Source organism: Geodermatophilus sp. SYSU D00700 (assembly GCF_054050255.1).
This window is the reverse complement of record NZ_JBJGZA010000013.1, coordinates 1-110,081: the sequence shown is the minus strand read 5'-3', so window position 1 is coordinate 110,081 and position 110,081 is coordinate 1. Positions and strand designations below refer to the sequence as shown.

101 protein-coding genes are annotated in these 110,081 nt (G+C 77.0%); 50 read left to right on the top strand and 51 right to left on the bottom strand.

Features of this window, described 5'->3' with window-relative positions:
- Together ACI79V_RS12230 and ACI79V_RS12225 are read right to left on the bottom strand one after the other, a co-directional pair.
- Window positions 1-1,031, bottom strand: a 1,031-nt coding sequence (locus ACI79V_RS12230) for an AfsR/SARP family transcriptional regulator (RefSeq protein ID WP_456889593.1), incomplete at its 3' end; no start/stop codon positions are given.
- 178 nt (window positions 1,032-1,209) lie between these two features.
- On the bottom strand, window positions 1,210-1,386 hold the full coding sequence (locus ACI79V_RS12225; protein ID WP_456889591.1) for a hypothetical protein: 177 nt from the start codon (window positions 1,384-1,386) through the stop codon (window positions 1,210-1,212).
- Between the two features lie 18 nt (window positions 1,387-1,404).
- On the opposite strand from ACI79V_RS12225, the gene ACI79V_RS12220 reads away from it, so the two are divergent.
- Together ACI79V_RS12220 and ACI79V_RS12215 are read left to right on the top strand one after the other, a co-directional pair.
- Window positions 1,405-1,560 carry a hypothetical protein gene (locus ACI79V_RS12220; protein ID WP_456889586.1) on the top strand — a complete coding sequence of 52 codons (156 nt, stop codon included), beginning with the start codon at window positions 1,405-1,407 and terminating at the stop codon, window positions 1,558-1,560.
- 140 nt (window positions 1,561-1,700) lie between these two features.
- Window positions 1,701-1,871: a hypothetical protein gene (locus tag ACI79V_RS12215; protein ID WP_456889583.1), complete on the top strand. Its 171-nt coding sequence runs from the start codon at window positions 1,701-1,703 to the stop codon at window positions 1,869-1,871.
- Here the strand turns inward: ACI79V_RS12215 and ACI79V_RS12210 are convergent.
- Window positions 1,853-3,853, bottom strand: coding sequence for a glucuronyl esterase domain-containing protein (locus tag ACI79V_RS12210; protein ID WP_456889579.1), 2,001 nt, complete (start codon window positions 3,851-3,853; stop codon window positions 1,853-1,855). The two genes, ACI79V_RS12215 and ACI79V_RS12210, sit on opposite strands and share 19 nt — an antisense overlap.
- A 116-nt stretch (window positions 3,854-3,969) precedes the next feature.
- Between ACI79V_RS12210 and ACI79V_RS12205 the strand changes: the two genes are divergently transcribed.
- The 5 genes from ACI79V_RS12205 (at window position 3,970) to ACI79V_RS12185 (ending at window position 10,583) form a co-directional block, all read left to right on the top strand.
- Entirely contained in the window at window positions 3,970-4,851 is an 882-nt protein-coding gene (locus ACI79V_RS12205; protein ID WP_456889577.1) for an ATP-grasp domain-containing protein, read from the top strand.
- Complete coding sequence (locus ACI79V_RS12200) at window positions 4,848-6,206, top strand: circularly permuted type 2 ATP-grasp protein (RefSeq protein WP_456889575.1); 1,359 nt, start codon at window positions 4,848-4,850, stop codon at window positions 6,204-6,206. The genes ACI79V_RS12205 and ACI79V_RS12200 overlap by 4 nt, the downstream gene beginning before the upstream one ends.
- 255 nt (window positions 6,207-6,461) lie before the next feature.
- Window positions 6,462-7,283 (top strand): class I SAM-dependent methyltransferase, encoded by an 822-nt coding sequence (locus ACI79V_RS12195; protein WP_456889574.1) that lies wholly within the window; start codon window positions 6,462-6,464, stop codon window positions 7,281-7,283.
- Window positions 7,284-7,641: 358 nt separating this feature from the next.
- Complete coding sequence (locus ACI79V_RS12190) at window positions 7,642-9,579, top strand: primary-amine oxidase (RefSeq protein WP_456889572.1); 1,938 nt, start codon at window positions 7,642-7,644, stop codon at window positions 9,577-9,579.
- A gap of 155 nt (window positions 9,580-9,734) precedes the next feature.
- Complete coding sequence (locus tag ACI79V_RS12185; protein WP_456889570.1) at window positions 9,735-10,583, top strand: tryptophan 2,3-dioxygenase; 849 nt, start codon at window positions 9,735-9,737, stop codon at window positions 10,581-10,583.
- A gap of 31 nt (window positions 10,584-10,614) precedes the next feature.
- Here ACI79V_RS12185 and ACI79V_RS12180 read toward each other — a convergent pair whose 3' ends face one another.
- The 4 genes from ACI79V_RS12180 to ACI79V_RS12165 all read right to left on the bottom strand — a co-directional run bounded on the left by ACI79V_RS12180 (window position 10,615) and on the right by ACI79V_RS12165 (window position 13,039).
- Complete coding sequence (locus tag ACI79V_RS12180) at window positions 10,615-10,947, bottom strand: hypothetical protein (RefSeq protein ID WP_456889569.1); 333 nt, start codon at window positions 10,945-10,947, stop codon at window positions 10,615-10,617.
- Window positions 10,948-11,015: 68 nt separating this feature from the next.
- The gene (locus ACI79V_RS12175) at window positions 11,016-11,843 is read right to left on the bottom strand and encodes a hypothetical protein (RefSeq protein ID WP_456889567.1); all 828 of its coding nucleotides are present in this window, start codon (window positions 11,841-11,843) and stop codon (window positions 11,016-11,018) included.
- 229 nt (window positions 11,844-12,072) lie between these two features.
- The gene (locus ACI79V_RS12170; protein ID WP_456889566.1) at window positions 12,073-12,369 is read right to left on the bottom strand and encodes a hypothetical protein; all 297 of its coding nucleotides are present in this window, start codon (window positions 12,367-12,369) and stop codon (window positions 12,073-12,075) included.
- Between the two features lie 88 nt (window positions 12,370-12,457).
- On the bottom strand, window positions 12,458-13,039 hold the full coding sequence (locus ACI79V_RS12165) for a flavodoxin domain-containing protein (RefSeq protein WP_456889564.1): 582 nt from the start codon (window positions 13,037-13,039) through the stop codon (window positions 12,458-12,460).
- A gap of 338 nt (window positions 13,040-13,377) precedes the next feature.
- Between ACI79V_RS12165 and ACI79V_RS12160 the strand changes: the two genes are divergently transcribed.
- On the top strand, window positions 13,378-15,189 hold the full coding sequence (locus ACI79V_RS12160) for a nitroreductase/quinone reductase family protein (RefSeq protein WP_456889561.1): 1,812 nt from the start codon (window positions 13,378-13,380) through the stop codon (window positions 15,187-15,189).
- Here ACI79V_RS12160 and ACI79V_RS12155 read toward each other — a convergent pair.
- The gene (locus ACI79V_RS12155; RefSeq protein ID WP_456889559.1) at window positions 15,172-17,331 is read right to left on the bottom strand and encodes a DEAD/DEAH box helicase; all 2,160 of its coding nucleotides are present in this window, start codon (window positions 17,329-17,331) and stop codon (window positions 15,172-15,174) included. The two genes, ACI79V_RS12160 and ACI79V_RS12155, sit on opposite strands and share 18 nt — an antisense overlap.
- 334 nt (window positions 17,332-17,665) lie before the next feature.
- On the opposite strand from ACI79V_RS12155, the gene ACI79V_RS12150 reads away from it, so the two are divergent.
- Both ACI79V_RS12150 and ACI79V_RS12145 read left to right on the top strand, forming a co-directional pair.
- Window positions 17,666-18,700, top strand: a complete 1,035-nt coding sequence (locus tag ACI79V_RS12150; RefSeq protein WP_456889556.1) for a uroporphyrinogen decarboxylase family protein — start codon at window positions 17,666-17,668, stop codon at window positions 18,698-18,700.
- 38 nt (window positions 18,701-18,738) lie between these two features.
- On the top strand, window positions 18,739-19,134 hold the full coding sequence (locus tag ACI79V_RS12145; RefSeq protein WP_456889554.1) for a nuclear transport factor 2 family protein: 396 nt from the start codon (window positions 18,739-18,741) through the stop codon (window positions 19,132-19,134).
- Here ACI79V_RS12145 and ACI79V_RS12140 read toward each other — a convergent pair.
- From ACI79V_RS12140 to ACI79V_RS12125, 4 genes are read right to left on the bottom strand one after another with little or no spacing between them, the layout of a single operon-like run.
- Entirely contained in the window at window positions 19,107-20,006 is a 900-nt protein-coding gene (locus ACI79V_RS12140; RefSeq protein ID WP_456889552.1) for a dioxygenase family protein, read from the bottom strand. The genes ACI79V_RS12145 and ACI79V_RS12140 overlap by 28 nt on opposite strands.
- Window positions 19,919-21,034 carry a zinc-binding dehydrogenase gene (locus ACI79V_RS12135; protein ID WP_456889550.1) on the bottom strand — a complete coding sequence of 372 codons (1,116 nt, stop codon included), beginning with the start codon at window positions 21,032-21,034 and terminating at the stop codon, window positions 19,919-19,921. Before ACI79V_RS12135 ends, ACI79V_RS12140 begins: the two co-directional genes overlap by 88 nt.
- Entirely contained in the window at window positions 21,031-21,843 is an 813-nt protein-coding gene (locus ACI79V_RS12130; protein WP_456889549.1) for a citryl-CoA lyase, read from the bottom strand. The genes ACI79V_RS12135 and ACI79V_RS12130 overlap by 4 nt, the downstream gene beginning before the upstream one ends.
- Window positions 21,840-23,030, bottom strand: coding sequence for a CaiB/BaiF CoA transferase family protein (locus tag ACI79V_RS12125; RefSeq protein ID WP_456889548.1), 1,191 nt, complete (start codon window positions 23,028-23,030; stop codon window positions 21,840-21,842). Before ACI79V_RS12125 ends, ACI79V_RS12130 begins: the two co-directional genes overlap by 4 nt.
- Before the next feature lie 223 nt (window positions 23,031-23,253).
- On the opposite strand from ACI79V_RS12125, the gene ACI79V_RS12120 reads away from it, so the two are divergent.
- The 3 genes from ACI79V_RS12120 (at window position 23,254) to ACI79V_RS12110 (ending at window position 25,914) form a co-directional block, all read left to right on the top strand.
- The gene (locus ACI79V_RS12120) at window positions 23,254-24,759 is read left to right on the top strand and encodes an amidohydrolase family protein (RefSeq protein ID WP_456889547.1); all 1,506 of its coding nucleotides are present in this window, start codon (window positions 23,254-23,256) and stop codon (window positions 24,757-24,759) included.
- Between the two features lie 116 nt (window positions 24,760-24,875).
- A complete protein-coding gene (locus tag ACI79V_RS12115) occupies window positions 24,876-25,673 on the top strand; it encodes an IclR family transcriptional regulator domain-containing protein (protein WP_456889545.1) in 798 nt (265 codons plus the stop codon).
- Window positions 25,674-25,743: 70 nt separating this feature from the next.
- On the top strand, window positions 25,744-25,914 hold the full coding sequence (locus ACI79V_RS12110) for a hypothetical protein (RefSeq protein WP_456875929.1): 171 nt from the start codon (window positions 25,744-25,746) through the stop codon (window positions 25,912-25,914).
- A gap of 49 nt (window positions 25,915-25,963) precedes the next feature.
- On the opposite strand, the gene hutI is transcribed toward ACI79V_RS12110, so the two are convergent.
- Genes hutI through hutH form a run of 5 tightly spaced genes read right to left on the bottom strand, consistent with a single transcriptional unit; the run spans window position 25,964 to window position 33,018 of the window.
- The gene (gene hutI, locus ACI79V_RS12105) at window positions 25,964-27,121 is read right to left on the bottom strand and encodes an imidazolonepropionase (RefSeq protein WP_456889543.1); all 1,158 of its coding nucleotides are present in this window, start codon (window positions 27,119-27,121) and stop codon (window positions 25,964-25,966) included.
- On the bottom strand, window positions 27,118-28,464 hold the full coding sequence (locus ACI79V_RS12100; protein WP_456889541.1) for a formimidoylglutamate deiminase: 1,347 nt from the start codon (window positions 28,462-28,464) through the stop codon (window positions 27,118-27,120). The genes hutI and ACI79V_RS12100 overlap by 4 nt, the downstream gene beginning before the upstream one ends.
- Window positions 28,461-29,720, bottom strand: a complete 1,260-nt coding sequence (locus ACI79V_RS12095; protein WP_456889540.1) for an allantoate amidohydrolase — start codon at window positions 29,718-29,720, stop codon at window positions 28,461-28,463. Before ACI79V_RS12095 ends, ACI79V_RS12100 begins: the two co-directional genes overlap by 4 nt.
- Window positions 29,717-31,417: a urocanate hydratase gene (locus ACI79V_RS12090; RefSeq protein ID WP_456889538.1), complete on the bottom strand. Its 1,701-nt coding sequence runs from the start codon at window positions 31,415-31,417 to the stop codon at window positions 29,717-29,719. The genes ACI79V_RS12095 and ACI79V_RS12090 overlap by 4 nt, the downstream gene beginning before the upstream one ends.
- Before the next feature lie 38 nt (window positions 31,418-31,455).
- Entirely contained in the window at window positions 31,456-33,018 is a 1,563-nt protein-coding gene (gene hutH, locus ACI79V_RS12085; protein WP_456889537.1) for a histidine ammonia-lyase, read from the bottom strand.
- An 89-nt stretch (window positions 33,019-33,107) separates the two neighbouring features.
- Between hutH and ACI79V_RS12080 the strand changes: the two genes are divergently transcribed.
- Window positions 33,108-33,875: an IclR family transcriptional regulator gene (locus tag ACI79V_RS12080; RefSeq protein WP_456889535.1), complete on the top strand. Its 768-nt coding sequence runs from the start codon at window positions 33,108-33,110 to the stop codon at window positions 33,873-33,875.
- A 98-nt stretch (window positions 33,876-33,973) separates the two neighbouring features.
- Here the strand turns inward: ACI79V_RS12080 and ACI79V_RS12075 are convergent, their stop codons facing one another.
- The 3 genes from ACI79V_RS12075 to ACI79V_RS12065 all read right to left on the bottom strand — a co-directional run bounded on the left by ACI79V_RS12075 (window position 33,974) and on the right by ACI79V_RS12065 (window position 36,405).
- The gene (locus ACI79V_RS12075) at window positions 33,974-35,143 is read right to left on the bottom strand and encodes a serine hydrolase domain-containing protein (RefSeq protein ID WP_456889534.1); all 1,170 of its coding nucleotides are present in this window, start codon (window positions 35,141-35,143) and stop codon (window positions 33,974-33,976) included.
- An 84-nt stretch (window positions 35,144-35,227) separates the two neighbouring features.
- Window positions 35,228-35,428 carry a hypothetical protein gene (locus ACI79V_RS12070; protein ID WP_456875937.1) on the bottom strand — a complete coding sequence of 67 codons (201 nt, stop codon included), beginning with the start codon at window positions 35,426-35,428 and terminating at the stop codon, window positions 35,228-35,230.
- A 167-nt stretch (window positions 35,429-35,595) separates the two neighbouring features.
- Window positions 35,596-36,405, bottom strand: coding sequence for an AfsR/SARP family transcriptional regulator (locus ACI79V_RS12065; protein ID WP_456889532.1), 810 nt, complete (start codon window positions 36,403-36,405; stop codon window positions 35,596-35,598).
- Between the two features lie 413 nt (window positions 36,406-36,818).
- Here ACI79V_RS12065 and ACI79V_RS12060 point away from each other — a divergent pair, with 413 nt between their 5' ends.
- Together ACI79V_RS12060 and ACI79V_RS12055 are read left to right on the top strand one after the other, a co-directional pair.
- Complete coding sequence (locus ACI79V_RS12060) at window positions 36,819-37,682, top strand: response regulator transcription factor (protein WP_456889530.1); 864 nt, start codon at window positions 36,819-36,821, stop codon at window positions 37,680-37,682.
- 86 nt (window positions 37,683-37,768) lie between these two features.
- Window positions 37,769-38,743, top strand: a complete 975-nt coding sequence (locus ACI79V_RS12055; protein ID WP_456889529.1) for a zinc-binding dehydrogenase — start codon at window positions 37,769-37,771, stop codon at window positions 38,741-38,743.
- A 27-nt stretch (window positions 38,744-38,770) separates the two neighbouring features.
- On the opposite strand, the gene ACI79V_RS12050 is transcribed toward ACI79V_RS12055, so the two are convergent.
- The 5 genes from ACI79V_RS12050 to recD2 form a co-directional block, all read right to left on the bottom strand.
- On the bottom strand, window positions 38,771-39,127 hold the full coding sequence (locus tag ACI79V_RS12050) for a hypothetical protein (protein WP_456889527.1): 357 nt from the start codon (window positions 39,125-39,127) through the stop codon (window positions 38,771-38,773).
- Window positions 39,128-39,238: 111 nt separating this feature from the next.
- A complete protein-coding gene (locus tag ACI79V_RS12045) occupies window positions 39,239-39,511 on the bottom strand; it encodes a hypothetical protein (protein WP_456889525.1) in 273 nt (90 codons plus the stop codon).
- Between the two features lie 79 nt (window positions 39,512-39,590).
- Window positions 39,591-40,640, bottom strand: coding sequence for a CRISPR-associated protein Cas4 (locus tag ACI79V_RS12040; protein ID WP_456889523.1), 1,050 nt, complete (start codon window positions 40,638-40,640; stop codon window positions 39,591-39,593).
- Between the two features lie 83 nt (window positions 40,641-40,723).
- Window positions 40,724-42,172, bottom strand: coding sequence for a hypothetical protein (locus tag ACI79V_RS12035; protein WP_456889521.1), 1,449 nt, complete (start codon window positions 42,170-42,172; stop codon window positions 40,724-40,726).
- Between the two features lie 260 nt (window positions 42,173-42,432).
- Window positions 42,433-44,703, bottom strand: coding sequence for an SF1B family DNA helicase RecD2 (recD2, locus tag ACI79V_RS12030; RefSeq protein WP_456889519.1), 2,271 nt, complete (start codon window positions 44,701-44,703; stop codon window positions 42,433-42,435).
- A gap of 182 nt (window positions 44,704-44,885) precedes the next feature.
- On the opposite strand from recD2, the gene ACI79V_RS12025 reads away from it, so the two are divergent.
- From ACI79V_RS12025 to ACI79V_RS12000, 6 genes are all read left to right on the top strand, one after another.
- On the top strand, window positions 44,886-45,434 hold the full coding sequence (locus tag ACI79V_RS12025; RefSeq protein WP_456889516.1) for a single-stranded DNA-binding protein: 549 nt from the start codon (window positions 44,886-44,888) through the stop codon (window positions 45,432-45,434).
- A 28-nt stretch (window positions 45,435-45,462) separates the two neighbouring features.
- Window positions 45,463-45,597, top strand: a complete 135-nt coding sequence (locus ACI79V_RS12020) for a hypothetical protein (RefSeq protein WP_456889512.1) — start codon at window positions 45,463-45,465, stop codon at window positions 45,595-45,597.
- 94 nt (window positions 45,598-45,691) lie between these two features.
- Entirely contained in the window at window positions 45,692-46,699 is a 1,008-nt protein-coding gene (locus ACI79V_RS12015; RefSeq protein WP_456889510.1) for a glycerate kinase, read from the top strand.
- A gap of 143 nt (window positions 46,700-46,842) precedes the next feature.
- A complete protein-coding gene (locus ACI79V_RS12010) occupies window positions 46,843-47,232 on the top strand; it encodes a hypothetical protein (protein WP_456889508.1) in 390 nt (129 codons plus the stop codon).
- Complete coding sequence (locus tag ACI79V_RS12005; protein WP_456889506.1) at window positions 47,229-47,426, top strand: DUF6186 family protein; 198 nt, start codon at window positions 47,229-47,231, stop codon at window positions 47,424-47,426. Before ACI79V_RS12010 ends, ACI79V_RS12005 begins: the two co-directional genes overlap by 4 nt.
- Window positions 47,427-47,505: 79 nt before the next feature.
- On the top strand, window positions 47,506-48,402 hold the full coding sequence (locus ACI79V_RS12000; RefSeq protein WP_456889502.1) for an LLM class flavin-dependent oxidoreductase: 897 nt from the start codon (window positions 47,506-47,508) through the stop codon (window positions 48,400-48,402).
- On the opposite strand, the gene ACI79V_RS11995 is transcribed toward ACI79V_RS12000, so the two are convergent.
- Window positions 48,393-48,992 (bottom strand): hypothetical protein, encoded by a 600-nt coding sequence (locus ACI79V_RS11995; protein WP_456889501.1) that lies wholly within the window; start codon window positions 48,990-48,992, stop codon window positions 48,393-48,395. The genes ACI79V_RS12000 and ACI79V_RS11995 overlap by 10 nt on opposite strands.
- Window positions 48,993-49,043: 51 nt before the next feature.
- Here ACI79V_RS11995 and ACI79V_RS11990 point away from each other — a divergent pair, with 51 nt between their 5' ends.
- Complete coding sequence (locus ACI79V_RS11990) at window positions 49,044-49,736, top strand: TetR/AcrR family transcriptional regulator (protein WP_456889499.1); 693 nt, start codon at window positions 49,044-49,046, stop codon at window positions 49,734-49,736.
- 65 nt (window positions 49,737-49,801) lie between these two features.
- Here ACI79V_RS11990 and ACI79V_RS11985 read toward each other — a convergent pair whose 3' ends face one another.
- Window positions 49,802-51,490, bottom strand: coding sequence for a bifunctional metallophosphatase/5'-nucleotidase (locus ACI79V_RS11985; protein ID WP_456889496.1), 1,689 nt, complete (start codon window positions 51,488-51,490; stop codon window positions 49,802-49,804).
- Window positions 51,491-51,784: 294 nt separating this feature from the next.
- Between ACI79V_RS11985 and ACI79V_RS11980 the strand changes: the two genes are divergently transcribed.
- Window positions 51,785-54,010 carry an MMPL family transporter gene (locus ACI79V_RS11980; RefSeq protein WP_456889494.1) on the top strand — a complete coding sequence of 742 codons (2,226 nt, stop codon included), beginning with the start codon at window positions 51,785-51,787 and terminating at the stop codon, window positions 54,008-54,010.
- Here ACI79V_RS11980 and ACI79V_RS11975 read toward each other — a convergent pair.
- Entirely contained in the window at window positions 53,943-54,923 is a 981-nt protein-coding gene (locus ACI79V_RS11975; protein ID WP_456889491.1) for an NAD-dependent epimerase/dehydratase family protein, read from the bottom strand. The genes ACI79V_RS11980 and ACI79V_RS11975 overlap by 68 nt on opposite strands.
- A 138-nt stretch (window positions 54,924-55,061) precedes the next feature.
- Here ACI79V_RS11975 and ACI79V_RS11970 point away from each other — a divergent pair, with 138 nt between their 5' ends.
- The gene (locus ACI79V_RS11970; RefSeq protein WP_456889489.1) at window positions 55,062-56,165 is read left to right on the top strand and encodes a transglycosylase domain-containing protein; all 1,104 of its coding nucleotides are present in this window, start codon (window positions 55,062-55,064) and stop codon (window positions 56,163-56,165) included.
- A gap of 42 nt (window positions 56,166-56,207) precedes the next feature.
- On the opposite strand, the gene ACI79V_RS11965 is transcribed toward ACI79V_RS11970, so the two are convergent.
- Complete coding sequence (locus ACI79V_RS11965) at window positions 56,208-56,927, bottom strand: SGNH/GDSL hydrolase family protein (RefSeq protein WP_456889484.1); 720 nt, start codon at window positions 56,925-56,927, stop codon at window positions 56,208-56,210.
- Window positions 56,928-56,987: 60 nt separating this feature from the next.
- Between ACI79V_RS11965 and ACI79V_RS11960 the strand changes: the two genes are divergently transcribed.
- A complete protein-coding gene (locus ACI79V_RS11960) occupies window positions 56,988-58,271 on the top strand; it encodes a glycerophosphodiester phosphodiesterase (RefSeq protein ID WP_456889482.1) in 1,284 nt (427 codons plus the stop codon).
- The gene (locus ACI79V_RS11955; protein ID WP_456889481.1) at window positions 58,268-58,471 is read left to right on the top strand and encodes a hypothetical protein; all 204 of its coding nucleotides are present in this window, start codon (window positions 58,268-58,270) and stop codon (window positions 58,469-58,471) included. The genes ACI79V_RS11960 and ACI79V_RS11955 overlap by 4 nt, the downstream gene beginning before the upstream one ends.
- 140 nt (window positions 58,472-58,611) lie before the next feature.
- Here ACI79V_RS11955 and ACI79V_RS11950 read toward each other — a convergent pair whose 3' ends face one another.
- Window positions 58,612-60,237 (bottom strand): polysaccharide deacetylase family protein, encoded by a 1,626-nt coding sequence (locus ACI79V_RS11950; protein ID WP_456889480.1) that lies wholly within the window; start codon window positions 60,235-60,237, stop codon window positions 58,612-58,614.
- Between the two features lie 503 nt (window positions 60,238-60,740).
- Here ACI79V_RS11950 and ACI79V_RS11945 point away from each other — a divergent pair.
- A complete protein-coding gene (locus ACI79V_RS11945; protein WP_456889477.1) occupies window positions 60,741-61,952 on the top strand; it encodes an AfsR/SARP family transcriptional regulator in 1,212 nt (403 codons plus the stop codon).
- 100 nt (window positions 61,953-62,052) lie between these two features.
- Here ACI79V_RS11945 and ACI79V_RS11940 read toward each other — a convergent pair whose 3' ends face one another.
- Window positions 62,053-62,805 carry a hypothetical protein gene (locus tag ACI79V_RS11940; protein ID WP_456889475.1) on the bottom strand — a complete coding sequence of 251 codons (753 nt, stop codon included), beginning with the start codon at window positions 62,803-62,805 and terminating at the stop codon, window positions 62,053-62,055.
- A gap of 282 nt (window positions 62,806-63,087) precedes the next feature.
- Here ACI79V_RS11940 and ACI79V_RS11935 point away from each other — a divergent pair, with 282 nt between their 5' ends.
- Together ACI79V_RS11935 and ACI79V_RS11930 are read left to right on the top strand one after the other, a co-directional pair.
- A complete protein-coding gene (locus ACI79V_RS11935) occupies window positions 63,088-64,191 on the top strand; it encodes a sensor histidine kinase (RefSeq protein ID WP_456889473.1) in 1,104 nt (367 codons plus the stop codon).
- On the top strand, window positions 64,188-64,865 hold the full coding sequence (locus ACI79V_RS11930; protein WP_456876688.1) for a response regulator: 678 nt from the start codon (window positions 64,188-64,190) through the stop codon (window positions 64,863-64,865). The genes ACI79V_RS11935 and ACI79V_RS11930 overlap by 4 nt, the downstream gene beginning before the upstream one ends.
- On the opposite strand, the gene ACI79V_RS11925 is transcribed toward ACI79V_RS11930, so the two are convergent.
- From ACI79V_RS11925 to ACI79V_RS11915, 3 genes are read right to left on the bottom strand one after another with little or no spacing between them, the layout of a single operon-like run.
- Entirely contained in the window at window positions 64,862-65,926 is a 1,065-nt protein-coding gene (locus ACI79V_RS11925) for a lysophospholipid acyltransferase family protein (protein ID WP_456889471.1), read from the bottom strand. The genes ACI79V_RS11930 and ACI79V_RS11925 overlap by 4 nt on opposite strands.
- Before the next feature lies 1 nt (window position 65,927).
- A complete protein-coding gene (locus tag ACI79V_RS11920) occupies window positions 65,928-66,797 on the bottom strand; it encodes a patatin-like phospholipase family protein (RefSeq protein ID WP_456889469.1) in 870 nt (289 codons plus the stop codon).
- A 47-nt stretch (window positions 66,798-66,844) separates the two neighbouring features.
- Window positions 66,845-69,301 carry a phosphoketolase family protein gene (locus ACI79V_RS11915; protein WP_456889464.1) on the bottom strand — a complete coding sequence of 819 codons (2,457 nt, stop codon included), beginning with the start codon at window positions 69,299-69,301 and terminating at the stop codon, window positions 66,845-66,847.
- A 153-nt stretch (window positions 69,302-69,454) separates the two neighbouring features.
- On the opposite strand from ACI79V_RS11915, the gene ACI79V_RS11910 reads away from it, so the two are divergent.
- The 3 genes from ACI79V_RS11910 (at window position 69,455) to ACI79V_RS11900 (ending at window position 71,001) form a co-directional block, all read left to right on the top strand.
- Complete coding sequence (locus ACI79V_RS11910; RefSeq protein WP_456889463.1) at window positions 69,455-69,781, top strand: DMT family transporter; 327 nt, start codon at window positions 69,455-69,457, stop codon at window positions 69,779-69,781.
- Window positions 69,781-70,347, top strand: coding sequence for a TetR/AcrR family transcriptional regulator (locus ACI79V_RS11905; RefSeq protein ID WP_456889460.1), 567 nt, complete (start codon window positions 69,781-69,783; stop codon window positions 70,345-70,347). The genes ACI79V_RS11910 and ACI79V_RS11905 overlap by 1 nt, the downstream gene beginning before the upstream one ends.
- An 84-nt stretch (window positions 70,348-70,431) precedes the next feature.
- A complete protein-coding gene (locus tag ACI79V_RS11900; RefSeq protein WP_456889458.1) occupies window positions 70,432-71,001 on the top strand; it encodes an RNA polymerase sigma factor in 570 nt (189 codons plus the stop codon).
- Window positions 71,002-71,017: 16 nt separating this feature from the next.
- Here the strand turns inward: ACI79V_RS11900 and ACI79V_RS11895 are convergent, their stop codons facing one another.
- Both ACI79V_RS11895 and ACI79V_RS11890 read right to left on the bottom strand, forming a co-directional pair.
- The gene (locus ACI79V_RS11895; RefSeq protein ID WP_456876695.1) at window positions 71,018-71,467 is read right to left on the bottom strand and encodes a hypothetical protein; all 450 of its coding nucleotides are present in this window, start codon (window positions 71,465-71,467) and stop codon (window positions 71,018-71,020) included.
- Between the two features lie 134 nt (window positions 71,468-71,601).
- A complete protein-coding gene (locus ACI79V_RS11890; RefSeq protein ID WP_456889455.1) occupies window positions 71,602-74,229 on the bottom strand; it encodes a CHAT domain-containing protein in 2,628 nt (875 codons plus the stop codon).
- Between the two features lie 47 nt (window positions 74,230-74,276).
- Between ACI79V_RS11890 and ACI79V_RS11885 the strand changes: the two genes are divergently transcribed.
- Window positions 74,277-75,692 (top strand): S8/S53 family peptidase, encoded by a 1,416-nt coding sequence (locus ACI79V_RS11885; protein ID WP_456889453.1) that lies wholly within the window; start codon window positions 74,277-74,279, stop codon window positions 75,690-75,692.
- Window positions 75,693-75,772: 80 nt separating this feature from the next.
- A complete protein-coding gene (locus ACI79V_RS11880) occupies window positions 75,773-75,955 on the top strand; it encodes a hypothetical protein (RefSeq protein WP_456889451.1) in 183 nt (60 codons plus the stop codon).
- A gap of 175 nt (window positions 75,956-76,130) precedes the next feature.
- Here the strand turns inward: ACI79V_RS11880 and ACI79V_RS11875 are convergent, their stop codons facing one another.
- The 8 genes from ACI79V_RS11875 to ACI79V_RS11840 form a co-directional block, all read right to left on the bottom strand.
- A complete protein-coding gene (locus tag ACI79V_RS11875) occupies window positions 76,131-78,146 on the bottom strand; it encodes a cytochrome b5 domain-containing protein (protein ID WP_456889450.1) in 2,016 nt (671 codons plus the stop codon).
- A 208-nt stretch (window positions 78,147-78,354) separates the two neighbouring features.
- A complete protein-coding gene (locus ACI79V_RS11870) occupies window positions 78,355-78,657 on the bottom strand; it encodes a hypothetical protein (RefSeq protein WP_456889448.1) in 303 nt (100 codons plus the stop codon).
- A gap of 69 nt (window positions 78,658-78,726) precedes the next feature.
- The gene (locus ACI79V_RS11865; RefSeq protein WP_456889447.1) at window positions 78,727-79,581 is read right to left on the bottom strand and encodes a DNA/RNA non-specific endonuclease; all 855 of its coding nucleotides are present in this window, start codon (window positions 79,579-79,581) and stop codon (window positions 78,727-78,729) included.
- 77 nt (window positions 79,582-79,658) lie between these two features.
- The gene (locus ACI79V_RS11860) at window positions 79,659-80,474 is read right to left on the bottom strand and encodes an AfsR/SARP family transcriptional regulator (protein ID WP_456889445.1); all 816 of its coding nucleotides are present in this window, start codon (window positions 80,472-80,474) and stop codon (window positions 79,659-79,661) included.
- Window positions 80,475-80,593: 119 nt separating this feature from the next.
- Window positions 80,594-81,319 carry an AfsR/SARP family transcriptional regulator gene (locus tag ACI79V_RS11855; protein WP_456889443.1) on the bottom strand — a complete coding sequence of 242 codons (726 nt, stop codon included), beginning with the start codon at window positions 81,317-81,319 and terminating at the stop codon, window positions 80,594-80,596.
- A gap of 82 nt (window positions 81,320-81,401) precedes the next feature.
- Entirely contained in the window at window positions 81,402-82,145 is a 744-nt protein-coding gene (locus tag ACI79V_RS11850) for an HpcH/HpaI aldolase family protein (protein WP_456889441.1), read from the bottom strand.
- A 100-nt stretch (window positions 82,146-82,245) separates the two neighbouring features.
- A complete protein-coding gene (locus ACI79V_RS11845) occupies window positions 82,246-83,067 on the bottom strand; it encodes an alpha/beta fold hydrolase (RefSeq protein WP_456889439.1) in 822 nt (273 codons plus the stop codon).
- A gap of 29 nt (window positions 83,068-83,096) precedes the next feature.
- Window positions 83,097-84,527 (bottom strand): NAD(P)/FAD-dependent oxidoreductase, encoded by a 1,431-nt coding sequence (locus ACI79V_RS11840; RefSeq protein ID WP_456889437.1) that lies wholly within the window; start codon window positions 84,525-84,527, stop codon window positions 83,097-83,099.
- Between the two features lie 110 nt (window positions 84,528-84,637).
- Here ACI79V_RS11840 and ACI79V_RS11835 point away from each other — a divergent pair, with 110 nt between their 5' ends.
- Window positions 84,638-86,227: an alpha-amylase family glycosyl hydrolase gene (locus tag ACI79V_RS11835; RefSeq protein ID WP_456889435.1), complete on the top strand. Its 1,590-nt coding sequence runs from the start codon at window positions 84,638-84,640 to the stop codon at window positions 86,225-86,227.
- A 25-nt stretch (window positions 86,228-86,252) separates the two neighbouring features.
- Here the strand turns inward: ACI79V_RS11835 and zwf are convergent, their stop codons facing one another.
- Window positions 86,253-87,761, bottom strand: coding sequence for a glucose-6-phosphate dehydrogenase (gene zwf / locus ACI79V_RS11830; RefSeq protein ID WP_456889433.1), 1,509 nt, complete (start codon window positions 87,759-87,761; stop codon window positions 86,253-86,255).
- Window positions 87,762-87,801: 40 nt separating this feature from the next.
- Window positions 87,802-88,374 carry a sigma factor-like helix-turn-helix DNA-binding protein gene (locus ACI79V_RS11825; RefSeq protein WP_456889432.1) on the bottom strand — a complete coding sequence of 191 codons (573 nt, stop codon included), beginning with the start codon at window positions 88,372-88,374 and terminating at the stop codon, window positions 87,802-87,804.
- A gap of 289 nt (window positions 88,375-88,663) precedes the next feature.
- Here ACI79V_RS11825 and ACI79V_RS11820 point away from each other — a divergent pair, with 289 nt between their 5' ends.
- Window positions 88,664-91,495 carry a helix-turn-helix transcriptional regulator gene (locus tag ACI79V_RS11820; protein ID WP_456889430.1) on the top strand — a complete coding sequence of 944 codons (2,832 nt, stop codon included), beginning with the start codon at window positions 88,664-88,666 and terminating at the stop codon, window positions 91,493-91,495.
- 21 nt (window positions 91,496-91,516) lie between these two features.
- Here ACI79V_RS11820 and ACI79V_RS11815 read toward each other — a convergent pair whose 3' ends face one another.
- Window positions 91,517-92,113: a redoxin domain-containing protein gene (locus tag ACI79V_RS11815; protein WP_456874704.1), complete on the bottom strand. Its 597-nt coding sequence runs from the start codon at window positions 92,111-92,113 to the stop codon at window positions 91,517-91,519.
- Between the two features lie 266 nt (window positions 92,114-92,379).
- Between ACI79V_RS11815 and ACI79V_RS11810 the strand changes: the two genes are divergently transcribed.
- From ACI79V_RS11810 to ACI79V_RS11780, 7 genes are all read left to right on the top strand, one after another.
- Window positions 92,380-92,820 carry a VOC family protein gene (locus ACI79V_RS11810; RefSeq protein WP_456889594.1) on the top strand — a complete coding sequence of 147 codons (441 nt, stop codon included), beginning with the start codon at window positions 92,380-92,382 and terminating at the stop codon, window positions 92,818-92,820.
- A gap of 41 nt (window positions 92,821-92,861) precedes the next feature.
- Window positions 92,862-93,059, top strand: a complete 198-nt coding sequence (locus ACI79V_RS11805; RefSeq protein ID WP_456889428.1) for a hypothetical protein — start codon at window positions 92,862-92,864, stop codon at window positions 93,057-93,059.
- Window positions 93,060-93,080: 21 nt separating this feature from the next.
- Complete coding sequence (locus ACI79V_RS11800) at window positions 93,081-94,676, top strand: MFS transporter (protein WP_456889426.1); 1,596 nt, start codon at window positions 93,081-93,083, stop codon at window positions 94,674-94,676.
- Window positions 94,677-94,722: 46 nt separating this feature from the next.
- Window positions 94,723-96,051, top strand: a complete 1,329-nt coding sequence (locus ACI79V_RS11795) for a dihydrolipoyl dehydrogenase family protein (RefSeq protein WP_456889424.1) — start codon at window positions 94,723-94,725, stop codon at window positions 96,049-96,051.
- A 69-nt stretch (window positions 96,052-96,120) separates the two neighbouring features.
- Entirely contained in the window at window positions 96,121-96,726 is a 606-nt protein-coding gene (locus ACI79V_RS11790) for a sulfite oxidase-like oxidoreductase (protein WP_456889422.1), read from the top strand.
- Window positions 96,696-97,454, top strand: coding sequence for an FAD-binding oxidoreductase (locus ACI79V_RS11785; protein WP_456889420.1), 759 nt, complete (start codon window positions 96,696-96,698; stop codon window positions 97,452-97,454). Before ACI79V_RS11790 ends, ACI79V_RS11785 begins: the two co-directional genes overlap by 31 nt.
- Window positions 97,455-97,480: 26 nt before the next feature.
- Entirely contained in the window at window positions 97,481-97,906 is a 426-nt protein-coding gene (locus ACI79V_RS11780) for a CBS domain-containing protein (protein ID WP_456889418.1), read from the top strand.
- Between the two features lie 31 nt (window positions 97,907-97,937).
- Here the strand turns inward: ACI79V_RS11780 and ACI79V_RS11775 are convergent, their stop codons facing one another.
- From ACI79V_RS11775 to ACI79V_RS11765, 3 genes are all read right to left on the bottom strand, one after another.
- Complete coding sequence (locus tag ACI79V_RS11775) at window positions 97,938-98,222, bottom strand: DUF6510 family protein (protein ID WP_456874711.1); 285 nt, start codon at window positions 98,220-98,222, stop codon at window positions 97,938-97,940.
- Window positions 98,223-98,263: 41 nt separating this feature from the next.
- Window positions 98,264-99,148 (bottom strand): alpha/beta fold hydrolase, encoded by an 885-nt coding sequence (locus ACI79V_RS11770; protein ID WP_456889416.1) that lies wholly within the window; start codon window positions 99,146-99,148, stop codon window positions 98,264-98,266.
- Between the two features lie 195 nt (window positions 99,149-99,343).
- Entirely contained in the window at window positions 99,344-99,523 is a 180-nt protein-coding gene (locus tag ACI79V_RS11765) for a hypothetical protein (protein WP_456874713.1), read from the bottom strand.
- A 186-nt stretch (window positions 99,524-99,709) separates the two neighbouring features.
- Between ACI79V_RS11765 and ACI79V_RS11760 the strand changes: the two genes are divergently transcribed.
- Window positions 99,710-100,336, top strand: coding sequence for a TetR/AcrR family transcriptional regulator (locus tag ACI79V_RS11760; RefSeq protein ID WP_456889414.1), 627 nt, complete (start codon window positions 99,710-99,712; stop codon window positions 100,334-100,336).
- A gap of 8 nt (window positions 100,337-100,344) precedes the next feature.
- On the opposite strand, the gene ACI79V_RS11755 is transcribed toward ACI79V_RS11760, so the two are convergent.
- Window positions 100,345-103,140: an AAA family ATPase gene (locus ACI79V_RS11755; RefSeq protein ID WP_456889412.1), complete on the bottom strand. Its 2,796-nt coding sequence runs from the start codon at window positions 103,138-103,140 to the stop codon at window positions 100,345-100,347.
- A 263-nt stretch (window positions 103,141-103,403) separates the two neighbouring features.
- Here ACI79V_RS11755 and ACI79V_RS11750 point away from each other — a divergent pair, with 263 nt between their 5' ends.
- The 5 genes from ACI79V_RS11750 to ACI79V_RS11730 form a co-directional block, all read left to right on the top strand.
- Window positions 103,404-103,886 carry a DUF5709 domain-containing protein gene (locus ACI79V_RS11750; protein WP_456889410.1) on the top strand — a complete coding sequence of 161 codons (483 nt, stop codon included), beginning with the start codon at window positions 103,404-103,406 and terminating at the stop codon, window positions 103,884-103,886.
- Between the two features lie 6 nt (window positions 103,887-103,892).
- Complete coding sequence (locus ACI79V_RS11745; RefSeq protein ID WP_456889408.1) at window positions 103,893-104,843, top strand: DUF5996 family protein; 951 nt, start codon at window positions 103,893-103,895, stop codon at window positions 104,841-104,843.
- 195 nt (window positions 104,844-105,038) lie between these two features.
- Entirely contained in the window at window positions 105,039-106,799 is a 1,761-nt protein-coding gene (locus ACI79V_RS11740; RefSeq protein ID WP_456889406.1) for an alpha/beta hydrolase, read from the top strand.
- Complete coding sequence (locus ACI79V_RS11735) at window positions 106,796-108,130, top strand: diacylglycerol/lipid kinase family protein (protein WP_456889404.1); 1,335 nt, start codon at window positions 106,796-106,798, stop codon at window positions 108,128-108,130. The genes ACI79V_RS11740 and ACI79V_RS11735 overlap by 4 nt, the downstream gene beginning before the upstream one ends.
- A 269-nt stretch (window positions 108,131-108,399) precedes the next feature.
- The coding region (locus tag ACI79V_RS11730; RefSeq protein ID WP_456889403.1) for a DUF222 domain-containing protein at window positions 108,400-110,081 on the top strand (1,682 nt) is incomplete at its 3' end.

The window sequence follows — 110,081 nt, the reverse complement described above, 5'->3', positions numbered from 1 at the left end:
GGGACCGCGCTCCGGTGATCCGCTCCTACGTGCTGCGGGCGGGACGACGACCGGGCACCGCGGCGGGGGGGGGGGCGGCGCGGGGGGGGGGGGGGGGGGGGGGGGGCGGCCCGCTCCGCCGGGCCCCGCGCCGCCGCGCCGCCCCCCCCCGCGCCCGCCCCCCCCCCCCCCCCCCCCCCCCCCCCCCCCCCCCCCCCCCCCCCCCCCCCCCCGCCCCCCCCCCCCCCCCGGCCGGGGGCCCGGGGCGGGGCGAGGGCCGGGTCGTGCCGGAGGACCGCCCGGTGCAGGCGCTGCAGCTCGGCGGCCGGGTCGACGCCGAGTTCGTCGGCCAGGCGCTCGCGGAGCGCCTGGTAGGTCGAGAGCGCCGACACCTGCCGCCCCGAGCGGTACAGGGCCCGCATCAGCTGGCCGCACAGCCGTTCCCGCAGCGGCTCCTGCTCGACCAGGTCCTGGAGCTCCCCGACCAGGGACGCGTGCCGGCCACAGGCCAGATCGGCCTCGATCCGGTCCTCGACGGCCTGCCATCGGTCCTCGTCCAGGCGGCGGGCGTACGCGCCGAGGGCCTCCAGCTCGGCCAGGCCCACCAGTACCGGTCCCCGCCACAGCGCCAGCGCCTCGCCCAGCAGGTCGGCCGCCTCGGCATGAGCCCCCGCCGCCAGGGCGCGCCGGCCCTGCTCGACCAGGTGCCCGAACCGCTCGGCGTCGACCTGTCCCGCGCCGGTCCGCAGGACGTACCCCGGGCCCTGGGTCAGCAGGACGCGCCAGTGGTCAGGGCCCGCGGCACCACGGGCGTCGTCCGGGCTCCGGACGTCGGGCTCGATGACCGCCCGCAGCTGCGCGACGTAGGTGCGGAGGACCGCCGGCGCGGTGCGCGGTGGCCGACCGTCCCAGGCGGCCTCGATGAGCTGCTCGTGGGGAACGACCCGGCCGGCGTGCACCGCGAGGACCGCGAGGACCGCCTGGGGTCGCCGGCCGCCCAGCCGGACGACCCGTCCGTCCCGGACGACCTCCAGCGGACCCAGGATGCGCACCTGCAGGTCGACCGGTCCCGCTGCAGCCGGCGCTGCTCCAGATGGCCGTGCCTCGTGTGCCACCGGCGGCTCCCCCGGACCGCGGACCCGGGAACGGCACCACCGCGCGAGTGTCCGACGCCACGGCTGCGCAGTGCCCGGCCCGACCTGTGCAACTGCTCTGCACGAGAGGCCGAGGCTAACGGCCGCCGGGATCGGGCGGAACACGCTCGACCACGTCCCCGCTCGCGTGCACGACGACGCGGTCCTCCAGCGGCTTGGTGTCGACCTTCGCCTGCTCCGGTTGCGGGCCGGCAGCGCCGACGGTGGCGACGGCCATCGCGGCGACCAGGACGACGCGGACCCGGCGGCGCACGGCGGCCTCCCGGTGGTCGTGCCGGTCCAGCGGATCTCACCGGGAGGCAACACCGGCCACGACGACGTCACCGGCGGCCGGCTGGGACCGGCCTGGGCGGCTCCGGCCCCGGCTCCCGAGAGGAGGACGGCGGACAGCAGGACGACGGCGATGCGGCGGATGCTCATGGCGTGAGCCTCCTGCCGCGGCGCAGAGCCGTCGCCGAGTCCGAGCGGCCCCCGCCGTCCTCGGCCTCTGCGACTCCTCTGCGGCCGCCCACGAGCCTGGTGAGCACCGGTGGGACAGGGTCCCGCCACCGGACCCGGGAGGACGCCGTGACCGCGACCCGGACGCTGCACCTGCTGATCGCCGCCGTGCTGGTGGTGGCCGCGCTCACGGCGGCCGTCCTGCTGGCGTCGCCGGTGGACCGCCCGGCGGGAGGTGCCGACCCGGCGATCTGCGAGCCCGGCGAGCCGCGCCCGGGGTGCTACCCGGCGGAGGCCTGAGGGTCGGAGCTCACGGGGGGGCCGTGCGCGTCCAGCCAGTCGACCATCGCCGACCGGGTGGCGGCGGAGAGCCGGTGCCAGTCGGCGAGCGGCACCCGCGGCACCCCGGCGGCCCGGCACGCGGCGGCCACCGCGCCGGGCGGCGCCTCGGGGTCCCAGGCCGGGTCCAGCACCACCGCCGGGAGGGCCGCCGTCGCGGTGAGCAGGTCGGCCAGCGTGTACCCCGGCCGGGCCCGCAGCAGCGGCTCCCCGCAGGTGGGCGCGGCCAGCACCATCCCGGCCGGCGGCACGTCCCCGGGTCCGGTGCCCAGGGCGGCCAGGTGCAGTGCCACCAGCGCCCCGGTGCCGTAGGCGGCGACCCAGGCCCGGTCGTGCCCGGTGGCCGCCGCCGCGACGGCGGCCACCGCGGCCGCGTCGGCGGTCATCCGGCCCAGCGGCGAGGAACCCGGCCCGGGCCGCTCGGCGTGCCGAGGGCCGCTGCCGACCGGGTCGTGGCAGGCGACCGCCCAGCCGGCCGCGGCCAGGAGCGCCGGCAGCGGCTCGGCCTGCTCGTACCCGGCCCGCCAGCCGGTCGCCGCGCACGGCGGGCCGAGCCAGTGCACCAGCCCGCGGCCGTCGCCCCCGCCCGGCGGGCGCAGCACGGTGACCGGCACGCCGTCGGGGGTCCGCAGCTCCCCCTCCCCCGCGACGCCGGCGGCGGTCCGGGCCGGGCCCAGCGCGGCGCGGACGGCGGCGCGCAGCTCCGCACCGCGGACCGGCCGCGGCCCCGGGCGCAGGCGGTCGGCCGGCCACGGGACCGGGGCCGCCTGCGCCGGCGCCCGCCCGGGACGGCGCGGCGGGCCGCCGAGCACCGACTGCGCCCAGTCCAGCTGGCCGGCCACCGCGGTCTCGTCGGCCCGGTGCCCGCCCGGGCGCAGCGCCAGCTCCAGGGCGTCGCCGCGGCCGAGCAGGGCCCAGGCCTCCCGCGCGGCGTCGACGGCGGCGCGGGCGGCCGGGACGCGCTCGACCGGGTCCTCGACCGCCACCGACACCAGCACCGGCCGCGGCGCGGCCAGCGCGAGCAGCTCGTGGGCATCGGTGGGCAGCCGGTGCTCCCGCCCGGCGAACCAGCGCAGCCGCGGGTGGTACCAGCCCGGGTAGTGCCGGGTGAGCAGCTCCACGCCCTCGCCGAAGTGCCGGTCGGTGCACAGCCGGGCGGGGATGGCGCCGAGGACGCCGCTGGAACTGGACACCACGCCGGCGAAGCGGTCGTCGAAGGCGGCGGCCAGCAGCGCGGTCTTGCCGTTGCGGCTGTGCCCGCCGACCAGCACCCGGCGGGCGTCCACCCCCGGCTGGTCCGCCAGCGCGTCGAGGACGCGGGACAGCGCCCACGCCCGCCAGGCCAGCCGGCCGGCGACGACCGAGGGGAAGACATGCTCGACGGCCTCGGTGTCGTCGTCGCCGTCCGCGGCCGACACCAGGCAGGCGCCCCACCCGCGGGCCAGCGCCGCCTCCGCCCAGGGCCCGTGGCTGGACTGCAGGAGGTAGACCGGGACGTCGCGGCGCACGCCGGCCGCGGGCACCGGCAGCAGCAGCCGCGCCCGCACCGACCAGCCCGCGCCGGCCGTGGACCCGCCGACCGTGAGCTCCCGGACCGCCACGCCGCCCGCCGTCCGCACGCGGTCCACGCGGACGGCCGTGCGGCCGGGCGCGGGCGGGAGGTCCCCGGTCAGCCAGCGGCGCCAGCGGGCGCGCAGCACCGCGCGCCGGGCCGGCCACCCACCCGGTCCCGCGGGGCCGGCGGGCAGGCCCTCGACCGGCGACCACAGGCCGGTGCGCGCCGGCAGCCGGGCGAAGTCCGGCGCCAGGCCGCCGCCGGCCGCGAGCCACGCCTCGAAGGGCCCGCTGGGCGGCAGCACCCCGGCCAGCTCGGCGGTGTAGCGCCGCCGGCGCGCCGCGGCCGACCGCCGGGCGCTGGGCCGGTCGGGCACCACCTGCGTCATGCGCCCGCACGGTAGGACCGGGACGTGTCCGCCGGGGTGTCCCGCGTGTTGCGTCCGTGCTGCGGCGGGCGGGTGGTTCGCCGGGGACGGAGCGCGGGCACAGGGGCGCTGTGCGCGTGCTGCTGGTGATCACCGACGAGGACTGGTACGAGGACGCCGGCTACGCGGCCGCCTGGGTGCGGGCGCTGGAGGAGCAGGGCGCCGAGGTCGAGCGGCTGGCCCGGATCCCGGACGACTGGCCGGTCACCGGCCCGCCACCGGGCCGCTACGACCTGGCGATCGCGCACGTGCTGGTCGAGGAGGTGGTGGCCTACGCACCCACCTTCGCCCTGGCCACGCTGCTCGAGGCGGCCGGCGTGCCCCTGCTCAACCCCGTCACCTCGCTGGTCGCCTCGGCCGACAAGCTGGTGACCCACGCGGTGTGGGCGGCCGCCGGCGTGCCGCAGCCGGCCGCGTGGGACCTGGCGAGGGTCCGGGAGTGGCCGATGCCCGGGCGGCAGATGGTGCTCAAGCCCTCCCTCGGCGACGGCGCCCGCTACGTCGAGCTGGTCGGCGACCTCGACGCCGCCCGCGAGGTGGAGGCCGGCTGGCGGGAGCACGAGGCGGCCGGCGGCCACCGGCGCGGTGCGTCGCTGCTGCAGGAGTGGATCGCCGAGCCGGCGTGCGCGCGGGTCTTCGCCACGCCCACCACCACCTCCCTCGTCTACGAGAAGTCCCGGGAGGCGGGCGCGCTGGTCACCCACGGGACGGTGTACCCGCGGGTGTACGAGGCGCCGCCGGAGATGGCGCAGCTGGCACGGCGGGTGGTCGCCGCGCTCGGCGGGGGCCTGATGGGCGTCGACCTGCTGGTCGAGCCGGGCGGCCGGCTGCTCGCGCTGGAGGCCAACGCGCCCTTCGGCTTCGACGTCACCGACCCGCAGCAGGGACGGTGGGTGGCCCGCGCCGCCCTGGCCGTCGCGGAGCGCGCGGCCGCGGAGCGCGCGGCGGCGGCCGCGTGAGCCCCGAGGGCGGGCTCGACGAGGCACTGCTGCCCGGTGGCGGCGACCGGGCGCACGCGGCGGCGGCGCTGGCCGCCGTCCGCGCGTACGGCCCCGGCGCGCTGGCCGCGGACGTCGCCCGCGCGGCCGCCGACCTCGGCCTGGAGCACGGGCCCGCCGGGGAGTCCCACCCGTTCACGGTCGACCCGGTGCCGCGGGTGCTGGAGCGGGCCGAGTGGCAGGAGCTGGCTGCCGGCCTCACCCAGCGGCTCCGGGCGCTGGAGGCCTTCGTCGCCGACGCGCACGGCCCGCGCGAGGCGGTCCGCGCCGGCGTCGTGCCGGCCGCGGTGCTCGACACCAACCGCCACCGGACGCCGGGCCTGCCGCCGCCGCGGCGCTGGATCGGCATGGCCGGCCCCGACCTCGTCCGCGGTGCCGACGGCCGGCTCGTCGTCCTGGAGGACAACGTGCGGACGCCGACGCTGCTGGCCTACGCCCTGGCCGCGCGCGACCTCGTGGCCCCCCGCTTGGGCGTGCAGCCGGGACCGGCGCCGGTGCGGGAGGCCGCCGTCGCGGCGGTGCGGCGGATGCTCGCCGCCGCCACCGACGTCCCCGACCCGGTCGTGGCCGTGCTCGGGGACGGGCCGCGCAGCGCGGTGGCCTGGGAGATCGACCGGCTCGGGGAGATGGCCGGCGCGCCGGTCGTGCTGCCCGCGCAGCTGACCCTGCGCGGCGAGGACCTCCTGCTGCCCGACGGTCGCCGGGTGGACCTGCTCTGGCGGCGCACCAGCGAGGAGCGGCTGACCGGCGACGACGGCCGGCCCAACGAGCTCGGCGAGCTGCTGCTGCGCCCCCTGCGGGCCGGCACGGTGACCGTGGTCAACGCCTTCGGCACCGGCGTCGCCGACGACAAGCGCACCTTCCCCTACGTCGAGGACCTGGTCCGCTTCTTCCTCGGCGAGGACCCACGGCTGCGCTCGCAGCCGGCCTACGACCTCGGCGACCCGGCCGTGTGCCGGGAGGTCCTCGACCGGCTGCCCGAGCTGGTGCTCAAGCCGCGGTCCGGCTCGGGCGGGCACGGGGTGCTCATCGGCCCGCGGGCGGACGCCGACCGGCTCGAGCGCGCCCGCGCCGCCGTCCTGGCCGATCCCGGGGAGTGGATCGCCCAGGAGCCGGTGGCGCTGTCGACCCACCCCACGGTCGTCGACGGCGCGCTCGTGCCGCGGCACGTGGACTACCGGCCGTACGCGTTCTGCGCCGACGACGAGACGGTCGTGCTGGCGGGCGGCTTCACCCGGGTGTCCCTGACGGAGGGCGAGCTGGTGGTCAACGCCTCGCAGGGCGGCGGCGGCAAGGACACCTGGGTGGTCGGCTGAGGAGGACGGCGCTCCGACCGAGGGTCGAAGTGCCCTGGAACGGCTCGCCCCCGCGGTGCTTGGCTGGCTGGTACGGGGGCCAGATCGGCAGGGCCGCCGCTGCCCGCGATCGCGGCCGCGGACCGCCGGTGCCCCAGGGCACGCGTCGTCGACGGGCCGGGTCCGGTGACCGCGGGCGCGGTTCCGGTGCCGTGCCCGACCGGCACCCCGGCGGCCCTCGCCAGGCCGTGCACCACTCCACGAGAGGCCACGCCGATGGGCACCACGCTGCCGGCCTTCACGCCGCTGGAGGACAGCCTGTTCGTGACGCTCGACTCCCGGGCACTCGACAGCCGCTCCCCGCACCCGATCCTGGGGGACACCCTCGCCGACGAGGTCGTCCGGGGGCTCGACCACGACGTCGGCCGGCGGCGCATCGACGCCAACCTGGTCAGCACCTGCGCACTCCGCGCCAAGCGCATGGACGAGGTGGCGGCGGGGTTCCTGGCTCGCCACCCCGACGGCGTCGGGCTCGACCTGGGCGCCGGCCTGGACACCCGGTGGGCGCGGATCGCCCCGCCGGCGACGGTCGACTGGTACGACGTCGACCTCCCCGCCGTGGCCGCCTTCCGGGAGTCCGCGCTCCCCTCGCGCGCGCAGACCCGTGTCATCGCGGCGGACGTGCGGGACGAGGGCTGGCTCGACGCCGTCCCCTCCGACCGGCCGGCCGTGGTCGTCGCCGACGGTCTGATGGGGTTCCTCGACGGGGCGGAGGTGTCCGCCCTGCTCGACCGGCTGGTCGGCCACTTCCCCTCCGGGGAGATCGCCTTCAACAGCTACTCCCGCTTCGCGGTCTGGGCGACCCGGCACGTACCCGGCACCAAGGCCGTCTCCGGGCTCCTCAGGTTCCCGGGCATCGACGACCCGCACGAGTTCGAACGCTGGAACCCGCGCCTGCACCTGGTCCGGGAGATCCTGCTCAGCAGGGAACCCGAGGTCGCCCTGTTCCCACCGCTGCTGCGCACGTACTACCGGCTGTCGTCGCACAGCACGGCCTGGTCCCGCAGGGGGACGATCGTCCTGCACTACCGCTTCTGACGACTCGGGTCCGCTCCCTGCTCGGCGAGGGACCGCGGCGGCGCTCCCGGCCCGCCGACGGGGCCGGTTCGTGCCCCGTTCGGCGCGCCGGCAGCCGTGCGCCAAGATGGCGGGCGTGTGACGGCGGTCATGCCGCCACAGGTCAGGCTCGGGGTGCGCCGATCCTCTCGGCCGCCCGGAGCCGCACGCCCCGGAGGCCGCCATGGCCACAGCCCCGGATCCGCCCTCGACCGTGCCGACGAGCCCCCGCGACACCGGCTCCCCGCCGCACCACTCCGGGGGACGCAGACCCCGGCCACCTCCGCCGACGCGGCCGCGCCGTCCGACCCCGCCCGTCCCGTCGCACCGGAGGACCCAGATGACCCTCACCGCCCCCAGCACCGCCGTCACCCACCCGTTGTCCCGGCTGACCGCCGAGGAGATCACCGCCGCGACCGCGATCGTCCGCGACGCGGGCCTGGTGATGGAGAGCAGCACGTTCGTCTACGTCGGGCTGGAGGAGCCCCACAAGCGCGACGTCCTGGCCTGGCGCCCCGGCGAGCCGGTCGAGCGGCGGGTCCGCGCGCTGCTGCTCGACCGCGCCACCGGCAACGGCCGCGACCTGGTCGTGTCGATCAGCGGCGGCACCGTCGTCGAGGACCGCGAGATCGACGGCATCGCCGACGGGCAGGTGCCGATCCTCGACGCCGAGTTCGAGGCGATCGAGCCGATCCTCGCCGCGGACGAGCGCTGGGTCGCGGCGATGGCCGAGCGCGGCCTCGACGTCGCGGAGGTCCGCGCGGTGCCGCTGTCGGCCGGGTCCTACTTCCCCGACGAGTTCGGTCACCGGATCGTGCGGGTGCTCGGCTTCCACCAGGCCGACGAGTCCGACCTGCCGTGGGCGCACCCGGTCGACGGCGTCGTCGCCTACGTCGACGTCACCCGCGGCATCACCACCGCCGTGCACGACCACTACGACCTGCCGGTCCCCGCCGAGCGCGCCGACCTCGACCAGGCGACCCACCCCTCCCCGGTGCGCGACCTCAAGCCGATCGAGATCACCCAGCCCGAGGGCCCGAGCTTCACCGTCGACGACGACGTCGTGCGCTGGGCCGGCTGGGAGTTCCGGGTCGGCTTCGACGCCCGCGAGGGCCTCGTGCTCCACCAGCTGTCCGTCGACGGCCGCTCGGTCGTGCACCGCGCCTCGATCGCGGAGATGGTCGTGCCCTACGCCGACCCCTCCCCCGTGCGGTTCTGGCAGAACTACTTCGACGTCGGCGAGTACCTCTTCGCCCGGTACACCAACTCCCTGGAGCTCGGCTGCGACTGTCTCGGGGAGATCCACCACCTCGACGCCACCCTGGCCGACGAGGACGGCGCACCGCGGACCATCCGCAACGCGATCTGCCTGCACGAGGAGGACTACGGCGTCGGCTGGAAGCACACCGACCTGTTCAACGGGATGGCCGAGACCCGCCGCTCCCGCCGCCTGGTGATCAGCTTCTTCACGACCATCGGCAACTACGACTACGGCTTCTACTGGTACCTCTACACCGACGGCACCATCCAGCTGGAGAGCAAGGCCACCGGCATCGTGTTCACCTCGTCCTACCGCGGGGAGGAGCACCCCTACGCCACCGAGGTCGCCCCGGGGCTGGGGGCGCCGTTCCACCAGCACCTGTTCTCCGCCCGGCTGGACATGGCGGTGGACGCGGCCGACGGGTCCGGCAACACCGTCCACGAGGTGGACGCCGTCCGGCTCCCGATGGACGAGGACACCAACCCCTACGGCAACGCCTTCACCCGCCGGCTCACCCCGCTGACCCGGGAGTCGGAGGCCCAGCGGCTCACCGACGCCACGGTCGGGCGCACCTGGCACGTGGTCAACCCGTCCAAGACCAACCGGCTCGGCCAGCCGGTGGGGTACGCACTGCACCCGCTGAACGCGCCGGTGCTGCTCGCCGACGAGCGGTCCTCGATCCACGCGCGGGCCACGTTCTCGACCCGGAGCCTGTGGGTCACCGAGTACGACCCGGCCGAGCGCTATCCGGCCGGCGACTTCGTCAACCAGCACCCCGGCGAGGGCGGGCTGCCGTCCTTCGTCGCCGACGACGCCTCCCTCGAGGACACCGACGTCGTCCTGTGGCACACCTTCGGGCTGACCCACTTCCCGCGCCCGGAGGACTGGCCGGTCATGCCGACCGACTACTCGGGCTTCACCCTCAAGCCGGTCGGCTTCTTCGACCGCAACCCGGCGCTCGGGGTGCCCGGGTCGGCGTCGTCGCACTGCGCCGGCGAGGGCGGCCACGGCGCGTGACGACCGTTCCGACGGCTGCCGTCGCCGCCCGGCCGGGGGTGCCCGCCCTCGGCCGGGCGGCCGCCGGACTCGCGGTGGCCTCGGCGCTGCGGCGCTGACCCCGGACGCCTCCCGCTCCGGACCGGGCTAGCGTCCGGACCGGAGAGGGAGGCGTCATGGCGATCGAGGACGGCGTCCGCGAGATCGAAGCGGGTGTGGCGACGGACTTCAGCGGGCGGATGGACTACGGGAGCTACCTCGGCCTCGACGAGCTGCTGTCCGCGCAGCACCCGATCAGCGACCACCACGACGAACTCCTGTTCGTCATCCAGCACCAGACCACCGAGCTGTGGCTGAAGCTCGCGCTGCACGAGCTGCGCGCGGTCCGCTCCCACCTCGACGCCGACGACGTCCGCCGCGCACGCAAGGGCCTGGCCCGGGTCAAGCACGTCTTCCGCACCATCACCGACCAGTGGTCGGTCCTCGCGACCCTCACGCCCAGCGAGTACACGCAGTTCCGGGGCGTCCTGGGCAACGCCTCGGGCTTCCAGTCCTACCAGTACCGCGCCGTCGAGTTCGTCCTCGGCAACAAGAACGGGCGCATGCTGGCGGTGTTCGAGTCCCGGCCGCACGCGCACGCCATGCTGGCCGACCTGCTCGACACCCCGACGGTCTACGACGCCTTCCTGCGCTTCCTGGCGCGCGCCGGCCACCCGGTCCCCGAGCACGTCCTGCACCGGGACGTGCGCCGGGCGTGGGTGCAGGAGGAGTCGCTGCTGCCGGTCTTCCAGGCGGTCTACGAGGACACCGACACGCACTGGGCCGAGTACGCGACCTGCGAGGACCTCGTCGACCTCGAGGACGCCGTCCAGCTGTGGCGCTTCCGCCACCTGCGGACCGTGCAGCGGACGATCGGCTTCAAGACCGGCACCGGCGGGAGCTCGGGTGTGGACTTCCTCCGCCGCGCGCTGGACCTGACCTTCTTCCCGGAGCTCTACGCGGTGCGGACCCGGATCGGCGCCTGAACCGCGCGCGGGACCGTCCCCGGCCCGGCGGTCACAGCTGCAGGACGGCCGCGGCGGCCAGGTAGGCCGCGGCCACGCCCTCCGGGTCGTGCAGGTCCCCGGGGTCCGAGGCCACCGCCCGCGCCCGCGCGCGCACCGAGGCACCCGGGTCCCCGGCGACCAGGTCGGCGCACAGCCCGGCGACGACGGCCCGCGCGTCGTGGTCGTCCAGCCCGTCGAGGGCCAGGCCGTCGTGGAGCAGGGTCGCGGCCTCGGTGAACACCTCGCGCGCCGCCTCGGGGTCGACCTCGGGCCGCTCCCTGGCCACGGCCTCCGCGGTGGCCAGGAACGGCTCGTACAGCGGGGCCACGTCCCCGGGCGGCATGCCGCGACGCTCCCAGGGCACCCCGCCTCCCGGCAACCGGGTTCGGCGCCCCGCCGGAGGACCTGCGGTCAGGGGATCTGGGCCGGGATGCGCCGGCCCTCGACGAGCACGCACAGGTGCTGGAGGCCGGCGATCGACGCGGCCTGCAGCAGCGGCAGCCGCACGAACACCAGGCCGAGCGGCCCCAGGAAGGCGGCGAAGAGCCAGACCGAGGTCGCCAGGCAGAGCAGCCGCCGGCCGGAGCTGCGGGCGTCGCGGCCCCGCCCCGCGAGGGGCAGCGCCGCCACGGCGAAGGCGGTCCCCAGGACGATGGTCAGCAGCGCGGCGCTCTGCGCGCCGCCCAGCCACTGGGCGGGGAGGACGCCCAGCACGGCCGCCCCGATCGCCACCGACCACCACAGCCGGCCGGCGCGGTGGCCGCTCCCCGGGCCGGCCGGCTCGTAGCACTCCAGCTCGGTCGGCGGGTGCTCGGCCAGCATCCGGGACCGGTCCCGGTGGACGGCGACCGAGGGGTGGTTCCGGCGGACCCGCTCGGCGAGCTCCTCCGGCACGGCCGCCGACAACCACAGGGCCTCGATCCGGCAGTGCTCGGCGCGCAGCCCGCGGGTCCCGGCGATGACGTGCCCCCAGCAGGAGACCACCGCGAGGACGTGGCGGCTGCGCGGGTGGTCACCGACCCACTGCTCCCCGCCGAAGGCGTAGAACCCGCAGGTGCACTCCGGGTCGGGGCTGGGGTGCGGTGGGCGGTCCTGCTTCAGGCAGCGCGCGGTGTTGACACCGTCGTGCCAGGGACCGGCCGAGAACAGGGGGTACAGGACGCCGTCCGGACCGATCCGGAAGGTGCGCAGTGCCCTGATCTGACCCACCTGCGGCTCGAAGCCGCCGTAGGGGTCCACCGCGGCTACCTCGAGGGAGACGGTTCCCGGTGCGGCTCAGGTCGCTCCGGCGCGGCCGGTTCGGGGGTCGGCCCGGGCACGGGCAGGACCTCGATCCGGCGGACTTCCTTGCCGATGTTGCCCATGGCAGGAGCGTAGGGACCCTGACCCGTGTCCCGGGCGACTTCCGGCGCGGCGATCTGCACGGAACGGCTGACGGTGGCCGGCTCCCGCACCGTCCGCCGTGCGCTCAGAGGGTCGCCCGGGAGGTCGCTGCCGGGTGACCGCCGGCGTGCGACCGCGGGTCGAGCCCGGCCGCGGTGGTCGTGAACGCCGTGTCGAACACCGCACACCGACGCCCGGCGTCCATGACGTCCGGGCCGATGGCGGTGAGGTCCTGCGGCGTCGGGGCGAGGACGCGGACGCGACTGCCCCTCGCGGTCAGCCGGCCGACCTCCCGCTCGAGGCGCCCGGTGGCGTACCGGCGCAGGCCGCTCTCGAGGCGGGCGACGGCGCCGCGACGCGGATCGGCACCCGCGAGGGCCATCGGCGCGGTCCCTGGCCTGAGCAGGCTCTCGGCCGCGGGGGATGCGGGACGTCCGTCGGGCCGAGAGGCGATCCGGGCGGTCCCCGGCTCAGGTCACCCGGCCCGCGGGCACGTCCGCCGGACCCCGCCCGACCCCGCCGGACGTCAGGTCCGCCAGGAAGTCCTCGGCGAACCGCCGGACGCCGTCCCACTCCGTGCACACGTAGTCGCGGGAGACGTCCGTACCGAGGTGGCCGGGCTTCTCGCTCGCGATCTTCTTCATCAGGTGCCGCTTGAGGAACCCGTACTGCGTGTAGAGCAGGGCGCCGCCGAAGAGGGCGATCCTCGCCGGGCGCCAGCCCGTCCCGCGCTCGAACTCCTCGACGTAGCCCTGGGCCTCCTCGGGGTCCCCGTGCGCGGCGAGGCTGACGGAGAACAGCGCCGACGGCAGCCGTTCGAGCGCGGCCCGGTTCTCCCGCACGTAGTCGACGGCGTGGCCGTCGTGCTTCCCCATGTGGACCGAGGCCCCCACGATCACCCCGTCGTACCCGTCGGGCACAGCAGCCTCGGACCGCCTGATGTCGGCGGTGTCCGCCTGGTGCCCGTGGGCCCGCAGCACGTCGGCGATGTAGTCCGCGATCCTCGCCGTCTGCCCCTCCCCGGTCGAGTAGGGGACGTAGATCCTCGCCATGACGGCCACCACCTCTGCACCCAGGACGTCCGGTCGGCGGGACCGTCGCGGTCGCGACGGCTCCCTGCGTTGCAGGGTCCGGCGTGCGGCGCGCCCGGCGTAGGGGCGAAGGCCACGGCCCGGTGAGCCGTCCGGTCCAGCCCGACGAGGGGAGCGCCGGAGAGCGGGACGATGGTCCGACCCGGGTGTGCCCCAGGACTCCTGCCGGCCCCCGCGCCGACCGGACACGCTCCGGTACCTGACGACAGTCCGGCGGGGCCCGGTCCCGCTGCCGGGCGGAGGGGGTGCGCGGTGACCTGCACCGGACCGATGAGCGGGCGGCCCGTGCCGGCGGAGCCGTGGTGATCCGGATCGGCGGCGAGGTGAGCATCGCCCGCCCGCCGGACGAGGTGTTCGACGTCCTCGCCGATCCCCGCAACGAGCCCCGCTACAACCCGCGCGTCCTGCGGGCCGAGAAGACCACCCCCGGCCCGATCGGGGTCGGCACACGGTTCCGTCAGACCGTCGCCGGCCTGGGCCGGCGCGGCGAGACGACGACCGAGCTGACCGGCTACGAGCGGCCGCACCGGCTGGCCTTCCGGATCCGGATGGCGGCCATGGACGTCGACGGGGAGGAGACGTTCGACCCGGTGGATGGCGGCACCCGGGCCCGCTGGTCCTGGGACATCCGGCCGCGCGGGGCCTGGCGTGCGGCGGCTCCGCTGCTGGGTGCCGGCGGGGCCCGGCTCGAGCGGCGGGTGTGGGCCCGCCTCGGGCAGTACCTGGAACAGACGCCGGACCGGTGGCCTCCCCCGCCCGGACGGCGGGGACCGGCAGAGGTCGCCCGCGACGTGCACGCCGTCGCGCTCGGCCCCGGGGTGCTCGCCTCGAACGCCTACCTGGTCCGCTCCGGCGACTCGTGGGTGCTCGTCGACACCGGCTGGGCCGGCGACGCGGAGGCCGTCCGGCAGGCGGCGGAGTCGCTGTTCGGCCCCGGCGCGCGTCCGACGGCGATCCTGCTCACCCACGTCCACCCCGACCACTCCGCCGGAGCGGGCGACCTCGCCCGTGCCTGGCGGGTGCCGGTGTACCTCCACCCGGACGAGCTGCCCATGGCCGCCGGGAGGTACCTGCCCGAGTTCGACATGCCGCTGGACCACTGGGTGGTCGTGCCGGTCGTGCGCCTGCTGCCGGCCCGCGCGCGGGCCCGCATCGAGGCGGCCGGGGACATCACCGACGTCGCCCGGCCCCTCGACCCCGACGGCGTCGTCCCCGGGCTGCCCGACTGGGAGTGGATCGCCGCGCCCGGGCACACGCCCGGCTCCGTCGCGTTCCTGCGCCGGGGCGACGGCGTCCTGGTCTCCGGCGACGCGCTGGTGACCGTGGACCTGGACTCGGTCGCCGGTGCGCTCTCGGGCCGGCAGCGGCTCGCCGGGCCGCCCTGGTACACGACCTGGGACCGGCCGACGGCGCTGCGCTCGATCGCGGCGCTGGCCGCGCTCGAGCCCCGGGTGCTGCTGCCCGGACACGGGTACCCGCTCAGGGTCGGGACCGCGGAGGCCCTGCGCGCGTTCGCCCTCGACGCCCGCGACGGCCCCCGGCGGAGGATCGACCGCCTCGTCGTGCCGCTCGGCGACCCCCGGGCGCACCGCTACCGGCCGCCACCCCGGTGGTACGCGCGGCTGCAGTGGCTGGGACACGTGCTGACCGCCCTCGGGGTCAGTCCGGGCTACGTGGTCACCCTCGAGGTGCCCGGCCGCCGCAGCGGGGTGGTCCGGCGCACCACCCTGGTCCGGGCCGAGCACCACGGTGCCGGCCACCTGGTCTCCCTCACCGGCGACTCGGAGTGGGTGCGCAACGTGCGGGCGGCCGGGGGCCGGGTCGTGCTGGCCCGCGGCGGGCGGCGCCGGGCGGTGACGCTGGCCGAGGTGCCCGTCGGGGACCGCGCTCCGGTGATCCGCTCCTACGTGCTGCGGGCGGGACGACGACCGGGCACCGCGGCGGTCGCCCGCGAGGCGCGGGCGTTCTTCGGCGTCGGACCCGACCTCGCCGTCGACGAGATCGCCGCCGTCGCCGACCGGTTCCCCGTCTTCCGCGTGGTGCCGGGCGCCGGCTCCGCGGCCCGGCCGGACGCGCCGCCCGCCCGACGCCGGTCAGGTGCCGGTCAGTGAGCCCGCGTCCAGCCGCGACGCCGCGGTCAGCGCGTCGGTCAGCAGGGCGACGAGCGTCTCGAGCTGGACGTCGGCCGACGAGGTGACCTCCTCGTCCGACCCGTCGAGCGCCCGCGCGGCCAGCCCGGCCTTGCTGTCGATCAGCTCGGCGATGCGGGCGTCGAGGGTCTGCGCGGCGATGACCCGCCACGCGGTGACCGGCTCGGTCTGGCCGATCCGGTGGCTGCGGTCGATGGCCTGGGTCTGCTCCGCGTCGGTCCACGACAGCTCGGCGAGCACGACGTTCGACGCGACCTGCAGGTTCAGGCCCACGCCGGCGGCGGTCAGCGAGCAGACCGCGACGGCGACGCCGGGGTCGTTGACGAAGGCGTCGATCTGCCTCTGCCGCGCCGAGGGCGTCTGGTCACCGCGGATGGACGAGTACCGGACCCCCTGCCGCGCGAGGGTCTCCTCGGCGGCGTCCATGACGTCGACGTGCTTGGCGAAGAAGACGACCTTGCCCGCGCTGCGGGCCAGCTGGGCCGCGTAGTCGGCGGCGAGGCCGGCCTTCGCCCGGCCGATGCGCCGCATCATGCCGAACACGTTCTCGCCCGTGCCGGTGCTCGCGTCCTTCAGCTCCGCCCGGGCCACCCGGCGCACCAGCTCCCGGTCGATGCCGCCGTCGAGCTCCCCGACACCGGCCGCGCGGTTGGCCAGCGCGGTCTCGTAGCGCGCCACCATCCGGCGGGCCAGCTCCTCCTCCGCCGCCCGGACCGACCGGCCGGCCGGCCCGTCGAGCTCGACGGGCAGGTCGGCGATCCGGCGGGCGGGGATGTCGGCGGCGACGTCGACCTTGCGGCGCCGCACGATCCCCCGGTCGACGACGCACCGGCGGGCGGCGGCGTAGAAGCCGGGGTCGGCCGGCGTCAGGCCGGTCTCCTCGAGCGCCTCCAGGAGCTCACCGCGCGGCCCTGACTCGTCGATCCAGCCGAGGAACTGCCAGATGGCCCGGAAGTCGTCGATGTCGTTGATCAGCGGCGTGCCGGTGAGGGCCATGAGCAGGGGCTGCGCGGTGCGCGACCGGATGCGCTCGGACAGCCCGAGGACGTGCTGCGACCGCTGCGAGGTCTTGTTCTTGATGAAGTGCGCCTCGTCGATGACCATCCCGCGGAACCCGAAGTCGCCGAGCCAGCCCACGTGGCGGTCGAGCACCTCGTAGTTGACGACGACGATGTCGGCGAAGCCGTCGACCGCGTCGCCGTCGCCCTGGACCACGGTGGCCGGGTGCCCGGGGGTCCAGCGTCCGGCCTCGCGCGCCCAGTTGGTCTTGACGACGTTCGGCACGACCACGAGCAGCGGGTAGGCGTCGGCCGCCTCGGCGGCGAGCAGCGCCTGCGCCGTCTTGCCGAGACCGGGCTCGTCGGCGAGCAGGAAGGTGCGGTGGCCGGCCGCGGCCGCGGCGACCAGCCGGGCCTGGTGCGGCATCAGCTCGAGGCCGGCGGGCCCGCGGCGCGACGTCGGGACGGGCAGGTCCATGACCGCCGCGTTGCCGTCGCCGGCGCGCTCGAAGGAGTTCAGCAGCGGGCCGGTCAGCTCCCAGCCGGCCAGCCGCCGGGGCCGGACCGGGCGCGACGGGACGGCGGAGAAGTCGGGCGCGAGGAAGGGGTTGGCCAGCTGCCGGGAGACCACCGACTGCGGCACCACGCGGCGCTCGGGCGGGGCGGGCGCCGCGGCGGGCTCCGCCGGCGGGGCCTCCTCGGGGGCGGGCTCGATCCCGGCGGCCTCGAGCAGCTCCCGGGACAGCGCCCGCGCCTCGTCGGAGACGACGGCGTCGTCGGCCAGCAGCGCCAGCAGCCCGGTGTCGCGGACGGCGGTCGTGGCGAGGATGGTCGCGATGCCGTCCAGCCGCTTGAGCTGCTCGGCCCGCCGGCTCTCGCTGAGGTCGGCCGCCCGGACGCGGGCCCGCTGGTCGCGCAGCACCAGGGCGACGGCCTGGAACGTCGCCCGCACCGAGGGCGTCACGCGGCCGCGCCGGGCGGCCGCCTCCACCTCGCGGACGGTCCGGGCGAGTTCGGCGACGACGTCGCCGCGCTGCCGTCCCCGGCGCTGGTCGCGCGGGGTGGATCGGCGGGCGGCGGTCTGGCGCCGGCCTGGTCGGGCCACGGACTCCTCCTCTGGCTGCCGGGCACGGGTGCCCGGCAGCACGCTGCACGGTCCCGCCGGTGCCGGCGGGGGCGTCCCGGCGACGGGACCCGGTGCCCCGGTCGCCGGTCCGCGGATCCCCCGGGGATCGACGCGTGGACGAAGCGGGCGACCACGGCACGGGGGACGTCGCCGGACGACCCGCTGCGGCCCGGTGGTCGGCACCTCGCCGGGGTCAACGCCTGCGACGGCGCACTGCTTCCCCCCACTGTGCCATCCCGGAGGAGGAACCGGTGTGGTCGGCTCCCGGGCGCGCGGAGACGATGGTCGCACCCAGACGCCCCGGGAGGACCGGATGCCGGCACCGCTGCCCCCGCTGCCGACGATGATCGTCGGCAGCCTGCCCCAGCCCGACTGGCTCATCGACCGGGAGCGGCTGGGACACCGGTTCCCCCCGCGGGTGCGCGCCCGGGAGCTGTGGCGCATCCCGCCGCAGCACCTCCAGGAGGCCCAGGACGACGCCACGCTGGCGGCCGTGCGGGCCCAGGAGGAGGCCGGGCTGGACGTGGTCACCGACGGCGAGATCCGCCGGGAGTCCTACTCCAACCACTTCGCGACGGCGCTCGGCGGCCTCGAGCTCGACCCGCCCGGCACGGTGCGCAACCGGTCGGGGATCGAGATCCCGGTGCCCCGGGTGACCGGCGAGATCCACCGGCCGTCCCCGGTCCAGGTGGACGACGTCCGGTTCCTCCGCGCGCACACCGACCGCGCGGCCAAGATCACCGTGCCCGGGCCGTTCACGATGGCGCAGCAGTCGCAGGACGAGCACTACCGCGACGACCGGGCGCTGGCGATGGCCTACGCCGACGTCGTCCGCCAGGAGATCGCCGACCTGTTCGCCGCCGGCGCCGACGTCGTCCAGGTGGACGAGCCGTGGCTGCAGGCGCGTCCCGAGGTGGCCCGCCGTTTCGGCGCGGAGGCGGTGACCCGGGCCGTGGCCGGCGCCGCCGGCCCGGTGCACGTGCACCTGTGCTTCGGCTACGCGGCGATGGTCTCCGAGCGGCCGGCGGGCTACTCCTTCCTGCCCGAGCTGGCCGACACCCCGGCCGACACGATCTCGGTCGAGACGGCGCAGTCGCGGCTGGACCCCGCGACCCTGCGGCCGCTGCGGGGCAAGGGGATCGCGCTCGGCGTCCTCGACCTGTCGACCCCCGAGGTGGAGACCCCGGAGACGGTCGCCGAGCGGGTGCGGCGCGCGCTGGACCACGTCGACGTGGACCGGCTCGTGCTCTCCAGCGACTGCGGGCTCAAGTACCTCCCGCGGGCGTCGGCCGCCGGGAAGATGCGCGCCCTCGCGCAGGCGGCGGCGCTGCTGCGCGCCGAGCTCTGAGAGCGGCAGCGGCCCGCGGCACGGGGCATGATCGCCCCGTGGCGGAGGGCCGGGTCGGCGACCCCGAGGACGTGCGCGCGGTGCTGGCCGCCGAGGACCGCCGCTACCGGGCCATGCAGGACGCCGACCTGGCGGTGCTCGCGGACCTCTGCGCCGACGAGCTGAGCTACGCCCACTCCAGCGGCGCCCGGGACACCAAGGACGAGTACCTGGGCAAGGTGCGCTCGGGCTACTACGTCTACCGCCGCATCGACCACCCGGTGGAGCGGGTGGCCGTCGTCGGCGACAGCGCGCTCGTCGTCGGCCGGATGACCGCGGACCTCGACGTCGACGGCGTGCCCAAGACGATCGACAACCTGGCCCTCGCCGTGTGGACGCGGGCCTCGGGGCGGTGGCGGCTGCTGGCCTACGCGCCGACGCCGCTGCCGGCCTGAGCCCCGGCCCGCGCCGTCGGCTGGAGCACGAAGTCGTACCGGGCCTCGAGCCACGGCTCGGCCGAGGTGCCGCCGTCCGGGGTCTCTCCGGGCTCCCGCTCCTCGAACCGGACGACCAGCTCGGCCTTGGTGCCGAACACGACGTCGCTGTCGAGGTACTGCGCGCCCTCCTGGAACAGGTGGGTGATCAACGGCTCGTAGCCGGGCACGTCCAGCAGGAAGTGCACGTGCGCCGGCCGGAAGTGGCTGATCTCCGTCCGCGCGATGAGCTCCCCCACCGGCCCGTCCATCGGGATCGTGTAGCCCAGGGGCGCGACGGTGCGCAGGCAGTAGCTGCCGTCCTCGCGGGTCCGGTACTTCGCGCGCAGCCGGGCCTCGTCGACGTCGGCGTGCTGCGACTCGTAGAGCCCCTCGTTGTCGGCCTGCCAGACGTCGAGCACCGCCCCCGGCACGGGCGCGCCGTCGAGGTCGGTGACCACGCCGGAGACGAACAGCGGCGTGCCGGGCAGGCCCTGGGACATGTCGGCGCCGTACCCGAGCTCCGGCGATCCCTCGACGTGGAACGGGCCGAGCACCGTGGCCGGCGTGGCCCGGGGGTCGAGCCGGTGGTTCATCTGGACGACCAGCATCGACAGGCCGAGCACGTCGGAGGCGAGGATGAACTCCTCGCGCTTGGCGTCGCTGATCTGCCCGGTGCGGGTCAGCCACTGCACCGCCGCCATCCACTCCGCCTCGGTCAGCCGGACCTCGCGGGCGAAGGCGTGCAGGTGCCGCACGAGCGCCGTCAGGAGCTCGGCCGTGCGGGGGTCCCTGGCCGTGGCCCAGCGCTCCACGGCCAGGTCGGTGATGTTCTCCTCGGTGACCAGCTGCACGGTCGCCTCCTCCTCGGGGACCGCGGGCGGCGGGCGCCGTCCGCGCGGTGGGTGGTTAAGGGCGTCATGACCAGCCGCACGCCCGCCTGCCCGGACGCCTGCCGGTCCCAGGCCTCGGCGACCCGCGCGAGCGGGAGCACCTCGTGGGCGACGGCGAGCCGGCCGGCCGCCGCGTGGCCGGCCACCGCGGTGACGGCGTCGCGGCGCTCGTCGGCGGTCAGGTGGTTGTTGGTGTAGCCGAGCACCGACGCCGACCGGCTGCGCAGCTCGGCCGAGGAGAACTGCGCGACGTCGCCACCGGACCCGCCGAGGTTGACCAGCCGCCCGCGGACGGCCAGCACCCGCGCGGCGGCGGTCGCGGCCGTGCCGAACACCGGGTCGACCACGACGTCGGCCCCGGCCCCGAGGGCGTCGCGCAGCCGGGCGGTCAGCTCGTCGACGTCGCCGCCCGGCGCGAGCACCTCGTTGGCGCCGGCCCGGCGGGCCCGCTCCCGCGCCTCCGGCGACCGGGCCACCGCGACCACCCGGCCGGCGCCGAGCAGCCTGGCCGTGCCGACCGCGGCCTGCCCGACCGCTCCCCCGCCGCCGAGGACGAGCACGGTCTCGCCGGCCCGCAGCCGGGCCCGCTCGGTGAGCACCACCCAGGCCGCGACCCCGGACATCCCCAGGGCGGCGAGCGCGGCGTCGTCGACGTCCGCGTCGATCGGCACGACGTCCTCGTCGGGGACGACGCACTCCTCGGCGAGGCTGCCGTCCCCCGGCCGCATCCCGGCGGTGGTCGAGACGAACACGCGGGTGCCCTCGGCCAGCACCGCCGAGCGCCGCACCACGCCGACGCCCTGCACGCCGGGGACGTAGGGGGTGGCCGGGCGCCCGAAGTACGAGGCGCCCGACGCGCACAGCTGGTCGAGCGGGACGATCGGCGCCGCGGTCACCGCGACCAGCGTCTGCCCGGCCGCCGGCACCGGGTCGGGGTGCTCGGCGTACGCGGGGGTGCCGCCGGGCTGGGTGAGGACCGCCGCGTTCACGCCGGCGGCTCCCGGTCGCCGGGGTCGACGTAGACCGCGTTGCGGTCGACCGCGAGGTAGGCGTCCATGCCGATCGGCCGGCGGCGCTCCTCGGCGATGTGCCCGAGCAGGCCGGCCGCGCGGGCCAGGAGGGCGACGCCGCGCAGCATCTCGACCGGCAGGCCCAGGTCGGCGAGGGCGGCGCCGCAGACCCCGGCGCCGTTGAGCGGCAGCCGCCGGCCGAGGACCTGCTCGTGCACCCGGCCGACCGCCTCGAACAGGCGCAGGTGCGGCCCCCGCAGCCCCTCCTCCTCCGCGATGCGGACGAGCACCGCGGTGCGCGGGTCGTGCACCTTGTGCACCGGGTGGCCGAGGCCGGGAACGAGGCGGCCGGCCGCCCGCGTGGCCCGCACCGCCTCCAGCGCCAGCGCGTCCCAGCCGTCGTCGTCGGTGGGCAGCGGCCCGTCCTGCGCCTCGAGGACCGTGTGGAGGAAGACCCCGCAGTCCTCGGTGACGCCGAGGAACCGGGAGCCGCCGCCCAGCAGCCCGGCGGCCAGCGCCCCCTGCAGGGAGTCCGGCGCCGACAGGTAGGTCAGCCGGGTGGCGATCGCGGTGGGCGTGAAGCCGTGGTCGGCGAGGGCGACGAGCACCGCCTCGAACACGCGGGTCTCGGCCGGCGTGGGACGGCGGGTGCTCAGCAGCCAGAACGCCAGCTCGCCGAAGCCGACCCGGCCCATGAGCTCGGTGGTGAGGTCCCGGCCGAGCAGCCGGATCTCGTCGGCGGTCGACGTCCCGAGGGACGTCGGGAACCAGAGCCCGTCACCGCTCATGCCGATGCCTCCTCACCGGCGGGCTCCGCCAGCCACCGGCGGATCTCCGCGCCGTGCTCGTCGAGGGCCGGCGGTGGCAGCCGGTACTCCGCCGCGGTCGCCGAGAAGGTGATCGGGTTGCGCACCGAGGGGACGGCGGCCGCGCCCTCCCCGGCGCTGACCACCGGATCGAGGCCGATCTCCTCGGCGAAGGCCACGCCCTGGTCGATGGTGTTGATCGGTCCGCACGGCACCCCCGCGCCGATGATGTCGCGGAACCAGTCCGCCTTCGAGCGGGTGCGCAGCCGCTCGACCAGCAGCGGGCGGAGCTGGTCGCGGTTGGCCGTCCGGTCCTCGTTGCGGGCGAACCGCGGGTCGTCGACGAGCCCGGGGACCCCGAGCACCTCGCAGAGCCGGCGGAACTGGCCGTCGTTGCCCGCCGTGACGATGAGCTCCCCGTCGGCGCAGGGCAGGGGCTCGTAGGGGAACAGGCTGGGGTGGCTGTTGCCCATGCGGAAGGGGACGACCCCGCCCGCGACGAACGCGCTCGTCTGGTTCACCAGGCCCGACAGGGCCGACGACAGCAGGTTCACCTCCACGTGCTGGCCCTCCCCCGTCTCGTGGCGGTGGTTGAGCGCCGCGAGCACCCCGATCGTGGCGTGCAGACCGGCCATGACGTCGAAGAGCGCCACGCCGGCCCGGTACGGCTCCCCCTCGGGGTCGCCGGTCAGGCTCATGAACCCCGAGATGGCCTGCACGATGAGGTCGTAGCCCGGCAGCGACCGTCCCCCCGGCGCGCTGCCGAACCCGCTGATGGACGCGTAGACGACCCGCGGGTTCTCCGCCGCGACGCTGGCGTGGTCGAGGCCGAAGCGGGCCAGTCCGCCGGGCTTGAAGTTCTCCACGAGCACGTCGGCCCGCCGCGCCAGCTCCCGCGCGAGGGCGGCGTCGCCGGGGTCCTTCAGGTCCAGGGCGACCGAGCGCTTGTTGCGGTTGACGCCGAGGTAGTAGGTCGACACGCCGTCCCGGACCGGGGGCTGCCAGGTGCGGGTGTCGTCCCCGCGCGGCCCCTCGACCTTGACCACCTCGGCGCCGAGGTCGGCCAGCAGCATCGTGGCGTAGGGGCCGGCGAGGACCCGCGAGAAGTCGGCCACGAGGAGGCCCGCGAGCGGCCCGCGGGGCGCCGGGTCGGGGGGTCTCGACGTCATCGGTCGGGCTCGCCTCTCGTCCGGGGACTCCGCGATGCGGACGTGCGTCCGGGCCGGAGTCTGCGGGCCACGACCGGCCCTGTCAACGGGCTGTGGCCCTCCGTCACGGGCCGCCGCCCGACCTTGACACGTGGTCGGTATCACACCAGAGTGACGCCGCCCGGACCGGTGGCCGCCAGACGGACAGCGGTCCGGTCGCCCCCCACCGTCCGAGGAGGAGACGATGAGCATGTCCGGTGCTGCCAGCGGCGACGGGGCCGGTGTCCCCGTGGCCGGCCGTCCGCTCGTGTTCCGCGGCGGCACCGTCCTGACGGTGGACGACGCCGCGACGGTCCTGCGGGACACCGACGTGCTCGTCGTCGACGACCGGATCGCCGCGGTGGGACACCGGCTGGACGTCCCCGAGGGCACCGCCGAGGTCGACGCCTCGGGCGGCATCGTCATGCCGGGCATGATCGACACCCACCGGCACATGTGGCAGACGGCGATGCGCGGCTACGGCGCCGACTGGACGCTCACCCAGTACTTCGTCTGGTACTACCTCGAGCACGGCCGGAGGTTCCGGCCGCAGGACATCGCGGCGGGCAACCGGCTCGCGGCGATCGAGTCGCTCGACGCCGGCGTCACCACCACGGTCGACTGGTCGCACAACCTGCACACCACCGACCACGCCGAGGCCGCGATCGAGGCGCTCCGGTCGGTGCCCGGCCGGTTCGTCCTGGCCTACGGCAACATCCAGGCCGGCCCGTGGGAGTGGAGCGCCGACCCGGCCGTCCGCTCGATCCTCGAGCGGCTGCGCGACGCCGGCGACGACCGGATGGGCGTGCAGATGGCGTTCGACGTCACCGGCGACCCCGCCTTCCCGGAGCGGGCGGCGTTCGAGGTGGCCCGCGACCTCGGCATCCCGGTCACCACGCACGCCGGTGTGTGGGGCGCGACCAGCGACACCGGCATCCAGCAGATGTACGACGGCGGGTTCATGACCCCGGAGACGACGTACGTGCACGCCTCGACGCTGACCCGCGACAGCTACCAGCGGATCGCGGCCACCGGCGGGTCGATCTCGGTGGCGACCGAGTCCGAGTGCAGCGCCGGCCAGGGTCACGCGCCCACCGAGCAGGTGCTGCAGTACGGCATCCCGGTGTCGCTGTCGATGGACACCAGCGTCTGGTGGAGCGGCGACATGTTCTCCGCCATGCGCGCCACGCTCAACGCCGACCGCATGGCCGAGCACCTGACCGCGCACCTCCGGGGCGAGACCATCACCCACCTGCGGCTGCGGGCGGCGACGGTCCTGGAGTGGTGCACCCGCGGCGGGGCGCACACCATCGGCCGCGACCGCGACCTGGGCAGCGTCGAGGCCGGCAAGAAGGCCGACCTGGTCCTCGTCAAGAACGACGACTCCCCCGTCTCCTTCCCGCTGCTCAACCCGGTCGGCCACGTGGTGTTCCAGGCCCAGCGCGGCGACGTGCACACCGTCGTCGTCGACGGCCGGGTGGTGAAGTACGACGGCAGGCTGGTCGGGATCGACCTCGCCGCGGTGCGCCGCGAGATCGAGGACACGGTCGGGTACCTGCAGGCGGAGTGCGGCGAGGAGGTCTGGGAGGCCGGGATGTTCCCGGAGGCGCCGGAGGCCGAGCAGTCGATCCTCGAGAACCCCTACCAGTACACCGACTTCAAGGACGAGTCGAAGCGGGCCGGCGGCGAGGAGCGCGTCCTCGGGCGGTGACCGCCCCGGACCGGTGACGCGCCCCGGCGGGGCGCACCGCGCCGCCCGCGGCCCGTGTCATCCTCGCGAGGGGGGAGTGATGTGCAATGGCGGGGCGCGGCACGGGACCGGACTTCGTGGAGGCTCTGGCCCGCGGGCTGGACGTCCTGGCCTGCTTCGACGCCGACCACCGCAGCATGTCGCTGACGGAGGTGGCGACCGCGGTCGGGCTCGCCCGGCCCACCGCCCGCCGGCTGCTGCTCACCCTCGAGGAGCTGGGGTTCGTCCGGTCCTCCGGCGGGGCGTTCGAGCTGACCCCGAAGGTGCTCACCCTGGGGATGGCCTACGTGAGCGCGCTCGGCCTGTGGGACATCGCCCGCCCGCACCTGGAGGCGCTGGTCGCCCGCACCGGGGAGTCGTCGTCGATGGCGCAGCTCGACGGGTCCGACATCGTCTACGTCGCCCGGGTGTCGGTGCCCAAGCTGATCGCGCTGCGGGTCGAGATCGGCACCCGGTTCCCGGCGGTGCTGACCTCGCAGGGCAAGGTCCTGCTGGCCGCCCTGCCCCCGGACCGGCTCGCCGCGACGCTGGCCGAGCCGAGCCGGTCGGGGCTGCCCGGGCGGACCGGGCGGACGCCGGACGAGCTGCGCGAGGAGCTGACCACGATCCGCGCCCAGGGCTGGGCGCTGGCCGACGAGGAGCTGGCCCCGGGCGTGCGCTCGGTCGCGGTCCCCGTCCGGGACCGGGACGGTGCGGTGCAGGCCGCCGTGAACGTCACCGTGCACGCGGCCGAGACCACCACCGAGCACCTGCTGCGGGAGCACCTGCCGCTGCTGCTGCGCACCGCGGGCGAGATCGGCGCCGAGTGGGCGCTGTGGCAGTCCCGGCCGCACGTCCAGCTGCCCCACCGGCCGGCGGGCTCGGCCACCGCGTAGCGAAGCCGCCGGCGGGCCTCGGGGTCGGTCAGGCATCGCCACAGCGGCCGTGCGCTGCTTCACTACCCGCATGGTCGCCCCGCTGCCCGAGCCCGGACCGGAGATCGACCCGGACGAGCCTGTGCCCGACGACCCGGGGGAACTGCTCCCCGACGCCCCCGAGCCGCTGCCGCCCCCGCCGATCGAACCGACCCCGGACGACCCCGGCGGCGACCCCGGCGGCGTGCCCGAGCCCGCCTGACCAGGGCGGGAGCGCGGCCTCCCCGAGGATCGCGGGCGGCGGAGCGCGCTCAGAGCTCCAGGGTCGAGGCGATCGGCACGCCGGGGCGGTAGGCCAGGTGCACGTGGCTGGGCGCCGCGAGGACGGCGAGGTCGGCACGGGCGCCGACCGCGAGCGTGCCGACGTCGGTCCGGCGCAGCGCGCGCGCTCCCCCGGCCGTGGCGGCCCACAGCGCCTCGGCCGGTGTCAGCCGCATCTCCCGCACCGCCAGGGCGATCATCAGCGGCATCGAGGAGCTGTAGCAGGTGCCGGGGTTGCAGTCGCTGGCCAGCGCGAGGGTCACCCCGGCGTCGAGCAGCGCGCGCCCGTCGGGATAGGGCGAGCGCGTCGCGAACTCGACCCCGGGCAGCAGGGTGGCGACGGTGTCGCCGCCCGCCAGCGCCGCGACGTCGGCGTCCGACAGGAACGTGCAGTGGTCGACGCTCGCCGCCCCGAGCTCGACGGCCAGCTGCACCCCGGGGCCGGGTCCGAGCTGGTTGCCGTGCACCCGCAGGCCCAGGCCGGCGGCCCGCCCGGCGACCAGCACCGCGCGCGCCTCGTCGCCGTCGAACGCGCGGGGGCTGCCCGGCTCGCAGAACACGTCGATCCACCGGGCCAGCGGCGCGCAGGCCCGGAGCATCGCGCCGGTGACCAGCGCGAGGTACTCGTCGCGCCCGGCGCCCGGCGGCACCACGTGCGCGCCGAGGAACGTGGTCTCGGGGGTGGCGGCCCCGGCCACGGCCAGCGAGGCGACCTCGTGCTCCACCGTCAGCCCGTAGCCGCTCTTGATCTCGACGGTGGTGGTGCCCTGCGCGCGCATCTCCGCGACCCGGGCGGCGACCAGCGCACCCAGCTCCGCCTCGCCGGCGGCGCGGGTGGCCGCGACGCTGGTGGCGATGCCGCCGCCGTCGTAGGGCTCCCCCGCCATCCGTGCGGCGAACTCGGCGGCCCGGTCGCCGGCGAACACCAGGTGGGTGTGGGAGTCGACGAACCCCGGCACCACCGCCCGGCCGCCGACGTCGACCCGGCGGTCGGCGGCCGGCGCGGCCGCGGCCGGCCCGGTCCACCGCACCCGCCCGTCCTCGACCACCACGGCGGCGTCGCGCAGGACCCCCAGCGGGGTCCCGTCGCCGACGGCGGGGTCGTTGGTGACCAGCTCGCCGATGCCCGTGACGACGGTGCCGCTCACGACGCCCAGACCCGGTCCACCGCGGCGGTGAGCAGCGCGCCGACGTCGCCCAGCCGGTGCCGGCCGCCCTGCACGACGGGGACGCCGTCGACGTACACGGTGTCGACGTCGGCCCGCGAGGCCACCAGCAGGACCTGCTCCGGCAGCGCGCCCGCGGTGCCCACGGTGGCGGTGCGCAGCACCACGAGGTCCGCCCGCGCCCCCGGGGCGATCCGGCCGGCGTCGGCCCAGCCCAGGCTCCGGTGCGCGGTGAGCGCCGCCAGCAGCTGCCCGGGGGTGAACCGGCCGCGCCGCAGGGTGGCCAGCCGCTCGTGTCCCTCCATCACCCGGGCCTCCTCGAGCAGGTCGACGACGGCGTGCTGGTCGCTGCCCAGGCTCAGCGACGCCCCGGCGTCGAGCAGCGCGCGGGCCGGGCCGATGCCGTCGGCGAGGTCCCGCTCGGTCGTGGGGCACAGGCAGGCGGTCGCCCCGGCCCCGCCGAGCAGGGCGACGTCGGCCGCGGTCAGGTGGGTCGCGTGCACCGCGGTCGACGCGGCGTCCCAGATCCCCGCGTCGGCGAGCAGCCGGGTCGGGGTGCGGCCGTAGCAGCCGAGGCAGGCCTCGTTCTCGGCGGGCTGCTCGGACACGTGCACGTGCAGCGGCGACCGGTCCGCCCCGCCGAGCCCGCCGCGGGCGGCGGCCACGACCACCGGCAGGTCCCCGGCCGGCACGGCCCGCACGGAGTGCACCGCGGCCCCGACCCGGAAGCCGGCCGAGCCGCGCAGGGCCGCGACCCGCTCGGCCCAGCGGTGCACGTCGCCGTCGCCGAAGCGCAGCTGCGCCCCCTCCAGCGGGGCGTGCCCCGCCGCGGAGAGCCCGCCGGCCAGGTAGGCGGTGTCGAGCAGGGTGAGCCGGACGCCGGCGTCGGCCGCGGCCTGCCGCAGCGCCTCGGCCATCGCGTTGGGATCGGCGTAGCGGCGCCCGCCGGGCGCGTGGTGCAGGTAGTGGAACTCCCCCACCGTGCTCACCCCGGCCAGGGCCATCTCGGCGTAGACGGCCCGGGCGAGGTCGAGGTAGCCGTCCGGGTCCAGCCGCCCGGCGAGGGCGTACAGCGCCTCCCGCCAGGTCCAGAACGTGCCGCCGTCGGCGGAGGTCCGGCCGCGCAGCGCCCGGTGGAACGCGTGGCTGTGCGCGTCGGCGAACCCGGGCACGACCACCCCCGGCAGGCGCTCGGCGGCGGCCGGCACCTCCGCCGCGGGCACTCCCGCCCGCACCGAGGTGAACCGCCCGCCGTCGATCTCCAGGAGCACGTCCGGACGCACGCCGCCGGGCAGGTGCGCGTGCGGCGCGAACAGGACGGTCACCGGGCGAGGTCGGCGACCGCGGCGGCCAGGGCGTGCACCCCGCGGTGGCAGTCGTCGGGCTCGGCGAACTCCTCGGGCGAGTGCGAGACGCCGGTCGGGTTGCGGACGAAGAGCATCGCGGCCGGGACGCCGGCGGCGGCCAGGATCCCGGCGTCGTGCCCGGCTCCGGTGGCCAGGCGGGGCACGGCACCGGGGTCACCGCCGGGGTTCCCGCCGCCCAGCGACGCGGCGAGCCGGTCGGTCAGGGACGCGTCGAAGGACGTCTCGCCGGTCCAGGACTCCTCGCCGAACGTCCCGCCGAGGTCGCCCACCGTGCCGGCGAAGGCCTCGACCAGCGCCCGCACCGACGCCGGGTCCTCGCCGCGCGCGTCGAGCCAGCCGGTGACCGACGAGGGGATCGCGTTGACCCCGTTGGGCCGGACGACGACCTTGCCGCAGGTGGCCAGGACGCCGTGCCGCACCGCGAGCTCGCGCGCCCGCTGGACCAGCGCGGCGAAGGCGAGCATCGGGTCGTCGCGGTCGGCGAGCCGGGTGGTGCCGGCGTGGTCGGCCCGCCCGGTCAGGTCGAACCGCCACCGGCCGTGCGGCCAGATGCCGGTGCCGACCGCCACCGGCCGGCCGAGCCCGGCGAGGCCGTACCCCTGCTCGACGTGCAACTCGACGAACGCGCCGACGCGGGCCAGCGCGCGGTCGTCGCGGCCGAGCTGCGCGGGGTCCCGCCCGGCCGCGGTCAGCGCCTCCGCCATGCTCGTGCCCTCGCCGTCGACCAGCCCCAGCGCCCGCTCGGCCGGGAGCGCGCCGGTGAGGAGCCGCGAGCCCGCGCACGCCACCCCGAACCGGGCGCCCTCCTCGTCGGCGAAGGCGACCACCCCGACCGGCCGGGACGGGACGAACCCGGCCGCCCGCAGGCCGTCGACCGCGGCCAGGGCGCCGGCCACGCCGAGCGGGCCGTCGAACGCGCCGCCGTCGGGGACCGAGTCCAGGTGCGAGCCGACCACCACCCCCGGCGTCCCGGCGGCCACGGCGGCGTCCGGGTCGCCCCACCACGCCCACTGGTTGCCCGCCCGGTCGACCTCGACCTCCAGGCCGCGCCCGGCGCAGGCCCCGGCGAACCACTCGCGCAGCGCGGCGTCCTCCCGTGTCCAGGCGAAGCGGCGGTAGCCGCCGGTCCGCCCGCACCGGCCGACCGGCGCCAGCTCGGCCCACATCCGGTCGAAGGCGGCGGCCGCGGTCCGCTCCGCGTCCGGCGCGCTCACCGGCCCGCCGTCGGCAGCCGGACGCCGCCTCCGGGGTGCCCGGCGAGCGGGCCGGCGTCGTCGCCGGACTCCGGCGCGTCCCCGGAGTCGATGTGCCGCAGCACGCCCAGGCCCGGGTCGTTGGTGAGGACCCGCTCGATCTTCTGCCCGGCGAGCGCGGTGCCGTCGGCGACGGTCACCTGCCCGGCGTGGATCGAGCGGCCGATGCCCACGCCGCCGCCGTGGTGGATCGACACCCAGGACGCGCCCGAGGCGGTGTTGACCAGCGCGTTGAGCAGCGGCCAGTCCGCGATCGCGTCCGACCCGTCGGCCATCCCCTCCGTCTCGCGGTAGGGCGAGGCGACCGATCCGCAGTCGAGGTGGTCGCGGCCGATGACGACGGGGGCCGCGAGCTCGCCGGAGGCGACCATGTCGTTGAACCGCCCTCCGGCCCGCTCGCGCTCGCCGTAGCCGAGCCAGCAGATGCGCGCGGGCAGCCCCTGGAAGGCGACCTTGTCCTGCGCGGCCCGGATCCACCGGTGCAGGTGGTCGTCGTCGGGGAACAGGTCGAGGACCGCCTCGTCGGTGGCCCGGATGTCGGCCGGGTCCCCGGACAGCGCGGCCCAGCGGAACGGGCCCATCCCCCGCGTGAACAGCGGCCTTATGTAGGCCGGCACGAACCCGGGGAAGGCGAAGGCCCGGCCGAAGCCGCCCTGGCGGGCCTCGTCGCGGATCGAGTTGCCGTAGTCGAAGACCTCGGCGCCGGCGTCCTGGAAGCCGACCATCGCCTCGACGTGCCGGGCCATCGAGGCGCGGGCCCGGTCGGTGAACTCCGCCGGCTTCCGCTCGGCGTGGTCGTGCCAGTCGGCCAGGTCCACGCCCTCGGGCAGGTAGGACAGCGGGTCGTGGGCCGAGGTCTGGTCGGTGACGACGTCGGCCTCGACGCCGCGGCGGAGCAGCTCGGGCAGGACCGTGGCGCAGTTGCCCACCAGGCCGACCGACAGCGGCGTGCGGTCCCGCCGCGCCTGCTCGCACCGGGCGACCGCGGCGTCCAGGTCGTCGGCGACCTCGTCGAGGTAGCGCTGCGCGACCCGCCGGTGCAGCCGGGCGGGGTCGACGTCGACGACCAGGCAGACACCGCCGTTGAGCGTCACGGCCAGCGGCTGCGCCCCGCCCATGCCGCCGCAGCCGCCGGTCACGGTCAGCGTGCCGGCCAGGGTGCCGCCGCCCTGCCCCTGCCCGGCTGCGCCGGCGAGCTTCGCGGCCACGGCGGCGAAGGTCTCGTAGGTGCCCTGCAGGATGCCCTGGGTGCCGATGTAGATCCACGAGCCGGCGGTCATCTGCCCGTACATGGTCAGCCCGAGCTGCTCCAGGCGGCGGAACTCCGGCCAGGTGGCCCAGTCGCCGACCAGGTTGGAGTTGGCGATGAGCACCCGGGGCGCCCACTCGTGGGTGCGCACCACGCCGACGGGCTTGCCCGACTGGACCAGCATCGTCTCGTCGTCCCCGAGCCCGCGCAGCGTGGCGACCATCGCGTCGAACGCGGCCCAGCTGCGGGCCGCGCGCCCGGTGCCGCCGTAGACGACGAGGTCGTCGGGGCGCTCGGCCACCTCGGGGTCGAGGTTGTTCATCAGCATCCGCAGCGGCGCCTCGGTCTGCCAGGAGCGGGCGGTGCGGGCCGTGCCGCGGGCGGCACGGACGGGACGGGCGCCTTCCATGGGGGGCTTCCTTCCGGGCGGGGACGGTCCTGGGGGGCTCAGACGAGGGGGCCGGTGACCGACTCGGCCGCCGCGAGGGCGGTGCCGTCGGCGACGAGCGCGAGGACGGCGTCGATCTCGGGGGCGAGGTACCGGTCGGGGCCGGGGCCGGCGACGTGCTCGCGGACGGCGGCGACGACGGCCGCGGTCGCCGGGGCGGGGGTCAGCGGGGCGCGCAGGTCGAGCGCGCGGGCCGCGGTGAGCAGCTCGACCGCCAGCACGCGGGTGAGCCCGTCGACGGCGCGGCGCAGCTTGCGGGCGGCCGACCAGCCCATCGACACGTGGTCCTCCTGCATGGCGCTGGAGGGGATCGAGTCGACCGAGGCCGGGGCGGCCAGCCGCTTGAGCTCGGAGACGATGGCCGCCTGCGTGTACTGGGCGATCATGTGCCCGGAGTCGACGCCCGGGTCGTCGGCGAGGAAGGCGGGCAGGCCGTGGTTGCGGGCGACGTCGAGGAAGCGGTCGGTCCGCCGCTCGGCGATCGAGGCCAGGTCGGCCACGGCGATGGCGAGGAAGTCCAGCACGTAGGCGACCGGCGCGCCGTGGAAGTTGCCGTTGCTCTCGACCCGCCCGTCGGCGGTGACCACCGGGTTGTCGACGGCGGCGGCGAGCTCGCGGTCGGCGACCAGCCGGGCGTGGGCGACGGTGTCGCGGACGGCGCCGTGCACCTGCGGCGAGCAGCGCAGCGAGTAGGCGTCCTGCACCCGGGTGCACGCGGGCCCGCGGTGGCTGGCCATGATCGCCGAGCCGGCGAGCAGCGCCCGCAGGTTGGCCGCGCTCTCGGCCTGGCCGGGGTGGGGGCGCAGCGCCTGCAGGTCGGCGGCGAAGACCGCGTCGGTGCCCAGCAGCGCCTCCACGCTCATCGCGGCGGTGACGTCGGCGACCCGGAGCAGCAGGCGCAGGTCGGCCAGGGCCAGCACCAGCATGCCGAGCATGCCGTCGGTGCCGTTGACCAGCGCCAGGCCCTCCTTCTCGGCCAGCACCACCGGCTCGATGCCGGCGGCGGCCAGGGCCTCGGCGGCCGGCCGGCGCCGCCCGGCGGCGTCGCGGACCTCGCCCTCCCCCGTGGCGGCGAGCGCGCAGTGCGCCAGCGGCGCGAGGTCGCCGGAGCAGCCCAGCGAGCCGTACTCGGAGACGACCGGCGTGATGCCCGCGTTGAGCATCGCGGCGTAGGTGCGCGCGGTCTCCAGGCGGACGCCGGTGCGGCCGGTGGCCAGCGTGGCCAGGCGCAGCACCATCAGCGCCCGCACCACCTCCCGCTCCACCTCCGGTCCGGACCCGGCGGCGTGCGAGCGCACCAGGCTGCGCTGCAGCTGCGCCCGCCGCTCGGCGGGGATGTGCCGGGTGGCCAGCGCGCCGAAGCCGGTGGACACGCCGTAGTGGGCGACGACGTCACCGGCCAGCGCCTCGACGACCTCCCGGCTGGCGGCGACCTCCCGCTCGGCCTCCGCGGTGAGGACGACGGCGGCCCCGCCGCGGGCGACGGCGACGACGTCGGAGGCACGCAACGGGCCGGGCCCGACGCCGATCGCGACGGTGGCAGTGGTGTCGCTGGTGATCACCGCTCCATGCCACGGCATCGCGCGGGCACCCGGTAGACCCCTGCGGCAGATACCGTCTGGGATCCCAGACATCGGCGATCGGAGGTCCGGTGGGCCAGGTGCCCGCGGCGCGCCAGGTGCTCGAGATCCTCCGGTTCCTGGCCGACCAGGCCGGGCCGGTGCCCGCGGCGGCGCTTGCCCGGGAGCTCGGGCTGCCCCGCTCGACGACGTACCACCTGCTCGGGGAGCTCACCGCCACCGGCTTCGTCGTCCACCTGCCCGGCGAGCGCCGGTACGGCCTCGGGGTCAGCGCCTACGAGCTCGGCAGCGGGTTCACCCGCCAGGAGCCGCTGCAGCGGCTGGCCCGGCGGCCGCTGTCGGAGCTGACCGACCGCACCGGGCACACGTCCCACCTGGCCGTGCTGCACGGTCGCGACGTCGTCTACGTCATCGAGGAGCGCGCCCGCGGGCGGGCACCGCTGGTCACCGACGTCGGCGTCCGGCTGCCGGCGCAGCTGACCGCCAGCGGCCGGGCGGTGCTGGCCGTCCTCCCGCCGGCCGCGGTGCGCGCGCTGTTCCCCACCGCGGGCAGCTTCGTCCTGCGCAACGAGCGCGGGCCCCGCTCGCTGTCGGCGCTGCGCCGGCTGCTGGGCGAGACGCGGCGGCGCGGCTACGCCCTGGAGGAGGGTGAGGTCACCGAGGGCTTCGCCTCGGTGGGCGCCGCGGTGGTCGACCACTCCGGGCACCCCCTCGCCGGCGTGGCGCTCACCTTCCCCGAGCAGGAGGTGCCCGGGGAGAGCCGGCAGCGGTTCCTGGCCTCCCACGTCGCCCGCACCGCGGGGGCGATCAGCCGGCTCATCGGCGGCCAGGGCCCGTGAGCCGGCCGCTGTCGTCCGCGGGGGGGGGGGGGGGGGGGGGGGGGGGGGGGCGGGCCCCCCCCCCCCCCCCCCCCGTCCGGGCGTCCCGTCGACGGTCCTCAGCGCGAGGCGTAGACCGCCCGCTCGAAGTCGGCGTAGACCGCCATCGCCTCCTCCGGGATGAACGGGAGGAACTGGGTGTAGATGGCGCCGGTGACCCCGCTGGCCCGGTCCACCCAGAAGTGCGTGTTGAAGACCCCGGCCCAGGCACCGCTGCCGACGGCGCGCATGCCGGGCTGCTGCTCGGTCGTGAGCAGGAGGCCGTACCCCCACTTCTGCCCCGCCGGGCCGTTCCAGGGGTGGGTCACCGAGGGGTCGGCCGACGCGATCCGGCTCGGGAACTCCAGGTCGCCGATCTGGTTGGTGAAGGCCGCCTCGACGCTCTCCGGCCGCAGGATGCGCACCCCGTCGAGCTCGCCGTCGCCGAGCAGCATCCGCTGGAAGCGCAGGTAGTCCCGCGGGGTGGAGTACAGCCCGTGCCCGCCGGCCCACCACTCGGCCTCCTCGGCCCAGTCGAGGTCGGTGGCGACCCAGTGCCCGTCCTGGTCGCGGACGTGCACGGGCACGAGGTCGGCCCGCTGCTCCGGCGTCGGGCTGAAGGTGGTGTGCGTCATGCCCAGGGGCGCGAGGACGTTCTCCTCCAGGTACTTGTCCAGCGTGCGGCCGCAGACCGCCTCGACCACCAGGCCGAGCCAGTCGGTGTTGATGCCGTACTCGAACCGCGTGCCGGGGTCGGCGACCAGCGGCGCGCTCAGGCACGTGCGGCGGCCGCTCAGGACGTTGGGCGTGCCCGTGGTGCTCTCCCAGCGGACCATGTCGGCGTTCCAGAACCAGTAGGTGAGACCGCTGGTGTGGGTGATCAGGTGGTGGACGGTGGCCCGGGTCGCCGGCGGCCGGGTCCGTGGCGTGTCCCCGTCCCACCCCTCGAGGACCTGCAGCTCCGACCAGGAGGGGACCAGCGTGTCGACCGGCGCCTGCAGGTCCAGCTCGCCGCGCTCGGCGAGCTGCAGGGCGGCGACCGTGGCGACCATCTTCGTCATCGAGGCGATCCGGAAGAGCGTGCCGCCGTCGAGCGGCTGGTCCGTGCCGGCCGTCCGGCCGCCGGCGGCCCCCTCGTAGAAGGGTCCGTCGGCGTCCGCGGCCGTGGCGACCACGTTGGGCACCGCCCCGCCGTCGACCGCCCGCCGCAGGACCTCGTCCATCCCCCTGCTGTCCACCCGTGCCGCCATGACCCCTCCTCGGTCGTGTGGTGCCGGTCACACTCTGGGTGGGCGGTGGTCCCCGGTCAACAGTGCCGTCGACGCTGCTGGGGGTCAGGACCCGCGGGTGACGTCCTCCAGCCAGGTCCGGACGGCGTCGAGCACGCCGTCGGTCGACGACGCCACGGCCACCGTGACCTCCTCCGCGGGCGCTCCCGGGGCGGCGTCGCGCAGGGTCAGCAGGCGGGCCCGCAGCTCCCCGTCCTCCTCGTGCCAGACACGGATCAGCAGGGCGGCACTCGGGCGGTCGGCCACGTCGTCTCTCCTCCGGGCCCCGCGCGGCGTCGCGGTACCCGTCCCGCGACCGCCCGGTGCGGGCGCGGGGTCAGGAGCCATGCTCAGAGGTCACGCCTCGCGGCGCAGTCCCCCGGACGGAGGACCCACCGGCCCGGACGTCCCGGGCGATCCGCGACACGGACCCGTCACCGCCCGCCGGACCGGCACCGTCCCGGTGGCGCGGCGAGGTGGCCGGGAGCCGGCCCCGGCGCCAGGGGCAGCTGCGCGGCCAGCGTCCGGCGGACCCGCGGGACGTGCCCGAGCAGCCGGGTCATCTCCTCGCTCGGGAGCACGCCCAGCTCGGTGTGCAGCACGGTCCGGAAGAGCTCGTAGGCCCGGACCGCCTCGGCCACGTTCCCCTCCGCCAGGTGGATCCGGACCACCATCCGGTGGGCGCTCTCCCGCAGCGGTTCGGCGCGGACCGCGGCGTGGGCGGCCTGCAGCGCCTCGCCGTGACGACCGAGCGAGGCCAGCCGGGCGGCCACGGCCTCCAGCGCGTGCATGCGGAGCTGCCGCAACCGCTCGCGTTCGAGCAGCACCCAGTCGTCGTACCACCCGGGTAACAGGTCGCCGAGGAGGGCGCTGTCGGGCAGGGCGACGTCGCCGGGGTCACCGGGTGGCGCGACGGCCCGTCGTGCCCACGCGCTGAGGTCGCGCACGTCGATCCGCACGCCCGGCACGAGCCGGAGGGTGCTGCCCGACACCTCGACCAGGCCCGGTGCCGCCTTGTTGAGGCGCCACAGCGCCGACCGCAGGCTGCCGTGCGCGTGGTCCTCGGGGACGTCGGGCCACAGCCGGCCGGCCGTCACCGTCCGGTTCGGCTTGGAGGACAGGCACAGGTGCGCCACCAGGCGCTGCACCGCACCGGGCAGGTCGTCGGAGTCCGACCGCCGTCCGCGACCGGGCAGCTCGAGACAGAAGCCGTCGAGCAGGGTGACGTGGGGTGGACGGTCCACGTGAGGGGTCCTTCTGCTCAGGACGAGTGAGGAGGCGGCACATCGCACGGAGGACACCGGGACCACCGCCGTGGAGGCGGCAGCAGGCACCGGCCCTGGCGGGCGGGCGACGGCCGTCCCGGCGCTGGATGGGTCGGCGGGTCAGGTGGCGCAGCTCGGTCGGGACCGAGCACGGTCATCAGCGTTGGTGGTTTTCACACGCAGGTGCACGACCCCGACCGACATGTCTCCCCCTGGACAGACGCACACGAGATGCGGGACAGCAAAGCTAGTCACGCCCACCCGCCGGGGCCGTACGCACACCTGCGTATGGGCCGGCGCCGACGGCGGAGGCAGGATCGCCACATCCCGCCGGGAGCGAGCCGTGACAGAAGGCCCTACCGCACCGACACCGGCCGGATACGGTGAGTGGCGTGTCGCGCACCACGGCATGGCACGCCGCATGGCTGGAGCTCGTCGGTGACGTCCTGCAGCGGCAGCCCGGGGCGGGCGAGTTCCCGCACGCGCAGGTGGCAGACCTGCTCCTCCGGTCCTTCGACGCGGCCTGCTGTTCGTTGAACGTCGTCGACCGCACGTGGGTGGACCACGTCGTCGCGGGCTGGCCGGATGGCTACCTGCCGACGACCCCGCCGCCCGGTGTCGTCCCCGACGCCACCACTCAGCCGCTCATCCGCTGGCACTCCGTCACGGGCAGCGCCGCACCCCAGATCCTGGGTCGAGTGCCTCCGGAGGTGGCCCCCGCCAGGATGGCGGCGGAGTGGTCGGACGTCGCCCGTCCCCTCGGGATCGCCCACCAGCTGTCCCTGCCGCTGCGCGTGGGCGACGGGATCGAGGGCTACGTGGTGTGCCGCCCGGACGACGACTACGCCGACGCCGACGCCGAACTGGCCCGGCTGGTCCTCCCCGCCCTGGCCGCACTGTTCCGCCAGCACCGCGTCCTCCACGGCGTACCGGAGGAGCAGTGCGGACGCGGCCGCGACCTCGGCCTGACCGAACGTGAGTTCGCCGTCCTCGGACTCCTCGGGGAGGGCTTCACGGCCCAGGCCATCGCCCGCCGGCTGGAGACCTCGCCGCGGACGGTGCACAAACACCTCGAGCACCTGTACCGCAAGCTCGGGGTGCGCGACCGGCTCGTGGCGGTCCAGCGGGCCCGCGACGCCGGCCTGCTGGTCCCGCCTCCCGGACCCGCCCGGCGACGCGGGGTCGGCGACGCCGCACCGGCGATCCCCCGCCCCCGCAGCGGGGACTCCCTGCCCGCCGCGCCTCGGGTCCGGTGAGTCGCGCACCGCCGCACTGGCCGCCGCACCCGACCGCGGTGATGCTGCAGGCCGGACCCACCGACCGGCAGGACGGAGACACCCCCATGTGGGCACAGACGCTGCGCGGCCCGTTCCGCTTCGAGCAGGTCGAGGTCGCGGCTCCCGACCCCGCGGCCCTGACGCCCGGGCACGTGCTGCTGGCCACCCGCGCCGGCGCCATCTGCGGCAGCGACCTGCCCAACTTCCGCGGCGGGGTGTGGCCCCACCCGGCCGCCGAGGACGGCTGGGGTGCCACGCGGGCGCCGGGCTTCCCGATGCACGAGATCGTCGGGGAGGTCGTCGCCAGCCGGCACCCCGCCCACTCCCCCGGCGACCTCGTCGTGGGCTGGGCGTCGATGTTCGACGGCATCGCCGAGCTCGTGGTCACCGACGGCGACGGGCTCGCCCCCTTCGACGCCGGCCTGCCGGCCACCACCGCCGTGATGCTGCAGCCGCTGGCCTGCGTCCTCTACGCCGTCGAACAGCTCGGCGACGTCTCGGGACAGGCCGTCGCGGTGATCGGCCAGGGCCCGATCGGCCTGCTCTTCGGTTCCGTCCTCAAGGCCCGGGGCGCGGCGCGGGTCACCGGCGTCGACCCGGTGGACCGCAGCGACGTCGCATCCGCCTTCGGCGTCGACGAGACGGTCACCGCCCGCGCCGAGCGGTGGGCCGGCTCGCTGTCCGACGCCGACCGGCCGACGGTCGTGGTGGAGGCCGTCGGACACCAGGTCTCGACGCTGCAGCCGGCCCTGGACGCGGTCGCGCCCGGCGGCCAGGTCTTCTACTTCGGCGTGCCGGACGACCCGGTCTACCCCTTCGACATGATGACGTTCCTGCGCAAGAACCTGACCCTGCGCTCGGGGGTCACCCTGGAGCGGCGCCGGGTGCTGGCCGACGCCGGCGCGCACCTGGCGGCCTCCCCCGCGCTGCGCGACTGCTACGTCACCCACGTCCACCCCGTCGCCGACGTGGAGGCGGCCTTCACCGCCGCGATCACCCCCCGTCCCGGGCAGCTCAAGATCGCCGTCGACATGACCTGACGCCGCGCCGGCCGCGGCGGTGCGCGCTCAGCGCGCCGGGGCGGCGGGCGACCGTCCGGCCGGCTCGGCGGCCTCCGCCTCCGAGGGCCCGAGCAAGCCCGGCAGCAGCGCCCGGTACACGTCGGGCCACACCAGGACGACGACGGTCGGCGCCTCCAGACCGGCGGCTCGCGAGTTGGCCGGCAGGTCGGCGAGGTGCCGGCTCGCGGCGTCGTCGTCGGACCACACCTCGACGCCGAGCACCCGGTCACCGGCGAGCCACGTGCGGCGGTGCAGACAGGGCCCGCGGTCGTCCAGCCGGACCGGCGGCAGCAGCTGCCGGAGGCCGGCGTGCTGCCGCGGGCCGGCGTCGTCCCAGCAGAGGTGGATGCAGAGCAGCGACATGGCGTCCCCCGAGGCTGCGGTGACGGCGACCGACCAGCGGACCCTAGGAGCGGCGGGATCCCGCTGTCTGTACGCAGTTCTCCCCATGCGGGCCGGTGCGGCCGGGCCGCGTCAGGCCACCACCCGCTCGGCGGGGTGGTCACCCGGCTCCGGCCCGGCGAGGACCCAGGTCGTGCGCCCGTGCAGCGGCGGGGTCTTCGTGCCGTCGGTGAACCAGACGACCACCCCACCGTGCGCCCGGCAGTGCGAGCGCACCACCCGCACCCGGCTGTCCTGCCGGGTCTTGGTGGGCCGGACCAGCGGGAGGCCGAAGTCGGTACCCACGACGTCGGTGGTCAGGACCGGTTCCCCGGCGGGCAGCTGGGACGTGGGGACGGTGGCCATCGGGACCTCCAGGCTGTCGCATGCGTTCGAACGTGTGTTCGATGATGCACCCGAGGGGTGACACCGCGCCACCGCCGGCTCAGTCCTCCCGGGTGCCGGTCCGGACGACCCGGATCGACTGCGCGCTGCGGGTCGTGCGGGTGGGCAGCACCTCGCCGAGCTCGACCAGCCGCTCGACGGCGGCGTCCTTGTCCACCTGCGTGCGCAGCCCGCCACCGGACCACTCGCAGTGCAGGTCACCCGCCGGCCCGGACCGGCCCCGCAGCCGTTCCCGCGCGTAGTCCTTGTGCCGCCGGGCCTCGGTCTCGGCGGCCCGCCAGGCGTCGTACTCGTGGACGGCCGCGACGTAGTCCTCGTCGGTGACCGTCAGGCGCGACTGGCGAGAGACCTCGCCCTCGGTGTCGAGGTCGACCGGCGGGCCCCAGCACAGGTCGAGGAAGGGACACCAGTCGCACATGGAGTCCACGCCGGGACCGAACCCGTCGCGGGGGACGGCGTCGACGCCCTCGTCCTCGACGGTGGCGTAGACGTCGGTGAGCCACATGATCGCCTCGGCGGTCAGTGACGGGTCGTTCTCGGCCTCGAACACGACGTCCTCACCGGAGTCGCGCGAGAGGTAGCGCAGGCGCAGCCCGTCGACGTCCTGCCCGGTGGCGGCCGGCAGCCGGCGGTCGGCGGTCTGCCCGGTGCGCAGCAGCCAGGCGTAGACGGCGACCTGGAACCAGTGCCGCACCGGGACGCCGCGGGTGAGGACCCGCTCGAAGCCGAACCGGGACGTCGTCTTGAGGTCCTCGACCACCGGCTCGTGCCACCAGTCGCAGCGGCCCTTGACCTGCTCGCTGGCGAGGCGCACCTCGGTCAGGCCGCCGTACTGGCGGCGTAGCGCGCGCAGCACGCCGCGGTGCAGCTCGGTGCCGATGAAGGCCTGCAGTCCGGTGCGGGTGTTGGTCGGCCGGCGGCGGCCGATCCGGTAGGCGGCCCGGCGGCGGCACTCGCCGAGCTCGGAGGCGCCGATCATCCGCTGGCGGGAGCGGGCGCGGCGGCTGTCGAGGTCGCGGACCGCCGCGGCCAGACTGGGGGCGGCCCGTCGCTCGGCGGCGCTGGGACGGGCGGGCAGGACGGCGGTCATCGCCTCTTCCTCCGGTCAGGGGGGGGGGGGGGGGGGGGCGGCCCCCCCCCCCCCCCCCCCCCCCCCCCCCCCCCCGGGACGGCTCAGGCGACGTCCGTGCTGTCGTCGGAGGCCGCCCGCTGCGTGGCGATGACGTCGCGCACCAGGGCGGTCAGCCGCTTGGTGGCCACCTGCTCGGCGGGCCGGCCGAACCGGGCGCCGATCTGCTCCTCGGTCACGCCGAGGGCCTCGAGGCTGGCCAGCACGCCCCGCCGCGCCGCGTTGAGCCGGCGCTCGCGCGGGTCGTCCGGGGTCGGCGAGGGCTCCAGCAGCGGGTTCGCCGGCGGGGCCTCCCGCTCGGCGGCCGGGCGGGCGGCCGCCGCGGCGGTCCGGGCGGCCTCCACCACCGCGGCCGGCGTCTGCGGAGCGGTCCCGGCCGCGGCCCGGCGGCGCCCGGCCGGGTGGTTGGCCATCGACGCCTCGAGGAACTGCTCGTGCCGGGCCTGGATCAGCTCGCCGATGGTGTACGGCCCACCCGGGGTCGGCACCTCGACCTGGAGCCACGCGGCGCGGTTGGCGTGCGCCCAGATCTCGCGCAGGTCGTCGTCGTGCGCGGCGTCGCCGATGCGGGCGACCAGGTCGGAGACGTCCGGCTCGTCGGTGCGCTCCCGCCGTCCGGGGCGGCCGGCCGCGGCCTCCTCGGTCCGCTCGTGGTCGAGCAGCCCGCCGCCGTGGAACGGCACGAGGTCGCGGACGTGCGCGGTGCCCGGGTCGCACTTGAGGGCGTCGAACACCAGCCACTCCAGCAGCCGGCCGGTGGCCTTCGGGTCGGTGACCTCCCTGGCCGGGTCGTCGTTGGGCTTGATCCCGACGTGCACGCTGCGCGCGCCGACGATCAGCGGCCGCCGTCCGCGGCGCAGCCGCATCCACACGCTGGCCGCGTACGGGAACTCCCGGTGGGTCTGCACCGACCAGGTCTTGTGCCCCTCGATCGGGCGGCCGTTGGCGTCGACCTCGGTGACCTCCTTGCCGCGGGCGGTCACCACGACGATCCCGGGGAAGGTCAGCAGCTCGGTCTGCAGCTTCCGCCAGCGGGCGCCGGCGTCGTTCCACAGGTTCTGGCTGATGGTGATCTCGGCGTTGGGGTCGCGCTTGAGCAGCTCGCGGTTGCGGGCGGACTTCGACGCGCGGTCGCTGGCCCAGTCCTTCAGGCCGTCCCAGATGGCCGAGCCGGTGTCGATGCCGAGCACCACCGGCGGTTCGCCGGCGTCGGCGGCGCGGCGGGCGTGGGACTTGACCGCCTGGACCGCGGCGAGCACCTGGGCGTAGGAGCCGTCGTGCTCGATGATCTGGTAGTTCGCGCCGGGGATGGCGCCGTACTCGTCACCGGCGCCCTCGTTGAGGTCGATCCAGTACAGCGCACCGATCTTGTCGCTGGCGCTGAACTGCGCCAGCGCCCAGCTCTTGCCCGCCTTCTCCTCGCCCTCGAGGAGGATGCAGGGCCACGGCACACGGCCGGTGGGCTTGCGGGTCTTGAGGCCAGAGGCGGCCATGGGGGACTCCTTGTCGACACGGGGAAGATGTCGATCCGGAATCTAGGGAGGGGTACCGACACATTCGGGGCCCCCGCGCAAGCGCGACGCGCCGCGTCGGGAGAAGTCGCAGGTCAGCGTCCCCCCGCCGGCGTGTCGCATCGGCCGTTCGCCGTGGGCGTAACCGGCGTCCGGCACGCGGTGTGTGCACGTGCCGCTGCCGCGGGGCGGCGTGCGCAGCGGTGTGTGCACGTACCGCTGCGGCGGCGTCGGGCCCGCGATCAGCCCCGTCCCGCGCCCCGTCCCACGCCGGCGGGCACGGCCGGGACGGCGCCGGCGCGCGGTCCCCCGCGGAGGCGGCGGGCCAGCGCGGTGTGCCGCCGGCCCGAGCCGGTGGCGCGCACCGCCTGGCCGAGCGCCCGCGGCGAGCCGACCAGCACGACGAGCTGCTTGGCGCGGGTGACCGCCGTGTAGAGCAGGTTGCGCTGCAGCATCGTCCAGGCGCTGGTGGTCAGCGGGACGACGACGCAGGGGTACTCGCTGCCCTGCGAGCGGTGGACGGTGACCGCGTAGGCGTGCACCAGCTCGTCGAGCTCGCCGAAGTCGTAGGCGATCTCCTCCCCCTCGTCGGTGACGACGGTGAGGACCTGCTCGACGGCGTCGACGGCGGTGACGACCGCCTGGGTGCCGTTGAAGACCCCGTTGCGGCCCTTGTCGTAGTCGTTGCGGACCTGGCTGACCTTGTCCCCGACGCGGAACACCCGCCCGCCGAAGCGCTTCTCGGGCCGGTCGGGCCGGGCCGGGGTGAGCGCCTCCTGCAGCAGCTCGTTGAGCGCGGCGGCGCCGGCAGGCCCGCGGTGCACCGGGGTCAGCACCTGCACGTCGCGGCGGGGGTCGAGGCCGAAGCGGGCCGGGATCCGCCGGACGGCGACGTCGACGGTGAGCCGGGCGGCCTCCTCGGCGTCGTCGGTGCTGAACAGGAAGAAGTCGTCGAGGCCGCGGACCTGGGGCAGGGTGCCGGCGTTGATCCGGTGGGCGTTGGTCACCACCCCCGACCGGCTGGCCTGCCGGAACACCTGCGTCAGGCGCACGTGCGGGACGGGGGTGCCGGCGGCGAGCAGGTCGCGCAGCACCTCCCCGGCGCCCACCGAGGGCAGCTGGTCGACGTCGCCGACCAGCAGCAGGTGCGCCCCCGGGGCGACGGCCCGCACCAGCTTGTTGGCCAGCAGCAGGTCGAGCATCGAGGACTCGTCGACCACGACCAGGTCGGCGTCCAGCGGCCGGTCCCGGTCGTAGGCGGCGTCCCCGCCCGGCCGCAGCTCCAGCAGCCGGTGCACCGTCACCGCGTCGACCCCGGTCAGCTCGGTCAGCCGCTTGGCCGCCCGGCCGGTGGGGGCGGCCAGCAGCACCCGGGCGCCCTTGGCCGCGGCGAGGGTGACCACGGAGCGGACCGTGAAGCTCTTGCCGCAGCCGGGGCCACCGGTGAGGACGGCGACCTTCTCGGTCAGGGCCAGGCGGACCGCCTCCTGCTGGCCGGGGGCGAGCTCGGCGCCGGTGCGCCGCTGCAGCCAGGCCAGCGCGGCGTCCCAGTCCACCGTGCCGAACGCCGGCATCCGGTCGGTGTCGGCCGTGGCCAGCCTGCGCAGCCCCGCGGCGAGGGAGACCTCGGCCCGGTGGAAGGGGACGAGGTAGTAGGCGACCGTCGGCGGCTCGCCGTCGGCGCCGGGGAACTCCTCGCGGATCACGTTCTGGTCGGCCACCAGCAGCGCCAGGCAGTGACCCACCAGGTCGGCGGGGACCTGCAGCATCTCGACCGCCCGGGCGACCAGCTCGGCCTCGGGCAGGTAGCAGTGCCCCTGCCCGGTCGCCTCGGAGAGGACGAACTGGACGCCAGCCTCGACCCGCTGCGTGCTGTCGTGCGGGATGCCCACGGCGGCCGCGATCGTGTCGGCGGTGCGGAAGCCGATGCCCCACACCTCGGCGGCGAGACGGTAGGGCTCGGCGCGGACCACGCCGATCGAGGCGCCGCCGTACTGCCGGTAGATGCGCACCGCGAGCGACGTGGACACGCCCACCCCCTGCAGGAAGACCATCACCTCCTTGATGGCCCGCTGCTCCTCCCAGGCCTCGGTGATCAGCCGCGTCCGTTTCGGTCCCAGGCTCGGCACCTCGGCCAGCCGCGCCGGCTGCTCCTCGATCACCCGCAGCGCGTCGGTGCCGAAGTGGTCGACGATCCGCTCCGCCAGCCGCGGCCCGATGCCCTTGACCAGGCCGGAACCGAGGTAGCGGCGGATGCCCTGGACCGTGGCCGGCAGCACGGTGGTGTAGTCGTCGACCAGGAACTGGCGGCCGTACTGCGGGTGCGACCCCCACCGCCCCCGCAGCCGCAGCGTCTCCCCCGGCTGCGCGCCCAGCAGCGAGCCGACCACGGTGACCAGGTCACCGCCCCGGCCGGTGTCCACGCGCGCCACGGTGTAGCCGGTCTGGGCGTTGGCGAAGGTGATCCGCTCCAGCGTCGCCTCCAGCACCGCCCCGGCCCGCGCCTCTGCCACCTGCCGTCCCCTCGCTGGTGCCGTCCGGCTCCCGATGGTCACACGTCCGGGGGATCCGCGGCGCCCCGCGCGGGCGGGCCGGTCCGCGACGGATCCCGGCGGACCGGGAACTGTCGGTGGGCCGCCCTAGCCTCCAGGCGCTCACCCCGAGCTGTGCACCGAACGACACGGAGGACCGGAAAATGGCCGGCGATACTGTCATCACCGTCATCGGCAACCTGACCAGCGACCCCGAGCTGCGCTGGACGCCCTCGGGCGCGGCGGTCGCCAACTTCACCATCGCCTCGACCCCCCGCACGCTGGACCGCCAGACGCAGGAGTGGAAGGACGGCGACCCGCTGTTCCTGCGCTGCAGCGTGTGGCGGCAGGCGGCCGAGCACGTCGCCGAGTCGCTGACCCGGGGCTCGCGGGTGATGGCGCAGGGCCGCCTCAAGCAGCGCTCCTTCGAGACCAAGGAGGGCGAGAACCGCACCGTCATCGAGCTGGAGGTCGACGAGATCGGCCCGTCGCTCCGCTACGCGACGGCGACGGTCACCCGCGCCACCCGCTCCGGTGACGGTCCCGGCGGGGGCTTCGGCGGTGGCAACGGTGCCGGCGGTGGCAACGGTGCCGGCGGTGGTGCCGGCAGCGGCGGCGGTGCCGGGGAGGGTCGCGGTGGGGCCGGCCGCGGCGGCTCCCCCGACCCCTGGGGCGCGCCGGCCGGCGACAGCAGCGAGGAGCCGCCCTTCTGAGCCCCGTGTCCGGGGTGCCCTTCCTGCTGTGCCCCCCGTCTCGGCCGTCGCCGCCCGGACCACCCCCGAGACCTCGCGGCTGGGTCTGCGCGACCTCGAGCAGACCGAGGGCACCGGGTCACCGAGGCAGGCCCGGGACCCCGAGCGGGTGGGCGTCGCCTGACACCGTCCACCCTGCACCCCGCGGCTGCCCGTCCCCGGCCCCGAGCCGGGGCGGGCAGCCGCGCCGTTCCTCCCCTCCCCCGACGGAGGCGCGCATGCGCATCGTGATCGCCCCCGACAAGTTCCGCGGCACCGCCACCGCCGCCGAGGCGGCCGGAGCGCTGGCCGCCGGCGTGGCGGAGGCCGGGCACCACGCCGTTCCCGTCCCGCTGGCCGACGGTGGCGAGGGCACGCTGGAGGCCCTCGGCGGCCCCACGCGCACGTCGACGGTCACCGGGCCGCTCGGCACGCCGGTCGAGGCCGCGTGGCGGCTGCACGAGGGGCAGGCCGTGGTGGAGACGGCCCGGGCCTCCGGGCTGCTGCTCGCCGGTGGCCGCGAGGGCAACGACCCCTGGGCCGCCACCAGCCGCGGCACCGGCGAGCTGGTCGCCGAGGCCGTGCGCCGCGGTGCGCGGCGGGTCGTCGTCGGGGTGGGCGGCTCGGCCTGCACCGACGGCGGGCTCGGGGCCGTGGAGGTGCTGCAGGACCTGGCACCGCTCGACGGCAGCCGCGGCTGGACGGTGCAGGTCGCCTGCGACGTCGCGGCGACGTTCCTCGACGCCGCGCGGCTGTTCGGCCCGCAGAAGGGCGCCACGCCCGAGCAGGTCGAGCAGCTCGCCGGCAGGCTGCGCGAGGCGGCCGGGCGCCACCGCGACCGGTTCGGCATCGACGTCGTGGACCTCCCCGGCTCCGGCGCCGCGGGCGGTCTCGCCGGCGGGCTGGCGGCCCTCGGCGCGTCGCTGGTCCCCGGGTTCGACCTGGTCCGCGACGCCGTCGGGCTGGCCGGGCACGTGCGCGGGGCCGACCTCGTCGTCACCGGCGAGGGGATGCTCGACGCGCAGTCCTTCGAGGGCAAGGTCGTCGGCGGGGTCGCGGCACTGGCACGGGCGGCCGGGGTGCCGTGGGCGGCCGTGGTGGGCCGGGCGCTGGTCGACCCGCCCGACGGCCGCGTGGTCGACCTGGTGGCCACCTACGGGCGGGAGGAGGCGATGGGCGCGACGGCGGCCTGCCTGCGCGCCGCGGCGCGCGACCACCTGGGCCTGGCCGCGGACGCGCCGGCGTAGGAGCGCCCGGCGGCGTCAGGCCGGGCCGCCCATCCGCTCCAGCGGCAGCCGCACGGTGGCGGCACGGACGACGGCCGCCTCCACCGCCGCGGCGGGCGTCGGGGCCCGAGCCGGTCGCCTGCCGGGTGGGCGAGCATGCACCGGTGGGGCTGCCCCGCCGGATGAGCCGGCTCGCCTGGCCGGTCCTGGCCGTCGCCTGCGCCGCCATCGTCGCGGTGGGCGGCGAGCTGTCCACCGGCGCGCTGCTGGCCGTCGGCGGCGCCGGCGTCCTGGTCGTGGCGGTGGGCCTGGCGCGCTCGGCCGGGGCGGGCGCGCCCCCGGTCGGCCGCGCGGGGCGGCCCTGGCTGGCGTGGCTGGCAGCGGGCCTGGCCTGGGAGGTCCTCGCCCTGCTCGACGCCGACCTGCCGACCCTCAGCGACCTCGCCGACCCCCTGCTCGCGCACCCGGCGGTGCGGGCCGCCGCGACCCTGGCGTGGCTGCTGGCCGGGGCCTGGCTGGTCGCCCGCCCCTCGTCCCGCCCGGGGCGCCGGTGAACAACACCGCGGTCTCCGTCGTCGCCGTCGTGCTGCTGCTGGCCGGCGGCGTGGTCCTGGAGTCCGCCGCGCGCCGCAGGTCCGACCGGCCCACCCTCGCGCGGACCCTGGGGGCGATCATGCGCACCACGCCCGGGCGGGTGGCGGTGCTGGTCACCTGGGCCTGGCTCGGCGTGCACTTCCTCGCCCGCTGACCCGGCGCCGCACGGACGCGGAAGAGCCGGGCCGCGGCGCGCGTTCGGGCGGGTAGCGGTCGCTCCCGAGGAGGAGGCCATGCCCGACCACGGACACGCGCTGCGGTTCGGCGCGTTCGTCACCCCGGCCAGTGCCGACCCGCAGGGCGTGGTGGGCCTGGCGCAGGCCGCCGAGCGGGCGGGGCTGGACCTGCTCACCTTCCAGGACCACCCCTACCAGCCGCGGTTCCTCGACACCTGGACGCTGCTGTCCTACGTCGCCGCGCGGACCGAGCGGATCGCCCTCGCGCCGAACGTCCTCAACCTGCCCCTGCGGCCGCCGGCGGTCGTCGCCCGGGCCGCCGCCAGCCTCGACCTGCTCACCGGCGGCCGGGTCGAGCTGGGCCTGGGCTCGGGCGCGTTCTGGGACGCCATCGCGGCGATGGGCGGGCCCCGCCTCTCCCCCGGCGACGCGGTCACGGCCCTCGAGGAGGCCATCGACGTCATCCGCGGGATCTGGGACGTCGACGACCGCGCGCCGCTGCGCGTGCCCGGCACCCAGCACGTGGTGGACGGCGCCAAGCGGGGGCCACGCCCGGCGCACCGCATCCCCATCTGGGTCGGCGCGCTGCGGCCGCGGATGCTGCGTCTGGTCGGCCGCCGCGCCGACGGCTGGCTGCCGTCGCTGTCCTTCCTCGGTGCCGACGCCGTCCCCGCGGCGAACGCGGTCATCGACCGGGCCGCGGTCGATGCCGGGCGCTCGCCGGCCGACGTCGTCCGGCTGCTCAACGTCAGCGGCACCTCCGCCGCGTCGGGGGCCGACCTCACCGGGCCGCCCTCGGCGTGGGCCGGGCGGCTGACCGAGTTCGCGCTCGAGGCCGGCTTCTCCACCTTCGTGCTCGCCTCCGACGACCCCGGCGCGCTCGCCCGCTTCGGCGGGGAGGTCGCACCCGCCGTCCGGGAGGCGGTGGCCCGGGAGCGCGGACGTCAGCGGTAGCTGTCCGAGGGGCGGGCCGCGGGGACCACCGCGGTCAGCAGCGGGGCCGACAGCGCGCTGACCACCAGCGCCCCGGTGAGGCCGAAGGTCGTGTACCGCGCCTCCACGTCGACGCCCACCGCGGTGGTCACCGTCCACCCGAGCGCCCACAGCGGCCCGAGGGCGGCGGCCCAGGCGAGCCGGCGCCGTCCGGCGGCGCGCGGCAGGACGGCGGCCTGCGCGATCCCGACGACCAGGCCGGTCAGGGCGCCCTGCAGGGCGAGGTCGGGGAGCCGGGTGCCGAACCCGACCGCGGTGGCGCCGAGCAGCAGGCCGACGCCGGCGCCCACGGCGGTGGCGACGGTCCAGCGCAGCACCGGCAGCCGCCGGCGGGCGGCGACGGCCTGGGCGGCGCCGAGGACCAGGCCGGTGACTGCGCCCCCGGCCGCGGCGGCGAGTGGCGTGGCGACGGCGCCGCCGGCCGCGGCCAGCCCGGCCAGCCCGGCGATCGGGAAGGCCAGGGCGGTCGCCGTCCACGCAGCCCACGCGCGGAGGTCGGCGCTGCGGGACGGGACGGGGACGGATATCTCTTTACGCTGTGCAGTGTTCATGGCCGAGAATCGTTGTACGCTGTGCAGAGTCTTGTCAAGGGGAGGACAGTGGTGGACCGGGGACGCTCGCGGCCGGGGCCCGCGCGGTCGGTGAGCGAGGCGCGGATCGTCGAGGCGGCGCTGCGGCTGCTCGACGCGTCGGGGCCCGCCGGGCTGTCGGTGCGCGGGGTCGCCGCCGAGGTCGGGGTCACGCCGAACGCGCTCTACACGTACTTCCCGACGAAGGCGGCGCTGGTCAGCGCGGTCGTCGACGACCTGCTCGGCCGGGTCGACGTCGCGGTGCTCGGCGACGCCGGGCGTCCCTGGCGGGACCGGCTGTGCGCCTACGCGCTGGACCTGCGCGCGGTGCTGCTCTCGCACCCGGGCGTGGTGCCGCTGCTGCTGGGCGACGGCTTCTCGGGGCCGCGGGCGCTGGCCGCCGGGGAGGCGGTGCTCGAGCTGCTGGTGTCGGCCGGGCTCGACGCCGGGGTCGCGGCCCGTACCTCCTACCTGCTGGTCACCTACGTCCTCGGCACCGTGGCCCTCGACGTGGCCGAGCTCGAGCCGGGCACCCCCGTCCCCGACGAGGGCGAGCGGACGGCCGGCCGGCGGGCGGCGCTGGCCGGCCTCCCCGCCGGGGACCTCCCGCGGACGGCGCAGACCCTCGACGTCATCGCCGCCTACAACACCACCGAGCAGTACCGGTGGGGGCTCGAGCGCCTCCTCGACGGGATCGGCGGGGCCGGGCCGGAGGACACCCACTGACGCGGACGGCGGGCGCCACCGGTCCCGGGGGGACCGGCGACGCCCGCCGTCGGGGAGGGTGCGGATCAGCCGGCCACGGTGATCCGGTCGGTCGCCGGCGGGGCCACCGGGTCGCCGGACAGGTAGGCCACGAGGGCGTCGACGTCGAAGCCGGGCTGGTTCACCGCGTTCGTCCCCTCGGTCAGCACGGTGAAGCCGTCACCGCCGCCGGCGAGGAAGTTGTTCACCGTGATCCGGTAGGTCTCCTCGAGGACGACGGGCTCCTCGCCGATCGTCAGGGAGCCGGGCACCACGCTGCCGCCGTCGGCCGGGTCGACGGTGTAGGCCACCGACGACGACGGCGCGAGCACCCGGCCGACCGCGAACTGCTGGTCGAGCAGGGCGTAGAGCTGCTCGCCGGTGAGGTCGAGCGTGGTGAGCAGGTTGTTGAACGGCTGCACGGTGAAGGCCTCGCCGTAGGTCACCACCCCGTCGCCCTCCCCGGCCGGGGAGGAGGGGTAGGTGAGGTCGCCCCGCACGCCGCCGGGGTTCATGAACGCCGCGACCGCGCCGGCCTCGTCGTCGGTGGCCGCGAGCTGGGCGTCGGCGATCAGGTTGCCCAGCGGGGACTCCCCGGCGACGGTGCCGAACAGGGTCTCCTGCGCCCGCACGATGGCCGCGGTGATCTGTCCGACGGGCTCGTTCGCGATCGGCTGGGCGATCGCGGCGTACCGGGCGACCAGCTCCTCCGCCTGGGCGTCGGGGGCGACGTCGCGGGTGACGACCACGTTCTCGGCGGTCTTCGAGACGACGTCGCCGGTGCGACGGTCGATGGTCAGGTCGATGTCGGTGATCAGCCGGCCGTTGGACAGCGCCTGGGTGACCAGGGTGCCGTCGACGTCGCAGACGAAGCCGCTGTGGGAGTGCCCGGACATGACCACGTCGACGGCGTCGTCGAGCGCCCGGGTGATGTCGAAGGCGGGCCCGGACGGGTCGGTGCAGCCGTTGACGTCGGCGCCGGCGGAGCCGCCCTCGTGCAGGGACACGGCGATCACCTCGACGCCCCGGGCCTGCAGCTCGGCGGCGTACCGGTTGATCGTCTCGATCTCGTCGAGGAACTCGACGTCGGCGATGCCCTCGGCCGAGACGATCGACGGCGTCTCGTCCAGGACCACGCCGATGACCCCGAGCTCCACGCCGCGGACCTTGTGGACCTCGTAGGGCGGCAGGACCGGCTCCTGGGTGTCGCGGTCGACGACGTTGGCGGCCAGCCAGTCCGCGTCGGACCCCTCGTAGCCGGTTCCGTCGAGGCAGCCGTCCTCCGGGTGGCAGGCCCCGCCCTCGATGATCCGGCGCAGCTCGTCGACGCCCTCGTCGAACTCGTGGTTGCCGACGGTGGCCACGTCCAGGCCGAGCTGGTTCATGGCCTCGACGGTGGGCTCGTCGCGGAACAGCGCCGACAGGAACGGGCTGCCGCCGACGAGGTCGCCGTTGCTGATCGTCAGGGTGTTGCGGTTCTCCGCCTCCTGCTGGCGCAGGTGGGTGGCGAAGTACCCCAGGCCGCCGGCGTCGACCGTGCTGCCGTCGGGACGGGTCACGCGCCCGCCCGAGCCCGTCGGGGCCTCCAGGGCGCCGTGGAAGTCGTTGAACGCCAGGAGCTGGACCTCGACCGGCTTGGGACCGGCGGGGCCGGCCGCCGCGGGGCCGGCGGTCGCGACGGCGAGGACGGACAGGCACGCGGTGGTGCCCAGGGCGGCCAGGGGACGTGGCCTCATGCGGATCTCCCTCGTGCGGACAGGTGGGGCGCGCCGACGGTAGGTGGCGTCGGTGCACCGCGGATGACCGCCCCGTGAACGCCCGACGGCCGGGCCGGACGCCGTGCGCCGCCACCGGCCGGTCACGGTGGGCGAACGACCGGTGACCCGGGGGGCGCGCACGGCCGCGGACCGCGCCGGACGGGGACCCCCGGGAGGAAAGGCGGTGACGGGCCGGGCAGGCCCTCGCTAGCGTCCCGGCCGCAGCGTCGACGTCAGGGGTACGGGGACCCGCCACTCGCCGAGGAGACCGCCATGGGCAGGTCGTTCGCGTCCCGCGTCAGCCATCCGCGCCTGAAGTGGGTGGTCCTGGTGCTCTGGCTGGCGCTGGCCGCCGCCGCGGCGCCGCTGGCCGGGGGCCTCACCGACGAGCAGGAGAACGACATCGCGGCGTGGCTGCCGTCCGACGCGGAGTCGACCCGGGTGCTGGAGCTGCAGGCCGAGCTCGGGTCGGACCCGGACGTCATCCCGGCGGTCGTCGTCTACGAGCGACCCGGGGGGCTGACCGCCGACGACGCCGCGGCCGTCGAGGAGGACGTCCGGGCGTTCGGGCAGCTCGACGAGCTCAGCGGCCCCGTGGTGGGGCCGATCCCGTCCGAGGACGGGCAGGCGCTGCAGGTCGTCGTGCCGCTCGACGTGGGCCCGGAGGGCTGGGAGGCGATCGCGCCGATCGTCGAGGACCTCCGCGCCGAGGCCGGCGACGGTCCCGACGGGCTCGACGCCTATGTGACCGGTCCCGCCGGCAGCGCGGCGGACTCCTCGGAGGCCTTCGCGGGCATCGACGGGACGCTGCTCTTCGCGGCCCTCGGCGTGGTGATCGTCATCCTGCTGCTGACCTACCGCAGCCCCGTGCTGTGGGTCCTGCCGATCTTCTCGGCGGTGATCGCGCTCGTCTGCGCCCAGGCCGTGGTCTACCTGCTGGCCCGCTACGCCGACCTGACGGTCAACGCGCAGAGCGCCAGCATCCTCACCGTCCTGGTGGTCGGCGCCGGCACCGACTACGCGCTGCTGCTGGTGGCCCGCTACCGCGAGGAGCTGCGGCTGCACACCGACCGGCACGAGGCCATGACCGAGGCCGTGCACCGCGCGGGCCCGGCGGTCCTGGCCAGCGGCGGCACGGTGGTCCTCGGCATGCTCTGCCTGGTCGCCGCGGAGATGAACTCGACCGCCGGCCTCGGCCCGGTCGCCGCGATCGGCGTCGCGGTCACCCTCCTGGTGCTGATGACGCTGCTGCCGGCGCTGCTGGTGATCTGCGGCCGCTGGGTGTTCTGGCCGGTGCGGCCGACCTTCGGCAGCCCCGAGCCGAGCGCGACCGGGTGGTGGGCCCGGGTCGGGACGTGGATCCGGCCCCGGCCGCGCGCGACCTGGATCGTGACCAGCGTCCTGCTGCTGCTGGCCTGCCTCGCGGTGTTCCGACTCGACCCCAGCGGGCTGACCCAGGCGGAGGGCTTCCGGGGGACGCCCGAGTCGATCCAGGGCGAGGAGGTGGCGGCCCGGCACTTCCCGGCCGTGGCCGGCAACCCCGTGACGGTGGTGACCTCCGCCGACTCCGCCGACGAGGTCGCCGCCGCCGTGGCGGCCGACGACGGCATCGCCGCGGTCGACCCGCCGCAGGTGGCCGGCGACACCGCGCTGGTCAGCGCCGCGCTGGCCGACCCCTACGACAGCGCCGCGGCCGCCGCGACCGTCGAGGACCTGCGGGTCGCGCTCGACGACGTCGGTGACGGCCAGGCGCTCGTCGGTGGGAACACCGCGCTCAACCTGGACGTGCAGAACGCCTCGCAGCGGGACAACCGCGTGGTCATCCCGCTGATCATGCTGGTGGTGCTCGCCGTCCTGGGCGTGCTGCTGCGGGCGGTGGTCGCGCCGCTGCTGCTCATCGCCACGGTGGTGCTGTCCTTCGGCGCCGCGCTCGGCCTCAGCGCCCTGGTCTTCGACTGGGTCCTCGGGGTGACCGCGACCGACAGCTCCTTCCCGCTGTTCGTCTTCGTGTTCCTCGTGGCCCTGGGCATCGACTACAACATCTTCCTGATGACCCGGGTGCGGGAGGAGGCCGCCGACCACGGCACCCGGCGGGCCGCGCTGGTCGGGCTGGCCGCCACCGGGGGCGTGATCACCTCGGCGGGGCTGGTGCTGGCGGCGACGTTCGCGGTGCTGGGCACCCTGCCGCTGACCTTCCTGACCCAGCTCGGCGTCGCCGTGGCCCTCGGCGTGCTGCTCGACACCATCGTGGTCCGGTCGGTCCTGGTCACCGCGCTGACCCTCGACGTCGGCCGGTGGATGTGGTGGCCGAGCCGGCTGGCCCACCGCCTCGACGACCCGGAGCTGCCGCCGGGCGAGCCGGTGCCGACGACGGCCGCGGTCGGGTCCGCGGTGCCGGCGCCGAGGTCGGTCCCCGACGGCCCGGCGGCCGTCAGCCCCGGCTCCCCCGGAGGGCCGCCAGCGTCCGGTGGATCCCCTGGGGGTACGGGGTCGGGCTGAGACCGAACGCCCGTTCCGCGCGGCTGCCGTCGACGACGAACGGCTGCTCGAACTGATAGGCCATCCCGGCGACCTCAGCGGCGAGCGGGTGGACCCGGCCCAGCAGGTGCAGCCGTGCGCCGGGGTGGGCCACGAGCCGCAGCATGGTGCCCGCCTGCCGGCACGCCTCGGCCGCCAGCGCCCGGCCGGTGGTCACCCCGGGGTGGGGCACGTGCCAGACCCCCGCGTCGGAGGTGTCGCGCGTGCCGGCGGCGGCCAGGGTCGCGGCGAAGTCGTCGACGTAGGTGGGGGTCAGGGGCAGGTCGGGGTCCCCGACCCACTGCACGGGCAGCCCCAGCCGCGCCGCGCGGAACAGGTTGCCGGCGACCAGCGACCGGACCCCGGGCCCGTAGAGCTCCCCGGCCCGCACGCTGCTCACCGGCAGGCGCCCGGCCGCCGCGGCGTGCAGGACGCGCTCGGCGACCCACGCGCGGAGCACGCCCTTGGCGCTGACCGGCCGCCACGCGGTGTCCTCGGTCATCGGCCCGTCGACGCGCCCGTACATCCACGTGTCGTCGGCGTACACCAGCCGTGCGCCGACGCGGGACGCGGCGTCGAGCAGGGCGTCGGTCACCACGGGGAGGTCGTCGGCCCAGCGGGCGAGCACCGGCAGGACGCAGTGGTAGACGGCGACCGCGCCGCGGCAGGCGGCCGCCAGGCCCGCGAAGTCGGCGGCGTCGGCCGCCGCGGTCTCCACCCCGGGGGTGCCGACGTCGCGCCCGTCGCGGGTGACCGCCCGCACGCGGTGACCGGCGGCGTGCAGGTGCGCGACCAGCCGCCGGCCGGTCACTCCCCCGGCTCCCACGACGGCGTGCACGCCGGAGCCGTCGGCCGGCGCCGGTGGCCCGGCCGGGGTCGGTGGGGGGACGTCCATCGGCTTCCTCCGGGTGACGTCGGCCGCGCGGCGGCGCGGCTGCCCGGGGGCCCGACCGGTGGCGTGGACGACGGTGGCGTGGAGGTGCGGACCGTAGCCTGGGGATCCGGTCCCACGGTCCCGGGAGGACAGCACCGCATGCCCTTCGCGTCGCGCCGCCGCCGCTCGCCCGACGACGTCCCGTCCGTCCGGCCGTGGACCGAGCGGGTGCCGACCCGCCGCACGCCCCGGCCGGTCGCCGAGGACGGGCCGCTGCCGCCGTACGGCGCCCCGGGGGCGCCTCCGCCCGCACCGTGGGGCGCGCCGCCGCCACCAGGGGCGTGGCCGCCGCCCGGGCCTCCGCCGGGAGCGCAGCCGCCGCCCGGACGGGGCCGTCCGGACTCCCGGCGGCGCGGGGACGAGCGCCCGCCGCCGGACGCCGACAGGCGCCTCCGGCGCCGCCGGGTGCGGCGCCGCGTCGTCCGGGGCCTGGTCGTGGCCTTCGTGCTGCACCTGCTCGTGCTGGTGTCGCTGCGCTGGGTCGACCCGCCGACGACGGCGTTCATGCTGGCCAACGACCAGGGCGCCGTCCAGCAGTCGGTGCCCGTGGAGCACGTGTCCCGCAACTTCCTCGCCGCCGTCATCGCGCACGAGGACCAGGCGCTGCCCTACCGCGACGGCGCGTTCACCTGGGACGAGCTCTCCGGCCGGGCCGAGGCGCGGCTGCGCGGCGAGGAGGACCCCTCGGGGTCGACCATCCCGCAGCAGGTGGCCAAGAACCTCTTCCTCAACCAGTCGATGAGCATCTGGCGCAAGGCGGTCGAGGCCGGCCTGTCGGCGGAGCTGGCGCTGGTGGTCGACGACCGCCGCATGCTCGAGCTCTACGTCAACTACGCCCAGCTCGGCCCGCAGGTCTACGGCATCTGCTCGGCCAGCTGGTACTACTTCGACACCCCGCCCTCGACGCTGAGCGTCGACCAGGCGGTGCAGCTGGTCGGGCTGCTGCCCTCCCCCGGACACGTGCAACGTGCGCCCGGCGGCGGGCTGGACTTCGACGTGGCCGACGGCCTCGGCTGGCTGTCGCGGTCGCACGTCGTCAACGCGCAGAACCGGGTGCCGCGGCACATCGAGCAGAAGGGCTTCACCCCCGTCGAGGACGCCGGCGTCGAGGGCCTCGCGCAGGACCAGCCCGACACCGACGACGACTGCTCGGAGATGCCCGAGGAGGTCGCCGAGCTGATCGCGGAGCAGGGCACCGGCTGAGCACCGGGCGGGCACCGGGCGCTGCGCGCGGTGCCCCCGTGGTCACGCGTGCAGCGCCGTCCAGAACGCCGCCCGGACGCCCCCGGCTCCCCAGGCGTTGGGCTCGATGAGGCTGCAGAACCACAGGTCCCGCGCGGCGGGCCGGGCGTCGGGCCGGGTCGGGTCCCCCGCGCGCAGTCCGTGACCGGTGAAGGTCCCGGCGACGTCGGCCACCGCGGCGCCGTGCCGCTCGGCGGCGCCGCGCAGCACCCGGTTGAGCTCGCCGATCACCCCGACCGCGTCCGGCCAGGGCGGCAACCCCAGCCGGACGGCGTCGCCCGTGCCGTCGCTCGGGTCGTAGACGGTGCCGACGACGACGCGGCCACCGGGCGCCAGCAGGCCGGTGATCCCGTCCAGGGCGACGTCGACGGCGGCCCCGACGCGGGCGACGACCTCCCGGGCCGCGTCGGTGTCGCCGTACGCGCCCAGCAGGTCGTTGCCGCCGATCGTCAGGGTGACCAGGGTGGGCCGGTGCGGCAGCGCCCGCAGCCGGGGGAGCTGGGCGCGCAGCAGGGTGTCGGTGGTCGCCCCGTCGGTGGCGAGCAGGGCGAAGACGGTGGTGGGGTCCAGGCCCAGGAGGTCGCGGCCGCGCCAGTCGGGGAAGTCGTCGTCGCGGTTGCGGAACAGCAGGCTCGCCCCGCCCCGGCCGGGACCGCCGGCGTACTCGTCGATCGAGATCGAGTCGCCGAGGGCGGCGTAGCACGGCGGCGCGGCGGTCGTCACGCCCCCATCCTGCGGGCTGGTCCGGAGCGCCACCTCCGGCCGGGCGCTCTAGGGTTCCGCGTGGACTTCGCCGACCTGCGCCGGCCGTTCGTCATCGCCCACCGCGGCGGGGCGCTGCAGGCACCCGAGCACACGCTGGAGGCCTACCGCGTCGCGGTGGGCCAGGGCCTGCCGGTCATCGAGCAGGACGTGCACGTGCTCGCCGACGGAGGCCTCGGCGTCATGCACGACGGCACGGTCGACCGCATGACCACCTCCAGCGGGAACGTCGCCGACCACACCTCGGTGTCCTGGAAGCAGCTCGACGTCGACGCCTCGACGACCCTGGGCGGCGGCTGGCCCGACGGACTGCGCCCGCCGCTGTTCGACGAGGTGCTCACCGAGTTCGGCGACCGCGTGCTGCTGTGCCCCGAGGCCAAGGGCGCCGGCTCGATGGCGCCGGTGATCGCGGCGCTCGACCGGCGCGGCATCCGCCGGTCGTCGGTGCTGCTGCAGTCCTTCTCGCTCGCCGACTGCCGGCTCGCCCGCTCGCGAGGCTGGGACGTCGTCTGGCTCGGGACCACCGACGTCGACCGGGCCGCCGCCGAGGGCATCGGCTGGATCGGGCCGGCGGCCCGCCAGGTCACCGCGGCGCTGTGCGAGCGCGCGCACGCGGCCGGCATCGAGGTGGCCTGCCACACCGTCGACCGCCGGTACCAGCGGGACGCCCTCGTCGCGGCCGGCGTCGACGCGCTCTTCTCCGACGACCCGGTGTACCTCGCCGGGGACGCCGCACGGCGCACGACGGACCTGTTCGCCCACGGGGTCTGGCTGCCGGGGATGCAGCCCGACACCGACCGCGGCCGGTTCTCCCCCGACGACGCCTCGTGGGGCTGCGGCGCCCCCGGCGCGGCCACGTCCACGCTGATGGGGTTCCTGGCGCCGCCGGACCCGGCCGCGTTCACGCTCTCCCTCGACCTCCGGCTGGTCGAGCGCCATCCCGGGCCCGGCCCGTGCGGGGCGTCGGTCCTGCTGGCCACCGACGACTCCCCCTACCTGCCACCGGGTCCCTCGCCCGGTGCCGACGGCTACCTCGTCCTGCTGCGCGCCGACGGCGGCCTGGAGGTCTCCCGGGTCGCCGACGGCGTCGCCACGCCGCTGGCGTCCGCGGCCGGTGGTGGGCCGCTGCCGGCCATCGACCCCGTCCCGCTCACCGTGACCGTCACCGGCGCGCGGCTCGTCGCCCGGGTGGGCCCGACGGGTGCGACCGTGGCCGTCGACGACGCCGCCGTCCGGCCGGTGCCCGTCGTGCACCTCGGCAGCGTGTCGGCCGGGGTCCGCTACCAGCACGTGGAGGTCCGGTGACCGACCCGTTCCCCGACCCGTTCCCCGTCCCGCCCCCGGAGCGGCTCCCCGGCCACGGCCCGGCCGACCCGGACGGCTACCTGGTCGAGGAGACCGCCGACGGCTACCGCTGGACCTGCCGCGCGGACGGCCGCACCGCCGGGCCGTTCCCCAGCCGCGCGGCCGCCGTCGTCTCCGCCGTCGCCGACCGCAGCTGGTGAGCCGCGCCGGCGGGGCGGCGGGCTCCGTCCGGCGATCGGCCAGCCGGCAGGCGACCGCGAGCAGCGCCAGTCCGGCGACGACGGGCCAGGGGTGGACGACGTGTCGGGGGCCGGCAGCCCGGGCGCCGAGGCCGAGCCGGTCACCGGTGCACGTACACCCGTCCGGGCTCCAGGTCGGGCCCGAGCAGCTCCGGCACCGTCACCAGCGTGTAGCCCGCCGCCCGCAGCGCGTCGACGATGCCGGGCACCGCCTGCACCGTGCTCGGGTGGATGTCGTGCAGCAGCACGATCGCGCCGGGGTGGACGCCGTCCAGAACCCGCTGCGTGGTGGTCGCGACGTCGCGGTTCAGCCAGTCCTGCGGGTCGACGTCCCACGCGATCTGGGCGAGGCCGCGCTGCGCCGTCACCGACGCGACCGTGGCGTCGGTGGCCCCGTACGGAGGGCGCATCAGGTCGGTGGTCACGCCCAGGTCGGCCAGCACCGCGGTGGTCCGGTCGAGCTGGGCGGCGACCGCGGCGGCGCCGACGTCGGGCAGCCGCGGGTGGGACCAGCTGTGGTTGCCGACGGCGTGGCCGTCGGCGAGCGCCTGCCGGACGAGGTCGGGCTCGGCGGCGGCGGCCTGCCCGACGACGAAGAAGGTGGCGCGGGCGCCGGCCGCGCGCAGGTCCCGCAGGAGCTGCGCGGTGTAGGAGCCGGGGCCGTCGTCGAAGGTGAGCGCGACGCACGCCAGCACGGCACAGTCGACGGCCTGACCGGGCGGCGGTGACGCCGGAGCGGGCGCCGGGACCTCGGGCGCCGGGACCTCGGGCGCCGGGACCTCGGGCGCCGGGACCTCGGGCGCCGGGACCGGCGGTGCCGGGGGTTGCGGCGCCGGCACCTCCGGCGCCGGGGGTTGCGGCGCCGGGCTCTCCGGCGCCGGGCTCTCCGCTGCCGGAGCGGGCGCCGGCGGGACGCCGGTGAAGGGGGCGGCCGCGACGGCCGCCTGCCGCACCGCGCGGCCGGCGTCGGTGAGGACGCCCTCGACCACGTGGGGGGCGAACCGCACGGCGACGTCGCCGAAGGGCTCGGCCCGGCCGTCGCCGAGCCCCACCACGGCGGTGACCGACCCGTCCGCGCCGAAGCGCAGGTCCGCCAGCGCGGCCGCGCTGCCGAGCAGCTCGTGCCCCAGGCCCGCCCGGCGGACCGCGTCGGTGAACCAGGCGAAGGTGAGGTCGGGATCGGCGACCAGGTCGGGCGAGGTCCAGACGGCCCCGGACACGACGTCGGCGTAGACGCCGGTCGTGGCGGTCTCCGCGGGGAGGCCGCCGGTCCGGGTGCGCACGGCGACCGAGGTCCCGAGGACGCTGCCGGTGGCGAGCACGGGCGTCACCCCGACCGTCAGCTCGTTCCACGAGCCGGCGACCAGCCGGTCCTCGTACCGCTGCACGCCCTCGGCGACCAGGTCGCCGAGCGCCCGGTCGAGCGGCGGCACACCGGGCACCGACACGGTGGCGACCTGCCGGTGGTCCTCGGGCGTCCGGGTGCCCGCCTCGTGCACGGCCAGCCCCGCGACCGCGACCGGGTCCAGCGCCGGCGGCGGCGCGACCACCGCCGCGGGCGGCGTGACACCGGCCGGGGCGGCCGGCCCGGCGTCGGCCTCGGCCTGGGCCTCGGCGTCGGCCTGGGCCTCGGCGTCGGCGACCGCGCCCACGGCCTCCGCGCCCACGGTCAGCACCCGGTCCGGCCCGTAGACGCCGCAGGCAGCCAGCAGGAGCACCGCGGTCACGAGTGGCACGGCCCGCCCGGGGCTCACCATCGCGCGGCCGGCCGCCCTCCGGCGCCGGGTCGCGCCGGAGGGCGGGAGTGCTCGGAGGAGGGGCTGGACGGAGGACGCCGGTCGGCAGGTGGCGGCACTGCCACCGCAGGCTGGTGCAAGGACGGTCTCCCTCCGCGGCTCCGCTCCCTCGACCCGGTGGCCGACGGCACCACGCTCGGGGGAGCCGCTCCAATCCCGCTCCAACGGCGCGGCGGGACCGCCCGCGAGCCCACCGCCGGGGGTCGTCGGCCGGCCCCGTCGCCCCGCTCCCCCGGCGCCGGGTCACCGGACGGGACCACCCGTTCAGGTCCTCTCCGTCTCGTAACCCCTACCGGCGCGGGCGGGGATGCGGTACGCACTGTCCCGTCAGGGTCGTCACGCACGGTGGTCGGTCGACCCGGCGGCGCAGTCGCGCAGCCGGATCCGGTCACCGTGGATCGCGGGCACGGGGGAAGCACGCGAGGAGGACGTTCGTGGGCGGAGCCAGTTCCCCCCTGCTGTCGTTCCGTGACCTCGGCCCGCTCGAGGTCCGGCGCGCGGGGGTCCCGGTCGCCCTGGGCGGTGCGCGGCTCACCGCGGCGCTGTCGCTGCTGCTGGTCCACGCCGGCCGGCACGTCAGCGTCGACGCGCTGACCCAGGCCGTGTGGGGCGAGGAGTCCCCGGCCCGCTCGTCGTCGACGCTGGACTCGCACGTGTGGCGGCTGCGCCGGGCGCTCGAGCCCGACCGTGCGCCGGGGGTGCCGTCGGAGGTGCTGGTCCGCGAGCCCGGCGGGTACCGGCTGGTGGTCGACCCGGAGACCGTCGACTCCCGGCGGTTCACCCGCCTGGCCGGCGAGGCGCGGACACTGCTGTCCTCCGGCCGGGCGGAGGAGGCCTGCCGGGCCGCCGAGGAGGCGCTGGCCCTGTGGCGCGGCCGCCCCTACCCCACCGTCGCCGACGCGCCGTGGGCCACCGCCGGCGTCGCCCACCTCACGGAGGTGCGCGACCAGGCGCGCGAGGTGCTGGCCGAGGCCCTCCTCGCCAGCGGCGCGCCGGAGCGGGCGCTGCTGGAGCTCGGACCGCCCCTGGCCGAGGCGCCGCTGCGGGAACGGCTGTGGGCGCTGCGGATGCTGGCCCAGCACCGCCTCGGGCGCCCGGAGGAGGCCCTGCGCAGCTACCGGCAGGCCCGGGCGGTGTTCCTCGACGAGCTGGGCCTGGAGCCCGGCCCCGACCTGCGCGAGCTGCAGCGCCGCATCCTCGCCGGGGACCCGGCGCGGACCGGCCGGGCCGCGCCGCCGTCCCCGCCACCGGCCGCACCACCGCCTGCCGCACCACCGGCCGCCGGACCGCCGCCCGCCGCACCACCGCCCGCCGAGGCCGGCCCGCAGCCGGTGGACGGCGACCCGCCGCAGCCGGCACCACCCGCGGACCTCCAGCAGGAGCCGGCCGAGCCGCCCGAGGTCGACGACGACCCCGCCGGGCCGTTGCGCCCGCCGCCGCGGCCCGGCGGTGACGACGCCACGCACCCGCCCCCGAGTGGCCACGCGCGCGACCGGCGCTCCTCCGCCGACCGGTCCGACCGGGGTCCGCCGCGCACGACGGGCGCCGCCGCGCCCACCGGCACGCGCCGTGGCCCCACCCGGCCCGGCGTGCGGCCGCCTCCTGCCGGGACGCGGCCGCGGTGGTGGTCCGGTCCCCGACGGTGACCCGACGGGCTCCCCGTCCCGTCCCTCCGGCCGGCGGCACGCCGGAGGTCCCGCGGTCCGGGACCGCGGGACCTCCTCGCTGCCGTTTCCGTGCCCGCGGTCAGCCCGCCGGGCGGCGACGCGGCCGCACCAGGACCACGGCGACGGTGGTGAGCAGCGCGCCGGCGCCGAGCGACGCCCAGCCGATGCCGCCGAGGGCCGGCGCCTCGACCCCGATGCGCGCGTCGACGTAGACGCCCGGTCCGCCGTCGGCGTTCATCACGACAAACACCCAGTCGCCGTCCGCCGGGTCCCACGTGACCTCGACGCCGTCGCGGCCGGTGGCCTCCGCGATCCAGAAGTCCTGCGCGGTGGGCGGCCCCGGCGGCTCCCCTCCGGGCAGGTCGTCGTCGCCGTCCGCGGGTCCGCCGAAGCCCAGGCCGTCGACGTGGGTCCGCCGGACGTCGCCGAGGTAGGCCGCCGCGTCCGCCGCCGTCGCGATGCCGACGAAGACGTCGCGGGAGCCCGTGCCGGTCACCTCGACGCGCGCCGTGCCGAGGGTCTCGGGCAGCGGCAGCCACCGTGGCCCGGCGGCGAGGTCGATGCGGTCGCTGACCAGGGCGTGCCCGGTACTGGTGAACGCCTCCTCCGGCGAGGACACGAAGCCGTCGGAGCGCTCCTGGCCGTGCGCCCACACCAGCGCTCCTCCCCCGACGAGCAGGGCCACGCCGGGCAGCAGGAGCAGGACGCCGAGCACGAGGGCGAGGACGCGGCGGGCGCGCGTCCGGCGCGGGCGCACCGGCCAGGGTGGCGGAGGCGGCCACGCCTGCGGCGCGGGCCATCCGGGTGCGGGGGTGCGGGCGGTGGTGGACACGGGGACCTCCGGGGGTGGGGACGGGTCGGGCTGCGTGCGGGTCGACCCTGCGCCCCGGCCACCCCCCGCGAGGAGCCCCGAGCGGTGGGTCCCCGGCCCTCGGCCGGGTGGTCCGCCCCGGCCCGGCGCCACCCCGCCGGACGGCGCTCCTCCCTCGCGCGAGGGAGGCGGGCGACTCACGAGGGTGTCGCCTCGCGACCCTCCCCGGCGGCACGATGGGACGTGTCGCCCTCGGCGTCCCCGACCGCACCCCGCCGGCCCGCGCGGTGGGCCCCCGCCCGCGTGGACGTGGCGCTGGCCGTCGTCCTGGCGGTGGCCTCGGTCGGTCTCGCGCTGGCCGTGCCGGCCGAGGCCCCCTACGAGCCGCGCGACGCGGTCACGCTCGTCGCCGCGGCCGCCGGACCCCTGGCGCTGGTCTGCCGCCAGACCGCGCCGCTGCTCGCCCAGGCCGGGGCCAGCGCGGCCATCGTCGTGACGGCGGCGGCCGGGTCGCCGATCGACCTGCTCGCCTGGCCGGCCTGGTTCGCCCTCTTCACCTGCTTCGCCGTCGGCGGCACCCGCCTGCGGATCGCGGCCACCGCCGTCGCCGCGCTGGGCGTCGCCGGGTTCGTGGCCCTCGACCACGGCGACCCCGTCTCGGCGCTCCCCTCGATCGTCGCCAGCTTCCTCGTCGCGACGGTCGCCGGGGCGCTGAGCAGCCGGCGCACCCGCGCCGTGGCGGCCGAGGCCGCCCGGGCCGCCGATAGCCGCCGGGAGGCCCTCGAGGCGGAGCGGCTGCTGATGCAGGAGCGGGGGCGGCTGGCCCGCGAGCTGCACGACTCGCTGGGCCACACGGTCAACGTCATGGTCCTGCAGGCGGGGGTGGGCCGCCGCGTGTTCGCCGACAACCCCACCTACGCGCAGGAGGCGCTGACCTCGATCGAGACGGCGGGGCGGGCGGCGCTCGACGAGCTCAGCCGCCTGCTGCGCGTGCTGCAGCCCGACGAGGGCGCGGCCGACCCGTTCGCGCCGACGACGACCGACCTCGAGGAGATGGTGGGCCGCGTCCGGGCGACCGGGCGGTCGGTGGAGCTGCGCACCGACGGCGCCGAGCTGCCCGCGGGGGTGGCCCGCGCGGTGTACCGCATCGTGCAGGAGGCACTGACCAACGCCGTCCGCCACACCCCCGATGGCCGGATCCGGGTCGAGGTCCGCACGACGGGCTCCCGGGTGCTGGTGGAGGTGCTCAACGAGTGCGACAGCCCGGTCGACCCGGTGCCCGGACACGGGCTGGTGAACATGCGCGAGCGCGCCCGGCTGGAGGGCGGCGAGCTCGAGGCGGTGCCGGTCCCCGGCGGCTTCCGGGTGCGCGCGGTGCTGCCCGTGGACGCGACGGTGGCCTCGTGATCCGGGTCCTGCTCGCCGACGACGACGTCCTGGTCCGCAGCGGCCTGCGGGCGCTGCTCGACGCCGAGGAGGACATCACCGTTGTGGGCGAGGCCGCCGACGGGCGCCAGGCCGTCGAGCGGGCCCGCGCGCTGGCCCCCGACGTGGTGGTCATGGACGTCCGGATGCCGGCGCTGGACGGGGTCCGCGCCACCCGCGAGATCGTGTCCTGGCCGCGGCGGCCCCGGGTGCTGGTGCTCACCACCTTCGACCTGGACGAGGTCGTCGACGACGCGCTGGACGCGGGCGCGGACGGCTTCCTGCTCAAGCGGGCCACCCCGGAGCAGCTCATCGACGGCATCCGGACGGTGGTGGCCGGTGACGCCCTGGTCGCCCCGGCCGTGACCCGGCGGCTGCTGGCGGCCTACGCCGCCCGGCGGGCGCCCGACCGGGAGCAGCTGCGGCGGGCGGCGCACCTCACCGACCGGGAGGCCGACGTGCTGCGCGCCCTCGCCGACGGGCTCTCCAACGCCGAGATCGCCCGGGTCGTGTGGCTCTCCCCCGAGACGGTCAAGACGCACGTCAAGTCGATCCTGGCCAAGCTCGGCGTGCGGGACCGCACGCAGGCGGTCGTGTGGGCCCACCGCACCGGCTTCGCCGGCACCCCCGCCCGCGACCGCGACGCGCCGCGCTAGGCCGGCTGGGCGCCGGCCCGGCCGGCCGCCTCCTCCTGCCGGGTGGCGGCCGACGTGGTGGTGATCCAGTCGTCGATGGTCTCCCACCAGTGGTAGAGCCAGTCGGTCAGCTCCGCCTCCTCGCGGGGCACCTCGGCGGCGGGGATGAACCACCACCGCAGGTGCAGCGTCTTGTCCATGGGCAGGCCCCGCCACACGTCCCGCACCGTGCTCAGGTGCTCCAGCCCGGTGTGCGCCACCAGCACGACGTCGGCGTGCGGGGCCGCCTGCAGCGCCGCCACCACCCCGCCCGGGCGCGGCGGGAGCAGGTGCCGCATCCCCTCGGCGCGCTGCACCGCCGCCAGCAGCCCGCGGTCGCGCAGCCGCTGCAGCGCCCGGACCTTGCGCTGCGGGGTGAAGTTCGCGCCCTCCGGGAAGATCAGCAGCGCGTCCTCCTCGCCCAGGTCGCGGGCGAGGTCGGCGATCGCCGTCTCGGAGCCCGCGCCGCCCGCGCCCGCGGAGACGAAGTGGTTGGGCAGCCGGTTGAGGTAGACGTCGATCAGCGGGTCCAGCTGCAGCACGTCCTTGAGCACGATCCGCGGCCGGCGCAGGTGGTCGCGGTTCATCAGCGTGTGCACGAGCAGGAACGAGTCCCCCGGGCCGGCGTGCCGCGACAGCACCACCATCGCGTTGGTGGAGCCGGGCACCCCGTCGTCCAGCGGCGACCAGGACTCGCCGTCGGTGACCAGCCGCAGGGCGAACAGCCGCTGCGCCGCCCGCATGAGGCCGTCGAGCGCCAGCCGCAGCGCGGTGTAGTGCGCCGCCTGGACCCGGGGTGCGTGCAGCCGGCGGCCGAATCCCCCGGCCACCCACAGCAGTGCCGCGACCGCCTGGCCGGCCACCTCCAGCGCCAGGTACACCAGGCCGAAGGCCAGCAGCCGCAGCGCCCGCAGGCGGCCCGGCAGGAACACCGAGACGACCAGGGCCAGCACCAGCAGCACCGGCAGCAGGACGACGCCGGCGGCCAGCGCCGCGAGCAGCAGCGGGCCGGTGACCCGGCGCACCCGGCGGGAGGGCAGCACCTCAGACCACCCCGCCCGGGCCCGCGGCGATCCGGTCGAGGTGCTCGGCGGCGGCGTCGCGGGCCTGGTCGATGCGCGCGGCGACGCCGGAGAAGTCGCGGTAGCGCAGGTTGGCCGCGCCCGGCGGGGCCGGGTCCCCCGCGGGCAGCACGTGCACCGTGACCCCCGGCGGGAGCGCGGCGAGGTCGGCGGCGTACCGGTGCCGGCGGGCGATCTCGAAGGCGACCGTGGCGACCTCCCAGGGCCGCGTCGGCGGGGTCAGCGGACGGTCGATCCGGCCGACCTGCAGCACGTAGACGGTGTCGGCGCCCAGCGCGACCGCCCGGCCGACCGGGATGCTGTGCACCAGCCCGCCGTCGAGGTAGTGCTCCCCGTCGATCTCCACCGCCGGCAGCAGCCCGGGGACGGCGCACGAGGCGAGCACCGCGGCGACCAGGTCGCCGTCGGTGAACCAGTGCTCGGCGGCCTGCTCGATGCTGGCCGCGACGCACTGGAACGGGACGCGCAGCCCGGCGAAGGCCCGCACCGGCAGGTGCGCCTCGAGCAGGTCGCGCAGCGGCTCGCGGGGGTGCAGGTGCGTGCGGGTGCGCACCAGGGTGCCGACCCGGCGCAGCACCGACCCGGCGAACACCTGCCGCGAGGCCAGCTCCGCCCAGACTCCGCGCAGCCGCACGACCGCCCCCGGCGTGGGGTCGGCGGCGACGAACGCCCCGTTGATCGCTCCCACCGACGTCCCCACGACCAGGTCCGGGCGGACGCCGCGCTCGAAGAGGGCCTGCAGCATCCCGACCTCGGCCGCGCCGAGCACTCCCCCGCCGCCGAGGACGAACGCCGTCCCGCCGCGTCCGGCCGGGCCCCCTGGGTCCGCCATGCCCGCATCGTGCCAGCCGCCCTCCGCGGCGGAGCGCCCGCCCGCGGTCAGTTCTCCGGCTCGTGCAGCGGACCGCCGCCGACCACCACCGGGCCCGCGCCCGAGCCCCACTGCCAGTCGCGGATCTCGGGCAGGTCCTCCCCGTGGGTGCGGATGTAGCGGCGGTGCTCGATGAGCTGGTTGGTGAGCCGGTCGCGCAGGTGGGCGCCGCGGGCCCGCAGCCGGGGCACCCGGTCGATGACGGCGATGGCGAGGTCGTAGCGGTCGATGCCGTTGACGACGCACATGTCGAACGGCGTGGTGGTGGTGCCCTCCTCCACGTACCCGCGCACGTGCAGGTTCTCGTGGTTGGCCCGGCGGTAGGTCAGCCGGTGGATCAGCCACGGGTAGCCGTGGTAGGCGAACACGACCGGCTTGTCGGTGGTGAAGTACGAGTCGAACTCGGCGTCGGAGAGCCCGTGCGGGTGCTCGCGGTCGTCCTGCAACCGCATCAGGTCGACGACGTTGACCACGCGGACCCGCAGGTCGGGAAAGGCGCCCCGGAGGATCTCGGCGGCCGCCAGGGTCTCCATGGTCGGCACGTCCCCCGCGCAGCCGAGCACGACGTCGGGCTCGGCGCCGCCGTCGGTGCTGGCCCACTCCCAGATGCCGATGCCCTTGGTGCAGTGCTCCACCGCCCGGTCCATGTCCAGGTACTGCAGCGCGGGCTGCTTGCCCGCCACGATGACGTTGACGTACTGCCGGGTGCGCAGGCAGTGGTCGGCCACCGACAGCAGCGTGTTCGCGTCCGGCGGCAGGTAGACCCGGATGACGTCGGCCTTCTTGTTGACCACGTGGTCGATGAAGCCGGGGTCCTGGTGCGAGAAGCCGTTGTGGTCCTGGCGCCAGACGTGCGAGGTGAGCAGGTAGTTCAACGAGGCGATCGGCCGCCGCCAGGGGATGCCGTTGGTGGTCTTCAGCCACTTGGCGTGCTGGTTGAACATCGAGTCGACGACGTGGATGAAGGCCTCGTAGCAGGAGAAGAAGCCGTGCCGGCCGGTGAGCAGGTAGCCCTCCAGCCAGCCCTGGCACAGGTGCTCGGAGAGCACCTCCATGACCCGGCCGTCGGGGGCGAGGTGGTCGTCGTCGGGCTCGCGCCGCGCCACCCACGTCCGGTCGGTGGCCTCCAGGACGGCGCTGAGCCGGTTGGAGTTGTTCTCGTCGGGGGCGAAGACGCGGAAGGTCTCGGGGTTGCGGCGCATGACGTCGCGCAGGAACTCCCCGAGCACCCGGGTGGCCTCCACGGCGCCGGTGCCGGGCTCGGGCACGGGCACGGCGTAGTCGGCGAAGTCGGGCAGCCGCAGCGGCCGCAGGAGCAGGCCGCCGTTGCTGTGCGGGTTGGCGCTCATCCGCCGCGGGCCCTCGGGGTGCAGGTCGCGCACGGCCGGCACGGGCGCGCCGTCGTCGTCGAAGAGCTCCTCGGGGCGGTAGCTGCGCAGCCACTGCTCGAGGACCCGCCGGTGGCCCTCGTCCTCGCGGGCGTTGGCGAAGGGCACCTGGTGGGAGCGCCACGAGCCCTCGACCCGGTGCCCGTCGACCTCGGCCGGGCCGGTCCAGCCCTTCGGCGAGCGCAGCACGATCACCGGCCAGCGCGGCCGCTCCGTGACGCCGTCCTGCCGGGCCCGGCGCTGGATCTCGGCGATCTCGTCGAGGCAGCGGTCGAGGACGGCGGCGAACTGCTGGTGCATCACCGCGGGGTCGTCGCCCTCGACCACGTACGGCGTGTGCCCGTAGCCGCGCAGCAGGTCGGTGAGCTCGTCGGGCTCGATGCGGGCCAGCACCGTCGGGTTGGCGATCTTGTAGCCGTTGAGGTGCAGGATGGGCAGCACGGCGCCGTCACGCGCCGGGTCGACGAACTTGGTGGTGTGCCAACTGGCGGCCAGCGGCCCGGTCTCGGCCTCGCCGTCGCCGACGACGGCCGCGACCACCAGGTCGGGGTTGTCGAAGGCGGCGCCGTAGGCGTGCACCAGGGCATAGCCGAGCTCGCCGCCCTCGTGGATGGAGCCGGGGGTCTCCGGTGCGACGTGGCTGGGGATCCCGCCGGGGAAGCTGAACTGCGTGAACAGCCGCTTCATCCCGGGCGCGTCCTGCGAGACGTCCGGGTAGACCTCGCTGTACGTGCCCTCCAGCCACGCCGCGGCGACCGGGCCCGGCCCGCCGTGCCCGGGCCCCATCACGTACATGCAGTCGAGGTCCCGGGCGGCGATCGCCCGGTTGAGGTGGGCGTAGACGAAGTTCAGTCCCGGCGTCGTGCCCCAGTGGCCCAGCAGCCGCGGCTTGACGTGCTCCGGGCGCAGCGGCTCGCGCAGCAGCGGGTTGTCCATGAGGTAGATCTGGCCGACCGAGAGGTAGTTGGCCGCGCGCCACCAGGCGTGGATGCGGTCGAGCTCCTCGGGGCCCAGCGGGCCGGCGGGGTCTGGGCTGCCCTGCGCGGTCGTCTCCTCGCGCGTCCTGGTGTCGGTCACCGGCGTCGTCCTCTCGGGGCCTCTCGTCGCGGCTGACGTCCCCAGCCTGGGGGATGCGGCGGACGGACGCGACCGTCCCGGTACCACGGGCCAGGACAACCGTACTCGTGTACGGTTCTTCTCGTACGTCCGTACCGTTCTGAGGAGCCTGTCGTGGCCTGGGTCCTGATCGTCGTCGCCGGCCTGTTCGAGACGGCGTTCGCCATCTCGCTCAAGCAGTCGGAGAACTTCAGCCGGCTGTGGTGGTCGGTCTCCTTCGTCGTCTGCGCCGTGGCCAGCTTCGCGCTGCTCTCCCTGGCGCTGCGCACGCTGCCCGTGGGCACCGCGTACGCCGTCTGGACCGGCATCGGCGCGGGCGGGACCGCCGTCGTCGGGATGCTGGCGTTCGGCGACCCGGTCACGGTGCTGCGGATCGTCGCGATCGTGCTCATCCTGGCCGGGGTGGTCGCGCTGCAGCTGGCGTCGTCGGCGGCGCACTGATGACGCGGCTGACGGCCAAGGGCGAGGCCCGGCGGGCCGCCGTCGTCGAGGCGGCGGCCCGGCTGGTGGCCGCCGGGGGGCCCGACCCGCTCACCCACCGTGCCGTCGTCGCCGGGTCCGGCATCCCGCTCGGCGTCACCACGTACTACTTCCCGGGCATCGACGAGCTGCGGGCCGCCGCGGTCGAGCACCTGCTGCGGGAGGAGCGGGATCGAGCGCAGGCGCTGGTCGCCGCCCTCCCCCGCCGGCCCCGGTCGGCCGCGGCCACCGCCCGCCACGTCGTCGACGTCGTGCTCGGCGGGCGGCGGGGGGACACGGAGCTGCTGGCCCTCTACGAGCGGTTCCTGGCCTGCGGCCGCCACCCGGGCCTGCGCCCGCTGCTCCGGGAGGCGCGCGCGGCCATCGACGCCCAGCTCACCGACCTGCTCGACCGGTGCGGCCGGCGGGGCGCCGACGTCGCCACGCTGGTCGCGCTGGTCGACGGCTCGGCGGTCTCGGCGCTCGTCGAGGGCGACGGGTCGGCGCGCCGGCGGGCCGAGGACGCCGTCGCCCGCGCCCTGGCCTGATCCCTCGCCTGATCGCGCGCGCCGACGCGAGTCCCGTCACTACGCTGGGGTCTCCGCAGCACCCGGGAGGTGAGGGGGCGGTCCGTGGAGCCCGAGGCCGAGGACGCCGTCGCCACGCTGGTCGCCCGGGCGCTGGCCGGCGACGCCGCCGCCTGGGACCGCCTCGTCGAGCGGTTCCTCCCCCTCGTCCTGTCGATCGTGCGCCGGCACCGCCTGCAGGACGCCGAGGCCCAGGACGTCGCCCAGACGGTGTGGCTGCGCCTGGTCGAGCACCTCGGGGCCATCCGGGAGCCGCGGGCGCTGCCCGGGTGGATCGCCACCACGACCCGCCACGAGTGCCACCACCTCAACGGCGGCCGCTGCGTGATCCCCTCCGCCGACCTCGACGAGCGGGGCCGGCCGGACGAGGACACCCCCGGCCCGGACGCCGAGCTGCTCGAGGGCGAGCGGCACGAGGCCCTGCTCGCCGCACTCGCCGAGCTGCCCGACCGGCAGCGGGCCCTCCTGCTGCTGCTCATCGAGGACCCGCCGCTGCCCTACGAGGAGATCGGCCGGCGCCTCGGCATGCCGATCGGCAGCATCGGCCCGACCCGGGCCCGGGCGATCGCGCGGATCCGCACCCACCGGGCGGTGCAGGCGCTGCTGGAGGTGTGAGCCCGCGGAGTGGGGCTCAGAAGCGCACCCAGTCGGTGACCAGGACGCCCGCGGGCGTGGTGCAGCGCAACCGGGCCGGCCCCGACACCGCCCGGTCGAACCGGAACCGGCCGAACTCGTCGGCGTCGGTGCGGTCGACCTCGCCGTCGGGGCGCAGCAGGGACACCTGCCCGGGGGTGGCCGGCACCAGCTGGCCGACCAGGCAGTCGGCGTCGCGCGCCACCTCCACCGACAGCTCCCGGCCCTCGAAGACCAGGTCCCGCGGGCCGCCGGCACCCCCGCGCACTCCCGACGGGCGGTCCAGGAGCGAGTCGGCGGTCAGCGCGGCGAGCTCGGCGTCGAGCGTCCGCCACGAGAACGCGGCGCGGCCGGCCGCGGCCATCCCCGGCGGCGGGGTGCCGGCCCCGCGCACCGCGGCGCGCAGCTGGTCGAGCAGCTCGTCGTCCCCCGGTCCGGGCACCGTCATCCCCACCACCTCCCCTCACGAGGCCGCACCGGCATGGTGCCCCGCGATCCGGGCGAGTGCCAGCGCGCCGTCCGGACCGTGCCGCTCCTCCACCAGAGGCGCCCGCGGCGCTCCTGATACCCCGCCCGGCCGGGTCAGCCCGCCCCGTAGGCGCCGAAGGCGCACCAGTGGACGAACTGACGCGGGTCGGTGGTGTCGAGCCGGTCGCGGGCGGCGTGCAGCGCGTCGGCGACGGTCCGGCCGGCGGCCAGCCCGCGGTGCACCTGGCGCATGAGGTCGACGGACTCGACGTCGCCGACGGCGACCGTGCTCGCCAGCACCCCGCTCGCCCCCCGCGCCAGCAGGGCGCTGACGAACCCCAGCAGCTCGTCGCCCGCGTACGTCACGTCGGCGGCGGAGTCGCACGCGGCGAGCACGACCCGCCTCGGCGCGATGCCCCGGCGGTCGAGCTCGTGCACGGTGAGCTGGCCGTCGGCGAGCTCGAGGGCGGAGAACGACGGGTTGTCCGACCGGAGCCGGCCGTGGCAGGCGAGGTGGGCGAGGCCGGCGCCGGCGAGGGCGGCGGTGGTCGCGGCCACCGTCGCCGCCTCGCCGGTCAGGACGTCCGGGGCCGGGTGGCAGGAGCGCACCGCCTCGACCTCGGCGACCGCGCCGGGCAGCCGCGGCCCGGCCACCAGCACCACCCGGCCGGCGGGCCGGGTCACGTCGGCGGCGGTGCGTGCCCACAGCGCGGCCGACGGCGCGGTCGACACCGGTGCGCGGTGCAGCGCCGGCCACGGCACGCGGCGGGTCCGGCCGTCGGGCACGACGACCAGCGGGACGTCCGCGGGCACCCCGAGCGGGTGCAGCAGCAGGTCCGCGAGCCGGCGCAGCCCCTGCTCGGCGGCGGCCCGCGCGGCCGCGACCGCGGCGGCCCGGCCCGGGCGCACCAGCCGGCGCAGGGCGAACAGCAGGCTGTCGCCCTCGGCCCGCACCGGCGCGACCGGGCCCAGCCGGACCAGGCGGCTGTCTCCGGCGTGCAGGACGACGGCGACCAGCTCGTCGCCGACCGTGGCGAACGACGCCAGGGCGCGCCCGTCGAGGCGCCGGCGCAGCTCGCCGGGCGTGCAGACCGGCGCCCGGGCCGGCGCGGACCCCGACCGGTGCCAGGTGGCGCGCCGCAGCCGGGCCTCCGCCGCGGTCTGGCGGGCGCGCAGCTCGGCCGGTTCCTCGCCGGTGTCGCGCAGCGCCTGTGCGAGCTCGGCGTGCACCAGCCGGAGCTCGGCGAGCTCGTCCTGCAGCCCGTCGGGCACCGGGGGCTCGACGGCGAGCAGCGCGGCGGCGCGGGTCTGCTCCATCCAGCCCAGCACCCGCAGCGGGGAGCCGGTCGACAGCAGCGTCTCCAGTCCGAGGCGCCCGAGCTCGACCCCGTGCCCGGAGGCCAGCGCCCGCAGCTCCGTGGAGCCCAGCGCGGCGCGGTGCCGGGCCAGGTCGGCGAGCCCGGCGCGGCACTGCCGCAGCACCGCGTCGTCGTCACCGGCGAGCCGCGCCGCCGACGCGGCGGCGAGGTGCCCGCGCAGGCGCAGCAGCACCGGCCCCCGCCGGCTGCGGTCGCGCGCCACCCCGAGGCAGCGCCGCGCGACGCGGGGGCGCCCGAGGTCGGCGGCCAGCCGGCCGGCGGCCAGGTGCGCGGCCGCGGCGGCCGACGGCATGCCCGACCGGTCGAGGAACCCGGCCGCCCGCGCCGCGCGCCGCAGCAGCGGCAGGTCGGCGCTGCCGTCGAGGGCGGCGGCCTCGGCGGCCAGGACGGTGGCCCGCGCGGCCCAGGCCGTCCGGCGCTGCCGGCGGAACAGCCGCCCGGCCTCGTCGGCCGCCGTCCGCGCCGCCGCGGCGTCCCCGGCCAGCAGCGCGGTCTGCGCCACGGTCAGCCGCGCCTCCGCGGCGAGGAGCAGCACGCCCTGGGCCTCGAGGTCGGCGGCGGCGCGGCCGGCCAGCTCGCGCGCCTCCGGCAGCAGCCGCAGCTCGGCCAGGACGTCGGCGTACTCCATGTGGTACTCGCCCAGTGGCACGCCGGTCCGGGTGAACAGCTCGGTGGCCCGGTCGAGCTGGGCCAGCCCCTCGGCCAGCCGTCCGCTCTGCGCGAGGACGAGGCCGCGGTTGTGCGCGACGAACGCGTACATCGACGGCCCGATGCCGGCGGCCAGCTCCTCGGCGCGGTCGAGGTGCCGCAGGCTCTCGTCGAACCGGCCCCGGGAGGCGGCGACCAGGGCGAGGTTGTTCGCCGCGCTGCCGCGGTTGTCCAGGGTCGCCGCGGGGTCGGCGACCACCCGGCGGTAGGACGCCGCCGCGGGCTCCAGCCGGCCGAGGTTGTGCAGCAGCACCGCGCGCATGAAGTCGGCCTCGGGCGGCGGCCGGCCCTCGCCGGGGACCGCCCGGTCGAGGTCGCGGAGCGCGACGGCGACCTGCCCGAGCTCGAGCACGACCGCCGCCCGGGTGACGAGGAGCTCCGCGACCCGGGCGGTCAGCCCGGCGCGCCGCGCCAGCCGGAGCGCCTCGTCGAGCAGCCGCAGGGCGCGCCGGTTCTCCCGCCGGGCCCGGGCCGACCAGGCCACCGCCCGCAGGCCGACCACCAGCGCCTCGGTGTCGAGGGCGCGGCGGGCGGCCTCGACGACGTCGGCCGCGGCCCGGTCGAAGCGCCGGGGGTCCCCGACGACCCCGTCGTAGGCCTCCTGGGCGCGTATCAGGAGCGAGCCGCGGAGCTCTTCCCGTGTGACGCCGGTCACCGGGACGATTCTGCCCCGGACCCGGCGCGACGAGGAGGAGATCCACCATGGCGGACGCCTACCAGTTCCCCGAGGCCCCGGCCGACCAGCGCGCGCCACAGCAGATCGCCGCCCAGCGGGCCGCGGTGCGGACCCAGATCGCCGCGTGGCTGGCCGAGATGGCCGCCAACGGCGGTCCTCGGGAGGACCACCTGCGGGCCCTGGCCGACCTGAAGGAGCGGCGCAGCGGCATCGGGCCGGCCCGGATCCGGGTCGAGCGCGACGGGACCGCCGTCACCCCGAACCGGCTCGTGGTGCACCGGGACGACGTCCCCGCGGTCGTCGCCGAGCTGGAGTCGCGGTACTACGCGCCGCAGGTGCTGACGGTCCCCGGACTGGACGACCTGCGCGTGCTGGTGTCCGTCGGTGCCGGTGCCCGCAGCCTGCGCGCGTCGGGAGCGGTGGCCGGGGAGGTGGCCGTCGCGCGGGCGGCGCCCAGCCACGTCTCCCTGCTGGGGGCGATCCGGAAGGCAGCGGGCGGCCCGGAGCCCTCCGGGCCGGGTCCCGGCGCGTCCTGGGACCACCGGCCGGTGCCCGGGAGGGGCGGGGACCCGCTGGTGACCGTCGTCGACAACGGGGTGAGCGCGGAGCAACGCGGTGACGGCTGGCTGGCCGGCCTGGCGGGCACCGACAACCTGGACCTGCTCGACGTCGTCCCGGCCGACCGCTTCCTCGACCGCGCCGCCGGGCACGGCACCTTCACCACCGGCGTCGTCGAGCAGGTCGCGCCCGGCGCGCGGCTGGACGTGCGGCGCGCGCTCGACACCGAGGGCGAGGGGGACGAGGTGGACGTCGCACGCGAACTGGTCTGCGCGGCCCGCGACGGCGCGGAGGTGGTCAACCTGTCCCTCGGCTTCCAGACCTCGGGCGACCGGCCGCCACTGGCGATGGAGCAGGCCCTCCGCACGGCGATCGCCGTCGCCGGGCGCCAGGGACGCCACCTGCTCGTCGTCTGCGCGGCGGGCAACTACGGCGACGACGGCCGCCCGTGCTGGCCCGCGGCGTTCGCCGCCGACCCCGAGTTCGAGCGGCACGTGGTGGCCGTGGCCGCGCTCCGCCTCGACGACCGGGACGACCAGCAGGTGGTGGGCGCCGAGTGGTCCTCGCGGGGCGGCTGGGTGACCTGCTCGACCCTCGGGCAGGGCGTCGTCTCCACCTACGTGATCGGCGAGGAGTCGCCGACCTCGGACCTGGTCGACCCGGACGACTTCGGGCCGAGCTCGTGGGCCACCTGGAGCGGCACCTCGTTCGCCGCACCCCAGGTGGCCGGTGCGGTGGTCCGCATGGTCCGCGACGGGCAGGCCCCGACGGCCCGGGCCGCGCTCGACCAGCTGCTGGCCGACGCGGGCGCCTATTCGGCGAACAAGAACGGGAACCGCCGGCTCGACGGCTTCGGCGTCCCGCTGCGGATCCTGCCCGTCTGACGCGGCCCGGCCTCCCGGGGCGACCGTCCCGGGAGGCCGGGACCGAGCGGAGCGGACGGCCGAGGAGAGGGGTGCCTCCCGTGAACGACTTCTACAGTGCCGCGGCTCAGGTCATCCCGATCCTGGTCCTGGCGCTCACGATCGACCTCCGCGGCCTGTTCGGCAGCCCAGGCGGCTCACCCGTCGACGGCGGCCCGGAGCGATGGTCGAAGTGGTTGCTGATCTGGTCGTTGTGTCGGAAGCCGCAGCGCAGGGAAGCCTGAGTCACGACGAGGAAGCCGCTGTCGGAGGCTGAACGACATCGACCTGTTCACGACGACCACCTGGTACCTCGTCAGGTTCATCGACGGTCGGACCACCCCCTGAGCCTGTGGCTCGCCGGATCGACCGGGCACCCGCAGGCGCGCCGAGGCCTGCTCGAGATCACGATCGAGGCCGTCACGGTCGCGGCTCCGGTCCGCGGCGGCGGTGCACGGCGACGGTCCCCGCGCCGGCGCAGGCCGGGACCGCCTGCGCGGCCAGCCGCCACAGGTCGCCCCTGCCCAGGACGGCGTCGCCCCACGTGTCGAAGCAGCGGGCACCGGCGACGAGCAGCTCCTTGGTGGCGGCCAGCCGGCGCTCGACCAGGTCGAGTCGCCGCCGGAGGCCGCCCTCCGGCGGCGGCCCGGGGACGACCCGGATCCCACGGGCGGCTCCCTGCTGCTCCCGCAGCACCCGCTCGGCCAGGGGCGCGAGGACCTCGGCGGCGAACCGCGGCAGGTACTCGTCGCCGAACCGGGCGGCGGTGTCGGCGGCGCGGTCGGCCTGCAGCGCGGAGGGGCGGTCGCCGCCTGGCCGACACAGGTCGGTGCCCCTCCCGAAGGAGCGGTCGAGCCGGAACGCGTTCTGCAGGTGCACGAGGTCGGCGAGCGCGCGGGCCCAGGCGTCGTGCAGGCCGCCGCCCAGGTCCAGGGCGGGACGCACGAGCGGCCCGACGTCGGTGGTCTCCCGCAGCCGCTGCAGCCCGGGCCGGTCGCGGTGCGCGCGGCCGAAGGCGGCCGTGGCGTCGAGTCCGGCGTGCGCCCGCAGCACCGCCTCGCCGCCGGGGTGGCGCTGTACGAAGCCGGTGACGTCGTGGACACGGCCGTCGATCGCCACCCACCAGCCGTGCTCGTCGTCGTTGTGCTCGGCGAGGTCGGCCAGGCCGCGGCCCCGCCGCGCGGGCCGGGCGGGCGCGCTCGCGCACGGCCCTGGCGCCGGGTCCCCCGTCCGCGCGGGCACCCGCTCGGCGCGGGACGCGGTGAGCGCGGTGTCGACGGTCTGCCAGGTCAGCTCGCGCGGGGTCCCGCTGAACCCGCCGATGGTCACCCCGCGGCCGACCATGAAGGCGACCGCGAGATAGCCCGACACCCGGCGCCGGTGCCTGCCGAGGAACCCGTCGGCGCCCGCGTAGGCCTCGCGCGCCGCCTCGAACGAGGCCACGAGGTCCGGGCGGGGCCGGGCGGCGACGTAGCCGGCCGGCGGGAGCTCGTCGACCGCGTCGACGAAGCGCCGCCAGAGCGGCGGGTGGGTCCGGCGGTGCAGCAGGATCTCCCGGCCCAGCCGGCTGTCGTGGTCGCGCCGGCCGACCAGCGCGTCGAGCAGGGCGAACACCGGCGACGCCGTCCCGCTGGGGCCGAGCACCCCCTCGGCCGCCGGCACCGCCAGCGGGGCGACCGTCTTGGCCCAGACGACGGGGTCGACGTGCGTGCGGCTGCCCGGGCGGGGGTCGACGAGCCGCAGCGACCGCGTCGCGGCCTCGACCGCGGCGGTGACGGTGTCCAGCGCGCGGGCCAGCGCCTCGGCGTCGTCGTCGAGGACCGCCTGCTGGGCGGCGACCACCGCCGGGACCACCGGCGCGCAGCGGGCCAGGATCTCGACCTGGGTGAGGTAGAAGACGCGCTCCTCCTCGTTGCCGGCGGCGGGCACGAGCAGCCGGAGGTCGTCGGACAGCAGCGGGAGGTCGTCGCGCCCGGCGGCGGACCGCCAGTTGTGGACGATGAGGTCGGGATAGCCGAGCACGGGCTCCGGCGGCCGGCCCAGCCGGCGGCGCACCTGTGCCCAGGGGACGGCGACGCCCGCGGGCAGGCCGGCCGGCCGGGGGACGCGGCTGTGCACGTGGGCGTGGGCGAGCAGCCCCAGCACCGTGGCCGCGCGCTGCAGCGCGGCGTCGGGCAGGTCCTCCGGCCCGGCCGGGAGCACGGGCATCCGCCCGAGCACCTCGCGGACCGTGAGGTCCCGCAGCAGGGCCGGCAGCCGGGCCGCCGTGTCGTCCCAGGCCGCGTGGCTCTCCGGCAGCCGCTCGAGCGGCGGCCGGGTGGGCAGGAACCCGCGCGTGGCCGACAGCGGGCCGAGGTTCTCGTGTCCCAGCCGGCCGTTGGCCTCCTGCGCGGCGGCGAGCGCCCGTGCTGCGGGAGCGGTCCGGTGCGCGCCCATGGCGGCTCCTCGGCGGACGGCGGGGGGTCTCGTCGGGAGGAGGCCGGGACGCACCCGTTGATACGCCGAGGGCCGCGTTCCACGCCCACCGGGACCGCCTCCTGGCCCGGCTCGCGCGTCGGGGGCGGGCCAGGCCCGTGTCAGGCCGCCACGACGGTCAGCGTCGCGGTGCCCTGACGGGCGCGGTGGGCCCCGGGGGACGGTCAGGTCAGTCGCTCGGCGGCCTCGGGCAGGGCACCCGGCGGCGGGCCCGCGCGGCCTCGGCGAGGGCGCCGCCGAAGCCGTCCGCGTACCAGACCGGGGCGTTGAGCCGGACCCCGGCCGGTGCGCTGCCCTCGCCGTCCCAGACCAGGCGGGCGAGCCCGTCGGGGTCGCGCCCGTGGCAGCAGGCACCCGACGGCACCTGCTCCCCGGCCGGCCCGACGGCGGCCTCGAGGAGCCCGTCGGCCCGCCCGAGGTCGCGGGCGCGCCACAGGGCGCGCAGGTACGGCGACGACGACTGGTCGGTCATGGCCCGCCTCCAGGAGCCGGGAGGGTGTGACACCCCACGGAGGCGGCGGCGGAGGCGGTGATACGGCCCTCACCAGACGATGTCGGCGGTGCCCTCCAGCGGCCGCCGCTCCTCCGTGAGCAGGGAGGGAACGAACGGACCCGCCGCGTCCAGCAGGTCCGGGAAGACCAGCCCGGTGCGCTGCTCGACCTCGGCGACGGTCACCTGGAAGACCCGGAACTCGTCGAGGTCGATGAACTGCAGCGGGTCCAGCGACTGCGTCAGCAGGAAGGCCGGGGCCCGCAGCACGCCGGCCTCTCGGTACGCGATGACCTTCCAGTACTCGCGTGGCAGCCGCACGCCCCGGTAGACGCGGTCGTCGTCGGCGAACACCGGCCCGCCGAACACGCTCACCCGGAGGTCCTCGACGTCGGCGTCGGCGAGGACGGCGTCCTCGAGCCGGCCCCACACGCCGTCGCGCGTGCTCTGGTTGAAGTCGTCCATCTGCGGCGCGATGTTGGTGAAGTAGAAGGAGTCGCGGTTCGCGCGCCGCGCGACGGGCAGGCTGCCCCACACCAGGTCGGCGCGGCGCGCGATGTGCCCGCGGTCGAGACGGTTGCCCGCGTACAGCTCGTCGCCGACCTGGAGGTCACCGGCGACCTGGGGGTCCCGGACGAACTCCAGGCCGCGGCGGCTGAGCGCCTTGAGGCTGCCGCCGTCGATGTTCCACCCGACCCACAGGGCCAGCCGGCGGGGCGCGCTCACCTGCAGCGAGAAGTGCTCGTGGGCCACGAGGCCGGTGCCGTCGACCGTGGGTGCCACATCGGGCAGGACGGCCGGACCGGGCACCGGGGCGGGGAGGTCGACACCCAGGAAGGCTGCGTCGTAGCCCACGGGACCGGCCCGCCCGGACGGCCCGGGGCGTTCGGGTGCGTCGAGGGACACCGGGGACCTCCTCGCGTCGCGGGGCCGGGCGGGCCCCGAGGGTGGTCCCAGTCCACGCGGCGGGCGTCACCGCGCCGTCACCGCCGGGCCGCTCCCGGCGCTGCGGTCCGGACGGGGACGGCGGCCTCCGGACGGGGCCGCGGGAGGTCGCGCGTGCGGCCGTCCCCGGTGACCAGGCGCACCCGCCACCGGGACACCAGGTCCTGCATCTGGCGGGTCGGCGCCACCCCGAGCTCCCGGGCGAGCGTCGTCCGGAACGCGTCGTAGGCGCGCACCGCCTCGGCGAGGTTGCCCTCGGCGAGGTGCACCCGGACGATCGCCCGGTGCGCGCTCTCGCGCAGCGGCTCGTCCCGGGCGGCGGCGTAGGCGGCCCGCACCGCCTCGCCGTGTCGGCCGGCGCGCACCAGCCGGTCGGCCCACACCTCCAGCGCGTGCAGGCGCAGCTGGCGCAGCCGCTCACGTTCGAGCAGCACCCAGTCGTCGTCCCACCCCGGCAGCAGCTCCCCCGCCAGCGCCGGGGCGGGGGTGTCGACGGTCGCCACCGGGGTCGCGGGGTCGAGGACGGCCGAGGCCCAGCCGACGAGCTCGCGGACGTCGACCCGGACCCCCCGGGCGAGCGCCACCGCACTGCCGGAGACCTCGACCAGCCCGGGCACCGCCTTCTGCACCCGCCACAGGGCCGACCGGAGGCTGCCGTGCGCCTGCGGCTCGGGGACGTCGGGCCACAACCGGCCGGCGATCGCCCCGCGGGCCGCGCAGTCGGACAGGCTCAGGTGGGCGACCAGCCGCTGGACGCCGTGCGGCAGGTCGCACACGGCGGCGTCCGCGCCCGCGTCGTCCGCCGTGACCCGGAAGCCGTCGAGCAGGCGGATGCGCGCGGACGTGGCGTTCATGGGGGCACCTCTCGAGCCTGCTCCGGGCTGGCGGCGGGTCCCGGCGGACGGTGGTGACAGCACGGGATCGTTCCGCCACGCATCGACGGGCGTCAACGGTCGTTGGACCCTGCCCACGGTCACGACGCCAGCCGTCCCGCCCGGCCCAGGCCCTGCACCAGGCGGGTCATCCGGCCCGTCGGCGGCACGCCGAGCTCCTCGCGCAGCAGGTCCCGGTACAGGTCGTGGGCGCGCAGCGCCTCGGCCACGTTGCCCTCGGCCAGGTGCACGCGCACCACCGCGCGGTGGGCACTCTCCCGCAGCGGCTCGGCCCGGATCACCAGGTGGGCGGCCTCGAGCGCCTCGGCGTACCGGCCGGCGGCCGACAGCCGCACCGCCGCGGTCTCGAGCGCCTGCGACCGCAGCCGATCGAGCCGGTCCCGCTCGCGCAGCACCCAGTCGTCGTACCAGCCCGGCAGCAGGTCGCCCAGCAGGGCCGGCCGCGGCAGGGCCAGCCGGCGAGCGGCCACCCGCGGGTCGCCCACCTGCCCGGCCCACGCCTGCAGCTCCCGGACGTCGACGCGCACGCCGGCGGCCAGCCGGAGCGTGCCGGGCGCGGTGTCGAGCACCAGCCCGGGAGCGCAGCGGCGCAGCCGCCACAGCACCGACCGCAGCCTGGCCCGGGCCCGTTCCTCGGCGGCGCCGGGCCACAGCCGGCCGGACACGTCCGCGCGGGCCGGCCCGCCGGTCAGGCACAGCAGGGCCACCAGGCGCTGCGCGGCCGGGGGGAGGTCCCCGGCGGCCGGCAGCCCCCCGGCCCGGACGGTGAAGCCGTCGAGCAGTGTGACGCGCAGGTCCTGGTCCATCGGCGGTCCCCGATCGGGAGGGAGGACGTCGACCGGCAGAGGGCCGCAGGAGCCGCGCTGATACAGCCGGAGGCCAGAGGCGTCAGCCCCGCCGGCCGGCCCCCTCCCGGGCGGCGTCCAGGGCGCCGCTCACTGCCGCCCCCAGCGAGACGGCGTCGACGGCGACGGTGACGATCGTGGCGCCCTCCGCGGCGTACGCGGCGGCCTCCTGCGCGGTGGAGGCGTGGACGCCGACCGGCACGCCGGCGGCCACGGCCCGGGCGACGATCGAGGACAGCACGCCGCGCAGCTCCGCCCGCCGCTCCTCGCCGGTCAGGCCCAGCGAGAGCGAGAGGTCGCCCGGGCCGACGTAGACGCCGTCGAGGCCCTCGACGGCGAGGAGGGCGTCGAGGTCGTCGAGCGCGCTCGCGGCCTCCACCATGAGGACCACCAGCGGCCGGTCGGACCCGCCGGAGAGCCGGCCGATCGAGCGCCCGCCGGCCGGGGCGTACCGGCAGGCGGCCACGATCTCGCGGGCGTGGCCGGCGTCGCGCACGTTGGGGACGATCACGCCGCGGGCGCCGAGGTCGAGCGGCCGGCCGACGTCGGCGAAGGACGGGCTGCGGGTCCGGACGAGCGGCACCGCGCCGGCCGCGGTGACCGCCGCCGCGGTGCCGGGCAGGTCGGCCTCGGCGGCGGCGCCGTGCTGGAGGTCGACGACGACGTAGTCGGCGCCGGTCCGCGCGAGCAGCTCCCCGGTCACCGCCCCGGGCAGCAGGCTCCACACCCCGTGGCACGGCTGCCCGGCCGACCACCGCCGCCGCAGCTCCGCCTCGTCGACCGCCATCCCGCGCCTCCTCCCCGCGGCGCCGTCGGCGCCGACCCGGGACGATCCTGCGCGAGGCCGCTGCACCGCGCCCGACCGGCCGACCGGGCGCGCCTGCTGGTCAGCCGCGACGGGCGGACAGCACCTCGTCGATGAACGCGGTCACGTCCGCCAGCACCTCCTCGGCGTTGAGCTCGTTGAACACCTCGTGCCGCGCGCCGGGGTAGATCCGCTCGACGTGGCGCTCGCCCCGCAGGTGCTCGATGCCCACGCGGGTGCCCTCGACCGGGACCAGCGCGTCGGCCTCGCCGTGCACCCACAGCAACGGCAGCGCCCCCAGCGACGGGCCCTCCAGGACAGCGCGCAGGGCCTCGTCGATCGCCTCGATCGTCGGGCGCTTGAACGGGCCGTGCCAGACCAGCGGGTCGTCCTCGTAGGCCCTGCCCACCTCGGGGTCGCGGGACAGCGTGGTGGTGTCGAGGGGGGCGTCGGGCAGCTCGGGCAGCGCGAGCAGCGCGGCGGCGGCCTCCCAGCTGCCGACCAGGGGGCCGGAGAGCACCACCGCGGTGAGCGTGTCGCCGTGGCGCTGCGCGTAGCGGGCGGCGACCAGCCCGCCCATCGAGTGGCCGAGGAGGACGACGGGCAGGCCGGGGTGCTCCGCCCGCGCCCGCTCGGCGACCCGGTGCAGGTCGTCGACGACCGCCTCGAAGTCGGCCACCAGCACCCGCTCGCCCTCGCTCTTCCCGTGCCCCACGTGGTCGACGGCGTACACCACGGCCCCGGCGGCGACCAGCGCGGCCGCGGCCCGCTCGTACCGGCCGACGTGCTCGCCGTACCCGTGGGCCAGGACGACGACGTGCGTCGGGGCGCCCTCCCCCTCCCAGGTCCGGGCGACCAGCCGGCCGCCGTGTCCCTCCAGGTCCCACTCGCGGGATCCGGGCATGTCCTGCCTCCTGCCGGTCGCGACCGCCCCTACGCCGTCGAACCGTAGATGGCGGTGGCCTGGGCGGTGGCCAGCCGGGCGTCCTCCTCGCGCACCACCGACAGCTGCGTCTCGTCGGGCGGGAGCAGGCTCTGGAACGCCCAGTCCGCGGCCACCCGGATCCGGTTGGACATCGCCGGAAGGGCGTAGAGGTGGTAGCCGCGGGTCACCAGCTTGGCCACCGGACCGGTCAGCCTGACCCCCAGCGGGCGGGCGACGGCGTCGAACCCGCCGAGGTCGGCCACCAGGCCGAGGTCGGGGTGCCGGTAGGGCCGCCGGGTGCCCGAGCCCAGGGTGGCGGCGATGTTGCGGCCGAGCGCGACCCCCTGCCGCTGCGCGTGCTGGGCGGTGGGCTGGGTGTCGGGCCGCCGCCCGTCGGTCTCGTCCACCGCGAGGTCGGGCACGGCGGCGGCGTCCCCGGCCGCCCACAGGCCCTCGACCCCGGGCACCGACAGGTCGGGCTCGGTGACCAGCCGGCCGCGGCGGGTCGGCAGCCCCAGCCCCATGACCAGCGGGCTGGCCACGACCCCGGCGCCCCACACGAGGGTGCGGGTGGCGATGGTCGTGCCGTCGGTGAGGGTCACCCGGGTGTCCTCGGCCGAGGCGACGCTGGTGCTCAGCCGGACGTCGACGCCCCGGTCGCGCAGCACCCGCAGCGCGTGCGCGCCGAGCTCCGGGCCGAGCTCGGGCAGGACGGCGGGCGCGACGTCGACCAGCACCCACCGCACGTCGCTGGCGCGGGTGCGGTCCCAGCGCCGCTCGATGCGGGTCAGCCACCGCTGCGCCTGTGCGACGAACTCCGTGCCGGTGTACCCGGCGCCGACCGCGACCACGGTGAGCAGCTCGGCGCGCGCCACCCGCCCGGCCTCGGTGTCGGGCTGGGCGTCGGCGAGGTCGAGCTGCTCGAGCAGGTGGTCGCGCAGGTAGACGGCCTCCACCAGGGTCTTCAGGCCGCGCGCGTGCTCGGGCACGCCGGGGATGTCGAACTGGCGGGTGATCGACCCCGGCGCCAGGACCAGCTGGTCCCACGCCAGCGTCTGCACCAGGTCCGCGCGCGCGACGGTGACCGTGCGCCCGGTCAGGTCGACGTCGGACACGCGTCCCAGGACCAGCCGCACCCGGGGCAGGGTGCGCCGCAGCGACACCGCGATGTGCCGGGCCTCGACGACGCCGGTGGCCACCTCCGGCAGCAGCGGGCTGTAGAGCAGGTAGTCGTTCGGGCTGACCAGCACCAGCTCCGCGGCGTCGGGCGGGAGGTGGCGCTGCAGGTACCGCAGGGCGTGGAAGCCCGCGAACCCGCCCCCGACCACCACCACCCGCGGCCGGCGGCCGGGCGGGCCGGCTCCGTCCCGCGGGACGGCAGCCGCCGCCGGCCGCAGGAGGCGCAGGGTCGGACGCCGGCGGGGTGTCGTACCGGTCATGGCGTGGTCCCTCCACTCCGCCCGGCCACCGGGCGGGCCCCGACGGGCCGCCGGCGCCGGGACTCGGCAGGGCGGCAGCGGGGCGCGCCGCCCGGTCCTACGCTCCGCGCATGGCAGAGCCCCAGTGGTGGCAGCGCGGCGCCGTCTACCAGGTCTACCCGCGCTCGTTCGCCGACGCGGACGGCGACGGCGTGGGCGACCTGCGCGGTCTGCGGGAGCACCTCGACCACCTCGCCGCCCTGCACGTCGGGGCGGTGTGGCTCTCCCCGGTCTTCCCCTCGCCGATGGCCGACTTCGGCTACGACGTCGCCGACTTCTGCGACGTCGACCCGCTCTTCGGCGGCCTCGGCGAGCTCGACGCGCTCATCGCCGACTGCCACGCGCGGGGCATCCGCGTCGTCCTGGACTGGGTGCCCAACCACTCCTCCGACCGGCACCCGTGGTTCCTGGCGTCGCGCTCGTCCCGGGAGGACCCGAAGCGCGACTGGTACGTCTGGCGGGACGGCGCCCCCGGCGGCGGGCCCCCCAACGACTGGCGGTCGGACTTCGCCGCCGTCGGGCCGGCCTGGTCCTACGACGAGCGCACGGCGCAGTGGTACCTGCACTCCTACACCCGGCAGCAGCCGGACCTGAACTGGGACAACCCGGAGGTCGAGGCCGCCATGCACGACACCGTGCGGTTCTGGCTGGACCGCGGCGTCGACGGGCTGCGGATCGACGCCCTCCAGCGCCTCGGCAAGGACCCGCTGCTGCGGAGCAACGCTGGCGCCGACCGGCGGCACGACCAGGACTGGGAGCCGGTCGCGCACGAGCGGCTGCGCGGCATCCGCCGGGTGGTCGACGAGTACCCCGACCGCATGGTCGTCGGCGAGGTGTACCTGCTCGACCTGCGGCGGGTGGTCGACTACGTGGCCGGCGGCGACCAGCTGCACATGGCGCACAACTTCGTCTTCCTGCACCTGCCCTGGGACGCCGCCGCCTTCCGCGACGCCGTCGAGCAGTTCGAGGAGCTGGCCGAGCCCGACGCCTGGCCCGCCTGGTTCCTCGGCAACCACGACCACTCGCGGATCGCCACCCGGTACGACGACGGCAGTGGCTCCGGGCCGGCCCGCGCCCGGGCGGCCGCGCTGCTGCTGACCGCGCTGCGCGGCACGCCGTTCCTCTACCAGGGCGACGAGCTCGGCCTCCCCGACGCCGACGTGCCGCCGGACCGGGTGGTCGACGTCGACGGCCGCGACCCCGAGCGCGCGCCGCTCCCCTGGCGGCCGCCGTCGGTGGCCGGCCCGGGCGCCGGCTTCACCACCGGGACGCCGTGGCTGCCGCTGGTGGCCGACGCCGAGCGGCTGTGCGCCGAGCGCCAGATCGCCGACCCCGCCTCGACGCTGTCCCTGGTGCGCCGGCTGGGTGAGCTGCGCGCGGGCTCCCCCGCCCTGCAGTCGGGCGCCCAGCGGGTGCTCGACGCCGGCCCCGACGTGCTGGCGTGGGTGCGCGGCGAGGGCGCCGGCCGGCTGGTGGCCGCCGTCAACTTCGCCTCCGGCCCACGGCGGCTCGAGGGCGGCGACCTGCCCGGCGGGGCGCACGCCGTCGTCGTGTCCACCGACCCCGCGCGGGACGGCCGCGGGACCGTCGCGCTGCCCGGGCTGGTGCTGCAGCCGGACGAGGCCGTCCTGCTGCGGCCGGCCGCCGCCGGCGACGGCTGACCCCGGGCGGCCGCGCGGCGCGGGCTCACCCCCCATGGCGCCACCGTCGGCCCTCGCGGGTCATCAGCGCGCCTGCCTCCGGCGGTCCCCACGTGCTGGCCTGGTAGAGCGGGATGGGCGCGGTGTCGCTCGCCCAGTACCGCAGCACCGGGTCGACGATGCGCCAGGAGCGGCCCACCTCGTCGGCGCGGATGAACAGGGTGGGGTCGCCGATCAGCGCGTCGAGGATGACCCGCTCGTAGGCGTCGATCGACTCCTGCTCGAAGCTCTCGTAGGAGAAGTCCATCGAGGCCTTCTGCACGCGGAAGGCGTGGCCGGGGACCTTGGCGCCGAAGCGCAGGCTCACCCCCTCGTCGGGCTGGACCCGCACGACCAGCGCGTCGGGTTCCAGGCCGTCGCCGGTGCCGGGGAACAGCGGCAGCTGCGGCGGCCGGCGGAACTGGATGGCGACCTCGGTGACCCGGGCGGGCAGCCGCTTGCCGGTGCGCACGAACACCGGCACGCCGGTCCAGCGCCAGTTGTCGATGTCCAGCCGCATGGCCACGAACGTCTCGGTGGAGCTCAGCGGGTCCACGCCGGGCTCCTCCCGGTACCCGGGCATCAGCTCCTCGCGGGTGCCGCCGCGGGTGTACTGGCCGCGGACGGTGTTGGCGGCGATCTGCGCCTCCTCGTCCAGCGGCCGCAGCGCGCGCAGCAGCTTGACCTTCTCGTCGCGGATCGCCTCGGCGTGGAAGGACGTCGGGGGCTCCATGAGGAACAGAGACAGCACCTGCAGCACGTGGTTCTGCACGATGTCGCGCATCGCCCCGGTCGTCTCGTAGAACCCGCCGCGGGAGCCGACCCCCAGGGTCTCGGCGACGGTGATCTGCACGTCGTCGACCCAGGTGCGGTTCCAGATCGGCTCGAACACCGAGTTGGCGAAGCGCAGCGCCAGCAGGTTCTGCACCGTCTCCTTGGCCAGGTAGTGGTCGATGCGGAAGATCTGCTCCTCGGTGAACGCCGTCGTCAGCTCGGTGTAGAGGTCGCGCGCGCTGGCCTCGTCCCAGCCGAACGGCTTCTCGATCACCGCCCGCACGAAACCCTCGCCGGCCGGCGTGCCGAGGCCCGCCTTGCCCAGGTTCACCGCGATCGGCCCGAACAGCCGCGGCGGGGTGGCGAAGTAGTACACCCGGCCGCCGGCGGTGCCGTGGCGCCGGTCGCAGTCGGCGAGCACCTCGGCGAGCCGGGAGTAGGTGCCCGGGTCGTCGTAGTCGCCGGCGACGTAGCGCGCCGAGGCGGTGAGCTCGGTCCAGCGCGGGTCGTCGGTGGCGGCGACGGTGGTCCGGCAGTAGTTGCCGAACTCCTCGTCGGTCATGGGCGTGCGGGCGACCCCGACGAGGGCGACCTCCGGGGGCAGCGCGCCGTAGGCGGCCAGCCGCTCCAGCGCGGGCAGCAGCTTGCGGGCGGTCAGGTCCCCCGACGCACCGAAGACCACCAGGACGGACGGGGGCGAGCGCCGGGCCAGGTCGGTCGCCGGCTGCGGTTCGGTCGGCATGTCGCGGTGCGCTCCTCGTGCGGTCACGGGCGGACGGCGGTCAGGACGGATGCTGCTCGCCCGGCCGCCCGCGCACCAGGTGCCCGGCGGACCGCCCCGGCCGGTCGGCGACCGCCCGGTCCCGGGGCGGGGCCGGGAGGCAGCGCCGCAGCCCGGCGCGGCCGTGGTGGATGCGGCTGCCGACGGCGCCGCGACCGATGCCGAGGGTGGCCGCGATCTCGTCGTAGGGCAGCCCCGCGACGTCGCGCAGGACGACGGGGACGCGGACCTCCGGCGGCAGCGCGTCCAGTGCCTCCTGCACCGGGAGTCCGGGGCCCGTCCCCGCGCCGGGCCGCGCCGGGGTGCCGGTCCGCTGCCGGCGCTCGACCAGGTCGAGGAACAGCCCCGTCGTGATCCGGTGCAGCGGCGCCTCCGGGCCGCCCGGCGCGGGGCCCGCCGGTGAGCGGAACACCTGCACGAAGGTCTCCCGGGTCAGGTCCGCGGCGTCCTGCGTGTCGCCGGAGAGCCGGTAGGCCAGCCGGTAGACCCGGGCGGAGTGGTCGTGCACCACCCGCTCCCAGGCGCCCGGCGTCGCCGGCCCGCGCCCGTCCGTGCCCGCCGCGTCGCTCACCACGCGGCCACGATGGGGGCCTCCGCGGCCGGTCGCGCCCGTGGGAGACCCTGGTCGAGTCGGATGACCGATGCCCCCGGCCGCGCGACTGCCTAGCGTTCCGGGCCCGGGAGAGCTCCGGCCGGCCCGTCCTCCCCGGCGGGCAGCTCCTGCTCCCGCTGTCCCGGGAGGAGGTGTCATGGCGGTCCCCCGCCGCGGGTCCACCGGACTGCGCCCACCGGCGCCGAGGCGCCCGGCCGGAGCGGATCCCCGGCGTCCGGGCCCCGAGGGTCGGGACCCCGCCGCGCGCGCCGTGCCACCCGCACGGCTGCGCACCGGTGCCGGGCGGTCCCCGCACGACCGCCTCGAGACGGGAGGCACGACCGTCGGCAGGTGGCCGGGCCTGGTCGGGCGCCGCGCCGAGTGCGACCGGCTCAGCGGCCTGGTGGCGGCCACCAAGGCCGGGCGCAGCCAGGTGTTGGTCCTGCGCGGCGAGGCCGGGATCGGCAAGACCGCGCTGCTGGACTTCCTCCTCCAGCGCTCGGCCGGGTGCCAGGTGGCCCGCGCGGCGGGCGTGGAGTCGGAGGTGGAGCTGGTCTTCGCCGGCCTGCACCAGCTGTGCGGTCCCCACCTCGACCGGCTCGCCTCGCTGCCCGCGCCGCAGCAGCAGGCCCTCGGCACCGCGTTCGGCCTGCGGGCGGGAACCGCACCCGACCGCTTCCTGGTGGGCCTGGCCGTGCTGACCCTGCTCTCCGAGGTGGCGGAGGAGCGGCCGCTGCTGTGCATCGTCGACGACGCCCAGTGGCTGGACCAGGCCTCGGCGCAGGTCCTGGAGTTCGTCGCCCGCCGGCTCGCCGCCGAGCCCGTCGCCCTGGTGTTCGCCGTCCGCCCGTCCGACCGCGAGCCGGTGCTGGCCGGGCTGCCGGAGCTCGTCGTCCGCGGGCTGGACAACACCGATGCGCGGGCGCTCGTGGACTCGGCGGTGACCGGCACCCTCGACCCCCGGGTGCGCGACCGCATCGTGGCCGAGGCCCGCGGCAACCCCCTCGCCCTGCTGGAGCTCCCGCAGGGGCGCACGCCCGCCGAGCTCGCGGGCGGCTTCGGGCTGCCCGACGCCACTCCGGTGGCCGGCCGGATCGAGGACGTCTTCCGGCGCCGGCTCGCGCCGCTGCCGGAGGTGACCCGCCGGCTGCTGCTCATCGCCGCCGCGGACCCGGTGGGCGACCCGGTCCCGGTCTGGCGCGCCGCCGGCCGGCTCGGCATCGGCGCCGAGGCGGTGACCCCCGCGACCGACGCGGGGCTGGTGGAGATCGACACCTCCGTCCGCTTCCGCCACCCCCTGGTGCGGTCCGCGGTCTACCGCGCGGCGTCCCCGGAGGAGCGCCGCACCGCCCACCGCGCGCTGGCGTCCTCGGTCGATCCCGGCACCGACCCCGACCGCCGCGCGTGGCACCGGGCGCAGGGGACGGCGGGCCTGGACGAGGACGTCGCCGAGGAGCTCGAGCGGGCGGCGAGCCGGGTGCGCGCCCGGGGCGGGCAGGCCGCCGCCGCGGTCTTCCTCGAACGGGCCGTGGCGCTGACCCCCGACCCCGCGCGGCGGGCCCGCCGGGCCCTGGCCGCGGCCTCCAGCGCCAACCTCGCCGGAGCTGCCGAGCGCGCGGTCGAGCTGCTCTCCACCGCACGGCTCGGTCCCCTGGACGAGCTGGACCGGGCCCGGGCGGAGCTGCTGGACGCCCAGATCACCTTCGCCGCGACCCGCGGCCGGGACGCTCCCCGGCTGCTGCTGTCCGCGGCCCGCCGGCTGGAGCCGCTGGACGCCATCCTCGCGCGCGCCACCTACCTCGACGCGTTCGCCGCGGCGGTGGCGGCCGGGCGGGAGGCCCGCGGCGGTGACCTGCGCGAGGTGGCCGACGCCGTCGTCACCGCCGGCTGGGGCCCCTCCCCCTCCGACCTGCCGCGGTCGTGCGCCCTGCTCCTCGACGGGCTCGCGCTGCTGCTCACCCGGGGCCACGGGGCCGGGATCCCGGTGCTGCGGCGGGCGCTGACCGCGATGCGGGAGGAGCCGCTCCCCGAGGACGACGCGCTGCGCTGGCTGTGGCTGGCCTGCCGGACGGCCCGTGCGCTTTTCGACGACACCAGCTGGGACGTGCTCTCCGAGCGCCAGGTCCGGGTCGCCCGCCGGACCGGCGCGCTGTCCCTGCTGCCCACGGCGCTCACCGAGCGGTTCAGCATGCAGCTGTTCGCCGGCAACCTCGCCGTCGCGACGTCCCTCGCCGGCGAGGCGGCCGCCGTCACCGAGGCGATCGGCAGCCGGGTCACCCCCTACGGTGCGGTCAGCCTGGCCACCTGGCGGGGCCGCGAGGCCGAGGCGCGGGCGCTGGTGGAGGCCAGCCGCGAGGACGTCGTGCGCCGGGGTGAGGGCCTGTGGCTGATCTCCGCGGACTGGACGCGGGCGGTGATGCTCCTCGGCCTGTGCCGGTACGACGAGGCGCTGACCGCCGCGGAGAGCGCGGCCGACCGGGCCGACGGGCTCGAGCTGTGGACCTGGGTGTGGCCGGAGGTCGTCGAGGCGGCGGTGCGCAGCGGCCGGGCCGGGCGGGCCACCGGACCCGCGTCCCGGTTCACCGCGTTCGCGCGGGCCAGCGGGACCGACTGGGCGCTCGGGGTGGACGCCCGATGCCGGGCCCTGCTCAGCAGCGGGGACGACGCCGAGGCGCTCCACCGGGAGGCGGTCGACCGGCTCGCCCGCACCAGCATCCGGGTGGCGCAGGCCCGCGCGCACCTGCTGTTCGGGGAGTGGCTGCGCCGCGAGGGCCGGCGGCGGGAGGCCCGCGACCACCTCCGCACCGCCCACCGGATGCTCGTCGACATGGGGATGGAGGCCTTCGCCGAGCGGGCCCGGCAGGAGCTGACCGGCACCGGGGAGACCGCGCGGCGGCGCGTCGTCGCGACCCTCGACGAGCTCACCCCGCAGGAGGCGCAGATCGCCCGGCTCGCCGCCGAGCGGCTGACCAACCCGGAGATCGGCACGCAGCTGTTCCTCAGCCCCCGCACCGTCGAGTGGCACCTGCGGAAGGTGTTCACCAAGCTCGGCGTCAGCTCGCGGCGGGAGCTGGTCGACGCGCTGGCCCGCGACGACGCCTGAGCGACCGGGCGGGTCCGGCCCTCAGCCGACCCGGGCCGCCGGCCGGGGAGCCCGCCGGTCCTCCGCGGAGAAGTGCGACCACTCGCCGGCCTCCCACGCCTCGCGCAACCCCGGCCGGCTCAGGTCCCAGTCCGGGCGGATCTCGGCGGTCGCGGCGCGCAGGTCGTGCCACAGGTCGCAGATCGAGGGCCGGCCCCAGAACCAGTGGCCGTTGTAGACCGAGTGCACGACCAGGCCCGGCTTGAGCACCAGGGTGTGCGGCACCATCGGGTCGTTGCCGGGGTCGGTGTAGTCCTGGATGTCCAGGTCGCGCTGCACGATCCGCCCGGGGTCGGACAGGAACGGCCACTGGGCGCCCACCGACGCCCGGAACTCCTGCGCGGTGTGGCGGTCGTCGGTGGTGACGGTGACGATCCGGGTGCGGGCCACCCCGATCCTCGACTGGAAGGCCGCCAGCTCCAGGTGCTGCTGGTGGTCCTCCGGGCAGTGGTGGCCGCGGGCCAGGACCAGCACCATCGGGTCGCGGTCCTGCAACTCGCCGAGCGTGCGCTCGACGCCCGTGTGGTCGGGGAGCGAGTAGTCGGGGAAGACCCCGCCCGGCGCGATGTCGGAACGCATCGGATGCCCCTCTCGTCCGGCCCCGGGGTCCTCGACCGCCGACGGTCGCTCCTCCCCGGTCGGCTCCCGCCCGACGCTGCCGCTCCCCGCTCGCGGTCGCGCCAGGCACAGTCCCTGGTCCCGGGCCCGCCGGCTCCTCCTCCCGCCGGCCCCGGGGCCGGACCAGTGACTCTCCCTGGTCCGACGCGGAGGCCGGCGGACCAGCCTGGTGCGACCGGCACCGGTCGGCGCCGGGTCCGGCGAGCGTGAGGGAGCACCCCGTGGACATGAAGCTCGAGGCCGTCGTCATCGGCGTCTCCGACGTCGACCGGGCCAAGCAGTTCTACAAGGACCTCGGCTGGCGGGAGGACGCCGACTTCCTCGTCGACGAGGGCTTCCGGATCATCCAGATGACGCCGCCCGGCTCCCCCTGCTCCATCCACTTCGGCATCGGCCTGCAGCCCACGGCACCCGGCGCGGGCGGCGGGATGTTCCTCGCGGTCACCGACATCGAGGCCGCCCGCGCGGAGCTGATCGAGAACGGCGCGGACGTCAGCGAGGTCTTCCACGACGCCGGCGGCGGCCTGGCCGTCCGCGGCGACCCCACCACGCACGCCCCCGGGCCCGACCCCGAGCGCCGCAGCTACGCGTCCTACGCCACCTTCGCCGACCCCGACGGCAACCGGTACGTGCTGCAGGAGCTCACCACCCGCCTGCCCGGCCGCTGACCACCGACACCGACACCGACACCGAGACCGAGGAGGACGACGTGGACGAGATGGACGTCCCGACGCTGGCCGGCCTGCTGCGCGAGGCCGAGGAGCACCACGGGCAGTACGAGCCGGTGGGGCCGCCGCACCACTGGGCCGACTGGTACGCCGGCTACATCGTGGCCCGCCGGCAGGGGCGCACCGCCGAGGAGGCCGTCGCCGACGCCACCCTCGTCATCGAGGGCGCCCCGCACTGACCGGCGCCCGGAGGCGGCCCCGTGGACGGCGATCCCGTGAACGGCGATCCCGTGGACGGCGATCCCGTGGACGGCGATCCCGTGGACGGCGATCCCCGGCGGCACGACCCCGCCGGCGACGGCGCGACCCGCACGGCGGCCGGCCCGCCGCACGGCGGGCTCGTCGCGCTGCGCAGCGGGCCGGGCGCCGCGCTGGTCGCCGCGACCGTGCTCGCGTCGATGGTCGCCTTCCTCGACGCCGCCGTCGTCAACGTCGCGGTGCCGGCCATCGAGGCCGACCTGCGGGCGAGCGTGTCCGGCGTGCAGTGGGTGGTGGCCGGCTACCTGCTGACCGCCGCGGCGCTGCTGCTGCCCGCCGGCGCCCTCATCGACGCCCTCGGCCGGCGGCGGGCGCTGCTCGTCGGTCTGGTCGTGATGCTCGTCGCCTCGGTGCTGTGCGCGGTCGCCCCGACCACCGCCACCCTGGTCACGGCCCGGCTGGTCCAGGGCGCCGGCGCCGCCCTGGTGGTGCCCAGCGCCCTCGCCCTGCTCAACGGGACCCTCCTGGTCGCCGACCGCGCGCGGGGCATCGGCGTCTGGGCGGGCCTGGCGACCCTCGGCATGACCCTGGGCCCCTACGCCGGCGGCTGGCTGGTCGACACCACGTCCTGGCGGTACCTGTTCCTGCTCAACGTCCCGCTCGTCCTCGCCGCGGTCTGGGTGCTGCGGCACGTCCCCGAGACCGGCGGGGCCCGGCGGCCGCTGTCGCTGGACGTCGCCGGCGCGGTGCTGTCGGTCGCCGGGTTCGGCGGCGTCGTCTTCGCCCTCATGGCCGGGCCGGTGGCCGGCTGGCTGAGCCCGCGGGTCCTGCTCACCGGGATCGGCGGCGTCCTGTGCCTCGCCGCGCTGGTGCCCGTCGAGCGCCGGCAGCGCAGCCCGATGCTGCGCCTGTCGCTGTTCACCTTCCGCCAGTTCGACGCCATCAACGTCGCCACGGTGCTGCTCTACGGCGCGCTCGCCGCCGCCGCGTACCTGCTGGTCCTGCAGGTCCAGCTCCAGCTCGGCTACAGCGCCGCCGAGGCCGGTGCCGTGCTGATCCCGGAGGCCGCGGTCTTCCTCGTGCTCTCCCCGGTCGTCGGCGGGCTGGTCGGCCGGGTCGGGCCGCGCCGGCTGATGGTCGCCGGCATCCTCGTCATCGCCGGCTCCTTCCTCGTGCTCTCGACCGTCGACGCCGGCGACCGCTGGGTCGAGGGCCTCCTCCCCGGCGCGCTGCTGTGGGGCGTGGGCCTGGCGCTCACGGTCGCCCCGCTGACCTCGGCCGTGCTCGCCGCCGTGAGCGACGACGACCTCGGCGAGGCCTCCGCGGTCAACGACGCGGCGGCGCGGGTGGGCGCGCTGCTGCTGGTCGCCCTCGTGCCCGTCCTGGTCGGCACCGGCGACGGCGAGCTGGGACCGGCGCTGGCCGACGGCTACCGGCCGGCCATGCTCGTGATGACCGGGCTGGCCCTCGCGGCCGCCGCCGTCACCGCGCTGTTCGCCTCCGACCGGCCCACCCCCGCGCCGATGCCCGCGCCCGCGCCGATGCCGGTCCCCTCGACGGTGCGGCCGGTGCCCGCCCAGACGGCCGGCCGACGGTGACCCGTCGGTCTCCCCCACCCGCAGCGACGACACCCGAGGAGCGGTCATGGACTACGACGTCATCGTGCTGGGCGGCGGGGCTCCCGGTGAGCACTGCGCCGCGCGCCTCGCCGACGGCGGCCTGCGGGTCGCCATCGTGGAACGCGAGCGGCTCGGCGGGGAGTGCTCCTACTGGGCGTGCATCCCGTCGAAGACCCTGCTCCGGCCCGGCGAGGCGGTGGCCGCGGCCCGGCGGGCACCCGGCGCGGCGCAGGCGGTGACCGGCCCGGTGGACACCGCGGCCGCCTTCGGCTGGCGGGACTTCATGGTCAGCGACTACGACGACGCCGGCGCCGTGAAGTGGGCCGAGGGCGAGGGCATCGACGTCATCCGCGGCCACGGCCGCCTCGCCGGCCACGGCCGGGTGCAGGTCGACAGGACCGTCCACACCGCCCGGCACGTCGTGGTGGCCACCGGCTCGGACCCCTTCGTGCCCCCCGTCCCCGGCCTGCGCGAGCTGCCCGGCTCCTGGACCAGCCGCGAGGCGACGAGCATGACCGAGGTCCCCCGGCACCTGCTGGTCCTCGGCGGCGGCCCGGTCGGCGTGGAGATGGCGCAGGCGGTGACCCGGCTGGGCGGCTCGGCGTCGATCGTCGAGGGCATGGACCACCTGCTCGCCCGCGAGCCCCGGGCGCTGGGGACCGCGCTGGGCACGGCGCTGGCGGCCGAGGGCGTGGGCCTGCACCTGGGCCGGATGGCGTCGGCGGCCCGGTACGAGGACGGCGAGTTCGTGCTCGAGTTCCCCGACGGCGAGCCGCTGCGCGGCGACCGGCTGCTCGTGGCCACCGGCCGCCGTCCCCGGGTGCACGACATCGGCCTGGAGACCGTCGGCCTCGAGGAGCTCCGCCTCGACGCCCGGCTGTGCGCGCGCGAGGGGCTGTGGGCCGTCGGCGACGTGATGACCCCCTGGCCGCTGACCCACGTCGGCAAGTACCAGGCGCGCGTGGTGGCGTCGAACATCCTCGGCCGGCCGCGCGCCGTGGACTACTCCGCCGTCCCTCGGGTGACCTACACCGACCCCGAGGCCGCCGCCGTCGGGGACGCCGACGGCCCGGTCACGGCCACCGTGCCGCTGTCGCAGGTGGCGCGGACGGCGACCTACACCCGCTCCTACGACACCGAGCCCGGCTTCCTCACCCTCGTCTCCGACGGCACGCACCTGACCGGGGCGTACGCCCTGGGCCCCGGCTCCGGCGAGTGGCTGCAGCAGGCCACCCTCGCCATCCGGGCCCGCGTGCCGCTGGAGGTGCTCGAGGACGTGATCCAGCCGTTCCCGACCTTCTCCGAGGCGTTCCTGCACGCCCTGCTCGAGCTGCGCGGCGCGGCCCGCGCGTGACGGTCATCTGACCGATGCTGTCCCGCCCGGTGCCGTCCAGGGTGGGACCCCGGACGAGAGGGGGCTGCCATGTCACTGGTGTCCCGGGGGTTCGGCCGCAGGCGGTCGGCCACCACGGACGACCGCCTGCCACCCGGCCAGTACGACACCGGCAGCCGGTTCCCGGTGCTGTCGGCCGGCCCCACGCCGCGGACGCCGGTGGCGCGGTGGGACTTCTCCGTGCGGGGCGAGGTGGAGACCCCGCGCACCTGGACCTGGGAGGAGTTCCGGGCGCTGCCGCGCGAGGCGATCTCGGTCGACATCCACTGCGTCACCAAGTGGTCGAAGTTCGACACCCGGTGGGAGGGCGTCGCGGTCGACACCCTGCTGGCCGACGCCGGCGCCCGCGCGTCGTACCTCGTCGCGTTCTGCGACGGCGGGTACACCACCAACCTGCCCCTCGACGACGTGACCGGCGGCCGGGCCTGGGTGGTCGACACCTACAACGGGGAGCCCCTCGCCCCCGAGCACGGCGGCCCGGCGCGGCTGCTGGTCCCCCACCTGTACTTCTGGAAGAGCGCCAAGTGGGTCCGCGGGCTCACGCTGACCCGGGTGAACGAGCCCGGCTTCTGGGAGACCTTCGGCTACCACGACCGCGGTGACCCGTGGCTCGAGCAGCGGTACAGCGGCGACTGACCTGGCTGCAGGCCAGGCTCGCCGACAGCCGGCCCGAGAGCACCCGGGTCCGGCGGCTGGTGTTCGCCGTGGACGGCTGGACCGGGCACCTGCCCGGCCAGCACGTGGACGTGCGGCTGACGGCCGAGGACGGCTACCGCGCCCAGCGCAGCTACTCGATCGCCTCCCCGCCCGAGGACCCGCAGCTGCACCTGCTCGTCGAGAACCTCGAGGGCGGTGAGGTGTCGCCCTACCTCACCGCCGAGATGCAGTCCGGGGACGCCCTGGAGCTCCGCGGCCCGATCGGCGGCTACTTCGTCTGGTCCGCGGACGCCGACCGCGCCACGCCGGCCGAGCGCCGTCGCCCGGTGCAGCTCGTCGCCGGCGGTGCCGGGGTCTCGCCGTTCCTCGCGATGCTCGACCACGCCCGCCGGGCCGGCAGCCCCACCCCCGTCCGGCTGCTGTACTCCGCCCGCACCGCCGACGACGTCCTGGGCACCGGCCTGCTCGGGCCCGAGGCGACGGTCACCCTCACCCGCGGTGCGCCGGCCGACTGGCCGGGTCCGACCGGCCGCATCGACGCCCCCCTGCTGCGCGAGCGGACCTACCCGCCCGCCGAGCGGCCGCGGGTGTTCGTGTGCGGTCCCACCGTGTTCGTCGAGACCGTCGCCGCCACGCTGGTCGACCTCGGCCACGAGCCGTCGAGCATCCGGCTCGAGCGCTTCGGTGGCACCCCGGGCCCGGAGTGACCGTCCCCGACGCCACGAGGAGAGCCATGCCGCCCACAGCCGCCCCCACCGTGGGGGCCGCGATGCGCCCGCCGGTCACGACGGTCGAGCAGGGGGCGCACCTGGCCGCGGCCGCCTACCTGATGAAGCGGTCGGGCGACACCGCGCTCGTCGTCACCCGGGCCGACGACGCCGCCGTCCCGATCGGGATCGTCACCGACGCGGACGTGAGCCAGGCGGTGGCCGACGGCCGGGACCCGGAGCAGGTGCGGGTCGGCGACGTGGTGTCCGGCCCCCCGGTCACGGTCACGTCGGACACCCCCGTCGACGACGCCGTCCGCGCGATGGTCGACCACCGGATGCAGCACCTGCTGGTGCTCGACGGCGGGAAGCTGGTCGGCATCGTCGACACCCTCGACCTGTGCCGGGTCTCCCTGGCGGCGGGCACGCCGGCGGTGCCCGGCACGGCCTGACCGCCCGGGCAACCGCCCCCGGGGCGCGGGGTCAGCCGCCGGGCGGGGCCGACAGCAGCCGCACGCCGCTCATCTCCAGACGGCGGCCACCGTCGTCGGACGCGCAGCGCATGACCACCTGCATGCAGCCCGGGCAGCGGACCACCATGGCGGGGGTGTCGGCGTAGACCAGGTGTGCGCCCAGCGCCGCCCGGCTGCCGCAGTGCGCGCAGGTGACCATCGCGGTGGTGGGGTCCATGGTCATCATCTCGGTCAGCACGCCGGCCGCCGCGTTGCCGTCCAGCCGGCGGTCGGGCTCGTCCGTTGGTTCGCTCATCGCACGACCTCCCTCTCCCGGACCGGCCGGTCCGGGTGTCCTCACGTCCGGGTCCCGGGGACGGCGCCGGTCGCCTGCAGCGGCTCCTCCGCCCGGCCGTCGCCGTGGAAGCGGAGGATCGCCGCCAGCGTCTCCGCCGGCCGCTCCTCCGCCATGAAGTGACCGCTGTCGAGCGCCTCGCCGGTGACGTCGTCGGCCCACTCCCGCCAGACCGCCAGCGTGTCGTACCAGGACGCGAGGGCACCCCGGCCGGCCCACAGCACCTGCAGCGGGCAGGTGATCCGCCGCCCGGCGGCCCGGTCGGCCTCGTCGTCGGCGCGGTCACAGGTGGCACCGGCCCGGTAGTCCTCGCAGATGGCGTGCACCACGGCGGGGTCCCGCACGCAGCGGGCGTAGTCGGCCACCGCCTCCGTGGCGAACCCGCGGATGGCGCCGCCGAACTCGGCGTCGAAGAAGAAGAACTCCGGATCCGGCGCGATCAGCCGCTCGGGGATCGGCTCGGGCAGGGCGAGGAAGGCCCAGTGCCAGTAGCCGAGGGCCATCCGCGCGTCGGCGCGGGCCCACACCTCGGCGGTGGGGACGACGTCCATGACGGTCACCCGGCGCACCGCGTCCGGGGAGTCGAGCGCCATGCGGTAGGCCGCCCGGCCGCCCCGGTCGTGCCCGACGACGTCGAAGCGGTCGAAGCCGAGCTGCCGCATCAGGCGCACGCCGTCGTCGGCCATCGCCCGCTTGCCGAGGGTCTCGTGTCCGGGGACGGTCGGGGGGCGGGAGCTGTCCCCGTAGCCGCGCAGGTCGGGCGCCACGACGGTGAACCGCTCGGCCAGCGCCCCGGCGATGCCGCCCCACATCAGGTGCGTCTCCGGATAACCGTGCAGGAGCAGCAGGGGCGGTCCCGAGCCGCCCGACCGGACCCGGAGCGTCACCTCCCCCACCGGGAGGCGGGCCTGCGCGAAGCCGTCGAAACCGTCCCCGCGAGCTGCTCCCGCGGGTGGCGCTGGAGGGGACATCGGAACTCCGTGCGGTCGGTCGGGGCACGGTGGAGGTCGTGCGAGTCTGCGTGGTCCGGCGGGGCGCGGGCATCGGTCATGTGACTCGGGGCCCGGGCCGCCCCCGGTGCCTCAGCCGGGCTGCGGCTCGACCCGCTCGAGGGACTGCACGTGCGCGTCCTGCACCCGCAGGATCGCCGAGTTGCCGCGGAACAGGACGGTCCAGCCGTCCTCGCGCTCGACGGTCACGCCCTCGAAGGTCTCGCGCACGACCTGCTCGCCGTCGCCGTAGACCATCCGGTAGGTCGGCATCCCCGGTCCCTCTGTCGTCGACCCCCGGCTCGGCGGTCCCTCGGCCCCCACCGTGGCCGCCCGGCGTGGCCGGGGCATCGGTCATGCGACTGCCGCGGGGCCCGGTGGGGTCCCCCGGGCGGCCTGACCAGGGCAGGATCCCCGTGTCGTCGCCCGCGCCCGACCCACCCGCCCCGGGAGCCCGCCGTGCGTGCCACCGAATCGCTGCGTGACCGCAAGCGTCGGGAGACCCGCGGGCGGCTGGAGCGGACGGCGCTGCGGCTGTTCGCCGAGCGCGGCTTCGACCGGGTGACCGTCGAGGACGTCTGCCGCGAGGCGCAGGTCGCCCCGGCGACCTTCTACCGGCACTTCCGCACCAAGGAGGAGGTCGTCTTCGCCTACGAGACGGGCTTCGAGGTGGCCCTGGACGCCGCCGTCGCGTCCGTGCGCGGGCAGGCCGCGGGTCCCGGGCAGCTGCTGGCGGTCCTGCAGGGCTTCGCCGACCACCTGCAGTCGCAGCTGCCGTCGCTGGCGCTGCGCGACCGCATCGTCCTCGGCCACGAGGGCCTGATGCGTCACACGCTGGCCGTCCAGCGCGACGTCGAGACCCGGCTCGCGCAGGGCCTGGCGGGGCTGCGGGGTCTGGCCGAGCCCGACGACACCGCGCTCGCCGAGGCGGCCGTCGGCCTGGTGGTGCTCCGCCTGGCGGTGCGGTCGTGGCGGAGCGGGTGCGGCGACCACCTGCCCACGGCCACCGGGACGGCGTTCGCGCTGGTGCGCCGGGTGCTGGCGGACACGGTCTGCGGCGATGCGGGGTGCGGCGACGGCTGGTGACCCGCGGGTCAGCCGCCGCCCGGCCCGGCCGCCGGCTGCGGGACGCGGGCCAGCGCGTCGCGCAGCGCCGCCCGCGAGGAGATGCCGAGCTTGGGGAAGACCCGGTAGAGGTGCGCGCTCACCGTCCGCGGGGACAGGTAGAGCTGCGCGCCGATCTGCTTGTTGGTCAGGCCCGACGCCGCCAGCAGCGAGATCTCGTGCTCCTGGGGGGTGAGCTCCACCGGGGCGGTCCGGCCCGCCGGCGACCGGGACACCCCCGTCGCACGCAGCTCGTGCTCGGCCCGGGCGGCCCACGGACGGGCGCCGAGCCGGGTGAACGCCTCCTGCGCGGCGGCCAGGTGCAGCCGGGCGGCGCCGGTCGCCCGCTCCCGGCGCAGGTGCTCGCCGTAGGCCAGCCGCACGCGGGCGTGCTCGAAGGGGTGCGCGTCGGCACCGGGCACCGCGAGCGCCTCCTCGAAGGACGCGGCGGCGCGGTCGGCCGGGGCGGCGAGAGCGTCCGACCCGGCCGCCAGCAGGGCCAGCCGCGGGCGCAGCGGGACGACCTCGAGCTCCCGCAGCGCCGCCACGTGCGCGGTGGCCTCGTCGCGCCGGCCGGTGCGGACGGCGGCCTCGACCAGCTCCAGCGGCATCCACAGGGCCACCGGGACGTGCGGCGCCACCACGCCCGGCGGGCTGACGGTCGCGGCCTGCCGGTACGCCTCCTCGACGTCGCCCTCGCCGAGGGCCGCCAGGGCGCGGGCGCGGTGGGCCAGGTGCTCCACCGCGCGCACCCCGCGGGGCCCGGCCCAGGCCACGACCTGCCCGGCCAGCGTGCGGGCCGTCGCGCCGTCGCCCTCGGCCGCCGCCAGCAGGGCCAGGCAGCAGGTGGCGGGCAGGCTCAGCAGCCGGTAGCCCAGGGTCTCGCCGAGCGCGACGGCCTCCTCGGCCGTCCGCCGGGCCTCCTCCCACCGTCCCGCGCCGTAGGCGTCCTGGCACAGCAGGACCAGTGCGTTGACCGCGGAGGCGACCGCGCCGCCCTCGCGCCCGTCCCACACCACCCGCCACAGCGCCTGCCGGCAGTCCTCGAGCCGGTCGAGGTAGAAGCCGGCCACCGCGATCCGCACGATCTGCGCGGGGTCCTGCTCCGCGTCGATGCCGGCGAGGACCTCGTCGAGCCGCGCCAGGTCCGCGGCGGTGGCCCGGGCGGGGGCGCCGAAGGTGGACCGGGACACCGACAGGACCGGGCCGAGCCGGTGCTCCAACCGGGCGGCCACCGCGTCGAGGGCCTGCCACCGCTCGGGCCGGCCGCTGAAGTGGCAGACGACCAGCAGGCTGTACAGCGCCTCGTGCAGGTCGCCGCCGCCGGCCGGACCCCGCAGGGCGGCGTCGATGGCGCGGACCAGCCCGCGGTGGGCGCTGTCGACGTCGCCGTTGCCGATGGAGAGGTGGTAGGCCGCGGCCGTCGCCGTCTGCAGCGTCGCCCCGCCGTCGGGGTCGGCCTGCCGGGCCCGCAGCAGCAGGTGCGGGACGTCGCGCAGCTCGCCGGCCACGTCCGCGCCCAGGTAGGCGGCGCGGGCCAGCCGGCGGGCCCGGTCGGGGCCACGCGGGCTGAGGTCGGCGGCCCGCAGCAGCGCGGTCACCGCCCGCGCGCCGTGGCCGGAGCGCAGGGCGCGGTGCGCGGCCTCGTCGAGCAGGTCCGCCGCCTGGCCGTCCGAGCCGACGGCCGCCTCGGCCAGGTGCCAGGCCCGGCGGTCGGGCTGGTCGGTGAGGACCTCGGCGAGCACGAGGTGGGCGCGGTGGCGCTCGGCGGTGGTCGCGAGCCCGACCGCCGCGGAGGCGACCAGCGGGTGCCGCAGGGAGACCCGCTGGGTGTCGACGTCGACGTGCAGCAGCCGCGCCTGCTCGGCCGGCGCCAGGACGTCGAGCCAGTCCTCGCCGGGGGACGCCGCGCCGAGGACCCCGAGGTCGCCGGTCCCGTCGAGGGCGGCGAGCAGCAGCAGGCGCCGGGTGGCCGGCGGCAGGTCGCCCACCCGGTCGGCGAACAGCGCCCGCAGCCGGGAGCCGAGCGGGAGGAAGGAGGGCAGCGCGTCGAGGCCCGCCCGTTGCCGGTGGCTGAGCGCGGCCGGCAGCTCGAGGAGGGCGAGGGGGTTGCCCTGCGCGGCGGCCACGACCCGCCGGCGGACCCGGGGGGCGGTGCCCGGGTGCCGGCCGGTCACCAGCTCCTCGGCCGGCCCGTCCGCGAGCGGCCGGACCCGGTGCCCGGGCAGGCCCGACAGCGGGGACGGGAGGTCACCGTCCGGCCGGGAGGCGGCGAGCAGGCCGATGCGGGCGCCGGGCAGCCGGCGGGCCACGAACCCCAGCACCCGGGCGCTGTCCCCGTCGAGCCACTGCAGGTCGTCGACCACCACCAGCACCGGCCCGCCGGCGGCGACCGCGCGCAGCAGGCTGAGGACAGCGGTGGAGACCACCAGGCGGTCGGCGCCCGGGCCGGCCCGGTAGCCGAGACTGGTGGCGAGGGCGTCGCGGTGCAGCTCGGACAGGGCGGTGCCCTCGTCGAGCACCGGCACCAGGAGCTGGCTGAGGCCGGCGAAGCCCACCTCCGCCTCGGACTCCGCGCCCGCCGCGGACAGCACCCGGGTCCCGGAGGCGGCGGCGGCCCGCGCGGCGCCGTCGAGCAGGGCGGTCTTGCCGACGCCGGGGTCACCGGTGAGCACCAGGGCGGCACCCGACCGGGCCGCCCGCTCCCGGAACGAGGCCAGCAGGGCGACCTCCCCGGACCGGCCGACCAGTCCGCCGGCCGGGGATCCCGAGTCGCCGTCCTCCACCGTGTCCCCCTCGTGTCGGAGCCGCCGACCCCACCTGGTGGAGGGGCCGACCGGCTCGCTGGGTCCCGTGGCGGCGAGAGGGTCTCTCGTCAGTTGCACGCGCGACAACCGCCTCGCGCCCCCGGGAGGCCCCGCCCCACGACACGCCCGTGGACCTCCGTCGCCGCGACGGGGCGTGCGCGCTCAGTCAGATGACCGATGCAGGACGGCTATGCCGGACCGGATGCTCGCGCCGACCACGGCGCGAGCGGGAGGAGGCCGGCATGACCGGCAGCTACGGCACCGACGGGGTCTACGACCCCGACGGCACCGACCCGGAGCAGGACTCCGGCGTCCTCGACGCCAGGGACACCCTGGAGGACCTCGACGGCGTCGAGGACGTCCTGGACACCGGGTGGTCCCCGGCCGAGCGGCCGTGGGGGGTCGACGAGTGGGGGACGACCGAGCGGGAGGAGTCGGCCGGGGAGGGCCTGAGCGGCCGGCTGGCCCGCGAGCTGCCCGACACCGACCGCCTGGAGTCCGGGCGCGTCGAGGGCGACGGCCTCGGCGACACCACCGACACCGACGGGGAGCTCCTCGACGACGAGGTGGGCGAGCGGCGGGCCGGCCGGCTGGTCGAGGACGACGGCGAGTGGGACGACGAGGAGCCCGAGCTGTACGCCGTCGACGCCGGCATCGACTCGGCCGCCGCCTCCGCGGAGGAGGCGGCCGTGCACGTCGTCCCCGACCGGGACGACCGGTCCTGACCGGGCATGGACACCACCGCGCCCGCCCCCGTCGCCGGACCCGCGGTCGAGGGCTGGCCGGCCCTGCCCGTCGCCGCCTGGCAGGACACCCGCGACACCCTCCACCTGTGGACGCAGGTCGTGGGCAAGGTCCGGCTGGCCCTCGCGCCGGCGGTCAACCACTGGTGGCAGGTGCCTCTCTACGTGACCGCCCGCGGCCTGACCACCTCGCTGGTGCCGCACCCCGGCGGGCTGGGGCTGGAGGTGGTCCTCGACCTGACCGACCACCGGCTGCTGGTGCACACCACGAACGGGGCCACCCGCGCGATGGCGCTCGAGCCGCGCAGCGTGGCCGACTTCCACGCCGAGTTCCGGGCCCACCTGCGCGAGCTGGGCGTGGACGCGCCGATCGGCCGGACGCCGGTCGAGCTGCCCGAGGCGATCCCGTTCGACGAGGACCACGAGCACGCCAGCTACGACGCCGCCGCCGTCCACCGGTTCTGGACCTCGCTGGTGAGCGCCCACCGGGTGATGAGCGTCTTCCGCGGCCGCTGGCGCGGGAAGGCCAGCCCGGTGCACTTCTTCTGGGGCGCGTTCGACCTCGCCACGACCCGCTTCTCCGGCCGGGCCGCGCCGCGGCACCCCGGCGGCGTGCCGAACTGCCCGGACCGGGTCATGGTCGAGGCCTACAGCGAGGAGGTCTCCAGCTGCGGCTACTGGCCCGGCGGCGCCGCCGAGGGGGCGTTCTACGCCTACGCCTACCCCGAGCCCCCGGGGTACCGGGAGGCCGCCGTCGAGCCGGCTCCGGCGACCTATGACGCGGACCTCGGCGAGTGGCTGCTCCCCTACGCCGACGTCCGGGCCGCGGCCGACCCCGACGCGCACCTGCTGCGGTTCCTCACCTCGACCCACGACGCCGCGGCGGCCACCGGGCACTGGCCCGCGCCCGTCGGCGCCCCGGCGCAGCCCGAGGGGTGAGGCGGGGCCGATCCCCTTGTCGGGGCCGGGCGGGACGGCGGACCCTCGGTCGCGTTCTCCCCCGCCCGACGGAGGCCGCCATGTGCCGCACCGTGCCCCGCGTCCGGCCGCACCGGCCGGCCGGCCCGTCCGTCCCCGCCCCGGTGGTGCGGCGGCCCCGGGCCGCCGCCGGCCGCTGACCGGGAGCGCCGGGTCGTGGAGTCCCGCGAGACGCTCCCGGTGCCGGTCCCGGAACCGCGGGGGCAGGCCGACCGCCCCGCGGACCCCGGCGACCGGACCGGAGCCGGCGGTGCGCGGCACGGGCGGCGCCGGGTCCGCAGGCGGGCCCGCCGGCCCCCGTTCCGCTACACGCTGCCCGGTGCGGTGGGCGCCCTGGTCTTCCTCTGCCTGTCGCTCACCCCGTCGCTGCTGCCGCGGACGGGGCTGACCCAGGGCCTGATCAGCGGCATCACCGCCGCCTTCGGCTACGGCATCGGGGTCGCGGCCGCCGCCGCCTGGCGCGCCCTCGTCGACCGGGACGCGCGCCGCCCCCGCCCACGCTCGTGGCTGGTCCTGGCCGGGATGGGGCTCGTCTCGTTCGTCGTGGCCACCGTGTACGGCCGCTACTGGCAGGCCCGCATCCGGGAGCTGATGGACGCGCCCGCGGACAGCGCCCTGTCGGTGGTCGTCGTGCCGGCGGTCGCCGGCGTGGTCTTCGTCGTGCTCGTCGCCCTCGCGCGGGCGGTCCGGCACGCCGGCACGTGGACCGCCCGCCTGCTCGACCGGTGGATCGGCGCCCGGGCCGCCCGGCTGCTCGGCTGGGCCGTCGTCCTGACCGGTGTGGTGCTCGTGCTCAACGGCGTCGTGGTCGACCGGCTGGTCGCGGCCGCCGACCGGGCCTTCTCCCTCCGCAACGACCGGACCGACGAGGGGGTGACCCGGCCCGGGACACCGGAGCGCTCGGGCGGGCCCGGGTCGCTGGTCAGCTGGGAGTCCCTCGGCCGGGAGGGCCGGACGTTCGTGGGGTCCGGGCCGTCGGCCGACGACGTCGCCGCGTTCACCGGGGCCCCGGCCGCCTCGCCGGTCCGCGCCTACGCCGGGCTCGACTCGGCCCCGACCGCCGAGCAGCGCGCCCGCCTCGCCGTCGACGACCTGGTCCGGGCCGGCGGGCTGGACCGCGCGGTCCTCCTCGTCGTCACCACGACCGGGTCGGGCTGGATCGACCCGGGCGCGGTGGACTCGCTCGAGTACCTGGCCGGCGGGGACACCGCCGCGGTGGCGATCCAGTACTCCTACCTGCCGTCGGTCCTGTCCTACCTGGTCGACAGCGACCGCGCCCGCGAGGCCGGCCGGGAGCTCTTCGACGCGGTGTACGAGCGGTGGTCGCGGCTGCCGCTGGAGGCCCGGCCGCGCCTGGTCGTGGCCGGCGAGAGCCTGGGGTCCTACGGCGCCGAGACGGCGTTCAGCGGGGAGTACGACCTGCGCAACCGGACCGGCGGGGCGGTCTTCGCCGGCCCGCCGGAGTTCAACCTCCTCTACCGGGAGTTCGTCGACGACCGGGACGAGGACTCCCCCGAGATCGAGCCGGAGTACCGGGACGGCCGCACGGTCCGCTTCACCGACGACCCCGCCGGGGAGGTCGCGCCCACCGGCGAGCCGTGGGACGGCTCCCGCGTGCTCTACCTGCTGCACCCGTCCGACCCCGTCGTGTGGTGGACCCCCGAGCTGCTCTACGCCCGCCCGAGCTGGCTGGAGGAGCACCGCGGCGACGACGTCGTCGACGCGGTGCGGTGGATCCCGTTCGTGACGTTCTGGCAGGTGACGGCCGACCTCCCGGGCGCCGGCAACGTGCCCGACGGGCACGGGCACGTCTACCGGACCCAGTACGTCGACGCGTGGGCGCGCGTGCTGCAGCCGCCGGAGTGGACCGCCGAGCGGGCCGAGCAGCTGCGCGAGCTCGTGGCGGCCGACCGGTGAGGCACCCGCCGCGCCGGCACTGGCGCCGTACCGCCGCCGTCACGTCGCTCGCCGCGGCGGTCTGGGTGCTGCTGCTGCTCGTCCAGGCGGCGGTGGACGACTTCCCGCGGGGGGTGCTCCTGCTCGGCTGCGGTGCGCTGGTCGCCGCGGGCGCGTGGGAGGGGGTGCTCCGCCGCGGCTGGGGGCGGGTCGCCGGCCTCGCCGTCGCCGGCGCCGCCCTGGCCGGCGGCGCCCTGCTGCTGGCCGACGAGGGCTACCGGAGCACCCTGCTGCTGCTCGCGCTCGGCACCGTCGTCTGGCACGGGGCGGCCCGCTCGGCCTTCCGGCCCGCCGTCGCCCTGCCGCCCGCCGAGCGCCCGCGGCAGCCGGTCGTCGTGGTCAACCCCCGGTCGGGGGACGGCCGGGCGGCGCGGACCGGCCTGGCCGACGCCGCCCGGGAACGGGGCATCACGGTGCTCGAGCTGGGGCCGGGTGAGGACCTCACGGCCCTGGTCCGGAGCGCGGTCGACGCGGGTGCCGACGCCGTGGGCATGGCCGGCGGTGACGGCTCGCAGGCGGTGGTGGCCGCGCTCGCCGCCGATGCCGACCTGCCCTACGCGTGCATCCCGGCGGGGACGCGCAACCACTTCGCCGTCGACCTCGGCGTGGACCGGTCCGACGTCGTGGGCGCGCTCGACGCCCTCGTCGACGGCGACGAGCGGGTGGTCGACCTCGCCGAGGTCAACGGCCGGGTCTTCGTCAACAACGTCTCGCTGGGGGTGTACGCGGAGGCGGTGCAGAGCCACGGCTACCGGGCGGCGAAGGTGCGGACCCTGCTCGGCACCATGCCCCGCTCGCTGGGCGTGGACGGCGGGTCGGCGGACCTGACCTGGCCCACCCCCGGCGGCCGCACCATGCGCGGCGCGGCGGTCATCCTGGTCGGCAACAACCAGTACCGGCTGGGCGGCGCCGCCGGCGCGGGCACCCGGCCGGCGGTCGACCAGGGCGTCCTCGGGGTGACGGTGGTCGACCCGCCCGTCCGCCGGGCAGGGCCGCGGCGCCGCCCCCTGCGGCAGTGGTCGACCCCCGAGTTCCGCGTCGAGGCGACGCTGCCGGTGCCGGTGGGCATCGACGGGGAGGCCGCCGTGCTCGAGCCGCCCCTGGTCTTCCGGTCGCGGCCGGCCGCCCTCCGGGTGCGCATCGCCGGCCACCACCCCGGCGCCTCCCCGTCGGCGATCGAGCCGGTGGGTGCGCTGCCGGCGCTCCGGGCCCTCGCCCGCATCGCCGCCGGGCGGGACCCCCGGCAGCTGCCGCCCCGGGTGCCGTCGGCGGCACGGCAACCGGCCCGCTGACGAGGCTCGTCCCGGGGGTCCGTCGTCCGCGGCGTCCCGGGTCGACGGGCACCTGCCAATCGGCCGCGGAGACGGATCTGCCTGGCTTCTGCCTCGAGCCCGTCCACGGCCCGCGGCAGTCGCGGCGCCGTGCCCTCTCGTGAGCACGGCTCGGTCGGCGGTGTGGAGCCCCGTCCGGACCGAGCGTTACTCGCTCCTCGGGCCGCTGACCTGCTCTTTTCCACCCGTTCCTCTTGCGCCATCCCGTCTTCGAACGTATGATCGATTCTGTGACAGGAGTCCTGGCGGTCGACGAGCCCCTGGTGGGATGGGCGTCGGGGCCGCTGGGGGCGGTGCAGGCCGCCGACCGGGAGATCGCCCGGCAGACCGCGCTCCGGGCGCGGGCGGTGGCCGCGTTCGCCGCATCCCGGCCTTTCTCCGTCGACCGGCAGCAAGGCGAGCGCGGGGCGATGGCCGCCGACCGCTGGGCCGCCCGTCCTGACCTGCTCCGGCCGGTGAGCGAGTGGGCCACCGACGAGCTGGCGGTCGCGCTGGCGCTGTCGGCCCAGGCGGCGCAGGCGCTGCTGGAGCGGTCGCTGACCCTGGTGCACCGGCTGCCGGGCACGCTGGCCGCGCTGGAGGCCGGGGCGCTGCACGTCGGGCACCTGGGCCCGCTGCTGGACAAGGTCGCCCCGATCACCGACGCCGCGTTGCGCGCGGCCATCGAGCGGGAGCTGCTCGCGTGGGCCGCCGGGCGGCACACCACCCCGGGGCAGCTGGGCGACAAGGCCCGCCGGGAGCTGCTCAAGCACACCGCCCGCACCGCCGCCGATGACCTGCTGCGCGCGGTGCGCAAGCGCGGGGTGTCGGCCGGTCCGGACCGGGTCGAGGGGATGAGCGTGGTCTCGGCGCTGCTGACCACCCCGGAGGCGGCCGCGCTGCTCGCCGCGCTGGGTGCCTGTGCCGACGCGCTGCCCGCCGACGGCCGCAGCCGGGGGCAGAAGATGGCCGACTGCCTGCTGGACCTGGTGCTCCGCCCGGGCGAGTCCGGGCTGCCGCCGGTGCAGGTGACCCTGACCGTGGTCGCTCCGGTCGGCGCGCTGCTGGGCGGGGACCAGCCGTGTGAGGTCGACGGGCAGGTGGTGCCCGCCGAGCTGGTCCGGGCGCTGCTGGCCGCCCTCACCGGCCAGCGGGCCGACGCCAGTGACACCGACACCGCCGCGGCCGACACCACCGCGGCCGATGGCGAGGCGACCGACACCACCGCGGCCGACGCCGAGTCCGCCCAGGCTGCGTCGGAGGGCGCCGAGGCGAGCAACCCGGAGGCGGCCTCCGGCGGGGGTGACTTCCTGGGCTGGGAGGCGCGACAGCAGGCCGAGCTGGAGGCCTGGTGGGCCCAGATGGAACGCCGCGTGCTGGCCGGCGAGTTCGATCCCGATCCCGACGACACGGTGCCCGACGCCGTCCTGCTCCGGTGGCTCGACCAGGACGGCCCACCGCCTGAGGAGTCACCGCCCGACCAGGCACCGCCGCCGGATGCACCGGCCGACAAGCGGCCCTCCGCCCACCGCGGTGATCCCGGCGATGGCTGGTGGGCGCGCGCCGACCGCGCCGTCGACCACGCGAGCACCGCACTGCTCGGGCTCGAGCGCGCCCTCGGCCACGCCCGCCGCACGGTGGCCACCGCGCAACGCGCCGACGACGCCGACGAGGCGGCCTGGGCGGCCGGTCCCGCCGGCCGGGTCACCGCCGCAAGCGACGTCCTCACCCAGCTGGCTGCGGCCACCGACACCGCCCGCGCCGACCTCGCCGCCCTGCTCGCCGCCACCGCCGGGGGCGGGCTGACCGACCGGCCCCGGATCGCGCTCACCGACGCGGCCGGCGGTGCGCTGCTGGCCCTCACCGACCTGCCCGCCCTGCACCGCGCCGCCCGCACCGGCACCGGGCTCGGCGCCCCTGCCGCCGCCGCCGG

What these genes read in the sequence shown, in the direction of transcription:
- ACI79V_RS12210 (WP_456889579.1), bottom strand. Translation starts at nt 3,853, where the DNA reads ATGACGCAGGTGGTGCCCGACCGGCCCAGCGCCCGGCGGTCGGCCGCG.
- ACI79V_RS12195 (WP_456889574.1), top strand. Translation starts at nt 6,462, where the DNA reads ATGGGCACCACGCTGCCGGCCTTCACGCCGCTGGAGGACAGCCTGTTC.
- ACI79V_RS12190 (WP_456889572.1), top strand. Translation starts at nt 7,642, where the DNA reads ATGACCCTCACCGCCCCCAGCACCGCCGTCACCCACCCGTTGTCCCGG.
- ACI79V_RS12185 (WP_456889570.1), top strand. Translation starts at nt 9,735, where the DNA reads ATGGCGATCGAGGACGGCGTCCGCGAGATCGAAGCGGGTGTGGCGACG.
- ACI79V_RS12180 (WP_456889569.1), bottom strand. Translation starts at nt 10,947, where the DNA reads ATGCCGCCCGGGGACGTGGCCCCGCTGTACGAGCCGTTCCTGGCCACC.
- ACI79V_RS12170 (WP_456889566.1), bottom strand. Translation starts at nt 12,369, where the DNA reads ATGGCCCTCGCGGGTGCCGATCCGCGTCGCGGCGCCGTCGCCCGCCTC.
- ACI79V_RS12165 (WP_456889564.1), bottom strand. Translation starts at nt 13,039, where the DNA reads ATGGCGAGGATCTACGTCCCCTACTCGACCGGGGAGGGGCAGACGGCG.
- ACI79V_RS12150 (WP_456889556.1), top strand. Translation starts at nt 17,666, where the DNA reads ATGCCGGCACCGCTGCCCCCGCTGCCGACGATGATCGTCGGCAGCCTG.
- ACI79V_RS12130 (WP_456889549.1), bottom strand. Translation starts at nt 21,843, where the DNA reads ATGAGCGGTGACGGGCTCTGGTTCCCGACGTCCCTCGGGACGTCGACC.
- ACI79V_RS12125 (WP_456889548.1), bottom strand. Translation starts at nt 23,030, where the DNA reads ATGACGTCGAGACCCCCCGACCCGGCGCCCCGCGGGCCGCTCGCGGGC.
- ACI79V_RS12120 (WP_456889547.1), top strand. Translation starts at nt 23,254, where the DNA reads ATGAGCATGTCCGGTGCTGCCAGCGGCGACGGGGCCGGTGTCCCCGTG.
- ACI79V_RS12110 (WP_456875929.1), top strand. Translation starts at nt 25,744, where the DNA reads ATGGTCGCCCCGCTGCCCGAGCCCGGACCGGAGATCGACCCGGACGAG.
- ACI79V_RS12090 (WP_456889538.1), bottom strand. Translation starts at nt 31,417, where the DNA reads ATGGAAGGCGCCCGTCCCGTCCGTGCCGCCCGCGGCACGGCCCGCACC.
- ACI79V_RS12075 (WP_456889534.1), bottom strand. Translation starts at nt 35,143, where the DNA reads ATGGCGGCACGGGTGGACAGCAGGGGGATGGACGAGGTCCTGCGGCGG.
- ACI79V_RS12055 (WP_456889529.1), top strand. Translation starts at nt 37,769, where the DNA reads ATGTGGGCACAGACGCTGCGCGGCCCGTTCCGCTTCGAGCAGGTCGAG.
- ACI79V_RS12050 (WP_456889527.1), bottom strand. Translation starts at nt 39,127, where the DNA reads ATGTCGCTGCTCTGCATCCACCTCTGCTGGGACGACGCCGGCCCGCGG.
- ACI79V_RS12045 (WP_456889525.1), bottom strand. Translation starts at nt 39,511, where the DNA reads ATGGCCACCGTCCCCACGTCCCAGCTGCCCGCCGGGGAACCGGTCCTG.
- ACI79V_RS12040 (WP_456889523.1), bottom strand. Translation starts at nt 40,640, where the DNA reads ATGACCGCCGTCCTGCCCGCCCGTCCCAGCGCCGCCGAGCGACGGGCC.
- ACI79V_RS12035 (WP_456889521.1), bottom strand. Translation starts at nt 42,172, where the DNA reads ATGGCCGCCTCTGGCCTCAAGACCCGCAAGCCCACCGGCCGTGTGCCG.
- ACI79V_RS12025 (WP_456889516.1), top strand. Translation starts at nt 44,886, where the DNA reads ATGGCCGGCGATACTGTCATCACCGTCATCGGCAACCTGACCAGCGAC.
- ACI79V_RS12015 (WP_456889510.1), top strand. Translation starts at nt 45,692, where the DNA reads ATGCGCATCGTGATCGCCCCCGACAAGTTCCGCGGCACCGCCACCGCC.
- ACI79V_RS12000 (WP_456889502.1), top strand. Translation starts at nt 47,506, where the DNA reads ATGCCCGACCACGGACACGCGCTGCGGTTCGGCGCGTTCGTCACCCCG.
- ACI79V_RS11995 (WP_456889501.1), bottom strand. Translation starts at nt 48,992, where the DNA reads ATGAACACTGCACAGCGTAAAGAGATATCCGTCCCCGTCCCGTCCCGC.
- ACI79V_RS11985 (WP_456889496.1), bottom strand. Translation starts at nt 51,490, where the DNA reads ATGAGGCCACGTCCCCTGGCCGCCCTGGGCACCACCGCGTGCCTGTCC.
- ACI79V_RS11980 (WP_456889494.1), top strand. Translation starts at nt 51,785, where the DNA reads ATGGGCAGGTCGTTCGCGTCCCGCGTCAGCCATCCGCGCCTGAAGTGG.
- ACI79V_RS11975 (WP_456889491.1), bottom strand. Translation starts at nt 54,923, where the DNA reads ATGGACGTCCCCCCACCGACCCCGGCCGGGCCACCGGCGCCGGCCGAC.
- ACI79V_RS11970 (WP_456889489.1), top strand. Translation starts at nt 55,062, where the DNA reads ATGCCCTTCGCGTCGCGCCGCCGCCGCTCGCCCGACGACGTCCCGTCC.
- ACI79V_RS11920 (WP_456889469.1), bottom strand. Translation starts at nt 66,797, where the DNA reads ATGGCGGACCCAGGGGGCCCGGCCGGACGCGGCGGGACGGCGTTCGTC.
- ACI79V_RS11905 (WP_456889460.1), top strand. Translation starts at nt 69,781, where the DNA reads ATGACGCGGCTGACGGCCAAGGGCGAGGCCCGGCGGGCCGCCGTCGTC.
- ACI79V_RS11895 (WP_456876695.1), bottom strand. Translation starts at nt 71,467, where the DNA reads ATGACGGTGCCCGGACCGGGGGACGACGAGCTGCTCGACCAGCTGCGC.
- ACI79V_RS11885 (WP_456889453.1), top strand. Translation starts at nt 74,277, where the DNA reads ATGGCGGACGCCTACCAGTTCCCCGAGGCCCCGGCCGACCAGCGCGCG.
- ACI79V_RS11875 (WP_456889450.1), bottom strand. Translation starts at nt 78,146, where the DNA reads ATGGGCGCGCACCGGACCGCTCCCGCAGCACGGGCGCTCGCCGCCGCG.
- ACI79V_RS11870 (WP_456889448.1), bottom strand. Translation starts at nt 78,657, where the DNA reads ATGACCGACCAGTCGTCGTCGCCGTACCTGCGCGCCCTGTGGCGCGCC.
- ACI79V_RS11860 (WP_456889445.1), bottom strand. Translation starts at nt 80,474, where the DNA reads ATGAACGCCACGTCCGCGCGCATCCGCCTGCTCGACGGCTTCCGGGTC.
- ACI79V_RS11855 (WP_456889443.1), bottom strand. Translation starts at nt 81,319, where the DNA reads ATGGACCAGGACCTGCGCGTCACACTGCTCGACGGCTTCACCGTCCGG.
- ACI79V_RS11850 (WP_456889441.1), bottom strand. Translation starts at nt 82,145, where the DNA reads ATGGCGGTCGACGAGGCGGAGCTGCGGCGGCGGTGGTCGGCCGGGCAG.
- ACI79V_RS11845 (WP_456889439.1), bottom strand. Translation starts at nt 83,067, where the DNA reads ATGCCCGGATCCCGCGAGTGGGACCTGGAGGGACACGGCGGCCGGCTG.
- ACI79V_RS11840 (WP_456889437.1), bottom strand. Translation starts at nt 84,527, where the DNA reads ATGACCGGTACGACACCCCGCCGGCGTCCGACCCTGCGCCTCCTGCGG.
- ACI79V_RS11835 (WP_456889435.1), top strand. Translation starts at nt 84,638, where the DNA reads ATGGCAGAGCCCCAGTGGTGGCAGCGCGGCGCCGTCTACCAGGTCTAC.
- zwf (WP_456889433.1), bottom strand. Translation starts at nt 87,761, where the DNA reads ATGCCGACCGAACCGCAGCCGGCGACCGACCTGGCCCGGCGCTCGCCC.
- ACI79V_RS11815 (WP_456874704.1), bottom strand. Translation starts at nt 92,113, where the DNA reads ATGCGTTCCGACATCGCGCCGGGCGGGGTCTTCCCCGACTACTCGCTC.
- ACI79V_RS11810 (WP_456889594.1), top strand. Translation starts at nt 92,380, where the DNA reads ATGAAGCTCGAGGCCGTCGTCATCGGCGTCTCCGACGTCGACCGGGCC.
- ACI79V_RS11795 (WP_456889424.1), top strand. Translation starts at nt 94,723, where the DNA reads ATGGACTACGACGTCATCGTGCTGGGCGGCGGGGCTCCCGGTGAGCAC.
- ACI79V_RS11790 (WP_456889422.1), top strand. Translation starts at nt 96,121, where the DNA reads ATGTCACTGGTGTCCCGGGGGTTCGGCCGCAGGCGGTCGGCCACCACG.
- ACI79V_RS11780 (WP_456889418.1), top strand. Translation starts at nt 97,481, where the DNA reads ATGCCGCCCACAGCCGCCCCCACCGTGGGGGCCGCGATGCGCCCGCCG.
- ACI79V_RS11775 (WP_456874711.1), bottom strand. Translation starts at nt 98,222, where the DNA reads ATGAGCGAACCAACGGACGAGCCCGACCGCCGGCTGGACGGCAACGCG.
- ACI79V_RS11765 (WP_456874713.1), bottom strand. Translation starts at nt 99,523, where the DNA reads ATGCCGACCTACCGGATGGTCTACGGCGACGGCGAGCAGGTCGTGCGC.
- ACI79V_RS11750 (WP_456889410.1), top strand. Translation starts at nt 103,404, where the DNA reads ATGACCGGCAGCTACGGCACCGACGGGGTCTACGACCCCGACGGCACC.
- ACI79V_RS11745 (WP_456889408.1), top strand. Translation starts at nt 103,893, where the DNA reads ATGGACACCACCGCGCCCGCCCCCGTCGCCGGACCCGCGGTCGAGGGC.